This window comes from Sphingobium sp. RS1 (genome assembly GCF_056156825.1).
The window spans coordinates 1,977,732-2,085,283 of the sequence record NZ_JBLZXE010000002.1 but is presented as its reverse complement, the minus strand read 5'-3'; the positions used below and the strand labels follow the sequence as shown (position 1 = coordinate 2,085,283).

General features: G+C 63.7%; 125 protein-coding genes and 2 tRNA genes (2 of these 127 cut by a window edge). 65 read left to right on the top strand and 62 right to left on the bottom strand.

What is annotated here, in order from left to right:
* Positions 1-542: the 5' portion of an LOG family protein gene (locus tag ACNHGR_RS11880; protein ID WP_184267516.1), read on the bottom strand. The gene continues 334 nt to the left of window position 1, outside the view; the window shows 542 of its 876 coding nt (coding positions 1-542); it begins with the start codon at positions 540-542; its stop codon lies beyond the left edge, outside the window.
* A 278-nt stretch (positions 543-820) separates the two neighbouring features.
* Positions 821-1,510 (bottom strand): extensin family protein, encoded by a 690-nt coding sequence (locus ACNHGR_RS11875; protein ID WP_184272075.1) that lies wholly within the window; start codon positions 1,508-1,510, stop codon positions 821-823.
* A 162-nt stretch (positions 1,511-1,672) separates the two neighbouring features.
* Here ACNHGR_RS11875 and ACNHGR_RS11870 point away from each other — a divergent pair, with 162 nt between their 5' ends.
* From ACNHGR_RS11870 to ACNHGR_RS11860, 3 genes are all read left to right on the top strand, one after another.
* Complete coding sequence (locus tag ACNHGR_RS11870; protein WP_475286316.1) at positions 1,673-2,836, top strand: phosphoserine transaminase; 1,164 nt, start codon at positions 1,673-1,675, stop codon at positions 2,834-2,836.
* Between the two features lie 111 nt (positions 2,837-2,947).
* On the top strand, positions 2,948-4,528 hold the full coding sequence (serA, locus tag ACNHGR_RS11865) for a phosphoglycerate dehydrogenase (protein ID WP_475286314.1): 1,581 nt from the start codon (positions 2,948-2,950) through the stop codon (positions 4,526-4,528).
* 60 nt (positions 4,529-4,588) lie between these two features.
* On the top strand, positions 4,589-5,725 hold the full coding sequence (locus tag ACNHGR_RS11860; RefSeq protein ID WP_184272072.1) for an ATP phosphoribosyltransferase regulatory subunit: 1,137 nt from the start codon (positions 4,589-4,591) through the stop codon (positions 5,723-5,725).
* Here ACNHGR_RS11860 and ACNHGR_RS11855 read toward each other — a convergent pair.
* Positions 5,719-6,615, bottom strand: a complete 897-nt coding sequence (locus ACNHGR_RS11855; RefSeq protein WP_475288399.1) for an alpha/beta fold hydrolase — start codon at positions 6,613-6,615, stop codon at positions 5,719-5,721. The genes ACNHGR_RS11860 and ACNHGR_RS11855 overlap by 7 nt on opposite strands.
* A 219-nt stretch (positions 6,616-6,834) precedes the next feature.
* Between ACNHGR_RS11855 and ACNHGR_RS11850 the strand changes: the two genes are divergently transcribed.
* The 3 genes from ACNHGR_RS11850 to ACNHGR_RS11840 all read left to right on the top strand — a co-directional run bounded on the left by ACNHGR_RS11850 (position 6,835) and on the right by ACNHGR_RS11840 (position 8,943).
* Positions 6,835-8,124 (top strand): adenylosuccinate synthase, encoded by a 1,290-nt coding sequence (locus ACNHGR_RS11850; RefSeq protein WP_184267509.1) that lies wholly within the window; start codon positions 6,835-6,837, stop codon positions 8,122-8,124.
* A 5-nt stretch (positions 8,125-8,129) separates the two neighbouring features.
* A complete protein-coding gene (locus ACNHGR_RS11845; protein WP_184267507.1) occupies positions 8,130-8,312 on the top strand; it encodes a hypothetical protein in 183 nt (60 codons plus the stop codon).
* 61 nt (positions 8,313-8,373) lie between these two features.
* Entirely contained in the window at positions 8,374-8,943 is a 570-nt protein-coding gene (locus ACNHGR_RS11840) for an NADPH-dependent FMN reductase (RefSeq protein ID WP_475286312.1), read from the top strand.
* Here the strand turns inward: ACNHGR_RS11840 and ACNHGR_RS11835 are convergent.
* Positions 8,906-9,532, bottom strand: a complete 627-nt coding sequence (locus tag ACNHGR_RS11835) for a Pr6Pr family membrane protein (RefSeq protein WP_475286310.1) — start codon at positions 9,530-9,532, stop codon at positions 8,906-8,908. The two genes, ACNHGR_RS11840 and ACNHGR_RS11835, sit on opposite strands and share 38 nt — an antisense overlap.
* The gene (locus ACNHGR_RS11830; RefSeq protein WP_475286307.1) at positions 9,529-10,836 is read right to left on the bottom strand and encodes a dicarboxylate/amino acid:cation symporter; all 1,308 of its coding nucleotides are present in this window, start codon (positions 10,834-10,836) and stop codon (positions 9,529-9,531) included. The genes ACNHGR_RS11835 and ACNHGR_RS11830 overlap by 4 nt, the downstream gene beginning before the upstream one ends.
* Positions 10,837-10,979: 143 nt before the next feature.
* On the opposite strand from ACNHGR_RS11830, the gene ACNHGR_RS11825 reads away from it, so the two are divergent.
* On the top strand, positions 10,980-11,864 hold the full coding sequence (locus ACNHGR_RS11825) for a bestrophin family ion channel (RefSeq protein ID WP_184267503.1): 885 nt from the start codon (positions 10,980-10,982) through the stop codon (positions 11,862-11,864).
* Between the two features lie 65 nt (positions 11,865-11,929).
* Here the strand turns inward: ACNHGR_RS11825 and ACNHGR_RS11820 are convergent, their stop codons facing one another.
* The 3 genes from ACNHGR_RS11820 to ACNHGR_RS11810 form a co-directional block, all read right to left on the bottom strand.
* The gene (locus ACNHGR_RS11820; RefSeq protein WP_184267501.1) at positions 11,930-13,261 is read right to left on the bottom strand and encodes a dicarboxylate/amino acid:cation symporter; all 1,332 of its coding nucleotides are present in this window, start codon (positions 13,259-13,261) and stop codon (positions 11,930-11,932) included.
* Positions 13,262-13,432: 171 nt separating this feature from the next.
* A complete protein-coding gene (pdxH, locus tag ACNHGR_RS11815) occupies positions 13,433-14,008 on the bottom strand; it encodes a pyridoxamine 5'-phosphate oxidase (protein WP_475286304.1) in 576 nt (191 codons plus the stop codon).
* Positions 14,009-14,098: 90 nt separating this feature from the next.
* Positions 14,099-15,436: a hypothetical protein gene (locus tag ACNHGR_RS11810; RefSeq protein ID WP_475286302.1), complete on the bottom strand. Its 1,338-nt coding sequence runs from the start codon at positions 15,434-15,436 to the stop codon at positions 14,099-14,101.
* A 184-nt stretch (positions 15,437-15,620) separates the two neighbouring features.
* Here ACNHGR_RS11810 and ACNHGR_RS11805 point away from each other — a divergent pair, with 184 nt between their 5' ends.
* From ACNHGR_RS11805 to ACNHGR_RS11780, 6 genes are all read left to right on the top strand, one after another.
* Positions 15,621-16,535, top strand: coding sequence for a DnaJ C-terminal domain-containing protein (locus tag ACNHGR_RS11805; RefSeq protein WP_475286300.1), 915 nt, complete (start codon positions 15,621-15,623; stop codon positions 16,533-16,535).
* Between the two features lie 16 nt (positions 16,536-16,551).
* Positions 16,552-17,517, top strand: a complete 966-nt coding sequence (locus tag ACNHGR_RS11800; protein WP_184267495.1) for a YihY/virulence factor BrkB family protein — start codon at positions 16,552-16,554, stop codon at positions 17,515-17,517.
* The gene (gene fabI, locus ACNHGR_RS11795; protein ID WP_475286298.1) at positions 17,514-18,323 is read left to right on the top strand and encodes an enoyl-ACP reductase FabI; all 810 of its coding nucleotides are present in this window, start codon (positions 17,514-17,516) and stop codon (positions 18,321-18,323) included. The genes ACNHGR_RS11800 and fabI overlap by 4 nt, the downstream gene beginning before the upstream one ends.
* A 29-nt stretch (positions 18,324-18,352) precedes the next feature.
* A complete protein-coding gene (aroC, locus tag ACNHGR_RS11790; RefSeq protein ID WP_475286296.1) occupies positions 18,353-19,435 on the top strand; it encodes a chorismate synthase in 1,083 nt (360 codons plus the stop codon).
* A gap of 300 nt (positions 19,436-19,735) precedes the next feature.
* Entirely contained in the window at positions 19,736-21,517 is a 1,782-nt protein-coding gene (locus ACNHGR_RS11785; protein WP_475286294.1) for an SLC13 family permease, read from the top strand.
* 65 nt (positions 21,518-21,582) lie between these two features.
* Positions 21,583-22,368, top strand: coding sequence for a PhzF family phenazine biosynthesis protein (locus ACNHGR_RS11780; RefSeq protein WP_475286292.1), 786 nt, complete (start codon positions 21,583-21,585; stop codon positions 22,366-22,368).
* A 99-nt stretch (positions 22,369-22,467) separates the two neighbouring features.
* Here the strand turns inward: ACNHGR_RS11780 and ACNHGR_RS11775 are convergent, their stop codons facing one another.
* A complete protein-coding gene (locus tag ACNHGR_RS11775) occupies positions 22,468-23,592 on the bottom strand; it encodes a serine hydrolase domain-containing protein (protein ID WP_184267486.1) in 1,125 nt (374 codons plus the stop codon).
* A gap of 37 nt (positions 23,593-23,629) precedes the next feature.
* Here ACNHGR_RS11775 and ACNHGR_RS11770 point away from each other — a divergent pair, with 37 nt between their 5' ends.
* Positions 23,630-23,950 (top strand): hypothetical protein, encoded by a 321-nt coding sequence (locus tag ACNHGR_RS11770; RefSeq protein WP_475286290.1) that lies wholly within the window; start codon positions 23,630-23,632, stop codon positions 23,948-23,950.
* A gap of 15 nt (positions 23,951-23,965) precedes the next feature.
* Here ACNHGR_RS11770 and ACNHGR_RS11765 read toward each other — a convergent pair whose 3' ends face one another.
* The 6 genes from ACNHGR_RS11765 to ACNHGR_RS11740 all read right to left on the bottom strand — a co-directional run bounded on the left by ACNHGR_RS11765 (position 23,966) and on the right by ACNHGR_RS11740 (position 30,330).
* The gene (locus tag ACNHGR_RS11765) at positions 23,966-24,487 is read right to left on the bottom strand and encodes a sterol desaturase family protein (protein ID WP_475286288.1); all 522 of its coding nucleotides are present in this window, start codon (positions 24,485-24,487) and stop codon (positions 23,966-23,968) included.
* 134 nt (positions 24,488-24,621) lie between these two features.
* Complete coding sequence (locus tag ACNHGR_RS11760) at positions 24,622-25,383, bottom strand: TorF family putative porin (protein ID WP_184267481.1); 762 nt, start codon at positions 25,381-25,383, stop codon at positions 24,622-24,624.
* A 258-nt stretch (positions 25,384-25,641) separates the two neighbouring features.
* Positions 25,642-26,895 (bottom strand): mechanosensitive ion channel family protein, encoded by a 1,254-nt coding sequence (locus tag ACNHGR_RS11755; protein ID WP_475286287.1) that lies wholly within the window; start codon positions 26,893-26,895, stop codon positions 25,642-25,644.
* A gap of 4 nt (positions 26,896-26,899) precedes the next feature.
* Positions 26,900-28,120 (bottom strand): cystathionine beta-lyase, encoded by a 1,221-nt coding sequence (gene metC / locus ACNHGR_RS11750; protein ID WP_475286285.1) that lies wholly within the window; start codon positions 28,118-28,120, stop codon positions 26,900-26,902.
* On the bottom strand, positions 28,117-28,962 hold the full coding sequence (gene sseA, locus ACNHGR_RS11745) for a 3-mercaptopyruvate sulfurtransferase (RefSeq protein WP_475286283.1): 846 nt from the start codon (positions 28,960-28,962) through the stop codon (positions 28,117-28,119). Before sseA ends, metC begins: the two co-directional genes overlap by 4 nt.
* Positions 28,963-29,037: 75 nt before the next feature.
* Positions 29,038-30,330: a hypothetical protein gene (locus ACNHGR_RS11740; protein WP_475286281.1), complete on the bottom strand. Its 1,293-nt coding sequence runs from the start codon at positions 30,328-30,330 to the stop codon at positions 29,038-29,040.
* An 88-nt stretch (positions 30,331-30,418) separates the two neighbouring features.
* Between ACNHGR_RS11740 and queF the strand changes: the two genes are divergently transcribed.
* Complete coding sequence (gene queF, locus ACNHGR_RS11735) at positions 30,419-30,880, top strand: preQ(1) synthase (protein WP_184267471.1); 462 nt, start codon at positions 30,419-30,421, stop codon at positions 30,878-30,880.
* 35 nt (positions 30,881-30,915) lie between these two features.
* Here queF and ACNHGR_RS11730 read toward each other — a convergent pair whose 3' ends face one another.
* A complete protein-coding gene (locus tag ACNHGR_RS11730; RefSeq protein WP_184267469.1) occupies positions 30,916-31,563 on the bottom strand; it encodes a hypothetical protein in 648 nt (215 codons plus the stop codon).
* Positions 31,564-31,840: 277 nt separating this feature from the next.
* Between ACNHGR_RS11730 and ACNHGR_RS11725 the strand changes: the two genes are divergently transcribed.
* Positions 31,841-34,492 (top strand): M1 family metallopeptidase, encoded by a 2,652-nt coding sequence (locus ACNHGR_RS11725; RefSeq protein ID WP_475286278.1) that lies wholly within the window; start codon positions 31,841-31,843, stop codon positions 34,490-34,492.
* 40 nt (positions 34,493-34,532) lie between these two features.
* Here the strand turns inward: ACNHGR_RS11725 and ACNHGR_RS11720 are convergent, their stop codons facing one another.
* The 7 genes from ACNHGR_RS11720 to hspQ form a co-directional block, all read right to left on the bottom strand.
* Positions 34,533-35,852, bottom strand: a complete 1,320-nt coding sequence (locus ACNHGR_RS11720; RefSeq protein WP_475286276.1) for an acetyl-CoA hydrolase/transferase family protein — start codon at positions 35,850-35,852, stop codon at positions 34,533-34,535.
* Positions 35,853-35,923: 71 nt separating this feature from the next.
* The gene (locus ACNHGR_RS11715) at positions 35,924-36,994 is read right to left on the bottom strand and encodes a phytase (protein ID WP_475286274.1); all 1,071 of its coding nucleotides are present in this window, start codon (positions 36,992-36,994) and stop codon (positions 35,924-35,926) included.
* Positions 36,995-37,005: 11 nt separating this feature from the next.
* Positions 37,006-38,406, bottom strand: a complete 1,401-nt coding sequence (locus tag ACNHGR_RS11710) for a purple acid phosphatase family protein (RefSeq protein WP_475286272.1) — start codon at positions 38,404-38,406, stop codon at positions 37,006-37,008.
* A 71-nt stretch (positions 38,407-38,477) separates the two neighbouring features.
* The gene (locus tag ACNHGR_RS11705) at positions 38,478-41,270 is read right to left on the bottom strand and encodes a TonB-dependent receptor (RefSeq protein WP_475286271.1); all 2,793 of its coding nucleotides are present in this window, start codon (positions 41,268-41,270) and stop codon (positions 38,478-38,480) included.
* 140 nt (positions 41,271-41,410) lie between these two features.
* Positions 41,411-43,348 carry an OPT family oligopeptide transporter gene (locus ACNHGR_RS11700; protein ID WP_475288398.1) on the bottom strand — a complete coding sequence of 646 codons (1,938 nt, stop codon included), beginning with the start codon at positions 43,346-43,348 and terminating at the stop codon, positions 41,411-41,413.
* Positions 43,349-43,493: 145 nt separating this feature from the next.
* Positions 43,494-44,279 (bottom strand): GDSL-type esterase/lipase family protein, encoded by a 786-nt coding sequence (locus ACNHGR_RS11695; RefSeq protein ID WP_475286269.1) that lies wholly within the window; start codon positions 44,277-44,279, stop codon positions 43,494-43,496.
* Entirely contained in the window at positions 44,236-44,607 is a 372-nt protein-coding gene (hspQ, locus tag ACNHGR_RS11690; RefSeq protein ID WP_475286267.1) for a heat shock protein HspQ, read from the bottom strand. The genes ACNHGR_RS11695 and hspQ overlap by 44 nt, the downstream gene beginning before the upstream one ends.
* Positions 44,608-44,743: 136 nt before the next feature.
* Between hspQ and ACNHGR_RS11685 the strand changes: the two genes are divergently transcribed.
* From ACNHGR_RS11685 to ACNHGR_RS11650, 8 genes are all read left to right on the top strand, one after another.
* Positions 44,744-44,833: transfer RNA gene (locus ACNHGR_RS11685), tRNA-Ser, on the top strand.
* A gap of 212 nt (positions 44,834-45,045) precedes the next feature.
* Positions 45,046-46,275 carry a tyrosine-type recombinase/integrase gene (locus ACNHGR_RS11680; protein WP_475286265.1) on the top strand — a complete coding sequence of 410 codons (1,230 nt, stop codon included), beginning with the start codon at positions 45,046-45,048 and terminating at the stop codon, positions 46,273-46,275.
* Positions 46,276-46,313: 38 nt separating this feature from the next.
* Positions 46,314-46,544 (top strand): YozE family protein, encoded by a 231-nt coding sequence (locus tag ACNHGR_RS11675; RefSeq protein WP_475286263.1) that lies wholly within the window; start codon positions 46,314-46,316, stop codon positions 46,542-46,544.
* A 1-nt stretch (position 46,545) separates the two neighbouring features.
* A complete protein-coding gene (locus ACNHGR_RS11670; RefSeq protein WP_475286261.1) occupies positions 46,546-46,734 on the top strand; it encodes a hypothetical protein in 189 nt (62 codons plus the stop codon).
* Between the two features lie 145 nt (positions 46,735-46,879).
* Positions 46,880-47,077, top strand: coding sequence for a hypothetical protein (locus ACNHGR_RS11665; protein WP_475286259.1), 198 nt, complete (start codon positions 46,880-46,882; stop codon positions 47,075-47,077).
* A gap of 231 nt (positions 47,078-47,308) precedes the next feature.
* Complete coding sequence (locus ACNHGR_RS11660; RefSeq protein WP_475286258.1) at positions 47,309-47,806, top strand: ImmA/IrrE family metallo-endopeptidase; 498 nt, start codon at positions 47,309-47,311, stop codon at positions 47,804-47,806.
* Positions 47,799-48,197 carry a hypothetical protein gene (locus ACNHGR_RS11655; protein ID WP_475286256.1) on the top strand — a complete coding sequence of 133 codons (399 nt, stop codon included), beginning with the start codon at positions 47,799-47,801 and terminating at the stop codon, positions 48,195-48,197. Before ACNHGR_RS11660 ends, ACNHGR_RS11655 begins: the two co-directional genes overlap by 8 nt.
* Before the next feature lie 327 nt (positions 48,198-48,524).
* A complete protein-coding gene (locus ACNHGR_RS11650) occupies positions 48,525-48,998 on the top strand; it encodes a hypothetical protein (RefSeq protein WP_475286254.1) in 474 nt (157 codons plus the stop codon).
* A 96-nt stretch (positions 48,999-49,094) separates the two neighbouring features.
* Here ACNHGR_RS11650 and ACNHGR_RS11645 read toward each other — a convergent pair whose 3' ends face one another.
* Positions 49,095-49,718 (bottom strand): transposase, encoded by a 624-nt coding sequence (locus ACNHGR_RS11645; RefSeq protein WP_475286252.1) that lies wholly within the window; start codon positions 49,716-49,718, stop codon positions 49,095-49,097.
* A 227-nt stretch (positions 49,719-49,945) separates the two neighbouring features.
* On the opposite strand from ACNHGR_RS11645, the gene ACNHGR_RS11640 reads away from it, so the two are divergent.
* On the top strand, positions 49,946-50,308 hold the full coding sequence (locus tag ACNHGR_RS11640) for a hypothetical protein (protein WP_475286250.1): 363 nt from the start codon (positions 49,946-49,948) through the stop codon (positions 50,306-50,308).
* A 540-nt stretch (positions 50,309-50,848) separates the two neighbouring features.
* Complete coding sequence (locus ACNHGR_RS11635; protein ID WP_475286248.1) at positions 50,849-52,447, top strand: hypothetical protein; 1,599 nt, start codon at positions 50,849-50,851, stop codon at positions 52,445-52,447.
* 7 nt (positions 52,448-52,454) lie between these two features.
* On the opposite strand, the gene ACNHGR_RS11630 is transcribed toward ACNHGR_RS11635, so the two are convergent.
* From ACNHGR_RS11630 to ACNHGR_RS11585, 10 genes are all read right to left on the bottom strand, one after another.
* Positions 52,455-53,237, bottom strand: coding sequence for a hypothetical protein (locus ACNHGR_RS11630; RefSeq protein WP_475286246.1), 783 nt, complete (start codon positions 53,235-53,237; stop codon positions 52,455-52,457).
* Positions 53,238-53,280: 43 nt separating this feature from the next.
* Positions 53,281-53,493 carry a hypothetical protein gene (locus ACNHGR_RS11625; RefSeq protein ID WP_475286244.1) on the bottom strand — a complete coding sequence of 71 codons (213 nt, stop codon included), beginning with the start codon at positions 53,491-53,493 and terminating at the stop codon, positions 53,281-53,283.
* Positions 53,493-53,756 carry a hypothetical protein gene (locus ACNHGR_RS11620; RefSeq protein WP_475286242.1) on the bottom strand — a complete coding sequence of 88 codons (264 nt, stop codon included), beginning with the start codon at positions 53,754-53,756 and terminating at the stop codon, positions 53,493-53,495. Before ACNHGR_RS11620 ends, ACNHGR_RS11625 begins: the two co-directional genes overlap by 1 nt.
* Positions 53,753-54,319: a glycoside hydrolase family 108 protein gene (locus ACNHGR_RS11615; protein ID WP_475286240.1), complete on the bottom strand. Its 567-nt coding sequence runs from the start codon at positions 54,317-54,319 to the stop codon at positions 53,753-53,755. The genes ACNHGR_RS11620 and ACNHGR_RS11615 overlap by 4 nt, the downstream gene beginning before the upstream one ends.
* A complete protein-coding gene (locus tag ACNHGR_RS11610) occupies positions 54,316-54,729 on the bottom strand; it encodes a hypothetical protein (RefSeq protein WP_475286238.1) in 414 nt (137 codons plus the stop codon). The genes ACNHGR_RS11615 and ACNHGR_RS11610 overlap by 4 nt, the downstream gene beginning before the upstream one ends.
* Positions 54,730-54,772: 43 nt before the next feature.
* Positions 54,773-55,603 carry a hypothetical protein gene (locus ACNHGR_RS11605; RefSeq protein WP_475286236.1) on the bottom strand — a complete coding sequence of 277 codons (831 nt, stop codon included), beginning with the start codon at positions 55,601-55,603 and terminating at the stop codon, positions 54,773-54,775.
* An 11-nt stretch (positions 55,604-55,614) separates the two neighbouring features.
* A complete protein-coding gene (locus tag ACNHGR_RS11600; RefSeq protein ID WP_475286234.1) occupies positions 55,615-58,122 on the bottom strand; it encodes a hypothetical protein in 2,508 nt (835 codons plus the stop codon).
* A gap of 102 nt (positions 58,123-58,224) precedes the next feature.
* Positions 58,225-58,392 (bottom strand): hypothetical protein, encoded by a 168-nt coding sequence (locus ACNHGR_RS11595; RefSeq protein WP_184267283.1) that lies wholly within the window; start codon positions 58,390-58,392, stop codon positions 58,225-58,227.
* An 8-nt stretch (positions 58,393-58,400) separates the two neighbouring features.
* Complete coding sequence (locus tag ACNHGR_RS11590) at positions 58,401-59,912, bottom strand: hypothetical protein (RefSeq protein ID WP_475286232.1); 1,512 nt, start codon at positions 59,910-59,912, stop codon at positions 58,401-58,403.
* Positions 59,909-60,607 (bottom strand): hypothetical protein, encoded by a 699-nt coding sequence (locus ACNHGR_RS11585; protein WP_475286230.1) that lies wholly within the window; start codon positions 60,605-60,607, stop codon positions 59,909-59,911. Before ACNHGR_RS11585 ends, ACNHGR_RS11590 begins: the two co-directional genes overlap by 4 nt.
* A 36-nt stretch (positions 60,608-60,643) precedes the next feature.
* On the opposite strand from ACNHGR_RS11585, the gene ACNHGR_RS11580 reads away from it, so the two are divergent.
* Positions 60,644-61,453, top strand: a complete 810-nt coding sequence (locus ACNHGR_RS11580; protein WP_475286228.1) for a hypothetical protein — start codon at positions 60,644-60,646, stop codon at positions 61,451-61,453.
* A gap of 178 nt (positions 61,454-61,631) precedes the next feature.
* Here the strand turns inward: ACNHGR_RS11580 and ACNHGR_RS11575 are convergent, their stop codons facing one another.
* Positions 61,632-61,817, bottom strand: coding sequence for a carph-isopro domain-containing protein (locus ACNHGR_RS11575; RefSeq protein WP_475288397.1), 186 nt, complete (start codon positions 61,815-61,817; stop codon positions 61,632-61,634).
* A 114-nt stretch (positions 61,818-61,931) separates the two neighbouring features.
* Between ACNHGR_RS11575 and ACNHGR_RS11570 the strand changes: the two genes are divergently transcribed.
* The 13 genes from ACNHGR_RS11570 to ACNHGR_RS11510 all read left to right on the top strand — a co-directional run bounded on the left by ACNHGR_RS11570 (position 61,932) and on the right by ACNHGR_RS11510 (position 68,234).
* Positions 61,932-62,504 (top strand): helix-turn-helix domain-containing protein, encoded by a 573-nt coding sequence (locus tag ACNHGR_RS11570; protein WP_475286226.1) that lies wholly within the window; start codon positions 61,932-61,934, stop codon positions 62,502-62,504.
* A gap of 132 nt (positions 62,505-62,636) precedes the next feature.
* Positions 62,637-63,149, top strand: a complete 513-nt coding sequence (locus ACNHGR_RS11565) for a hypothetical protein (protein WP_475286224.1) — start codon at positions 62,637-62,639, stop codon at positions 63,147-63,149.
* A gap of 1 nt (position 63,150) precedes the next feature.
* Entirely contained in the window at positions 63,151-63,441 is a 291-nt protein-coding gene (locus ACNHGR_RS11560) for a hypothetical protein (protein WP_475286222.1), read from the top strand.
* A 1-nt stretch (position 63,442) separates the two neighbouring features.
* Positions 63,443-63,670, top strand: a complete 228-nt coding sequence (locus tag ACNHGR_RS11555; protein ID WP_475286220.1) for a hypothetical protein — start codon at positions 63,443-63,445, stop codon at positions 63,668-63,670.
* 1 nt (position 63,671) lies between these two features.
* On the top strand, positions 63,672-64,280 hold the full coding sequence (locus ACNHGR_RS11550) for a hypothetical protein (RefSeq protein WP_475286219.1): 609 nt from the start codon (positions 63,672-63,674) through the stop codon (positions 64,278-64,280).
* Entirely contained in the window at positions 64,277-64,615 is a 339-nt protein-coding gene (locus tag ACNHGR_RS11545; RefSeq protein WP_475286217.1) for a hypothetical protein, read from the top strand. The genes ACNHGR_RS11550 and ACNHGR_RS11545 overlap by 4 nt, the downstream gene beginning before the upstream one ends.
* 10 nt (positions 64,616-64,625) lie before the next feature.
* Complete coding sequence (locus ACNHGR_RS11540; RefSeq protein ID WP_475286215.1) at positions 64,626-64,952, top strand: hypothetical protein; 327 nt, start codon at positions 64,626-64,628, stop codon at positions 64,950-64,952.
* On the top strand, positions 64,949-65,284 hold the full coding sequence (locus ACNHGR_RS11535; RefSeq protein WP_475286214.1) for a hypothetical protein: 336 nt from the start codon (positions 64,949-64,951) through the stop codon (positions 65,282-65,284). Before ACNHGR_RS11540 ends, ACNHGR_RS11535 begins: the two co-directional genes overlap by 4 nt.
* Positions 65,281-66,627 carry a DUF6551 family protein gene (locus ACNHGR_RS11530; RefSeq protein ID WP_475286212.1) on the top strand — a complete coding sequence of 449 codons (1,347 nt, stop codon included), beginning with the start codon at positions 65,281-65,283 and terminating at the stop codon, positions 66,625-66,627. Before ACNHGR_RS11535 ends, ACNHGR_RS11530 begins: the two co-directional genes overlap by 4 nt.
* Entirely contained in the window at positions 66,627-66,815 is a 189-nt protein-coding gene (locus ACNHGR_RS11525) for a hypothetical protein (RefSeq protein WP_475286210.1), read from the top strand. Before ACNHGR_RS11530 ends, ACNHGR_RS11525 begins: the two co-directional genes overlap by 1 nt.
* Positions 66,812-67,258, top strand: coding sequence for a hypothetical protein (locus tag ACNHGR_RS11520; RefSeq protein WP_475286208.1), 447 nt, complete (start codon positions 66,812-66,814; stop codon positions 67,256-67,258). Before ACNHGR_RS11525 ends, ACNHGR_RS11520 begins: the two co-directional genes overlap by 4 nt.
* Positions 67,248-67,460, top strand: coding sequence for a helix-turn-helix transcriptional regulator (locus tag ACNHGR_RS11515; RefSeq protein ID WP_475286206.1), 213 nt, complete (start codon positions 67,248-67,250; stop codon positions 67,458-67,460). The genes ACNHGR_RS11520 and ACNHGR_RS11515 overlap by 11 nt, the downstream gene beginning before the upstream one ends.
* A gap of 555 nt (positions 67,461-68,015) precedes the next feature.
* Positions 68,016-68,234 (top strand): hypothetical protein, encoded by a 219-nt coding sequence (locus tag ACNHGR_RS11510; RefSeq protein WP_475286204.1) that lies wholly within the window; start codon positions 68,016-68,018, stop codon positions 68,232-68,234.
* A gap of 255 nt (positions 68,235-68,489) precedes the next feature.
* Here ACNHGR_RS11510 and ACNHGR_RS11505 read toward each other — a convergent pair whose 3' ends face one another.
* Entirely contained in the window at positions 68,490-68,975 is a 486-nt protein-coding gene (locus tag ACNHGR_RS11505) for an Lrp/AsnC family transcriptional regulator (protein ID WP_475286202.1), read from the bottom strand.
* A gap of 102 nt (positions 68,976-69,077) precedes the next feature.
* Between ACNHGR_RS11505 and ACNHGR_RS11500 the strand changes: the two genes are divergently transcribed.
* From ACNHGR_RS11500 to ACNHGR_RS11465, 8 genes are all read left to right on the top strand, one after another.
* Positions 69,078-70,037: a DMT family transporter gene (locus ACNHGR_RS11500; RefSeq protein WP_475286200.1), complete on the top strand. Its 960-nt coding sequence runs from the start codon at positions 69,078-69,080 to the stop codon at positions 70,035-70,037.
* Positions 70,038-70,102: 65 nt separating this feature from the next.
* Positions 70,103-70,489 (top strand): fluoride efflux transporter CrcB, encoded by a 387-nt coding sequence (crcB, locus tag ACNHGR_RS11495; RefSeq protein ID WP_475286198.1) that lies wholly within the window; start codon positions 70,103-70,105, stop codon positions 70,487-70,489.
* Positions 70,486-71,865, top strand: coding sequence for an RluA family pseudouridine synthase (locus tag ACNHGR_RS11490; RefSeq protein ID WP_475286197.1), 1,380 nt, complete (start codon positions 70,486-70,488; stop codon positions 71,863-71,865). Before crcB ends, ACNHGR_RS11490 begins: the two co-directional genes overlap by 4 nt.
* Positions 71,862-72,473 carry an FMN-binding negative transcriptional regulator gene (locus tag ACNHGR_RS11485; protein WP_475286195.1) on the top strand — a complete coding sequence of 204 codons (612 nt, stop codon included), beginning with the start codon at positions 71,862-71,864 and terminating at the stop codon, positions 72,471-72,473. The genes ACNHGR_RS11490 and ACNHGR_RS11485 overlap by 4 nt, the downstream gene beginning before the upstream one ends.
* Positions 72,470-73,129 (top strand): HAD-IA family hydrolase, encoded by a 660-nt coding sequence (locus ACNHGR_RS11480; protein ID WP_184267394.1) that lies wholly within the window; start codon positions 72,470-72,472, stop codon positions 73,127-73,129. The genes ACNHGR_RS11485 and ACNHGR_RS11480 overlap by 4 nt, the downstream gene beginning before the upstream one ends.
* Positions 73,126-73,383 (top strand): hypothetical protein, encoded by a 258-nt coding sequence (locus ACNHGR_RS11475; RefSeq protein WP_184267392.1) that lies wholly within the window; start codon positions 73,126-73,128, stop codon positions 73,381-73,383. The genes ACNHGR_RS11480 and ACNHGR_RS11475 overlap by 4 nt, the downstream gene beginning before the upstream one ends.
* Complete coding sequence (locus ACNHGR_RS11470; protein WP_184267390.1) at positions 73,380-74,075, top strand: ATP12 family protein; 696 nt, start codon at positions 73,380-73,382, stop codon at positions 74,073-74,075. The genes ACNHGR_RS11475 and ACNHGR_RS11470 overlap by 4 nt, the downstream gene beginning before the upstream one ends.
* Positions 74,076-74,180: 105 nt before the next feature.
* Positions 74,181-74,954, top strand: coding sequence for a hypothetical protein (locus ACNHGR_RS11465; RefSeq protein ID WP_475286193.1), 774 nt, complete (start codon positions 74,181-74,183; stop codon positions 74,952-74,954).
* Between the two features lie 41 nt (positions 74,955-74,995).
* Here ACNHGR_RS11465 and ACNHGR_RS11460 read toward each other — a convergent pair whose 3' ends face one another.
* The 3 genes from ACNHGR_RS11460 to ACNHGR_RS11450 are packed head-to-tail and all read right to left on the bottom strand — an operon-like array spanning position 74,996 to position 77,511.
* Positions 74,996-75,688 carry a murein L,D-transpeptidase catalytic domain family protein gene (locus tag ACNHGR_RS11460; protein ID WP_184267388.1) on the bottom strand — a complete coding sequence of 231 codons (693 nt, stop codon included), beginning with the start codon at positions 75,686-75,688 and terminating at the stop codon, positions 74,996-74,998.
* Between the two features lie 52 nt (positions 75,689-75,740).
* Positions 75,741-76,055, bottom strand: coding sequence for a hypothetical protein (locus ACNHGR_RS11455; RefSeq protein WP_184267386.1), 315 nt, complete (start codon positions 76,053-76,055; stop codon positions 75,741-75,743).
* A 7-nt stretch (positions 76,056-76,062) separates the two neighbouring features.
* A complete protein-coding gene (locus ACNHGR_RS11450; protein WP_475286190.1) occupies positions 76,063-77,511 on the bottom strand; it encodes a L,D-transpeptidase family protein in 1,449 nt (482 codons plus the stop codon).
* 57 nt (positions 77,512-77,568) lie between these two features.
* On the opposite strand from ACNHGR_RS11450, the gene ACNHGR_RS11445 reads away from it, so the two are divergent.
* Entirely contained in the window at positions 77,569-78,462 is an 894-nt protein-coding gene (locus ACNHGR_RS11445; RefSeq protein WP_475286188.1) for a histone deacetylase family protein, read from the top strand.
* Positions 78,463-78,608: 146 nt separating this feature from the next.
* On the opposite strand, the gene ACNHGR_RS11440 is transcribed toward ACNHGR_RS11445, so the two are convergent.
* The 8 genes from ACNHGR_RS11440 to hisB form a co-directional block, all read right to left on the bottom strand.
* Positions 78,609-79,184 carry a hypothetical protein gene (locus tag ACNHGR_RS11440; protein WP_475286186.1) on the bottom strand — a complete coding sequence of 192 codons (576 nt, stop codon included), beginning with the start codon at positions 79,182-79,184 and terminating at the stop codon, positions 78,609-78,611.
* 70 nt (positions 79,185-79,254) lie between these two features.
* Positions 79,255-79,575: a phosphoribosyl-ATP diphosphatase gene (locus ACNHGR_RS11435; protein ID WP_475286184.1), complete on the bottom strand. Its 321-nt coding sequence runs from the start codon at positions 79,573-79,575 to the stop codon at positions 79,255-79,257.
* Between the two features lie 39 nt (positions 79,576-79,614).
* Positions 79,615-79,890, bottom strand: coding sequence for a PEP-CTERM sorting domain-containing protein (locus ACNHGR_RS11430; RefSeq protein WP_475286182.1), 276 nt, complete (start codon positions 79,888-79,890; stop codon positions 79,615-79,617).
* A 173-nt stretch (positions 79,891-80,063) separates the two neighbouring features.
* Positions 80,064-80,828 carry an imidazole glycerol phosphate synthase subunit HisF gene (gene hisF, locus ACNHGR_RS11425; RefSeq protein WP_475286180.1) on the bottom strand — a complete coding sequence of 255 codons (765 nt, stop codon included), beginning with the start codon at positions 80,826-80,828 and terminating at the stop codon, positions 80,064-80,066.
* Between the two features lie 97 nt (positions 80,829-80,925).
* The gene (hisA, locus tag ACNHGR_RS11420) at positions 80,926-81,663 is read right to left on the bottom strand and encodes a 1-(5-phosphoribosyl)-5-[(5-phosphoribosylamino)methylideneamino]imidazole-4-carboxamide isomerase (RefSeq protein ID WP_475286178.1); all 738 of its coding nucleotides are present in this window, start codon (positions 81,661-81,663) and stop codon (positions 80,926-80,928) included.
* 96 nt (positions 81,664-81,759) lie between these two features.
* On the bottom strand, positions 81,760-82,386 hold the full coding sequence (gene hisH / locus ACNHGR_RS11415) for an imidazole glycerol phosphate synthase subunit HisH (RefSeq protein ID WP_475286176.1): 627 nt from the start codon (positions 82,384-82,386) through the stop codon (positions 81,760-81,762).
* Positions 82,383-82,673 (bottom strand): YciI family protein, encoded by a 291-nt coding sequence (locus ACNHGR_RS11410; RefSeq protein ID WP_475286175.1) that lies wholly within the window; start codon positions 82,671-82,673, stop codon positions 82,383-82,385. Before ACNHGR_RS11410 ends, hisH begins: the two co-directional genes overlap by 4 nt.
* A gap of 22 nt (positions 82,674-82,695) precedes the next feature.
* Positions 82,696-83,283 carry an imidazoleglycerol-phosphate dehydratase HisB gene (gene hisB, locus ACNHGR_RS11405; RefSeq protein WP_475286173.1) on the bottom strand — a complete coding sequence of 196 codons (588 nt, stop codon included), beginning with the start codon at positions 83,281-83,283 and terminating at the stop codon, positions 82,696-82,698.
* Positions 83,284-83,368: 85 nt separating this feature from the next.
* Between hisB and ACNHGR_RS11400 the strand changes: the two genes are divergently transcribed.
* Complete coding sequence (locus tag ACNHGR_RS11400; RefSeq protein WP_184267366.1) at positions 83,369-83,845, top strand: ClpXP protease specificity-enhancing factor SspB; 477 nt, start codon at positions 83,369-83,371, stop codon at positions 83,843-83,845.
* A 62-nt stretch (positions 83,846-83,907) separates the two neighbouring features.
* Here ACNHGR_RS11400 and ACNHGR_RS11395 read toward each other — a convergent pair whose 3' ends face one another.
* Together ACNHGR_RS11395 and ACNHGR_RS11390 are read right to left on the bottom strand one after the other, a co-directional pair.
* Positions 83,908-84,795, bottom strand: a complete 888-nt coding sequence (locus ACNHGR_RS11395; protein ID WP_184267364.1) for a bestrophin family ion channel — start codon at positions 84,793-84,795, stop codon at positions 83,908-83,910.
* A gap of 14 nt (positions 84,796-84,809) precedes the next feature.
* Positions 84,810-85,046, bottom strand: coding sequence for a hypothetical protein (locus tag ACNHGR_RS11390; protein ID WP_184267362.1), 237 nt, complete (start codon positions 85,044-85,046; stop codon positions 84,810-84,812).
* A gap of 223 nt (positions 85,047-85,269) precedes the next feature.
* On the opposite strand from ACNHGR_RS11390, the gene ACNHGR_RS11385 reads away from it, so the two are divergent.
* Positions 85,270-86,166 (top strand): LysR family transcriptional regulator, encoded by an 897-nt coding sequence (locus ACNHGR_RS11385; RefSeq protein ID WP_475286170.1) that lies wholly within the window; start codon positions 85,270-85,272, stop codon positions 86,164-86,166.
* A gap of 68 nt (positions 86,167-86,234) precedes the next feature.
* On the opposite strand, the gene ACNHGR_RS11380 is transcribed toward ACNHGR_RS11385, so the two are convergent.
* On the bottom strand, positions 86,235-87,638 hold the full coding sequence (locus tag ACNHGR_RS11380; RefSeq protein ID WP_475286168.1) for a helix-turn-helix domain-containing protein: 1,404 nt from the start codon (positions 87,636-87,638) through the stop codon (positions 86,235-86,237).
* 141 nt (positions 87,639-87,779) lie between these two features.
* On the opposite strand from ACNHGR_RS11380, the gene ACNHGR_RS11375 reads away from it, so the two are divergent.
* Positions 87,780-87,956, top strand: a complete 177-nt coding sequence (locus ACNHGR_RS11375; RefSeq protein ID WP_170267472.1) for a hypothetical protein — start codon at positions 87,780-87,782, stop codon at positions 87,954-87,956.
* Between the two features lie 76 nt (positions 87,957-88,032).
* Here the strand turns inward: ACNHGR_RS11375 and ACNHGR_RS11370 are convergent, their stop codons facing one another.
* The 4 genes from ACNHGR_RS11370 to ACNHGR_RS11355 all read right to left on the bottom strand — a co-directional run bounded on the left by ACNHGR_RS11370 (position 88,033) and on the right by ACNHGR_RS11355 (position 93,740).
* A complete protein-coding gene (locus ACNHGR_RS11370) occupies positions 88,033-89,031 on the bottom strand; it encodes an inorganic phosphate transporter (protein WP_184267356.1) in 999 nt (332 codons plus the stop codon).
* Positions 89,032-89,169: 138 nt separating this feature from the next.
* Positions 89,170-90,285, bottom strand: a complete 1,116-nt coding sequence (locus ACNHGR_RS11365) for a DUF47 family protein (RefSeq protein WP_475286165.1) — start codon at positions 90,283-90,285, stop codon at positions 89,170-89,172.
* Between the two features lie 210 nt (positions 90,286-90,495).
* Entirely contained in the window at positions 90,496-92,640 is a 2,145-nt protein-coding gene (locus ACNHGR_RS11360) for a TonB-dependent receptor domain-containing protein (RefSeq protein WP_475286163.1), read from the bottom strand.
* A gap of 116 nt (positions 92,641-92,756) precedes the next feature.
* Positions 92,757-93,740, bottom strand: coding sequence for a LysR substrate-binding domain-containing protein (locus ACNHGR_RS11355; RefSeq protein ID WP_475286161.1), 984 nt, complete (start codon positions 93,738-93,740; stop codon positions 92,757-92,759).
* Between the two features lie 111 nt (positions 93,741-93,851).
* On the opposite strand from ACNHGR_RS11355, the gene ACNHGR_RS11350 reads away from it, so the two are divergent.
* Positions 93,852-93,925, top strand: a tRNA-Gly gene (locus tag ACNHGR_RS11350).
* A gap of 17 nt (positions 93,926-93,942) precedes the next feature.
* Here ACNHGR_RS11350 and ACNHGR_RS11345 read toward each other — a convergent pair.
* From ACNHGR_RS11345 to ACNHGR_RS11315, 7 genes are all read right to left on the bottom strand, one after another.
* On the bottom strand, positions 93,943-94,929 hold the full coding sequence (locus ACNHGR_RS11345; protein ID WP_475286159.1) for a hypothetical protein: 987 nt from the start codon (positions 94,927-94,929) through the stop codon (positions 93,943-93,945).
* Between the two features lie 65 nt (positions 94,930-94,994).
* Positions 94,995-95,336 carry a hypothetical protein gene (locus ACNHGR_RS11340; RefSeq protein ID WP_475286157.1) on the bottom strand — a complete coding sequence of 114 codons (342 nt, stop codon included), beginning with the start codon at positions 95,334-95,336 and terminating at the stop codon, positions 94,995-94,997.
* A complete protein-coding gene (locus tag ACNHGR_RS11335; protein ID WP_475286155.1) occupies positions 95,336-95,704 on the bottom strand; it encodes a hypothetical protein in 369 nt (122 codons plus the stop codon). Before ACNHGR_RS11335 ends, ACNHGR_RS11340 begins: the two co-directional genes overlap by 1 nt.
* On the bottom strand, positions 95,701-95,835 hold the full coding sequence (locus ACNHGR_RS11330; RefSeq protein WP_475286153.1) for a hypothetical protein: 135 nt from the start codon (positions 95,833-95,835) through the stop codon (positions 95,701-95,703). The genes ACNHGR_RS11335 and ACNHGR_RS11330 overlap by 4 nt, the downstream gene beginning before the upstream one ends.
* Positions 95,836-95,971: 136 nt before the next feature.
* Positions 95,972-96,952 carry a hypothetical protein gene (locus tag ACNHGR_RS11325; RefSeq protein WP_475286151.1) on the bottom strand — a complete coding sequence of 327 codons (981 nt, stop codon included), beginning with the start codon at positions 96,950-96,952 and terminating at the stop codon, positions 95,972-95,974.
* 1 nt (position 96,953) lies between these two features.
* Positions 96,954-97,415, bottom strand: a complete 462-nt coding sequence (locus tag ACNHGR_RS11320) for a hypothetical protein (RefSeq protein ID WP_475286149.1) — start codon at positions 97,413-97,415, stop codon at positions 96,954-96,956.
* Between the two features lie 85 nt (positions 97,416-97,500).
* A complete protein-coding gene (locus ACNHGR_RS11315) occupies positions 97,501-98,238 on the bottom strand; it encodes a S24 family peptidase (protein ID WP_475286147.1) in 738 nt (245 codons plus the stop codon).
* 101 nt (positions 98,239-98,339) lie between these two features.
* On the opposite strand from ACNHGR_RS11315, the gene ACNHGR_RS11310 reads away from it, so the two are divergent.
* Positions 98,340-98,585: a hypothetical protein gene (locus ACNHGR_RS11310; protein ID WP_475286145.1), complete on the top strand. Its 246-nt coding sequence runs from the start codon at positions 98,340-98,342 to the stop codon at positions 98,583-98,585.
* Positions 98,585-99,046 carry a hypothetical protein gene (locus tag ACNHGR_RS11305; RefSeq protein ID WP_475286143.1) on the top strand — a complete coding sequence of 154 codons (462 nt, stop codon included), beginning with the start codon at positions 98,585-98,587 and terminating at the stop codon, positions 99,044-99,046. The genes ACNHGR_RS11310 and ACNHGR_RS11305 overlap by 1 nt, the downstream gene beginning before the upstream one ends.
* On the opposite strand, the gene ACNHGR_RS11300 is transcribed toward ACNHGR_RS11305, so the two are convergent.
* Positions 99,006-99,263, bottom strand: a complete 258-nt coding sequence (locus ACNHGR_RS11300) for a hypothetical protein (RefSeq protein WP_184267330.1) — start codon at positions 99,261-99,263, stop codon at positions 99,006-99,008. The two genes, ACNHGR_RS11305 and ACNHGR_RS11300, sit on opposite strands and share 41 nt — an antisense overlap.
* Before the next feature lie 107 nt (positions 99,264-99,370).
* Here ACNHGR_RS11300 and ACNHGR_RS11295 point away from each other — a divergent pair, with 107 nt between their 5' ends.
* The 10 genes from ACNHGR_RS11295 to dnaG form a co-directional block, all read left to right on the top strand.
* Positions 99,371-99,859: a hypothetical protein gene (locus ACNHGR_RS11295; RefSeq protein WP_475286141.1), complete on the top strand. Its 489-nt coding sequence runs from the start codon at positions 99,371-99,373 to the stop codon at positions 99,857-99,859.
* Between the two features lie 19 nt (positions 99,860-99,878).
* Complete coding sequence (locus tag ACNHGR_RS11290; RefSeq protein ID WP_475286140.1) at positions 99,879-100,379, top strand: winged helix-turn-helix domain-containing protein; 501 nt, start codon at positions 99,879-99,881, stop codon at positions 100,377-100,379.
* A complete protein-coding gene (locus ACNHGR_RS11285) occupies positions 100,376-100,669 on the top strand; it encodes a hypothetical protein (protein WP_475286138.1) in 294 nt (97 codons plus the stop codon). Before ACNHGR_RS11290 ends, ACNHGR_RS11285 begins: the two co-directional genes overlap by 4 nt.
* A gap of 69 nt (positions 100,670-100,738) precedes the next feature.
* Positions 100,739-102,535 (top strand): ParB/RepB/Spo0J family partition protein, encoded by a 1,797-nt coding sequence (locus ACNHGR_RS11280; protein ID WP_475286136.1) that lies wholly within the window; start codon positions 100,739-100,741, stop codon positions 102,533-102,535.
* Entirely contained in the window at positions 102,532-103,344 is an 813-nt protein-coding gene (locus tag ACNHGR_RS11275) for a DUF6551 family protein (RefSeq protein ID WP_475286134.1), read from the top strand. The genes ACNHGR_RS11280 and ACNHGR_RS11275 overlap by 4 nt, the downstream gene beginning before the upstream one ends.
* On the top strand, positions 103,337-103,843 hold the full coding sequence (locus tag ACNHGR_RS11270) for a hypothetical protein (RefSeq protein ID WP_475286132.1): 507 nt from the start codon (positions 103,337-103,339) through the stop codon (positions 103,841-103,843). Before ACNHGR_RS11275 ends, ACNHGR_RS11270 begins: the two co-directional genes overlap by 8 nt.
* Positions 103,843-104,970, top strand: a complete 1,128-nt coding sequence (gene dnaN, locus ACNHGR_RS11265; protein WP_475288396.1) for a DNA polymerase III subunit beta — start codon at positions 103,843-103,845, stop codon at positions 104,968-104,970. Before ACNHGR_RS11270 ends, dnaN begins: the two co-directional genes overlap by 1 nt.
* A gap of 163 nt (positions 104,971-105,133) precedes the next feature.
* Positions 105,134-105,436, top strand: coding sequence for a hypothetical protein (locus ACNHGR_RS11260; RefSeq protein WP_475286130.1), 303 nt, complete (start codon positions 105,134-105,136; stop codon positions 105,434-105,436).
* A complete protein-coding gene (locus ACNHGR_RS11255) occupies positions 105,433-106,089 on the top strand; it encodes a hypothetical protein (RefSeq protein ID WP_475286128.1) in 657 nt (218 codons plus the stop codon). The genes ACNHGR_RS11260 and ACNHGR_RS11255 overlap by 4 nt, the downstream gene beginning before the upstream one ends.
* 55 nt (positions 106,090-106,144) lie before the next feature.
* On the top strand, positions 106,145-107,552 hold the 5' portion of the coding sequence (gene dnaG / locus ACNHGR_RS11250; protein WP_475286126.1) for a DNA primase. It continues 1,817 nt past the right edge of the window; the window shows 1,408 of its 3,225 coding nt (coding positions 1-1,408); its start codon is at positions 106,145-106,147; its stop codon lies beyond the right edge, outside the window.

Here is a 107,552-nt window from a genome sequence, read left to right as displayed (position 1 = left end):
GTGACATAGGGGTTGGGCGCCTGCTCATGCGGCAGGACGATGTTCATGCCGATGGTCGTCTGGCCGACATCCTGCGCGCCGCGATTGGCGGCCTCCATGATCGATGGGCCGCCGCCCGAACAGACGACGAAGTGGCGGCAACCCGCCGCGTTCACCGGATATTGCGCTGCGATCCGCGCCAGCTTGCGCGCTTCTTCATAATAACGAGCCTTGGCGCCCAGATTTTCGGCGATGCGCTTCTGTTCGGGCGTGGTCGCGGCATCGATCCGGGCCTGCACCTGCTCAGGTTCGGGAATGCGCGCCGATCCGTAGAAGACGAAGGTGGATTCGATCTTCGCCTCGTCCATCAGCAATTGGGGTTTGAGCAATTCCAGCTGGAACCGCACCGGGCGCAGATCCTCGCGCAGCAGGAAGTCGGTATCCTGGAAGGCGAGCTTGTAGGCGGCGCTTTGCGTCTGGGGTGTGCCAAGCTGCTTCTTGGCGTCATGGGCCTCTTCGCGGGCCGGGCGGAATTTGCGTTCTTCGATTTCTTTTTTCGTCATTTGCACCAACTTAGTGTCGGGCAGTGACAAATCCAAGTCTGCATCCGCGCAAATGCGGCGACAGGATCATCCCGGCTTAACTTCGCACATTTCCCGCATATTTGGACATTTCGTTACGTGCTGCTGATCCTATCGGAAAGTGGCAAGCCTCGTGGCGCCATCCGGCGGCGTTTGTCCATTCATCGCAAAATCGGGCAATGTAGGACAGCTTTTCCCGATTGGCGGCAAAAGTCGCCCCCGCCGATTTAGCGGCAAAACCCCCCACGTTTCTAATTCCGTTACCGGCAAAAGCCGCCGCGGCCGCCCATGTCGAAATGGAAATGGTCGTGATGTGCGGCGTTGTAATCCGGGCTCAGCACTGTGTTGAACCGCTTGCAGGCGCTGGCATGGACGATTTTCAAGAATTGGCGGGTCTGCCGGTCGCCGTCCCAATCCTTCTGGATGCTGATTCGCCGGCCATCGGACAGGACGAAGGCGGACACATCGATCGCATTGCTGTGGGCATGTTCGGACAGCTTGCCGCTGCCCGCGATCGGTCGGCAATTATAGGTGCCGAACGTCTCGATCTTCTCGATCTCCGCGCCGAAGATGACGCGCGCGGCGGGCTGGACGCCATATCTGGCCCAGGCCGCGAAATTGGCGGCGAGGTTGCAGGTCATCGCGCCCAGATTGGTTGTTGGCACGCCGATATCGGTCAGTTTGACGCTGTTCAACGCGCTGCATCCGCCGCCGAAATTCTGGTCAGGCAGCGGGGTGAAGGCGACGGCCTGCGATGTCAGCTTTGCGAAACATTGCCGCGTTTCCAGCGCCGGGCGGGCCGGCGCGCGGACGGGCGGTGGGGCCTTTGGCGCGGTCGCCACACGGCCGCGCGGGACCAGATCGCCGCTACAGGCGCTCAGCATGATCGCGCAGGCGGCGGCGAGGGCCGCGCCGCGCAGAAATCCCGTTTCTGTCACCCGCTCTTCCATGAATCGGATGTTTACCATCGCGAATCTTTACGAAAGTTAACCGCCTCCTGCGGCTCATCGCATTTCGATATTCGGCTTGACTCTTTTTTCGATGCCACTAGTGCGGCCGACGGGCCACGCGGTCCCAACGCCGCGCGTGCTCTCTGTAAGGAGAAGCATTACATGACTGATTTGACTGCCGTTGACGCCAACCTTGCGCCTGCCGCAAAGCCCGCTACCCGTCCGGCTCGCCCCTTTTTCTCTTCCGGTCCCTGCGCCAAGCCTCCGGGCTGGGATGCCGCCAAGCTGGCTACTGAGTCGCTCGGCCGTTCGCACCGCGCCAAGATCGGCAAGACCCGTCTCGCCTACAGCATCGACCTGATGCGCGAGTTGCTGAACCTGCCCGACACGCACCGCATCGGCATCGTGCCGGGCAGCGACACCGGCGCGTTCGAAATGGCGATGTGGACCATGCTGGGCGCGCGCCCGGTGACGACGCTGGCCTGGGAAAGCTTCGGCGAAGGCTGGGTAACGGACGCTGCCAAGCAGCTGAAGCTCGACCCCACCGTGATCCGCGCCGACTATGGCCAGCTGCCCGACCTGTCGACCGTCGATTTCAGCAATGACGTGCTGTTCACCTGGAACGGCACCACGTCGGGCGTGCGCGTGCCGAATGCCGACTGGATCCCGGCCGACCGTGAAGGCCTGACCTTCGCCGACGCGACCAGCGCCGTGTTCGCTTACGACATCGACTGGGCGAAGATCGACGTCGCTACCTTCTCCTGGCAGAAGGTGCTGGGCGGCGAGGGCGGCCATGGCGTGCTGATCCTTGGCCCCCGCGCTGTCGAGCGTCTGGAAACCCATACTCCCGCATGGCCGCTGCCCAAGGTGTTCCGCCTGATGGCGAAGGGCAAGCTGGCCGAAGGCGTGTTCAAGGGTGAAACCATCAACACCCCGTCCATGCTGGCGGTGGAAGACGCGATCTTCGCGCTGGAATGGGGCAAGTCGCTGGGCGGTTCGGCCGGCCTGATCGCGCGCAGCGATGCCAATGCGGCCGCGCTGAACAAGATCGTCGCAGAGCGGGATTGGTTGGGCCATCTCGCCATCGATGAAGCTTCGCGGTCGAAGACCAGCGTCTGCCTGACCGTCGAGGGCGCCGACGAAGCCTTCATCAAGGCCTTTGCCGCCCTCCTCGAAAAGGAAGGCGCCGCCTATGACGTTGCGGGCTATCGCGACGCCCCGGCGGGCCTGCGCATCTGGTGCGGCGCGACCGTCGAAACGGCGGATATCGAAGCGCTCGGTCCGTGGCTCGACTGGGCCTATGCCCAGACGAAGGCTGCCGCTTAACCCAATTCTATGCCGTGCTCCTGCGAAAGCAGGAGCCCAGGGCGGCCAAGTTCCGCCCATGAACCCTGGGCTCCTGCTTTCGCAGGAGCACCAAGAGACAAGGATATTCTCATGCCCAAAGTCCTTATTTCCGACAAGATGGACCCCCGCGCCGCCGCAATCTTAAAGGAGCGCGGTGTGGAGGTCGACGTCATCACCGGCAAGACCCCCGAAGAACTGATCGCCATCATCGGTGACTATGATGGCCTCGCCATCCGCAGCTCGACCAAGGTTACCAAGGAAATCCTCGACGCCGCGACCAATTTGAAGGTCATTGGTCGCGCCGGCATTGGCGTCGACAATGTCGACATTCCTTATGCCTCGTCCAAGGGCGTGATCGTGATGAACACGCCGTTCGGCAACAGCATCACCACCGCCGAACATGCCATCGCTCTGATGTTCGCGCTGGCCCGCCAACTGCCCGAGGCGAACGCCCAGACGCAGCAGGGCCTGTGGCCCAAGAACGGCTTCATGGGCGTGGAAGTCACCGGCAAGACGCTGGGCCTGATCGGTGCCGGCAATATCGGTTCGATCGTCGCCACCCGCGCGCTGGGCCTGAAGATGAAGGTCGTTGCCTTCGACCCGTTCCTGACGCCGGAACGCGCCATCGAAATGGGCGTGGAAAAGGCCGATCTCGACACGCTGCTGGCGAAGGCCGACTTCATCACGCTGCACACGCCGCTGACCGACCAGACCCGCAACATTCTGAGCCGCGAAAATCTGGCCAAGACCAAGAAGGGCGTGCGCATCATCAACTGCGCCCGTGGTGGCCTGATCGACGAAGCGGCGCTGAAGGAAGCGCTGGATTCGGGCCAGGTGGCTGGCGCCGCGCTGGACGTGTTCCAGACCGAGCCGGCCAAGGAATCGCCGCTGTTCGGCACGCCCAACTTCATCTGCACCCCGCATCTGGGCGCGTCGACCGACGAAGCGCAGGTCAATGTGGCGTTGCAGGTTGCCGATCAGCTCAGCGACTATCTGCTCGACGGTGGCATCACCAACGCGCTGAACGTGCCGTCGCTGTCGGCTGAAGAAGCCCCGAAGCTCAAGCCCTATATGGCGCTGGCGGAAAAGCTGGGCAGCCTCGTCGGCCAGCTGGAAGGCGACGCCATCACCGGCGTTGCGGTGGAAGTGGAAGGCCATGCCGCCGAACTGAACCAGAAGCCCATCACCGCGGCGGTCCTCGCCGGCCTGATGCGCGTCTATTCGGACACGGTGAACATGGTCAACGCGCCCTTCCTCGCGAAGGAACGCGGCCTTGACGTGCGCGAAGTGCGTCATGACCGCGAAGGGGACTATCAGACCCTCGTCCGCGTCACCGTCACCACCGAAAGCGGCGAGCGTTCGGTCGCCGGCACGCTGTTCGGTCATGCCCAGCCGCGTCTGGTCGAACTGTTCGGCATCAAGGTGGAAGCCGATCTGGACGGCACGATGCTCTACATCGTCAACCAGGACGCGCCGGGCTTCATCGGCCGTCTGGGTAGCAAGCTGGGCGAGGCCGAAGTCAATATCGGCACCTTCCACCTCGGCCGTCGCAACCAGGGCGGCGAAGCCGTGCTGCTGTTGTCGGTCGACGGCACGGTCACCGAGCCGATGCGCTGGGAAATCTGCAACCTCACCGGCGTGAAGCAGGTGAAGCTGCTGCGTTTCGCGTAACAGCCGACCGGGTTCGGGCTGGTCTTGCGCACATAAGTTGCTAAAGGCCAGCCCATGACCATGACGACCAGCGTGATCCCGCCAAGCCTGCTCCCGGAGGGGCTTTCCGACCGTCTGCCGCCGCAGGCCGAAGCCTCTGCGCGTCTGGCGCGCCGTGTGCTCGATACGGTCGCGGCCCACGGCTATGAACGGGTCATGCCGCCGCTCGCTGAGTTCGAGGATACACTGACCCAGCGCCTCAAGTCGATGCGTGCGCAGGATCTGGTGCGCGCCGTTGATCCCGTCTCGCAGCGCAGTCTCGCCTTCCGTCCGGACATGACGGCGCAGGTCGGCCGTATCGCCGCCACCCGCATGGCCAGCGCGCCGCGTCCGCTGCGCCTTTCCTATGCCGGCCCGGTCATCCGCCAGAAGGCGAGCCAACTCCGCCCCGAGCGCGAGAAGATGCAACTGGGCGCCGAACTGATCGGCAGCGACAGCGCCGCAGCCGCGGTCGAGATCGTCAATATCGCGATCGAGGCGTTGCAGGCTGCGGGCGTCGCCGGCATCACCATCGACTTCACCCTGCCAGACCTGATTGACGCGCTGGCCGCCGGGCCGCTGCCGCTGGCCGCCAATGAGGTGGAGGCTGTGCGTGCCGGACTGGACGCCAAGGATGCCGGCGCGCTGGTCGCGATCAGCCCCGCCGCCGCTGCCTATCTGCCGCTCATCGAGGCGACCGGTCCCTTCCACGCCGCGATGGAAAAGCTGGAAGCGTTCAGCGCGCTGCTGGGGGGCGCGATCGATAGTCGCATCGCGGGCCTGCGCGCCATTGCCAAGCCGATCGGCTGGGACATCACGCTGACGCTCGATCCGACCGAGCGGCACGGCTTCGAATTTCAGAACTGGTTCGGATTCTCCATCTTTGCCGAGGGGTTTATCGGCGAGATCGGGCGCGGCGGCAGCTACGCCATCGCGCGCGCCGACGGGGCAGACGAGCCGGCCATGGGCTTCTCGCTCTATCCCGATCCGCTGATCGATGCGGGCTTTGGTGGCGATAGCCCGAAGCGGCTGTTTCTGCCGCTGGGCCATGATGCCGCGCGCGCTGCCGCGTTGCGGGCTGAGGGCTGGCACACGGTCGCGGCCTTGTCCGAAGGCGAAGATGGCGCGGCCCAGCGCTGCTCGCACTGGCTGGATGGTGCGGCGCCGCGCGCTTACTGAGCGAAGATGCGCTTCAGCCAGTCATCCACGATCAGGGTGCCCGCATAATCGGGGTCGCCCATCGACCGGTTGATCTGCATATGGCCGCGTAGCCCGCGTCCTTCCAGCGCATGCACCTCTGCCGACGTGCCGGCCGTCTTGAGCGCGGTGGCGAGGCTCTCCGACTGGGCGGTGCCGTCTGCCCGGTCGACATGCAGGATCAGGAAGGCGGGGGCGTTTGGCTTGGCCGCCTGAAGCGTCGGCGACAGCGCCTTCTGCCGCGCCGGATCGGTGCCGAACGCCTGTTCATAGGTGCCGGCCATGAAGCGCCCGCCCTGCGCCATTTGCTTGCCCACGTCATAGGCCGCGCCGTCGAGCGGGATGATGCCCTTCACCGCATCGGGCTTCAACCCGGCCTTCGCGAAATAGCGCATGTCGGTGCCGACCAGCGCCACCAGATGCGCGCCCGCGCTATGGCCCATCAGGACGATCCGGTCGGGATCGAAGCCCAGCGTACCTGCCTTGCCGCGCAGATAGGCGAGGGCATCCGCCACATCCTGCGCCTGCTGCTCGACCGTGGCGTCGGGCACGAGCCGATAGTTGATCGACGCGAAGGCATAGCCCAGCCCGGTATAATGATCGACCTTGGCCGCGCCGGTCGCATTGTCCTTGTCGCCGCGCTTCCACCCGCCGCCATGGACGAAGAGGATGAGCGGGGGCTTTGCGCCCTTGCCGCGCCAATAGTCGAGCGATTGGAGCGCATCCCTGCCATATGTCATGGGCTGCCCGCCGGTGGCCGGCTGCTGTCCATGCGCCGTGCGGGCGGCCCATCGTTCGCGCATCGTCTGCGCGTCGGCACTGCCAGCCGTTAGCAAGGCCGGGATCAGCAACAGGGAAAATCGTCCGCGCATCATTTCCTCCACTTCCCCGTCATGATCGTTCCGCCGCATGTCCGGGTAAAGCCGTCACGCTGTATCAAAGTGTAATGGCGCTCCTGCCTTGACGTGCCGCGCCCGCGCGGCTAACGCGCGGCCCGCATAGGGTGCTGCGGCGCCCGCTCTATCCCACCGGCATGCCGAGTCCCGTCGAAGGGCATGGCCGGTCCGCGCGGCGGGCGGAGGACTGTATCTGTGGCAAATGTGACCGTGATCGGCGCCCAGTGGGGTGACGAAGGCAAAGGCAAGATCGTCGACTGGCTGTCGGAACGTGCCGATGTCGTCGCCCGTTTCCAGGGCGGGCATAATGCCGGTCATACGCTGGTGGTGGGCGAGAAGGTCTATAAGCTGTCGCTGCTGCCGTCGGGCATCGTGCGCGGCACGCTCAGCGTCATCGGCAATGGCGTGGTGCTGGACCCCTGGCATTTCCGTGACGAAGTCGCGAAGCTGAAGGGGCAGGGCGTGGAGATCACGCCGGAAAACCTCCAGATCGCCGAAACCTGCCCGCTGATCCTGCCCTTCCACCGCGACCTCGACGGCCTGCGCGAGGATGCGTCGGGCGCCGGCAAGATCGGCACCACGCGTCGCGGCATCGGCCCGGCCTATGAGGACAAGGTCGGCCGTCGCGCCATCCGCGTCTGCGATCTCGCCCATCTGGATGACCTCGATCTTCAGATCGACCGCCTGACCGCCCATCATGACGCGCTGCGCGCCGGCTTTGGCGAAGCGCCGATCGACCGGGCGCAGCTGATGGCGGACCTGACCGAAATCGCTGCCTTCATCCTGCCGTTCGTCAAGCCCGTGTGGCTGACGCTGAACAAGGCGAAGGCCGCCGGCCAGCGCATCCTGTTCGAGGGGGCGCAGGGCACGTTGCTTGACATCGACCATGGCACCTATCCCTTCGTCACCTCGTCCAATACGGTGGCGGGCACGGCGGCGAGCGGTACCGGCCTTGGCCCCAATGCGGCGGGCTTCGTGCTGGGCATCGTCAAGGCCTACACCACCCGCGTGGGTTCCGGCCCGTTCCCGACCGAACTGGACGACGCCACCGGCCAGCGTCTTGGCGAACGTGGCCATGAATTTGGCACCGTCACCGGTCGCAAGCGCCGTTGCGGCTGGTTCGATGCGGTGCTGGTGCGCCAGTCGGTCGCCGTGTCGGGCGTGACCGGCATTGCACTCACCAAGCTGGACGTGCTGGACGGCTTCGACACGCTGAAAATCTGCGTCGGCTACAAGATTGGCGACCAGACCTTCGATTACCTCCCCGCCCATGCGCAGGATCAGGCGAAGGCCGAGCCGATCTACGAGGATATCGAAGGCTGGCAGGACACCACCGCCGGCGCGCGCAGCTGGGCCGAACTGCCGGCGCAGGCGATCAAATATATCCGCCGGATCGAGGAACTGATCGGCTGCCCGGTCACGCTGGTTTCCACGTCACCGGAACGCGAGGACACGATTCTCGTCCGCGATCCCTTCGCGGATTAAAGGGCATGGGCGAACAGCGTTTCGAACGGCACAAGCAGCCCTGGACTCAGGATGAGATCCAGAAGCTGCACACGCTGGCCAAGAAGGGCATGGCGCTGAAGGCGATCGCCAAGGCGCTGACCCGCAGCGAGGAATCGACCAAGGCCCGTGCCAAGGAAGACGGGCTGAACATCGCCAAGCTGCGGTAAGAGTGGACGTTGCCGGGCGCCGGTGCGATAAGCCTTTCCATCACATCAGGGAAGGCTTCGCATGGCGCTCGACATCCTCGTCCTCTACGGTTCCTATCGACGCGGCCGGCTAGGCATCCGCTTGGCCGATTATCTGATCCGGGGTTTCGAAGGGCTGGGCCACAAGGCTGAACTGGTCGATGCGAAGGCGGTGGACCTGCCAATGCTTGACCTGCGCTACAGCGACTATCCGGCTGGCGAAGCGCCGGCCGGCATGGCGAAACTGGCCGATCGCTTGTCTGCTGCGGACGCCTTCGTCTTTGTAGCGGGCGAATATAATCGGGGCATGCAGCCGGGCCTCAAAAATCTGGTCGATCACTATCTCAAGGAATTTGATCGTCGGCCCGCTGCTATCGCCAGCTATTCGGCGGGGCGCTTTGCGGGGGTGAACAGTCATGCCGACTGGACGGTGACGCTGTCGGCCATGGGCATGGCGATCGTGCCGGAACGGCTGAGTGTCGGTCAGATCGGGCAGACGCTGGATGAGCAGGCGCAGCCGCAGGGTGAGGGCGGCGCGGCGTTGGAGCGAGGTTTCGCTGGCTTTGCCAAAAATCTTATCTGGTGGAGCGATGGCGCGAAGGCCGCCCGCTGAACCGGCCGTCGATCCAGACCAATATGTAGCCCGCCAGCACGAAGCCGATCGCGATCAGCAGCGCGTTGATCGCGACTTGCCTGATCCCCAGTTTCGTCAGGTTGATGAAGGGATAGGCATAATGGCCGTCCGCCATCCCGCGCAGCAGGGCATAGGGCAGATAGGCCGCCGGAAAGATGGCCCAGATCCATGGATCGCGGCGGTGCAGCTTGCCCTTGCGCGCGAAGGCGATCCACCAGAGCGTCGCCAGCAGCGGCGTGACCTTGTGCAGCAGCGTGTCGGCGAGCAGCGCATCGCCGCCCAGCGTCACTAGCCCGCGCAACAGGGTGGCCGCGACAATACCGACCAGCAATATCGCCAGCAGTACGCCGCCCGTCCATCGCGGCGTCACCCGGCGCCCGGCTGCCACGGCAGCAAAGGTCAGTGCTACCGCGCCGTTGGTCAGGATCGTGAAGAAGCGCAGCAGCACCCATGAGGTTTCCGTGACCGACCCCGTCTGTGCCAGTGTCACCCGATATTGGATCGTCAGGCCCGCCAACGCCGTGAGTGCGACGATGGCCGCCCCGATCCGCCCCATTGTCTTGTTCATGCCCGCGCCCGCCCATCGTCTTCACCCGCGGAGATCACCGTAGCAGCGACCAGGTCGCCCGTCACATTGAGCGCGGTGCGGCACATGTCGAGGAAGCGGTCGACGCCCAGCACCAACCCAATCCCTTCTGGCGGCACACCGACCATGCCCAGGATCATCGCCACCACCGGCAGCGATCCGGCCGGTACGCCCGCCGTTCCCACGCCACCCAATATGCACACCGCCATCACCATCAATTGTTGCGTCAGGCTGAGGTCGACGCCGAAAAATTGCGCGAGGAAGATGACGGTGATGCCTTCGAACATCGCCGTACCATTCTGGTTGGCGGTCGCGCCGATGGTGAGGACGAAGCGGGATATGCGGCGCGGCAAATGCAGCTTGTCCTCCGCCACGCGGATGGCGGTGGGCAGGGTGGCATTGGACGAGGCGGTGGCAAAGGCCATCACGCTCGCTTCCTGCACCGCTGCGAAGAAGTTCAGCGGCGACCGGCGCGCGATGAAGGCGATCAGCAACGAATAGACGCCGAACATCTGCAAGCCCAGCGCCAGCAATACCACGCCGACATAGGCGGACAGGCGGATGAGCAAGTCCCAGCCGAACTGCGCGGCGAGATTGAACATGAAACAGGCGATGGCGATCGGGGCGAGGCGGATGACGATGCCCATCAGCCGCATCGTGACCTCGAACAGGCCCTCCATCGCGCTCAGCAGCAGCTGCGTTTCCTTCGTCTGCACCAGTACCAGCCCGATGCCAAAGAAGAGCGCGAAGACCATCACCGCCAATATGTCATTGTCGGCCATGGCGCGGATGATGTTTTGCGGGATGATGTTGAGCAGTGCCTCCATCCCCGAAGCTGTTTCGCCGCCCCGGTCGAGGATCGCCTTCGCGCCCTGTCCGGCATCGGCCAGCAGCGCCTTCGCCTGCGCGGGATCGACCCCGCCGCCGGGGCGAAGCAGATTGACCAGGACGAGGCTCAACACCACCGCGATGCCGGAAACGATCAGCGTATAGACCAGGGTTCGCAATCCTACCCGACGGAGCGACCGCAACTCGCCCATTTCGGCAATGCCCACGATCAGCGCCGACACCAGCAGCGGGATGACCAGCATGAACAGCAGGCGCAGGAAGACCTGCCCGATCGGCCCGGTGACATAGGTGGTGATGCTATCGACCCAGCGGGCGTCGGGTGCGCTCATATAGACGATCAGGCCCGCGACCAGCCCGATCAGGAAGCCGGCCAGCATCTGCCACTGGAGCGACAGGGCTGCTTTCTTCTGGCCCGCTTCGGCCGTGTCGCTGGTCATGCGCCTCTCCCCGCTGAACCCTCCGTCAACGAGCAATCTCCATGGCGGTTGCGCTGTGCGCAATATTTCGTTTCGCTGTAGCATCAACGGAGCATTTCGGCGGAGCTAGGCGTTGCAGCCGTTCCCGTCCCATGGAGATATTGATGATCGTAGATGCCGTTCCCAGCATGCGCCGGATTGCATCGGAAGTCTGGAAGCCGCTGACGGCGCTGTTCATCTGGGACTGCGCCGTGACGGTCACCTATTATGTGCTGCCCTTCAAGGCGCCCTCGCTGCCGCTCACTATCTTCGGTTCGGCGCTGGCACTGTTCCTGGGTTTCCGGTCGAACAGCAGCTATCAACGCTGGTGGGAAGGGCGCGTGCTGTGGGGCGCGATGATCAATGCCTCGCGCAGCCTGTCGCGCGCCACGCGCAATTTCCTGCCCGATCCGGAAGGACGCGACCTCAAGCGCGAGATCGTCAAGCGCCAGATCGCCTATGTGAATGCGCTGCGCTGCCAGTTGCGGCGCCAGCCGATCGGCGAAGAGGTGACCGCCTTCCTGCGCGAGGAGGATAGGGGCAAGGCACTGGCCCGCACCAATGCCGCCAACGGCCTGCTCGACAGCACCGGGCGCCGGATCGACATGGCGCGGCGCGAAGGCTGGATCGACACCATCCAGCAGACGCAGATGGAGGCGGTGCTGGTCGACATCGCCAATGCGCAGGGCGGCATGGAGCGATTGAAAAACACGCCGCTGCCCTATCAATATCGCTTCATACCGACGGCCTTTACCCATCTGTTCTGCATCCTGCTGCCGATCGGGCTGGTGGAGACGCTGGGCTTCGCCACGCCATTGGGATCGACGGTGGCGGGCTTCATGTTCATGTCAGTGCTGCGGATCGGCGATGATCTGACCGATCCCTTTGCCGACAGCGTGCATGACGTGCCGCTGACCGCCATGTGTCGCACGATCGAAATTGACCTGCTCCAGTCGATCGGCGATCCGGCGCCTGATCCGATCACCCCGGTGCGCGGCGTGCTTTGGTGATATAAAAAAGCCCTCCGTTCACCATGAACGGAGGGCTTTTTCATGTCGGAAGTGACGGTATCGGTTCACCCCTTGCGGTTGTCGTCCACCATGTCGGGCGCCAGTTCGAGGCCCGCGCGGCCATGGGCCGCGCCATGGGCCGGGGCCTTGGGATGTTCGACGTCGATCGGCTCCTCGACCTCCAGCATGCCCTCCCATTTGGTGATGACCGACGTGGCGATGGCGTTGCCCAGCACGTTGGTCGCAGTGCGGCCCATATCCATGAAATGATCGACCGCCAGGATGAAGGCGATGCCCTCGACCGGCAGGTCGAACTGGCCCAGCGTCGCGGCGACGACGACCAAGCTGGCGCGGGGCACCGCGGCGATACCCTTGCTGGTCACCATCAGCACCAGCAAAATGGTGATCTGCGTCGCGATCGGCAGGTCGATGCCATAGGCCTGCGCGATGAAAATGGTCGCGAAGGTCGAATACATCATCGACCCGTCGAGGTTGAACGAATAGCCCAGCGGCAACACGAAGCTGTAGATGCGGCGCGGGATGCCGAAGCGGTCGAGTTGCTCCAGCATCTTGGGATAGGCCGCTTCTGACGAGGCGGTCGAGAAGGCGATCAGGATCGGTTCGCGGACATAGCGGATCAGCTTGAACATCCGCTTGCCCAGGAACACCGCACCGGCACAGAAGAGAAGCACCCACAGGCAGATGAGGGCGATGTAGAATTCGCCGACCAGCGCGCCATAGGTTTTGAGCACGCCCAGGCCCTGCACCGTCACCGACGATGCCAGCGCGCCGAACACCGCGAAGGGCGCGACACGCATGACATAGCCCGTGACCTGCAACATCAGCTCGACCATGGCCTCGATCATCGTGACGATCGGCTTGCCCTTGTCGCCGATGGCGGTGAGCGCCACGCCCACGAACAGCGAGAAGACGACGATTTGCAGGATCTGGTTGTCCGCCATCGCCCCGATCATGGAGGTCGGGAAGACATGCAGGATGAAGTCGCGGAAATTCAGCGCTTCAGTGCTGACGCCCGCATCCGCGCCGGACCGGACGAGGTTGAGGCCGGCGCCTGGCTCGAAGAAATTGACGAAGATGAGGCCCAGCGTCAGCGAAATCAGGCTGGCGATGATGAACCAGGCGAGCGCGCGGCCGCCGATCCGCCCCAGCGCCGCGCTGTCCCCCATATGGGCGATGCCCGCAACCAGCGTGGAAAAGACCAGTGGCGCGATAATCATCTTGATCAGGTGGAGGAAGATGTCGGCCAGCAGGTGAAAATAACCCGCCACATCCTTCGCCAGCGTTTCATCGCCGCCGACCATCTGATTGGCCACAAAGCCCGTTATCACCCCCAGGACCATGCCGATGAGGATGAAGGCCGTCAGTCTGTTTCGCATCAAATTCCTCTGGAGGCCCGCGTACGCGCCCCTGTTCCATTATCCGTCTGTCAGGCCGACACCTAACAGGCGCATGGGATGCCCGCAATCGGGGGTGCATCCACGCACATCAGGCAAGACGAAGCAGGCGCGGCTTTCCACGCCCTCGCCATGCAGTGCTGCACCGGGATATCAGGGGTAAAGCAGCCCTTCGTGCCAGTTGTCTCCGGCCCGTTCGAACAGGCGGCGCTCGTGCAGTCGATGCTCGCGATCCTGCCAGAACTCGATCCGTTCCGGCGTCAGACGGAACCCCGACCAGTGCGGCGGGCGCGGTACCGGGCCGCCGGCGAATCGGACGCTGACCGTTTCGAACCGTTCCATGAAGGTGGCGCGATCGGGCAGGGGGCGGGACTGGTCGGATGCCCAGGCGCCCAACTGGCTGTCGCGGCTGCGGGTCGCGAAATAGGCGTCGGCGGTGGCATCGTCCACCGGGCCGACCGGTCCTTCAATGCGGATCTGCCGGCGCAGCGATTTCCAGTGGAACAGCAGCGCGGCATGCGGATTGGCGAGCAGTTCGCCGGCCTTGCGCCCTTCGAAATTGGTGTAGAAGACGAAGCCGTCCGGGCCATGCCCCTTGAGCAGCACCATGCGGACGGAGGGCCGCCCGCGCGCGTCAGCGGTAGCCAGCGCCATGGCGTTGCTGTCATTGAGTTCGGTGTCGCGCGCCTGCGCGTACCATTCGTCGAAAAGGGCGAAGGGATCAGTCATGCCCATCTCTTAGGCAGCGATGGTCGCACTGTCGATACGGGCAAACCGCGATCCGGGGCGGGAAAGGGACCGCCCCGGATCGCGGACGGGTCAGAAGCGGAAGCCGAGGCCCGCCGACCAGCTGGTATAGCTGCCCGCCTTGATGAGGTTCATGTTGAGGCGGATGAGGTCGCGGGCATTGCGCGCGCTTTCCTCGCGGCCGCGCAGACCCAGTGACAGCGTGACCTCATGGAATGTGTTGTAATAGAGTTTGTCGCCCGCATAATTGGTCATGGCATAGCTGACACGCGCCGATGTGTTGCGGCCGAACCCACGGAATTTGAGCGGCAGGTCATAAGCGATGCCGTTGCGGAAGGCCCAGTTCTTCAGGCCCGGATTAACATTGTAACCGGTGAAACCGGTGCTCATCGTGGTGGTATAGCCGACCATGTTGCCGATCACGATCCGACCGCGCCCCAGCCCGTCCAGCACATAGCGGCTGGCCAGCGTGGTCGACAGCATGTTGCCGACCGACCCCAGTTGGTCCGACGCCGTGATGCCATAGCCGATACGCGGCTCCAGCGACCAGCGGCGGGCGATGACGGGAAATTCGACGCCGACGCCGAACTGGGCGGTGGCGGCGCGGGCCCCATTCACTTCGGAATAGCTGACCGGCAGGTCGAACTTCAGCAGCGCGCGGCCGCCTTCGGTCAGGCGGAAGCTGCGCGCGATGCGCCCGTCGATCCGCATGAAATCGTAGCGGCCGCCGTCCGAAGTGCCCGCATTATAGTTGGCACCCATGATCCAGGGATCGCCGGCGGTGTTGGTGCCGCCGCTGGCCGCATCCTGCTCGATCGCCGAATCGCCCGATGACAGGTCCAGGCTCGACCGGATGAGGCCGCTCTGCACCGAACCGGGGTTGCCGGCCAGCGGATCGACCGGTGAATAGCGCGCCAGAGACTTCAGCAGCAGTCGTACCAGACGCTCGGCTTCTGCGTTGTCAATGTCGTTGAGGTAGCTGTCGAACAGGTCATAGGAAGCCTGGCGCGTGACGCCGTTGAAGCGATTCTGATAGACTTCGCCTTCGGCATCCAGCGCCGGGATCGAAATGCGGAATATCGAGCTGTTGGCGTCATAATAGCCGTAGATCGGCAGGCCGCGAAAATCGAGGACGCCACTGACCGGCAACAGGTCGTTGTAGCGCGCGCCATAACGTTCGCGCAGGCGCTGCGGGTTCATGAAGTCCTGGCCGTCATTGGCGATGTCGAGGCCATAGCTGTCGGTGAAGGTGACACCGCCGCCCGCGCCCAGCGTCACCCCGATGCGGAACAGGCTCTGGATACCGTCCAGTTGCTCCGGTGACGGCGGGCCGACCTGCGCCTGCGCGGCCGGCGTGATTGCGCACAGCGCGGCCATGGCGCCAAGGGCGCTCCATCCAAATTTCTGCATGTTTACAACCCCCAATATTGGCTCGCCAACCCCAGGCGAGCGGTCGGCGCGCTAGCAGCGCGCGGCACCGTGCACATACCCCGATTGGGGTATCCGCCCGGCTGCGGGGTATCCACGGCTTGAATGTCGGGGCCGCATCGTCCACATAGTCGGCAAGTGATGCTTTTGTGCAACAGGTAAGATGATGGCCGATCCTTATTCCTTATTGGGTGTGACCCGCAGCGCGACCGAGGCGGAGATCAAGTCCGCCTATCGCAAGCTCGCCAAGGAGCTGCACCCGGACAAAAACAAGGATAATCCCAAGGCGGCGGACAAATTTTCGGCCGTGACCAACGCCTATGATCTGCTGTCGGACAAGGACAAGCGTGCCCGTTTCGACCGGGGCGAAATTGACGGCGATGGCAATCCGACTGCGCCCTTCGGCTTTGGCGGCGGGGGTTCTCGCGGTCAGTCCGGTGGATTCGAGGCGGGCGGCGCCGATTTCGGCGATATTTTCGAAGGGCTGTTTGGCGGCGCAGGGCGTCGGGCGGGTGGTGGTGGCGGCTTTGGCGGTGGCTTTGGCCGTCAGGCGCCGCCGCAAAAGGGCGCGAATGTCGCCTATCGCCTTGCTGTCCAGTTTGTCGATGCGGCAACCCTGGCGCCGCAGCGCATCACGCTTCAGGACGGGAAGACGATCGACCTGAAACTGTCTGCCGGGGTCGAGACGGGCACGCAGATGCGCCTGTCGGGCAAGGGGCAGGCCGGGCCGGGCGGAGCGGGCGATGCGATCGTGACGATCGAGGTGAAGCCCCATCCCTTCTTCAAGCGGGATGGCGACAATGTGCTGCTCGACCTGCCCATCACGCTGGATGAGGCGGTGAAGGGCGGCAAGATCAAGGTGCCGACCGTCGATGGCCCGGTCATGCTGGGCGTGACGCCCGGCGCCACTTCCGGCAAGACGCTGCGCCTGCGCGGACGCGGTTTTACCGGCAAGGATGGACAGCGTGGTGACCAGCTTGTGACGCTCCAGATCGACGTGCCCGCCGATGACCCCGCGATTCAGGCACTGGTCGAAAGCTGGAAGGACCAGCGGGCCGTGCGCGCCCATCTGGGCGTTTGAGGCGTTAGATCGGGCGATGCCGATGCCTTCGCCCCTCTCGCCCGAGCAGCGCCGCCAGATGGCGCAGGAGGCGCGTGCCCATTTTCATCGGCAGATCGACCGGGTGCGGCCCGGCACCCAGCCATTCGAGGTGATGAAGCGCGTCGCAGTCGGCACCTATAGCGATGGTTTCATCCATGCCGGGAACCTCGCCTATCTGTCGCTGATGACGCTGTTCCCCTTCTTCATCGTCGCGGCGGCGGTGGCCAGCATCTTTGGACGGACCGAAGACGGGGTGCAGGCGGTTAACGCCTTTCTCTATACCGTGCCGCGCGGCGTGGCCGATGTAGTGCGCCAGCCGATCAATGATGTGCTGACCGCGCGCAGCGGTCCGCTGTTATGGCTCGGCGGCGTCGTGGGCCTGTGGACCGTGGGCAGCCTGATCGAAACGATCCGGGACATCCTCCGCCGCGCCTATGGTACGAAGAGTACCAAGCCTTTCTGGCGCTATCGCCTCGGCGCGATCGGCATCACGCTCGCCAGCGTCTTCGCGGTGATGTTCGCCTTCTCGCTTCAGGTCGCGATCACCGGCATCGACCAGTTTCTCCACCAGATATTGCCCTGGGCAGATGAGGCGATCGCTTTGGTCGCATCGGCCCGGCTGGTGCCGATGGGGATCACCTGTGTCGCGCTCTGGTCGCTGTTCGTGGCGCTGACGCCGACCGCCTACAAGTCGCGCCGCTTCCCCAAATGGCCCGGCGCGGTGGCCACGTCGCTATGGTGGTATGGCACGACGATGCTGCTGCCGCCGACGCTGTCGCTGCTGGGGGGCTATGGTCGCACCTATGGCAGTCTGGCCGGCGTGATGATTACCCTCATTTTTTTCTTTCTCGTCGGGCTTGGCGTGGTAATTGGCGCGGAATTGAACGCGGCGCTGGCGGAATTCCCCGAAGAGGATGAGCAGCCGATCGCGCAGGACAAAGGGAACGGAATAAGATTATGACAGGCTTGATGGCAGGAAAGCGCGGGCTCATCATGGGGCTGGCGAACGACAAGTCGCTGGCTTGGGGCATTGCCAAGCAGTTGCACGCTCAGGGCGCGGAACTGGCCTTCTCCTATCAGGGCGACGCACTGGCCAAGCGCGTGAAGCCGCTGGCGGAGCAGGTCGGATCGGACTTCCTGATCGACTGCGACGTGTCCGACATGGACAAGCTGGATGCGGCCTTCGCGGAAATCGAAGCGCGCTGGGGCAAGCTCGACTTTGTCGTCCACGCCATCGGCTTTTCCGACAAGAATGAGTTGCGCGGCCTCTATGCCGACACCAGCCTCGACAATTTCCTGCTGACCATGAACATCTCGGTCTACAGCTTCGTTGCGGTGACCGCGCGCGCGCGCAAGCTGATGAAGGAAGGCGGCAGCCTGCTGACGCTGTCCTACTATGGCGCGGAAAAGGTCATCCCCCATTATAATGTCATGGGCGTGGCCAAGGCGGCATTGGAAACGAGCGTCAAATATCTGGCGATGGACCTTGGCCCGGAGAATATCCGCGTCAACGCCATTTCCGCCGGTCCGATCAAGACGCTGGCCGCCAGCGGCATCGGCGACTTCCGCTATATCCTCAAATGGAACGAGCTGAATTCGCCGCTGCGCCGCAACGTGACGATCGAGGATGTCGGCGGCGCCGGCCTCTATCTGCTGTCCGATCTGGCATCCGGTGTGACTGGTGAAATCCACCATGTCGACGCGGGCTACAATGTCATCGGCATGAAGGCCGAAGACGCACCGGACATCGCGCTGGACAAGGCATAAGGCATCAACGCGGCCGGATCGGGAATTTTATGAGCTTCAACACATTCGGCCGCATTTTCCGCTTCTCCACCTGGGGTGAAAGCCATGGTCCTGCCATCGGCGCGATGGTGGACGGCTGCCCGCCCGGGCTGGACCTGAGCGAGGCGGACATCCAGCCCTGGCTCGACCTGCGCAAGCCCGGCACCTCCAAATTCACCACGCAGCGGCGTGAAGCGGACGAGGTCCGCATCCTGTCCGGCGTGTTCGAAGGCCGGACCACCGGCACGCCGATCAGCCTGATGATCGAGAATACCGACCAGCGGTCGAAGGATTATTCGGACGTGGCCAAGGCATACCGCCCCGGCCATGCCGACTATGCCTATGACGCCAAATATGGTTTCCGCGACTATCGCGGCGGCGGGCGGTCCTCGGCGCGTGAAACCGCCAGTCGGGTCGCAGCCGGCGCGGTCGCGCGTGCGGTCATCCCGGAAGTCGATATCTTCGCCTATGTCAGTGAAATCGGCGGCGATGCGATCGACTATGCCAATTTCGATGCTTCGCAGATCGGCCAGAACCCCTTTTTCTGCCCCGATGCCAAGGCGGTGGAACGGTGGGAAGCGCTGGTCGACGGCGCGCGCAAGGATGGGTCGTCCATCGGCGCTGTCGTGGAATGCGTCGCCTCTGGCGTGCCCGCCGGCTGGGGCGCACCGCTCTACGCCAAGCTGGACAGCGAACTGGCGAGCGCAATGATGAGCATCAATGCGGTCAAGGGTGTCGAGATCGGCGATGGTTTCGCCGCTGCCCGCCTGCGCGGCGAGCAGAATGCGGACCCAATGCGCCCCGGTAATGACGGCCCGGTCTTCCTGGCCAACCATGCCGGCGGGATTGCCGGAGGCATCTCGACCGGCCAGCCGGTCAAGATCCGTGTCGCGTTCAAGCCGACCAGTTCGATCCTGATCCCGGTCGAAACCGTGACTCGCGAAGGCGAGGCGTCGGACATCATCACCAAGGGGCGCCATGACCCCTGCGTCGGCATTCGCGGCGTACCAGTGGTGGAGGCGATGATGGCGCTGGTGCTGGCCGACCAGAAGCTGCTCCATCGCGCCCAATGTGGCGAGCGGGTCGAGGACTGACGCGCCGAACCGCGCCAATCGCGCGCTCAACGTCAAATCGGCGCAAGACGACTCACCCATATTACGCTAAGATGACGGTCATCGCCCGCGGGAGGGCGAGCGGCAGAGCGTAAGCCTGGGGAGCGTCACCGCGCGTCAAAGCGTTTTTCCTGAAAAACGCTGCGATTAAAAAGCACGGATTGACGGTCAAAACGTCCCCTCAAAGCCGCGACACGGGCCAGCCATGCAACCATGGCTGGCCCATTTCGTTTCACCTCCGTCAGGGACGCGACCACGCGACCGATCAGGGGCCAACGACATATGCATTTCATCACCGCGCTGCTCGGCATCTATCGCGCGGAAATCGGCCTGCTGATCCTCGCCTGCATGTTCATTGCCTTCGTGCGCGAACGCTATTCGCCCACCGTCATCGCCGTCGTGGGCGCCTGCGCCTATGGCGTGCTGGGCATGCTGGATGAAAAGGCGATGTTTTCGGTCTTTTCCAACAGCGCGCCGCTGACCGTGGGGGCGATGTTCGTCCTGTCCGGGGCGTTGATCCGCACTGGCGTCATCAGCCGCGTCGCGGACCTCATCATGACCCGCGCGCAGCGCCATCCCCGTATTGCCCTGGCCGAAGTGGCGCTGGGCACATTGATGCTGTCGGCCTTCCTCAACAACACGCCGGTCGTGGTGCTGATGATCCCGATCATGTTCAAGCTGGCGCAGGCGACCGGCTATCCGGTCAAGAAGCTGCTGATCCCGATGAACACGGTGGCAGTGCTGGGGGGGTGTCTGACGCTGGTCGGCACCTCCACCAACCTCGTCGTCGCGGGCATTGCAGAGGATCAGGGCATGGACCGTTTCGGCATCTTCGACATCAGCCCCTATGGCGCGGCGGGTGCAGCGGCTGGCATCGTCGCCTTGTTCTGCCTGTCCTTCCTGCTGCCCAGCGATCCGCCGTCGATTGCGGGCGAGGATGGCGGCGCAGTGCAGGATTATCTGACCGAACTGGTCGTGCCGCAGGATAGTGACGATATTGGCGAGCCGATCGGATCGCTCGGCCTGTTTGGCCGGTCGGTACAGCTTCTGGGCCTCAAGCGGGGCGGGGAAATAAGGCGGCAGGATCTGGAGGCGGAAGATCTGCATTCGGGCGATCGCCTGATCGTGCGGGCCGATGGCGCGACGATCATGACCTGGCGCGAATCCGGCCGCTTCGATCTGGGCGTCGCCGCTGATTCCCGCACCAGTGCGCAGGACGGGACGGTGGTGGAGGCGATGATTGCGCCCAGCCATCCCTCGATCGGCGAGCGGCTGATGGATATTCCCTTCCTCCACGCGCTGCGCGTGCGGATCATTGGCATCCACCGGGCACGGCATCTGCCCGGCCCGGACCTGGCCGATGCGCGGGTGCGGGGTGCCGACCGCCTGCTGGTGGCGGGCGGGGACGATGCTATGCGCGCGCTCAAGGACAACCCCCACCTGATCGGCGTCGATATCAGCCGCACTCGTGCCTTCCGCCCGCGCAAGGCGTGGATTGCGATCGCTGCGATGGCGGGCGCCGTGTTCCTGTCGGCCTTCGACGTGGTTGGCATTGGCCTTGCCGCCGTGATCGCGGTCGGCCTGATCCTCGTCACCCGCTGCATCGACCCGGAGGAAGCCTGGGGCGCGATCGATGGTGATACGCTGATCCTGATCTTTGCCATGCTGGCCGTAGGCCTCGCGCTGGAACAAGCGGGCAGCGTCGCGCTGATGGTCGGCTGGATCACGCCGCTGATGGAGGTGGCGCCGGTCTGGAGCCTCGTCTTCATCATCTATTTCGCGGCGCTGATCCTGTCCGAACTGCTCAGCAACAATGCGGTCGCGGCGCTGCTGACGCCCATCACCATCGCGCTGGCGCATCAACTGAACGTCGATGCCCGGCCGCTGGTGATCGCGCTGATGATCGGGGCGTCGGCCTGTTTCGCGACACCGATCGGCTATCAGACCAATGCGCTGGTCTATGCGGCGGGCGATTATCGCTTCGCAGATTTCGTGCGCATCGGCGTGCCGATTAACATCATCGTCGGCCTAGCCGTGTGCAGCGCGCTGGTCCTTCTCGGCTGAACTGGCCCTATTCTTGGCCCGGCGCGCGCGCCATCACGGCGCAAACGCCATAGAGGACCAGCCAGATGACCAGCCTGCCCTTCACCCAGGTCGATGCCTTCGCCGACACGCCCTTCACCGGCAATCCCGCCGCCGTCATCCCGCTGGAAAGCTGGCTGGACGACGCCACGCTCCAGTCCATCGCCGAAGAAAACAACCTGTCCGAAACCGCCTTCACCATACCCACGCCGGACGATGCCGCCGCCGATTATGAACTGCGCTGGTTCACCCCTACGGTGGAGGTCAAGCTGTGTGGCCACGCCACGCTGGCGAGCGGCCATGTCCTGATCAACGGGGATTCGATCCGCTTCCGTACGCGCCATGCCGGCATCCTGACCGTGACCCGCGACGGCGACGGCTATGCGCTCTCGCTGCCGGCCTGGGATATGGCGCCCAAAGCGTTGCCAGACCTTGTGGCAGGACTGGGCGGCCAGCCAACCGAAACCCATTGGCGCGAAGGCGGCTATGCCCTGTTCCTCTATTCCGATGCCGCTGCCATCCGTGCCCTGACGCCGGACTTCGCCGCGCTTAAGGCGCAGGGCGATATCCTGCTGATGGCCACCGCGCCGGGCGACGACAGCGACATCATCAGCCGCGTCTTCGTGCCCGGTGGAGGCGTGGATGAAGACCCGGTCACCGGATCGGCCCATTGCCTGCTCACCCGCTTCTGGGCCGAACGCCTCGGCCGGACGCAGATCAGCGCTTATCAGGCTTCGGCGCGCGGTGGGCGCCTTGGCTGCACGCTGGTGGGCGACCGTGTGATCCTGACCGGCGCCTGCCGCACGGTGATCGAGGGCCGCTTCTTCCTCTAGAGCGCGCTGCGTTAAATCTGACGCAGTTCGCGCGCTCTAGTTTTTTGTTATCGCATCGTTTTAAGCGCAAAACCGGTTCCCACTTTTGCGCACGATGCTCTAGCCGGGAAACAGCCCCATCAACCTGGCCAGCGCGCCCCGCACGGCCGCGCGCTGTTCCTTTTCCGGCGACATGCCGATCCGCACGACGGTCAGCCGCTGCGACGGCGATATCAGGATATACTGGCCATTATGGCCGACGCAGCCGAACAGGCTGGCGGGAGCCTGCCCCGGCATCAGCGCGCTCTCGCTGCTGTCGCGATTGAGCCAGAGATGCGCACCATAGGCCGGGTTGCGCGGGGAAGGTGCGCGCATGAAATCCACCCACTTCTCCGGCAATATCTGGTGCCCGTTGGGGGACCGGCCGTCATTGCGCAGCAATTCGCCGAACCGGCCATAATCGCGCGCGGTCATGTGCAGGATGCTGCCGCCGATCATCGTGCCGGTGGCATCATATTCGGGCGTCAGGCTGGGCAGATTGCCCGGCGCCTTCAGCCGGCCGTCGATGAACATCTGCATCGCCTGTCGCCGTACAGCCGGATCGCTGCTGCCGGTCAGCATCCGCGTCATCAGGTCGGACAGGATCACGCTGCTGCCTGTCGAATAGGAAAAGACGGCGCCGGGCGGATGGCCCAGCGGCTTGGATTCGGCATAGGCGCGCATGTCCTGCGCCCCCTGGGTGAACAGCATCCGCACCGTGTCACCGCTGGTGATCGGCTCGCCATCCTCGACATGATCCAGCCCCGACCGCATCTGGAGCAACTGGCGCAGCGTGATCTTCCCGCGCGGATCGCCCGGCTGGCTCCACGCGGCGACTGGCACCGGCGAATCGAGCGCCAGCCGCCCGTCCGACACCATCAGGCCCACCAGCACCGCCGTCACGCTCTTGGCGATCGACCAGGACAGCAATTTCGTGTCCGGCCCGAAACCGGGGGCATAGCGTTCGGCAATTACCTTGCCATCGCGCATCACCAGCAGCGCGCGCGTCTGCCCCATCGCATCATCATCGAACAGGGGATCGATCGCCCCGCGCAGAGCGGCCTGCCCCACCACCGCATCGCTGTCGACGCGGTAGACGGGCGTGGCCGTAGGCGCCGCGCGGCTGGCCAGCGTGCCTGCCACGATGACTCCAGCGACACCCAGCGCCAGCCCAAGGCGCTTTACGATTCGACTGTCGATCTGCATAAGCCGGCGCCCTTACAGAAGGGAATCGAAAAGGGCCATGCTGGTTCGACGCAAATGGTGGATATTGGGCGGTTTGCTCATGTTGTTGCTGCTTGGGCTGCTGGCCTGGCATTGGACAACGCTCAGCGCGCGCGCCCGGCTTGGCGCCGCCTATGGCGCGCGCATCGGCTGTTCCTGTCGCTATGTCGAGGGGCGCGCCATGGGCAGCTGCAACGACGACAAGGAGCCGGGCATGGGGCTGGTGCGCCTTACCGACCTGCCCGATCAGCGGGCGGTGGAAGCCAGCGTGCCCTTGCTCGCCACCCGCACCGCTCGGTTCAAGCCTGGCTGGGGCTGTCTGCTCGACCCTGTGGGATGAGGAAGCAACCCCGTCTCAGCCCCTGACGTCCGCATCCTCCAGCCCTCTGGCAGCCCGTACGCCCGTCCTGCCGCCATTGGCCAGTTGACGCTTCAGCGCGGAAGGGGCCGGAGCGACCAGGAAACCGAAGCTGACGGTCCCTTCTTTGGTTTCCACCGCATGATGCAGACGGTGAGCCTGAACGATGCGCTTCATGTAACGGGACCGGGCGACATAGCGGTGGCGGACCCGTTGATGCACGATGATGTCGTGAAAGCCGAGATAGATGGCGCCATAGGCGGCGATCCCCGCGCCGACCGTCGTCGCCCAGTGGCCCCAGCCCCATTGCACCCCGCCTAGCAGCAGCAGGATGGAGGGCATGGCGAAGATCGCGAAATAGAGATCGTTCGCCTCGAAGAAGCCAGTCCGGGGGCGGTGATGGCTGGCGTGCAGGAACCAGCCGGGGCCGTGCATCACCCAGCGATGCATGACATAGGCAAAGCCCTCCATCGCGGCGATCGTGGCGACGAAGAGTAGCAGGAGAAGCATGGGCGACATGGGGGCCACTATAGGGCGGCCGGGGCAGGGTGGCGACCCCGTAATGGTCCGGAATGCGTCACGTCACGACAAGATAGGGCCGCGATCCCTTGCGAGGTCGCGGCCCGGTTCACCCCCGGAACGGGAAAGGCGGATCAGAAGGAGGCGGTCAGCGAACCGACGATGCCAGCCTTGCTGATATTATGGCCGGCGGCCGTGTAGGAGGACTTGTTGGTATCGACATAGGAAACGCCGAAGGTCAGGTGCTGCCAGGTATAGGTCGCGCCGATATTCCAGTCGGTATATTCGTCACCGATGGTCAGATAGCTCGGGCCGAAGCTGTGGCCCAGATGGGCCGACACGCCCAGCGGGGTGTTGGGAATCGAGGCCGACAGGTCGCCGGCGACATACAGGCTGTCTTCCTTGCCATTGCCGACGCTCAGCGCCTTCGCCTTGGGGGCGTAGTTGACGGTCAGCTTGGCGGTGGCGGGACCGAAGGTGCCCTTGACCGAAGCATAGGGTTCGACAAAGTCGGTGTTCGCGCCGGCATTGCCCGGATAGTAATAATAAAGGACACCGACGTCGATCGTGGCAGCGCCGACGGTGGTCGAATAGCCGCCGATCAGATCGAGTTCCTGGTCGGAGCCGTTGGCGACATATTCGTCGATCGAGCTGCCCCAGACAGACGCGTAGAAGCCCGAAGCGTGGCTGACGGTGATGCCGCCCTGCAACGCGAATTTCTTGTTGGTCTGCGAAATGCCGCGGAAGCGATAGTCGGTGACGACGGCCGCATTGCCGGTGACGGTCAGTTCGGGCGTGGGCTCGTCCTGGGCCATGGCCGGCGTGGCGACGAGGGCGCCGACAAGAGCGATGGCTGAAAAAATGGGGGCCGAGAGGCCGATGATGGACTTACGCATGGGATTCCCCTTGATGGTGGTTCTGCGATCGTCCCGCCTGCGTCCAGGCGCCTGCCTCTATGCTTCCCCCGCTCGGGATGGGCCGGCTGCCTCAACGCCTTTCGATGTGCATCGCCGCGTTGCGGCGCACAAGAATTTATTGCCCGACGATGTCTTTTGCTTCGCTAATGTTGCTGGGCTGCAACAAAATGCAGATCGCTCGCATCGAAAGATGGCCGCAAATGCAGCGAAACGCGCGCTTTTCTGCGCTTTAGCGATTTATGGCTGCTTGCTGTCCGGCGCCTGATGAATGACGCGCTGCGGATAGGGGATGGCGATGTCATGGTCGCGGAACAACTGCCAGACGCGACCCAGCACGTCCGATTTTACATTGCCGACGCCGCCCTCCGGATCGCTGATCCAGACGAGGATGTCATGCTCCACCCGGCTTTCCCCGAAGCTGGTGAGCCAGACATTCGGCTTGGGATTGCGCAGCACGCGCGGGCTTTCCTGCGCGGCCTGGAGCATGAGTTGCTGGGCGAGCTTCAGGTCGCTGTCGAAAGCGATGCCGACGGGGATGCGGACGCGGACGTTGCGGTCGGAATAGGACCAGTTCTCCACCTCCTGCGTCATCAGATTCTCGTTGGGAATCAGATGTTCCTTGCCGTCGCGGGTGATGACGGAGACGGCGCGCACGCCGATCTTGTTCACCCAGCCGAAGCTGTCTCCCACGACGATGACGTCGCCCGGCTTGATCGATCGGTCCATCAGCAGGATGATGCCGGCGATCAGGTTACCGAACGTCTTTTGCAGGCCGAAACCGATGGCCAGACCGAGCGCGCCGGAGAAGACGGCAAAGGCGGTGAGGTCGATCGAAAGCAGGTCGACGCCGATGAAGAAGGCGGCGACGATCACGGTGATGGCGGCGAGTTTCTGCGCCAGCAATTTCTGCGTCGGGTCGAAGCCGTCGGCCTTCTGGATCGATCGGCCGATAACCCGGTTGGCGAGACGGACGGCGGCGAACAGGGCGACGCAGGTGGCCGCGATCGACAGCAGGCCGAGCAGGGTGATGCGCCGCTTGCCGAGATTCATGCCGATGCCGTCGAGCATTTCGCTGACCGGTGCGATGCCGCCGCCGCTGCCCGATACGATCAGGATGAAAAGGACGAGCGCGAGTGGCACCACCGCCCAGCGCGGCATGGCCAGACCCTTCAGGATATGAATGGACAGCAAGGCCACGGCGCCGCCCAGCGCGATGCCCATGACCAGATGGCCAAGTGCATCCTTGGGGAAGAACGGCAGGGCGAGCGTCAGGAGCAATGCGGCGGTGCCATGGCGCAAGATGGCGCGGACATGGCCTGCCATCGCATCGCCCAGCGTCGGCAGGCGTCGGCGCAGGCGCGGGGCCATCAGCCGGGCGAGGCCCCAGGCGGCGGCATAGAGGAGGATGGACAGGGCCAGCGCGACGAGCGGCTGGACGATGTCGGGATCGCCCGGCAGCAGCATGATCAGGTCGGACAGGGCGGGGCCCATCGCGTCAGCTTCCGTCCCGGACGGTGCGGAAGCGGGCAAGGCCGGCGTCGAGATCGGCGATCAGGTCGTCCGGATCTTCGAGGCCGATGTGCAGCCGGATGGCCGGACCTTCCGCGTCCCATCGTGTCGCCGTGCGGTAACGGGCAGGGTCGATGGGGAGGGCGAGGCTTTCGAAGCCGCCCCAACTGTAACCGATGCCGAAATGGGCGAGGCCGTCGATGAGCGCGGCACGCGCGGCCTCGTCCCCGCCCTTCAGGATGAAGCTGAACAGGCCGGTCGAACCGCTGAAGTCGCGCTGCCACAGCGCATGGCCAGGGCAGTCAGGCAAGGCGGGGTGGAGGACGCAGGCGATGTCCGGCTGATCCTTCAGCCAATGGGCGATAGCGAGCGCGCTGTCCCGATGCTGTTTCAGGCGAACGCCCAGCGTGCGCAACCCGCGCGAGGCGAGCCAGGCGTCGTCGGGGCTGACCATCTGCCCGAACAGATAGGCGGTCTGGCGGATCTTGGCGAACCAGTCGGCGGTGGCGGTGACGCTGCCCATCATCACGTCGCTATGGCCGACGATATATTTGGTGCAGGCGAGGATGGTGATATCCACGCCATGCGCCATGGCCGGGAAATAGAGCGGCGTGGCCCAGGTATTGTCGAGAAGGGTGACGACATCATTGGTCTTCGCCCATGCGGTGAGCGCCGGGACATCCTGCACCTCGAAGGTCAGGCTGCCGGGGCTTTCGAGGAAGAGCGCACGGACCGGGCCGCTGGCCAGATGCGCGTCGAGTGCGGCAACGTCGGCCGGATCATAATAGATCGTCTCGACGCCATAGGGGCGCAGCATCTGTTCGCAGAAATTGCGGGTCGGGTCATAGGCGCTGTCGACCATCAGCAGCCGGTCGCCGGGCCTCAGCACTGCCATCAGCGCACAGGCGATCGCCGCGACGCCCGAGGGATAGAGCATCGTGCCATCCGCCCCCGGCTCCATTTCGGTGAGCGCGTCGGCAAGGCTCCAGGCGGTCGGTGTGCCCTTGCGCCCGTAAAAGAGCCGCTCATGGGTGCTGCTGCCCGCCGCCTTCCGCAGATGGGCGACATCGTCATAGAGGATGGTGGAGGCGCGCCAGACCGGCGCGCTGACGATGCCGCCGGGTTGCCCCGGCATGCCGGTCCATTCCGGCTTGCGGCCCGCCTGCGCCAGTTTGGTCAGGGGCTTGCGGTCGTCCGTATCGCTCATGCCGCGCCTGTAGCTTTCGGCGTGGCGGGATCGAAGCCCCATTCGGACCAGCTGCCGTCATAAAGGGCTACGTCGGTCTTCCCCAACGATTCCAGTCCGGCGAGGATGATGGCGGCGGTTACGCCGCTGCCGCAGGTAGTGATGATCGGACGATCGAAATCGGTGCCGGCGTCAGCTAGCAGGCGGCGCAGCTCGTCGCCCTGCTTCATGCTGTTGTCGGCGGCGAAGAAGGCGGAAGAGGGAATGTTGCGGCTGCCGGGAATATGGCCCGACGCCATGCCGGGGCGCGGTTCCGCTTCTGCACCGGTGAAGCGGCCGGCGCCGCGCGCATCGAGCAGTTGGGCTTCGCCGCTATCGATATTGGCGAGAATGTCGGCCTTGTTGCGCACCTGCGCACGGTCGAGCCGGGCGACGGCATTGCCGGGGGCGATGACGGGTGTGCCGCTTTCGGTTGCGTGACCTTCGGCGATCCATTTGGGCAGGCCGCCGTCCAGGATCGCGGCAGACGTGCCGAGGCCATAGACGCGCATCATGAACCAGCCGCGCGCGGCGCTGTGGGTCGGGCTGTTGTCATAGATGATGATGCGACTGTCGGCGTTGACGCCCAGCGCCTGCATCCGCTGTGTCATCAGGTCGTTTGGCGGCAACTGACCCGGCACCGGGTCTTCGGGATCGGAGAGCGTCGGCAGATCCATGAAGGCCGCGCCGGGAATATGGGCGGCCTCAAATTCGGCGCGAGCGTCGCGGGGCGTGCCGGGCAGGAACAGGCTGGCGTCGAGGATGACGATGTCGGACGCGCCCAGTTGGCCGGCCAGCCAGTCGGTCGTAACGAAAATGCTCATGCGGCTCCCTTCGGCCTTCTCATTCTGCCTCTGGGACTGACAGTAGGACGCCGAAGCGGGGCTGGAAAGGGGGCTTCAGGCTGGCGTCAGTTCGGCGGCGGCGCGGGCGGCGGGCCGGCGATATTGGCGCGGCCCCTGATCGAGGCGCAGCGGCGCGAGCCGGGCGGCCGGCGGTTCCTGTTCCTGCCCGACGATGAAGGCGCGGGCGGTGCGACCCTGACCGACCGCTTCGCCCTCTTCCGTGCCCCAGCGATAGCCGGCATCGAAGGCGGCGAGCGGGATGAGCAGCGTGCGCTGGCCCATTTCGACCGGCACGATCTCGTCGGTCGTCAGGCGCAGTTCGCCGTTCAGCTGGATCGTCTCGTCAGGCTGGATCACGACGGCGCTGTGCAGCGGCAGGCCGTCCTGTCCGGTGAAGAAACCTTGCAACACTGCCTGCTGCTGTGTGCCGCCATTGCCGATCATGCCGCGCACCAGCACATCCTGCGCCGGGCGGTCGCCGCGATTGTGCAGGATCAGCGCATAGCTGATCGTCACGCCCATCAGCGAATAGCGGGCCTGACCCACAGCCATGTCCATGTCGATCCATGGGCGATCGGTCGCGGCGGCTGTGACTGCGGTGGGGACTGGGGCGGGGACATGCAGGCTTTCGGCGGGGTCGGGTGCGGGCGGCGGCGGGACGGCGGCCCTGGGCTTGGCGACGGGTGTGGGCGTACGGGTCGGAGCGGGCGCTTCGTCACGCGATGCGGTCGGCCGGCGGCGGCGCAGGAGGATAAGGCCGGCCAGCACGACCAGCGCCGCGACGATGGCGGCGATGATCCAGGGCAGGCTGAAGCCCTCCTCGGCCGGCGCCGGAGTGGCGGCAGGTGCGGTTTCCGGGCTGTCGACCGCATTGGTGGCGGGGGCCGGGAGCGGCTGGACGGGTGGGACAACCGGCGTGCTGCTGTTGGCGGCGGCATTGTCTGCCTCGATCGGGGCCGGCTCGGCAGGTGCGGATGCCACGGGCGCGGGGCGCGTCTGGGCGGGCGGCGTCGAGGTCGGGCGCTCGGCAGGGCGGGTCGGGCGGGGTTCGGCTGGCGGCGTCGCCTGTGCCGGGCGCGGGCGGTTGGTCTGCGGCGCGGGCGTCGGCTGCACCGTGGCGGTCGGCGGCGTGACCGTGGGTGCGACCACTGGCGGGGTCGCGCGGGGCGTCACCGGATCGCGATAGACGTTGAGTTCAGGCCCCTGCCGATTGGGATCAGGCGCCGGGGTGCTGCCCGTCGGCGGCAGCTGGAAACCGCCGGCCGGGGCGTCGGTCTGCTGAGCATGGACAGGCGCTGCCAGCATTAGCGGCGCGGCGAAAAGCAACGGACGAATATGAGACCCCATGGCTCAGCCAAGGCACAAGAATGGCTGAACCGCAAGTGAACAATGCGAAAGGCTGACATCAGCCGTGCGATCGCGTAGATGGCCGGTCATGACCGACCTTCCCACGACTCCGCTGCATCTGGGCCAGACCAGTGCGCTGCCCGCCAGCCCTGAACAGGCCGTGCTGGACTATGTGCCCAATCCACGGCCCGGCAAGCCCTATCTGGTGCGTTTCACTGCGCCCGAATTTACCTCGCTTTGTCCGGTGACGGGTCAGCCCGACTTCGCCCATCTGGTGATCGACTATGCCCCGGCCGAGACGATCGTGGAGTCGAAGTCACTGAAGCTGTTCCTGGGCAGTTTCCGCAACCATGCCGCCTTCCATGAGGATTGCACCGTGGGCATCGGCCAGCGTCTGTTCGACGAGATGAAGCCCATATGGCTGCGCATCGGCGGATACTGGTATCCGCGTGGCGGCATCCCGATCGACGTTTTCTGGCAGTCGGACGAGCCGCCAGCCGGTCTGTGGCTGCCGCCGCAGGATGTGCCGGGCTATCGCGGGCGGGGCTGAGGTCACCCCGCCCATATTCTGCTGAAGGCAGTGGATCAGATCAGCGATTGGGACAGCATGGCCATCATGATGTGGCCAACCAGCTTCTTGGCGCGCGCGGCGGCATTTTCGCTGTTCTTCCACATGACCATATGCTTGCCAGCATATTCCGACCGCAGGACGATCTGGTTGGTCGCGGCGTCGATCACCAGCCAGCGGATCGCATAGTGACGCCAGGCGCCGATGCTCTGGAAATCGGCAGGAAAGGCGATCAGGCGGTAGCGTATCCCGGCTTCCGCCTCCCGCGCTTTCTGGGAACTGATGACTTCTCCCACGGGGATCATCGCGCCGCCCATGGCGTTGGCGAAGGACAGTCCGGTGGGGGTGTCCTTGAATCGGATCAGTTCTGCTGAAACCTGATTCTGTCCCAGTTCCCCGATCAACTGACTTTCCATCTCGGTCAGGACGGCGGGCGTAAATTCGGCCTCCCGGACGTCGAGAAAATCGTAGAACAGGATTTTCGTGCCGCGAAGAGAGGCTGGCGTGGCCGGAACGGGTGGCGCCGGAACGGGTGGCGGTGTGCGTATGACGACGGGCGCCGAAGGTACGGCTGACGGTTCGGATGTCTGTGCAAGAATGGGCATGGCCTGAACGACGCCAAGCGTCATGCAGGCTGCTGTAAGCAGTCTTTTGATATTGTGCATATTTCCCCCCTGGGCAACGCACCATGGCGTACGCCGCTATACTGTGCAAGCGTTCGGGTCTGGCGCCTTGTCCATGCCGCTGCGGCTGTGCACCGATCGGCCCGTTGCTGTGCGTCGATGCGGTGTTTGACGAACGGGCAACAGGGTTCGACCAACGACATCATCTTGCGGAGAGTTCACTTGACCCCCGCAGCCAAAGGGCCGATCCCGCGTTGCATAGCGGCGCGTGATAGTGTCTCATTGCGCCGGAAAAAGACGTGTCGGAGTCTGAAACCCTATGTCGTATAAGAAAATCCTGCCGCTGCTGATCGCGGCTGCCCCGGTCGCGTTGGCGACGCCTGTTCTTGCCCAGACCGCTGCGCCTGCCGGCCCCGCTGCCGGGATCACTACCCAATTGCCGCGCGGCGCTGCGCCCAGCCATTATGCGATCGAGGTGACGCCGGATACGGCGAACCTGAAATTCACCGGCAAGGCATCGATCGACGTGACTGTCGCGACTGCGCTGCCCACGCTGGTGCTGAACGCGGCGGACCTGACCGTCTCCACCGTCACGCTGACGCCCGTGAAGGGCAAGTCGATCACCGGTACCGCCAAGGTCGATGCTGACGCGCAGACCGTCACGTTCGATTTCGGCAAGCCGGTCCAGCCGGGCAGCTACACGCTCGCCATTACCTATGCCGGTATCATCAACCAGCAGGCAAACGGCCTGTTCGCGCTCGACTATACCGACAATGCCGGTGCGGCAAAGCGTGCGCTCTTCACCCAGTTCGAGGCGCCCGATGCCCGCCGCTTCGTGCCGAGCTTCGACGAGCCTAGCTACAAGGCAACGTTCGACCTCTCCGCAGTGGTTCCCGCGGACCAGTTGGCGGTCGGCAACATGCCCGTCAAGGCGAGCAAGGACATTGGCGGCGGCAAGAAGCTGGTGACGTTCGGCACGAGCCCCAAAATGTCGTCCTACCTGCTCTTCTTTGGCCTTGGCGAACTGGACCGTGCGACCAAGATGGCGGGCAATGTCGAAGTCGGCGTCATCACCGGCAAGGGCAATACGGGGAAAGCGCAACTGGCGCTTGATGCGTCGGCGGCGATCCTGCCCTATTATGACGATTATTTCGGCGTGCCCTTCCCGTTGCCCAAGCTCGACAATGTCGCGGGGCCGGGCCAGAGTCAGTTCTTCAGCGCGATGGAGAATTGGGGCGCGATCTTCACCTTCGAGCGCGCGCTGCTGGTCGATCCGCGCTTCACCTCCGAAGAGACGAAGCGCACCATCTACGAGATCGTGGCGCATGAAATGGCGCATCAGTGGTTCGGCGATCTCGTCACGATGGCCTGGTGGGACGATCTCTGGCTGAACGAGGGTTTCGCCAGCTGGATGGCGACCAAGGTCACCGATAAGCTGAACCCGGAATGGGAAACCCTGCTGTCGCGCGTCGACGGGCGCGAGCGGGCGATGAGCCTTGATGCATTGAAGACCACCCATCCGGTCGTGCAGAAGATTCACACGGTGGACGAGGTGAATCAGGCGTTCGACGCCATCACCTACCAGAAGGGCGAAGCGGTCATCACCATGCTGGAAGGCTATGCCGGCGAGGATGCGTGGAAGGCGGGTATCCAGTCCTACATGAAGGCCCATGCCTATGGTAACACCGTGACCGACGATCTGTGGAAGGCGGTCGAGGGCGCTGGCGCCAAGGGGCTGGTCAGCATCGCGCATGATTTCACCAGCAAGCCGGGCATTCCGCTGGTCAAGGTGGAAAGCGCGCAGTGCCAGGGCGGCAACACGCTGCTGACGCTGAGCCAGGGCGAATATAGCCGCGATGCGAAGGACAAGGCGCCCCAAAGCTGGAACGTGCCGGTGAAGGCGCAGACGCTGGGCGGGGAGGCGCAGCGCCTGATCCTGTCCGGCGGCAAGGGGCAGATCACGCTGCCGGGTTGCGGCGCCTATGTCATCAATGCGGGGCAGACGGGCTATTATCGCTCGCTCTATCCGGCCGAAAATATGAAGGCGCTGGCCAAGGGTTTTGGCACGCTGTCCGGCATGGACCAGACTGGCCTGATGGCGGACAATTTCCAGCTGGCGCTGGGCGGATACCAGCCGATCGGGCTGGCGCTGGATCTGGTCGACGCGGTGCCCGCCAATGGCAGCCCCGCCGTACTGGCCGAAGTGCCGTCCTACCTCAAGAGCAGCTATGACATGCTGGAGGGTGATGCCGCCGCTCGGGCGAAGGTCGCCGCCTATGCGTCGAAGAAGCTGACCCCCGCGCTGGCCGCCATCGGATATGACGCTAAGGCTGGCGAAGGGCCGCAGGTGCCGGTGCTGCGTACCAGTCTGGTCGCGACGCTGGGCAGCATGGGCGACAAGGCCGTGGTGGCGGAAGCCAACAAGCGCTTTGCCGCGCTGGCGAGCAATCCTGCCGCGCTCGACGGACCGCTGCGCAATGTGTGGCTCGGCATCATCGCGGAAAATGCGGATCAGTCCACCTGGGACAAGCTGCGCGCCATGGCGAAGGGCGCGCAGAGCGACCTGGAGAAGAGCACCGTCTATGCGCTGCTGGGCAAGGCGAAGGACGAGAAATTGAGCGCGCAGGCGCTCGACCTCGCCCTGACCGATGAGCCGGGCAAGACCACCAGCGCTGCGATCATCGGGCAGGTCGGTGCGGCGCACCCGATGCAGGCGGTCGACTATGTGCTGGCGCACAAGGCGCAATATGAGGCGCTGATCGACGTGTCGGCGCGCAGCCAGGCGCTGGCCCGTCTGGGCGGCGGATCGGCCGACCCGGCGATGGTGACCAAGCTGGATGCCTATGCGACCCAATATCTGACGCCCGAATCGCGCAAGGTGGTGGATCGCTCCATCGCCGCGATCCAGACGCGGATCGAGGCGCGCGGCCGGCTGAAGGCACCGACCGCAGCATGGTTCGCGAAGAAATAAGGAATGGGAAGGGAGGCTCGCAAAGGCCGCCCTTTTTGGTTCAGGCCATCAGGCGCCGGTCGCGGGCAGCGCGGGCCAGATCCTCGCGAAAATCGGGATGGGCAATGGCGATCAGCGCCTTTGCGCGCTCGGACAGGCTCTTGCCCTTCATGTCAGCCCAGCCGAACTCCGTGACGACGATATGCGTATCGGTGCGCGGTGTGGTTACCGGGCCATCCAGCCACGGCACGATGCGCGACACAGTCCCCTTCGCCGCCGTCGAATGGCAGGCGATGATGGACCGGCCGCCCTTCGACGCATAGGCGCCGCGCACGAAATCCAGCTGGCCGCCGGTGCCACTATATTGGCGCCGGTTCATAAACTCCGAATTGCAGGCACCGCTCAGGTCCATCTGGATCGTCGCATTGACGGACAGCACACGGTCATTCTGCGCGATAATGTGCGGGGCGTTGACATATTCGACCGGATGGGCGGCGACCGCCACATTGTCGTGGATGAAGTCGTAGAGCGACTGGTCGCCCATGGCGAAGGTGAAGACCGACTTGCCCGGATGCAGCGCCTTGGCACTGTTATCCACCACGCCCGTTCGGATCAGGCCGACGAGGCCGGGGGTCAGCAATTCGGTGTGGATGCCCAGATGCCTGTGCCCCATCAGCGCCGCGCAGACCGCATCCGGCACCGCGCCGATGCCCATTTGCAGGCAGGCGCCATCCTCCACCATGCCCGCAATGATCGCGCCGATCGCGTCGTCAGTGGCGTTGCGCGGCAGGGCAGGCACCTGACAGAGCGGAACATGATGTTCAATGAGGGCCGCCACATCCGACACATGGATCATGCAGTCGCCATGGACATAGGGCATGGCCGGATTGACCTCCACGATCAGCCGGGCGCCGCTGCGCGCGACGGCCAGCGCATAGTCGGCGTCGGTGCCCAGGCTGAAACAGCCATTGGCGTCCATATTGGATACGGTGGTGATGAAGGTATCGACGCCGATATGATCGGTCAGCGTGCGGGGAATCTGGTGGAACTGCACCGGCAACACATCGATGAACGGTCCATGTTCATTCAGCCGTGCGGCGTCGCCCGAACGCTCTACGCCGCCATGAAACAGGCTGACCTGCCGAATGCGATCGGCCAGATCGGAGGACAGGATCGGCGCGGCTGATCCGGCGGGCGGCAGCATGGTATAGATGCTGGCACCTTCAAGGTTGCCAGCACGGACCCGATCGGCCAGTGCGGCGGCCAGCGCGGGCGGAAAGCTGACGGCAAGACCTGTGGCGATCTTCGCGCCGTTCGGGATCAGGGCGACGGCCTGATCCGCCGTCATGCGCTTCGCGTCATAGCTTGCCTTGATGGTCATGCCCTCTCCATGGCTCTTTCCAGCCTTGTCGCCTGTTGGCGCGGAGAGGGCAATCCACCATTAGTGGGACGTCAGCGGGGCAGGTTAAGCGCCTTCGCGATATCGCCCCATGCGACCAGCTTGAAATTCTGCGCTGCCGCCGCGTTATGGCCGTCCTGCGCGACGAACAGGCCGCCGGGATAGGCCGGGCCGAAATCGCCCAGCATCAGGTCGATGCCGTCGGTTTCCTCCGATCCGCCGATGGCTCCGTCGACCACGCGGAAGCGGCCGACATAGGAATCGTCGCTGAGGCGATAGGCGACATAGGCATTGTCGCCCTGGCTGGAGACGAGGACATAGCCGTCCTTCTCACCGATCGGGGCGATGGCGACGCCTTCGGCATCCATGACCAGATTCTTGCCGTCCGCCGTCGCGATCTTGGTGGGCGTGATCGCTCCGGTCGCGCGGGCGTCGAACCGCCACAGGCCGACATCTTCCTCCGCCACATAGAGGATGCCGGTACGGTCATCCACGGCGCAGCCTTCCGACTGGGTGCCGAGCTTCATCGTGCGGACCATCTTGCCGGTGGGCGTCGCGCCCGATGCGTCGAGCGCGACCTGATTCACCGTGCCATCCTTCAGCACGATGAAGGCGTAGATCGCTTCCGGCGCGCGATACATGCAGATGCCATAGGCTTCGCCCTTGCCGCCATCGACCTTGCCCAATGCGCTGATCTTCGCGGTATTGGGATCAAGTCGGAACAGGGCCAGCTTTGCGTTCGCCACGTCATTGCGGTCGCTCGCAACGACGAGGATGCCGTTGCCGCCATTTATCGCGACGCCATCGCGCAGGTCGACATTATTGACCCGGCCCGCGTCGAGGAAATCGCGGGTCTTGCCGTCCAGGCCATAGACATAGAGGCCGGCCTTCTTGTCGGTCCCCACGATCAGGCTCTGCGCGGGATTGGCGGCATTGCGCCAGATCGCCGGATCATCCGCTGCGTCGGCATTGGGCGTGCCGACCGGCGTGGTTTCGCCGCGCGCGGTAACATTCACGGCCGGCGTCGCATTGGCGATGCGGACTTCGACCGGCACTTCCTGCTCGGCGGTGGCACAGGCGGAAAGCACCAGCAGGCTGGTCAGGGAAAGGGCGAGACGCTTCATCTTGATGGTCCTCACTTGCCGCGCGCGACGCATTTGCCGCCATCAGGGCCGATATTGCCGGTGCAGGTGCGTACCGCGATCGTGGGTTCATTCGTATCGGTCAGATGGTTGCCATCCGCCCGCTTCTCCAGATCGAACCCGTCATAGAGCTTGCCCGATGCGGTGAAGGTACGGAACTTCAAGCGATCGCCATCCACATCGACAACCTGATAGAGTTCGGTCGCCTCGGCGGTCTTGTCCGGCTGGGTGCGGGCGCGGTCGTTGAGGCCGTACATTTTCGAGCCGGTGACGGACACGAGATAGACCGGCCCCTGAATTGCGCCGTCCTTGCGCGCCTGCGCGGAGGCTTCGCGTCCCGCTTCTGACGTCAGGCGGCTGTAGCAATGATCATGGCCTTGCAGCACCAGATCGACCTTGCGCCTGTCGAAGACCGGTTTCCACGCGGCCTTCACTTCCGACGTATCCTGCGGCCGGGCGCAGGTGAAGACGGGCTGGTGGAACAGCACGACATTCCACTTGGCCTTGCTGGAAGCGAGCGTGGCGTCCAGCCATTGTGTCTGCTGCTGCATCGTGCTCAGATCGATGGCCGAGGTGCCATCGAGGATGATGAAGCGGACGCCCTGATAATCGACAAAATAGGTGGTCTTGAGGCCCGGTACGCCATTGTCCGGCAGCGCGAATTGTAGCGGGAAATAGGGGCCGAGCTTGCGGCTTTCTGTCTCGTCAGGCTTCACCACATCGACATATTCGTGATTGCCGGTGGCGGGCAGCTGCGGGACGATCGACCAGTTGTAACCGGCCGCCTGATTGAATTCGCCCCATTCGTCGTCATGGTCCAGGTCGTCGCGCTGGGCCGCCAGATCGCCGGCATGGACGACCAGCTCGATCCCGCCATTGGCGTGGAAAGCCTGACGGATCACCCGGCTGGCATAGGTCAGGATGCCGTTCTGGATATCGCCCAGATAAAGGAAGCGGAAGGGCTTTGCCTCTGCCGCCGCCGTGCGGAATTGCAGCCATTCGGTCCAGCCAGCGCTGCCCTTCAGCCGATAGGCATAGACGGTGTCGGGCGTCAGATTGTCGAAGCGTATCTGATGGTAGAGCGCCGGACCATTGGCGCTGTCCTTCGCCGTTCCGGCAGGACCGGTCACGGTCGTCGCCTTTTCCTCCAGCGTCGGGCCGTCGACGGAGATGGCGACCTGCGCTTCGCTGGCGGTTTGCGCGGAATCGGTGCGGTAGGCGACCGCCATGCCGCGCGACGGATCGGCGGCGGGCGTCAGCATGATGCGGTCGGGCAGATTGCGCGGGGCATAGGGCGTGCCTGCCGAACGCGGGATGGGTGGGGTGGCGGCAGGCTGGGCCGCCAGCGGCGCGGCGGTGGCCAGAAGCAGGGCGGACAGGGTGAGGCGGAACATGTAGGTCTCCCGGAAACGGGACTTGCCGGCCGCGCAAGGGCGCAACCGGCAAGCAGGGGAATTCGGATGGATCAGAAGCTGGCGGTGACGCCGAACTTCGCGGTCCAGTTATATTCCTCATATTGCAGCAGGCGCTTGGAACCGGCGTAGTTCTGATAGGCGAAATAGGGTTCGTTGGTGGCGTTGATCCACTCGGCGAACACCCGGACGCCCGGTGCGACGCGATATTTTGCGCTCAGGTCGAGCTGGAAATGATCGTCGACATAACGGTCGTCTTCCGCCTTGCCGCCCACTTCGTCCAGATATTTGTCGCGATAGGTGCCCGCCGCGCGCAGCGAGATCGGACCCTTTTCATAGCCGAGGACGAGGTTGAACGTATTCTTGGACGAGGAAACCAGCGGGATGCTGCGCGGATCGGCGATGTCGCCGTCCGTCAGCACCGTGCCCTTGGCATCGGTGTAGGTATAGTTGGCGTTCAGCAGCAGGCCGTCGAACGGCGCGGGCAGGAAGCTGAATACCTGGCTGTAGGACAGTTCGAAGCCCTTGATCTTCGCCTTGTCGCCATTGATGTAGGTCGTCAGCTGATTGTAATCGACGCCGTAGATGGTGCCTGCTTCCTCGATGGTCTGCTCGACCACGAAGTCCTTGATCGACTTCCAGAAGAAGCCGCCGGTCAGGGCCGCGTTGGTGCCGAAATACCATTCGGCCGAAACGTCCATGTTCCAGGCATTGTAAGGCTTCAGGTTCGGGTTGCCGAGCGTGGCCTCGCCATCTTCGTTGATGTCGAAGCGGGGTGCCAGGTTAGACAGTTTGGGACGCACCAGGCTCTTATAGCCGCCGAAACGGAAGACGAGGTTGCGCACTGGTTCATAGCGTACCGTCACGCTGGGCAGCCAGTTGGTATAGTTGCGCACGAAACGGGTCGGTGTGATCGTGATATCCTCGACTTCGTCGCCGGTGGCCAGCGTCTGGAAGGCGCGGATGTCGTTACGGGTCTGTTCGACGCGGGCACCGGCGATAACGCGCAACGTGTCGCTGTCCCAACGGCCCATCAGATAGCTGGCGAGGATGTCTTCCGTCACCGAATAGTCCGACGTGGTCGAATTGAGCAATGTGTCGAACTCGTTCAGTTCGAAATTGGACTGGTTATCGTAGAAGAAGTTGCTCGGGCCGGTGTGGCTCGCCTGCGGCAGGATGTCCTGAATGCGATAGGTCTGGCCACCCAGCACGTCGGCGAGCGTATAGTCGCCATCATAGCCGTCATAGACGTCGGACTGGAGATTATAGCTCTTCTTGCGCCAGCGCGCCTTCATGCCGGTCTGGACAGTGAAGGTGCCGCTATCCGACGCGAAGGCGCGGCTGATGTCGCCCTTGACCGTATATTCGCGGTCCTTGGAGTTCGACAGGGTGGTGCGTTCCAGCTCGTCAAATTCATAGTTGGACGCATCATAGAAGGCGTCGGTGTTGCCGGTGACGGTGTAGGTCGGCTTCATCGGGTTGGAATAGTCGAAGCCGACATTCACGCCATTTTCTTCGAAATCCGCCTGGAAACGGGTGGGGTCGATCGAGCCATTCTCGCGCTCGCTGGCTTCCGACCAACTGCCCGAATAGGTCAGCTTCCACGGGCCAGTGTTGGTTTCGCCGCCCAGGGTCAGCGACTTGATGCGCTGCTTTTCGAAGCGGTCCTTCATGCGGCGACGCACGCGGATGCGGTCGTCTTCATCGGAGAATTGCGCGCTGGTGGCGTCGCCCGATTCCGGTTCGCCGCTCATCTGGAAGATCACGTCGCCGCGATATTCCTGATCCTCGAACTGGCTGTAGAGGCCGCGTGCGTAGAGTTTGGTCGTGTCGGTCGCCAGCCAGTCGAGGCTCAGCGACCCGCCCAGACGCTTACGCTCGACGTCATAGTCGCGATACTGGATTTCCTCGGCATAGGCGACGCCGTCATCGCTCTCGGTCCAGTCCGCTGCTTCGATATTGTCGCTCTCGAACTTGCGCTTGTAATAGCTGAAGCCGCCGGCGATGCCGAAACGGTCGGTCAGGCGGGTCGAAAAATCGAAGCTGCCCTTGGGTGTCAGCGCGTCGGCATAGTCGTTATAGCTGCCTTCCAGCTTGACCGAGTAGAGATCCTTCTTGCGGTCGAAGGCGCTGGTGGTGTTAATTTCGATCGAGGCGCCGATCGTGTCGCCGTCCATGTCCGGCGTCAGCGACTTCTTGATTTCGATCGATTCGATCAGTTCGGACGGGATGACGTCCAGCGCGACCGAGCGGACGTCGCTTTCCGGCGCGGGGACGCGGGTGCCGTTGATCGACGCGGCGTTGAGTTCGGGGTCAAGACCACGAACCGACACGAAGCGGCCTTCGCCCTGATCGTTCAGAATGTTGACGCCGGGCAGGCGGCGGATCGATTCGGCGACGTTCTGGTCAGGGAACTGGCCGATGGCGTCGCGGGTCAGGACGCTTTCGACACCGTCGGCGGCGCGCTGGCGCGACAGGGTGGAAGCCTGGTTGGCGACCTGACCGACGACGATGATCGAGCTGTCGATGTCGGAACCGATGCGGATGTCGGCATCGATGTCGCCCGACGTGGGAACGACCACGGTGGTGCGGACCGGATCGGCGCCGACATAGCGCGCTTCGATCGTGTAGGTGCCGGGGGCGACGTCGGGGAAGCGGTAGGAACCGTCACGGCCGGCTTCGGCGACGCGGCCATTTTCGACGATACGCAGCTGGGTGGACTGGAGCGCGCGGGTGCCGGTACCGTCGGAGACGGTGCCGGTGATGGTGCCGGCCAGGGCGGCGGCCGGCGTGGCAAGGGCAATGACGATGGCGGCGCGGCTGACGCCACGGAGGATGCGACTCATGATGGACTCCCTGTTAGCGAGGGAGTCCAGCGGCACATGCCGCGACGCCCCCATCGCTTCGGGGCGCCACTGCGGGTCTTTCCTTACAGCTTCATGCCGTTTCCGTTACAGATCGATGAAACGGCGCTTGTTACAAAATATTACAATGGGTCGGAGGCCCAGCGCTTCAGGCGCGCATAGAGGCCCGCGATCACCCCGGCGAACACCAGAATGGCGAGTGGCACGGACCAGTGATTTTCCCCGACCAGTGCCAGTGGTGCGTCGCTGTCGGTGCTGGCAACGATGCCGGCAAAGGCGACGCCGAACAGGCTTTCGCCGACGATGAAGCCGGTGGCCATCAGCACGCCCATGCGCTCGGCAAATTCCGGGTTCGCCTGACGCAGCGCCCAGCGATTGTAGATATGGCCGATGAGCGCACCGACCGGGATCAGCAGGGTCAGTGCCATCGGCAGATAGATACCCATGCCCACCGCGAGCGGCGGCAGGCGCAGCTTGCCCGCCTTGCCCAGCAATTCGTCGATCGCGATCACAACCACGCCGATGCCGGCGCCGATGCCGATCAGGTTCCAGTCGAGGTCGCCGCCCAGCACGCCCTTGGCCAGTGCGGAGATCAGCGCAGCCTGCGGCGCGGGCAGGGCACTATCCTTAGCGCCAGGCGCGCCGGCGAAACCGAAAGCGCTGTTGAGCAGGTCGAGTACCGGCGGAATGACCAGCGCGCCGAACAGCACGCCGAGCACCAGCGCCACCTGCTGCTTCCACGGGGTCGCACCGACCAGTTGGCCGGTCTTGAGATCCTGAAGATTGTCGTTGGAGATGGTGGCGATGCCGAAGATGATAGCGGTGGTGAACAGCGCATAGGCAATCAGCGCTTGCGTCTGCGACGGATCGCTGTGGCCCGAACCGTAGATGGCGGCGAGCAGCAGCGACGCGCCCAGCACGGCCAGGATGCCAACGCCCGAGATCGGGCTGTTCGATGCACCGATCAGGCCCGCCATGTAGCCGCAGACCGATGCGATGACGATGCCGGCGACCAGCACATAGGCCAAAGTCAGGCCGATTACCGGTACCGGATTGGCAGCAATCGGACCGCCTTGCGCGAAGACCCAGAGCAGCACGCCGATCGGCAGCAGCGCAGCCAGGATGGTGCCGCCCACGATCCCGATCGGCAGGTCGCGCTCGGTGATGTCGAGACTATCGGCATTGCCGGACTTGCGCGCGGCATTGGCGACCAGCGCGCTGCGAATGCCGCTGACGATGGGTCCGAGAATCTTGAGCAGGGTCCAGATCGCCGCGATACCGATCGTGCCGGCGCCGATGAAGCGCGCCTTCATGCGGAAGGCAGTACCGACGATGTCGGACAGCTCCGCGCCGGCAGGCAGCGGCGTGGTGAGATAGGGAACGAGGCCGACCCAGCTGATGAGCAGGCCGATGAACATGGCGACGCCCACCGACAGGCCGACCAGATGGCCGACGCCGATCAGCGCCATGGAGAAGCTGGTGGAGACGGACGTCGCGCCCGCGCCGAACTTGAAGAAGGTAGCGGCTTCCTCCGCCAGGATGCGGGTCTTGGCGATGATCGAGAAGCCGGCGGCGGCAACCGCGCTGGCGACGATGGCGGCCAGTCCGCGCTTATTCTCCTCAAGCCCCTCGCGTGAGCCGGCGCCGACCTTCAGCACTTCGGCGGCGGCGACGCCTTCGGGATAGGGCAGGTCGGAGCCGGTGACGAGCGCGCGGCGCAGCGGCACCGAATACATCACGCCCAATATGCCGCCCAGTGCGATGGTGCAGGCGGAGAGCCAATAGGGGAAACCCTGCCACCAGCCGATGATGACCAGGCCGGGCAGGACGAAGATGATCGCCGAGAGCGTGCCGGCTGCCGAGGCAATAGTCTGGACGATATTGTTTTCCAGGATGGTGCCGGTGGCGAACAGGCGCAGCACCGCCATGGAGATGACAGCTGCGGGAATCGACGTCGCGAAGGTCAGGCCGATCTTGAGGCCCAGATAGACGTTCGCCGCCGTGAAGACGAGGGTGATGAGCGCGCCGAGTATGATCCCGCGCAGCGTCAGTTCGGCCATGGCTTGGGTCTGTGCACCCGCCATGGCGTGCGGCTCCGCTCCCGGGCCCGTTACGTCCGTCATCTCTCTCAATCCTTGGCTTGGCAGCTTCTATCGAACGGCTGGTAATAATGTTGCTTGGGCGTGGATCAATCGCAAAGTGGAATCAGGAGGCGTTTCGCGCCGTCGTGGCCGGCGGCAGATGGTCGAGCCAATTGTCGACCAGGCTGGTCCAGCGTTGATAACCACGCGCATTCATGTGCAGACCGTCCGGCGTGAAGAGCGAGGCGTCTGGCAGGCCGTCGCGGGCCAGCAACACCGTGCCGACGTCCAGATAGTCGAAGCCGTCGGTCTTGGCGCGCGCGGCGATGGCGACGTTGACCTGCGCCATCTTGGGGCGCAGCGTCCACCGGATCGGGCTGGGTTTCAGGGACAGCCAGGCGATCGAGGCGCGGGGATAGTCCGCCCGCAATTTCTTCAGCAGCGTCAATATGTCGCGGGATACGGCTTCGGGCGAGGTGCCTGCCGCCAGATCATTCTCGCCGACATAGACGACCACCGACCGGGGCGGGACGGCGGGCAACAACCGCTTGTAATAATGGAGCACATGCGCGGTGGTCGCGCCGCCGAAGCCGCGATTGACCGTGCCGATATCATGGAAGCTGCCCGCTATGTCCCACAGGCGGATGCTGGAACTGCCCAGGAACAGCGTGGCATCGCGCACCGGCAATCCGGCGCTGTTCGCCTTGGCGAATGCCTCTATCTCCCGGGAGAATGGGAAGGCCGGATCGGCGTTGGGGGCAAGGGCGGCAGCCGGAGCGGCGGGCGGGGCCGCCAGAGCGGTCGCGGGCGCCGCGCAGGCGAGCAGCAGCGCAGCCGCGCTCCTGTACCAGCAGGACGTCGTTGCCTTAATGGCGGTGGAGCGGGCGCAGATTATATTTGCCGTCCGCATAGCTGCCGAACATGCCGGTGATGGCGGGGTGATCGACCGGCTCGTCGCTGTCGTCGGCTGCCAGATTTTGCTGGCTGACATAGGCGACATAGCTGGATTCGCCGTTTTCGGCGAGCAGGTGGTAGAAAGGCTGCTGCTTGTCGGGACGGGCATGTTCGGGAATTGCTTCATACCATTCCTCGCTGTTGGCGAAGACCGGATCGATATCGAACACGACGCCGCGAAAGCCGAACAGGCGGTGCTTGACCACATCGCCGATGCTGAAGCGGGCATGGACGATCGGCGGGGCGCTGATACCGGTACCGAAAATCTGAATCGTGTCTTTCATGTGACCAATTTAGGAGCCTGCCCGGCGGACACAAGAAAAATACCGGAATGGGCGCTTGGCAAGTGCGAATTCATCCGCTAATGGCCGCCCCTCGACCGGGAATACGGGGCCTTGAACGGCCTGTTGAACCTTCTGCGGAGAGGTGGCAGAGTGGTCGAATGTACCGCACTCGAAATGCGGCGTGCCTTTACGGGTACCGTGGGTTCGAATCCCACCCTCTCCGCCATTTACCCCTATTCAAATGATTTCATCCCCTCTCAAAGGGGCTGATTTCCGTTCCTCTTCCTGTTATGTTCTCTCTCATGTTCTCTCACCCGACAGCGTCCAAACGCGGGGTATCTGGGGGCATGATGTGGGGTATGAGGAACAGGATCGGGGTATCAGATGCTCACCGACGCTCAGGTGCGAAAAGCAGCGCCGAAGGATAAGCCGTACAAGATGGCCGATTCTGGCGGCCTCTATCTCTTTGTCGCGCCGACCGGCCTGCGATCCTGGCGGATGAAGTTCCGGTTTCAGGGCGCTGAGAAGTTGCTCACCTTCGGGCCATACCCCGACGTACCCCTATCTGAGGCGCGCCAAAAGCGTGATGAAGCCCGCCGCCAGATCCGCTGTCATGTCGACCCGTCAGGGGCACGGGCGAAGTCCAAGGCCGCCAAGGATGCGGAGCGGCTGGAGCGCGCCAGCAAGCAGTCTTTCGAGCAGATCGCCCGGACATGGCATGAACTTCAGGCCCCGCGCTGGGCACCGGTGCATGCCGAGGACGTCATCACCAGCATGGTCCGCGACGTCTTCCCCGACCTTGGCGCGCTGGCGCTGGACGAGATCGACGCGCCGACGGTGCTGGCCACGTTGCGCAAGGTCGAGGGGAGGGGATCGATCGAGACGGCCCGCCGCCTGCGCCAGCGCATATCGGCGGTTTTCGCATATGCCATATCGGAGGGCATCGCCTCCAATGACCCGGCCGCGATCGTCAGCAAGGCGCTGAAGCCGCTGCCCAAGAAGGGGAAGCAGCCGGCACTTACCGAACTGGACGACCTGCGCGGCGTCCTGATTGCAGCGGAAGCCTCCGGGGCGTCACCAGTGACCAAACTGGCATCCCGCCTGTTGGCGCTCACCGCCGTCCGCCCATCTGTCGTGCGCGGGGTATCGTGGGACGAGTTTGAGGGTATCGACTGGAGCGGCGAGGCGATCGGACCGGGCCTACCTGTCTGGCGCGTGCCGCCCGCCCGCATGAAGCTGATCCTCGATCGCAAGGACGAAGAGAGCTTTGAGCATGTCGTGCCCCTGCCATGGCAGGCCGTCGATATCCTGCGCGAAGTCCGCCGCCTCACCGGGCGCGGCACGCTGGTATTCCCCAGTCAGCGCCATGCCCACCGCCCGCTCAGCGAGAACGCAATCGGCTATCTCTATAACCGGGTCGGCTATCATGGCCGCCATGTCCCGCACGGATGGCGCGCGGCGTTCAGCACGATCATGAACGAGCGCCACCGGCCGGACCGGGCGATCATCGACCTGATGCTGGCGCATGTGCCGTCGAACAAGGTCGAGGCCGCCTATAACCGTGCCCAGCACATGACCCGTCGGCGCGAGCTGGGGCAGGAGTGGGCGAACCTGCTGATGGAGGGGATGGCGCCAGCCGGATCGCTACTCGACGGCTTACGGCGCTGATGCCAGGATGATCCAGAAATGGATCATCGGAGATTCGCGTGCAGACGAATGAACGGGACGAACCCGTCGGCGGCTGGCTGCTGAAGCAGACCGGCCGGGACGACTGGATAGGCACGCTGGCAAAGCAGGCGAAGAGCGATCCCCGGTTCCGGGCGGCGACCACGCCCGACGAGCTGCGCAAGCGGCTTCAGGAAGCCGGGGCGGAGGGCGATAGCTTCGAGGCGCTGGATGATGCCGAAGTGGAATGGCTGAGCGTTGAAGGGGAGTAATATGGTAACTTTTTCGGTGATGGTCGACGTTGTTAAGGTCGCTGGCAAAGGCGCTGTTCACGTGATTAAACGTGTCAAAGCCGATGACATGGCAACTGCGATGAAGCTTGGCAAATCTGCGGTACAAGCCGCATACCCTGTAGCTAAGGTCATAGTTACCAAAGTGATCCAGTTGAAGGGAAACCTATAAGGGGCGCTGCGTCAATCAGTTGCATGGTGGTGGTCGCCAATGAAGACGGCATCACCACTTGGCAGGCGATAGCATCCCGCGTCGACCTGCTCATGGACTATCGGACGGGAAGGCCGCTCAGTCGGCAGCGAGGAGTCTAATAAATATGGCCGCCGACGAGGTCTATCGAGGTTACCGCATCTCCTATCAACGTGGCGACCGCTTTGCTCGGATCTTCGCGCCCGGCGAGCCGTGGGGGATGAAGGAGATACCGGATGCCGGAAAGTCGGGAAACCGTGACTGGTTGAGGACACAGGCTCGGCGCATCATTGATGCCGACATCGCATCGGCCGAGGGAGAGTAAACTAGTGGATCAGCCCGACAGGGTTGCGCGGTACTTGCACGGGATAGGCACCACCCATAGTGCAAAACCGAGCGTTGTATGGCGTCACCGTGACGCATAGAAACGGCGGTTTGCTGGGGATAAGTGGGTCGCGAATAACATTGTCGTTATCGTTGCAAAGGGAGCAAATGACCCGTTGCTAGCGTTTGACGACTCTGCCATTCTTCTCTAAAGGCGCGCGCGGAGGCACATATGTCAGCATTGCAAGACCTAGTTCGCCCCCGCTACGCGGAAGCGCGCCGAAAGGCCGAAGAGCTGACCGCAGATTATTCAACGCCTCCGATCCCTGTGCACGAAATTGCCGAAAGCAATGGAGTGGATGTGGTGTTTGCGAATTTCGGTGGCGCCAGTGATAAGGTTGCCGGATTCTGCGACTTTGCGGGCGCGAAGCTTTACGTCAACGCCCGCGATCCGCTGAGCCGTCAGACTTTCACGATTGCGCATGAACTGGGCCACTGGATGTTGCATCGTGACTTATTCAGGCAGGACCCAGAGAAATATCAGGTTCTGCCTAGATTTCAGGCCGTTGAAAAGAGCAGCCCGTTTGAGCAGGAAGCGAATGCTTTTGCTGCGGCTCTGCTGGTGCCCGCGCGTTTGCTGAAGCCCGTAAGGTCGGCGTCAGTAGCGCAGCTTGCGCGGGTCTTCGGCGTTTCGCGGCAGATGATGGAATTCCGCCTCAAGAATGTCTGATGGCGAGCCTACCGATACGCTTCCTGACTATGAGGACATGAAGCGATACCTGGAAGAGGCTCCTCTTCCAGACTATCAGCCGCAGCAATACGAAGAATATTATCAATCAGAGTTTGGCCGGACGGCGGTCGGCCTTGAGGAAGAGTTTGCGCACCTCAACGGTGTCATATCTCACTATCGGCACAAGGGTTATTGGTCGTTCTTTCTGATGGCCATCATGGCTGCACTGGTGATTTTTCAGTCAGTCCTCCTAGGCCTTGTCGGCGGAAAAATCTGGGACTTTTCACAGTATGAATGGCTGCTGCCCCTTCTGCTGGTGCAAAACTTTGCCCAGATCATTGGATTGGCGGTTTTCGTGGTGAAGGCGCTGTTCAAGCCGATCCGCAAATAGGGCCGCGAAGGAAATTATTCCCGCGTCACCACCCCGCCATCCTTGGATCGGCGGGGTTTGGTTTGCCCAAATTGAACGGCCCGCCTTTACACCGCCACATTTCATAGCCACTTCGGCTGCGAGCAAAACGCAAATGAAAATCTGCGATAAGGCTCGACAGTGGTTCGCTACTGACGCGCGGGCGATGGTTAACCCCCACCGTTTGTAATTAGCGCTCTGCCCCGTCTCATCCCCCGATGAGGCGGGGTTTTTCGTGGACGGATCGAACGGCGAAGCGCATGATATCTCTAAGGGTCGCACCTGTTTGATTATTCTTTTGGGGGTTACATGATTCGTCTTATGATTTGCGCGGCGATGCTCGTCGCGCCTGCGGCCGCATATGCTCAGGAGCCTGCTGCGTCTGTCGCCCGGATGCTGCCGGCAAGCACACTGATCTCGGTTACGCCGAATGCTGAAATCACATCGAAGAAGGTTGAGGTGGGCGACAAGGTTGCCTTCTCGGTCGTCAACGACGTGGTCGAAAACGGCAAGGTTGCCATCCCACGCGGTTCGCAGGTCGAGGGGACTGTGGCGTGGAAAACGGGCAAGGCGATCGGTGGCAAGTCAGGCAAGTTCGAAATCAACTTCAACACTGTAGTGATTGCCGGCCGCGCCTATGCGCTTCGTGGCGTCCACCGCCAGGAGGGCAAGGGCAACACCGCTGCTGCGCTCCTTGGCTCGATCTTGGTCAGCGGGCGATCTGCGCAGATGCTGCCCGGTCAGTTGGCCAGCGCCTTTACGGTTGATCCCATCCCGTACTGATATAGCTGGCCGATTTAAACCCGCATTCCTGCCATCTCCAGATCGGCGGGATGTTAGTTGGCCGACGGTGCCCAACGGTACCGTCGGCCGTGGGCATCAGTGACAGGTCGCTCCCATCTCTTCCAGCCAAGCTGACGAGGCATCATCAATCAATAGGTCGATCCCTCGTAAGCCGTCGGTGCCTCGAATTTCTTCATCCAGAGATTGCTGCTTAAAGGCACTGGCATATTCGCCCAGCGCGCGATTGCCGTAGACACGGCCTTGGGCTTCGATCTGATCGAGTGGCACTTCGCCCTCAATTACCGCCAGCATCAATGCTGCAGCAGCATCTGCGGCTATATCAAAAGGCAGCTTATGCCCTACCGCCTTTACGACCCGCTGCTGGAGGTTTTGAAGCTGTTCTGCTCGGACGCGTTTCGTGATGCTCTTCCCGATGCCAGATGGCTTGATCGAATGACGCTTGCGCCAGTCCTTGACGGTTTGCACATTCACACCTTCTTGCTGAGCTATGCTTTTTATTCCCCATCCCATTTCATGTAGCAGGCGCCGAAGGGGTGAATGGTTTTGCCCTGGCTTCACCCGCTCAAAGTTTGCAGCTAGCCCTCGGCTTCTTCGCCAGCCGCAAATAGTTGAGCGGTCCACGCCGACATGAGTGGCAATCTCTCCGTCGCTCAAGCCCCGGCGGTAAAGATCAAGCCGCTGCTGTTCAGTCGAAATCATACCTCATCTCCTCGCCGGCGATGTGCCGGCGAGGCACGGCTGCGCTTGTTCGGGAGCCAATTGCTTTGTGACCGATTGTGGATCGCAAACGACAAATCGCGCCGTTTGCCTGAACGATGAGTTGAGGGCGCGACGAACTGTTTCGGGCGAAAGCCAGGGTTGATTCTTCAGGCATCGGTGACGAACCGGCACGGGAACCAGTTTTCCAATTGATGCGTAATTCGGTCATGCCGATTGACGTCGGCTCCCGCGGTACATTGGCCCCGCGCTGCGACCCCAGCGCGGGGCTCTTTATTGCCAAGGCCCTGCTGCGTCGCTATCGCCATCGCGATCCTGTCGCACACCTCTATCGCGGCGCGCGGCAGGGTCGCCTGCCATTCGGAAATGGCAACCGGAACTTAACGATTGCAGCACAGTATGAGAGTGCCCCGTGCGGCTTCCAGCCTCATCCAAATGCGCGGGGCAACCTTTCAATTCGCTGCCTGATGATCGACGCAATTATCCTCGGTATCGCCAGCGCGATCGCGCCGCACACCATCATCGCAGCGCGCGACAGGTCGCCAAATAATAAGGGCGGCCCCATGCCGTAGCACAGAGCCGCCCGCCATGCAGTCCATTGGCTGCGATGTCCTGACATATTGAGGCGAGAACGCAACTTCCTTATGGCGGCGATGGCTCCGGCGCTACGTTCGCACCGGTTGAGGCGTCGGGGCCAACTTGCGAATCTTCTTCAAGGTCGATAGCAAGCTTCTGATCCCAGCGATTGGAACGACCCTCTGTGTCGCTGGGATCAACTCTCATTACCGTCACGATGGATTGGCCGATCAGTTCGCCGGCAGCGCCAGCACGTCGAACGCCACGCCCGCCATCGCCGCCGCGCGCGGAATCAGGTCGAGGCCAAGGATCGCCTGATCGACGCAAATTTTTCCTCAGCGGCCATGGAAAACGTTCCTTGGCAAATCGCAGAGCCGAGTGCGCCAGTTTGTCCGAAAAAATCGCCCGCTAAATCATGCGTGATCGCTCGCAATACATAACTGCGAGTTAATTGAGGCATAGGCATTGATTTTTCTTCGATATCAAATTTAATTAACATTCGATGAGCGGGGTGCATAATCCAGGAGAGACGCACGATGATATTTTTGAGCGATTTGGATTGTGTATCGATATTGGATGATAGAGAGTTCACGGAAAAATTCCTGCGCTATACTCGCGGACGCCTTCGCCGACTGCGTCAGTCACCAAAAAACTTCATGCTTCCTCCTCCCGGGTTTCCGTCAAAATGGCGTAAGGATTGGGAGCGCAACTCGAACGCGATCTACTGCACCCTCATAATATTGGCGCAAGTTAAGGACCTTGCGCGCTATGACGACGATTGCCGCCACATATTGATGGGCGCGCTCCCGTGGGTCGAGCAGATAAGGTCACACATTTTGGGTTCAAAAGACTGGCGCCCCGCCGGCGCGACACCTGAAGATCCCTATGATTTCAATAATTGGTCGAATGGATTTGTCCCAGGTGCTCTGGGACTGACCTGCGCCATTTTAGGCGATGTACCTTCTGAGGCAGTTCATGCCTTCATGTCGCGCGGTGCGTCATGGTTGTCGCATAGATCTTTTCCTGTCGCACAGCATTGGGAACGGCGATCAACAAATCACGGCATTGTCATCTATAGCGCATTTTTAGTTGGCGCTCAACTGCTCGGTATCAGCGAGACTGAAGCACTGCGCAACATGGATGACGCGTGGCACCAGATCATGGAGAACGCTATACCGGATGGTAGCTTCGGCGAAGGACTACATTATTTTGGATTTGCGATGGCGCATGCCATCCCTCTGGTATTCTTGAAATGGCACAAAAGCGGATATGAATGGCAGAGGTTCGCGCGATCTTTAAACATGTTCATCGAGTCAACGACTTTCTTAAGCCATGCGACAGCGACCTCTGGTCAGCCGATCGCGAACTTCGGGGACGTCTTTCAGAAAGAATGGTCCGATACTGGCCCTCTGCGATTGGCCAGCGCGCTGTCTGGCACTCCGTTGGCACCACATATTCCGCAGGCCGTAACGCCGAACACATATCATGCAGCGATGGATTTTTGCCTGCCAATATCATCAGGGCCAGCGATGGTTGACGGTACGATGATGTCTTTATTTGAACATCGCCGCTTGGCATCTATCGATTTTTTCGAAGGAGGCGCTAAGCGCTCTGGGCTATTTGTATTCGGTTCCAAACGACATATCACGCATAGCCGCGATCATGACTGCGGAGGATTTACTCTCGAACTTGATGGCGAGCCAGTAATTGAGAACAGTCACGGTATGTCTGCACTATATGGCAATAGTGTGCTTAGCGCTCGAAATGGCCAGATTATCGATTTTTCCGACCCGCGAGATTATGACGGTGAGATATGGGCAGATAATCGGTCTATAAAGGTCGCGACTAACTTTAGCAAAGCCTTCAGAGGAAGGACAGGAATTAGAGAAATGGAGCGCGTTTTTAAACCGGATTGGAAAAGATCAAAGCTCATTATAGAAACCAAAATTACAGCCGATACCCAACCTGTTATGACGTTTAATCTCGGAAGTGACGCCCGTGCTTCCATCATCTGTGAGGACAGCGATGGCTCGGCATTGAAAAAAATTAGCGTCGACGGCGTCACTTGCTTTATCGCACCTGAAGGAGAAGGGCCTCGCACTTTCGTCACAACAATTGGCCCGGTCGCGCCTTGATACAATCTCAATATTGCTCACGAAAAGCGATCATCGTCGCGGCCGATGCACACACGGCATACAGGGCCGCCGCCGTGTCCCAGCTGTCCGACGCATAGGCGACGGCCGCCAGCGGCCAGCCAGTCGACAGGGTGACGCCGGGATTGCCGAACGCGCATTGCACGGCCGTCGTCACTGTCACCCCGATTTTCTGCCGTCCCGCGCGCGCCGCCGCGATCAGCGTGGCGGACGTGCCGACCGAAACCTGACCCGTGGCCAGCGATCCGCCGCCCTTGCTGACGACATATTGACCGGTCGTGTTGCCGGCCGCGCGGTCCCAGCCCGAGCCATTCCAGACCTGATTTTGACCGCGCGTCACCAGCCCGTTCGATCCCGCCTGACCGTCGGATGGCGTGCCGATACCTGCGATCGACCCGCTGCTGTTGCCCAGCGCGGTCAACAGAAAGCCGCTGCTGGTGATGACGCAATCGCCCCGCTGTCCCGCCGTATAGGTTGGGAAGGCTGTCAGGAACACGCATCCAACCTTGACCGGATTGCCACTGTCGGCGCTGCCGGCGGCAACATTGCCCTGCACCTGACCGGCATTGGTGCCGGTACCGCTGGTGGGCGCGACGGGCAGGGGCGAGGTCGCAGACACGGCGATGCAGCTTCCGTCAGCCTGTTGGACGCATGGCGCCTGGACTGGCGCGTAGCCCGCCGGCGCCTGCACCGATGGCGCGGATGTCTGCGCCAGCGCGCCCAGGGGCGACAGCAACAGGGCGAGCGCAGCCGCCCATCGAATGATGGTCATGTTATTTTCCTTCGGATAGCATGGAGGAATGAGACGGATCGCCTCAAGGATTGAAATGGCGCTGGTCGCCGCCGCGATGATCGCCGGCATCATCGCCGGCCTGGTCAGTCTGGTGCGTGCCATCGGGCGATGGCTCGGCTGAGCGCTTGCCCCTGATCCGAGTGATGACAGCAGCCCCCATATCCCAGAGCAGCAGCCCGACCTGCATGGCGGCGGCCACCTTGCCGCCCTCGCGCGTGATCTTGCCAAGGCCCATTATTTCGGTTCCGGCGCGGGCGGATCGGCAGCAGGCGCGTTTGCCAGACTCTGGCCCATGCGGTCGACGCTGCGCTGAGTGCCGCGCTCCTTGATCGTGCTGATGATGCCCTGAAGCACCAACAGGCACGCCGCCACGTCCCAACCAGTGACGCCCTTGTCGATCACCTTGCCGAGCAGCCATATGACGCCGACCGCGATCAAGGCGAACAGCAGGTTATCACCGGCATGATCCGACGGCTTCGGGATGGAGGGCAGTTTCATGCTGCGATCCCCATGCGCACCTGCCGGGCGACCCAGCCGTAGGAGAACTCTTCGTTCGCGGGCCGCGCGATGCTGATATCCTCATAGCGCGCAGTGCGGAAAGCGTGGATTGTCCAGAGCAGAACCTGAAGCCCTTCGCCTGTCCGGCCTCGCCTCTGGAAATAGCTGTCCAGCGCCGCCCGTGTCATAGGCCCGCAGGCCCCGTCCACCTTGAGATCGGGGTAGAAGGACGCGCCACGGTTGAACAGGTTGAGGGCGCGCTGGAGGAATTGCCCCGCAATCGCCTGCCCCATGTTGATGCCCGTATCGAATAGCAGCTCGCCCAGCCGGGCAGACATGGCAGCGATCTTGTCGAAGCCGGGATCTATCAAATAGCGCTGGCGATAGATGGACACCGCCGTATCGCGCGGCAGTGTTTGCATGGTGCCAGTATAGCCATAGGCGCGGGCAACCTGTTCGGTAATACCCCAGCGCGTCGGGCCGCCCTTGTCCTTTGGATTGTTGACGTAGCCGCCTTCGCGGCCGATCGCCTCGTCAATCATCTGATCGATGGTCACAATCATCCTCCCAGAGGGCGCTTGCCCTCGGCGATATCCTGAAGCGTCCGCTCCGCACTCAGTTCGGTTTGCACTTCCTGCCGGATCGCGGCCTGCCGACGTGCGGCGTCCTCGGTGATGGCGTCCGTGACCTGCCGCACGAACCGATCGGTATAGAGCTTGACCACGCGATCAGCGCCGACGGTCGCCCCGGCCGTGATGAGCGCAGCGCCTTCGCCGTCGACGCCGGCGCGACTGATGAGCCAGTAGGAAATTAGCGCCACCATCGGGAGGATGAGGATGTCCGCCAGCACCAGCGCCGGCTTGATCTTCACGCCCTTTTTAATGAGCAGCGCATATTTGGCGAGAAAACCGAACGACAAGCCAACCCAAATCCAACCATATTTGGCGATCAACGCCTCGCCCCATGGCGTCATCACCGGTGCTCCCTGTTGTGCATGCATTGCCCCGACACCCATTTTACTGCGGACAGAAGGCGCGCATCGCCATGGCGGCATCCATGATCGCCTCGACCGCGCCGTCCGTGTCGGGCAGGTAACCGAGCCAGCCAGCCGCCAGCGCGATATCGGCGGCCGCCGAATATTGCCCGTCGGCAAAGGCCCCCAGGCCGAAATTGTTGCTCTGGGAGGTCACACCGTTGGTCATCGTGAATTCATCGGTTGGAATCCGGCTGTTTGCATAGATCCGCGCCTTCTTGTCGGCGGCACGATAGGTCCATAGCGCGGCCGACCAGGCGCCGACTGGCGCAGGTGAGCCCACGCCCGAAATGATGTTGTTGGTGCCGTGCTGAAGGCCCAACTGGCCATTCTTGTTCTGGAACAGGCCGACGCGGCTGCCGACCGTAGTGCCCTGACCCAGCAGTCCATTATGATCGGCCAGATCGTTCGGGCGAAACAGGATCAGGAAGCTGTAGCCCGGCGCATCGCGAAGATCGGCCAGCGCCGGCGCGACCATGCGCAGACCTTCGACATCATGGTTTCCGCCGACACTGGCACGGTTGAAATGCCAATAGCCATATTTGGTCGTGGTCGGGTTGACGCGCGTGACCGTGGCGGATGCCGCCGCCGGCACATAGAATTTGCGATCGTCCATGCCGTCCAGATCGGCGATCGGATCGCCGGCCGATCCCAGCGGGCGACGCCCCGGCTGCGCCCAGTTGTAGAGCAGGTCGTCACGCTGCGCGCAGACCTGTTCCTCCAGCGCGAAGGCCGCCTGTGGTAAGGGCGGCGCGCCCGCGATCGGCACCCCACTGGCTTGCGTGATTTCGACATGGGCAAGATCGAACGCCATCTATGCAGCTCCTAAACGTGATAGACTATTTGCTGGACGGGCCAGCCCGACACGATCTGTCCGGTCACGCCGCACAGCCATTCGCTGTCGTCCCGGATGTTGATGCGTGCGCCTGCCGCGTCGGGCGGCGGGTTCACGCCGCCGACACAGCCCAGCAGGAACCTTGGATGCGCATCCAGAGTGGTCGGCGCATGGGTGATTTGCAGTGTCGCGCCGGAAAGCGTCATGGCGCTGATAGGAACTGCCCCGGCATCGCTCGCAAGCGACGCGCCCTTCCAGCCATCCAGCATGTCCGGGATCGTCTTGGTATCGAACGTCATACTGCCGGTGCCACCGGAGAAGGTGACCGTACTGGTCGTGCCGCTGGTCAGTGCCACGCTGCCGTCGGGGAGATATGGCGCCCGATAGGTGCCGGCCGTTTCGATCATGCGAGCGATCAGGTAGGCGCCCCCTGATCCCATCGGGAAATAGGTCGGCCCCAGCAGATGCGTATCGAGGTCATGGCCTGGCAGCATGGGGTAGATCGGCATGCCGACCGCTTCGCCGTTACGGATCAAGTCGGCCTGCGCCAGCGTGGCCATGCCGATGTTGCCGCCGGGCCGCTGCTCGCACTGCTGGATGATGGAGCCGATCCAGTTCGCCCCTACCGCCGCCGCCTTCGCGCGCAGGCCCGCATTGATGGCGCGCCAGTAGGTCTTGAAGGTTTCCCCGCTGGTGCCAATGCCGTTGTCGGCCTCGCCCAGGCTCATATCGTCCACGATATTGAGCGTCAGGCCCATGATGGCCGCATGGCGGGCGGCGGCATCGATCGCCGCCAGCATCGACGTGTAATGGGCGCTGCCCGGTGCGAAATCGGCGATGGCGGTGCCGCCAGTGCCGATGATGCAGCCCAGAAAGTGCGACAGCGGGTGCATGTGCTGACCGATCAAGGCCTGCGCGCAGCTTTCCATGTCGGTCTGGGCAAAGACGCGGCTGTTCATGTGGCTGGCCCCTCGCAGCGGCGCGAGGCGCTGAAACTGCACCGGGTCGACCACATTGAACCGGTTGACCGCTTCGGGGATCAGCTGGAGCGGGCGCGGGCCGCGCTCATGGCCGTCGATCGCGCGACCGTCGAACTGCCATGCACGGTCGCTGATCTTGTCCCGCCACGTCGGACCAGTCCGGGCAGCATTGCTTTCGGCGTAGCCCTGCCGCAGGCTCTGACCCCAGCCAAGCCGGAAGATCATCTGAAGGCCGGAATTGGCGTGCAGCGTCACGGGGCGATATCGCACCCTGGCATCGGCGCCACGGCGGCGAATAAACGCAAGGCCATTGCCGCCGCTGCGAAGCGTGGCCGGATAGGGACCGCCGGTCAGCGGCGTCTTGACCGCGGCGGTTCGTGGCAGGAAAATCTGGGGACGCACTTCTGTGGTCATGTCGCCATGGGTCGGCAGCGTGATCGGCACCCCCGTCAGCATATCGTCCGTCTTGCCGAACCGCTGCTCGATCGGATCTTCGATCTGGATCGCGCGACCAGCGGAATAGGCTTTCGCCCCGCCACCGATCTTGGGGATGTTGTATGCGCGAGGCGTCGCTTCGGTGTAGAAGCCGCCATTCGCCGCGACGATGCGACCGCTCAGCCGTCCGATCTTGGGGATACGCCGCCCCGTGCGACCCTTCACATCGGCAACAGCATTGGCGTTGGGCATGGAGAAATTGAGGAAGACCGATGCGCCCGCGCCCTTGGAATAGAGGTCCAGACTGCTCGCGCGGGCCAGCCAGTAATTCGCGCCCACTGGCAACGTCGGGTCATTCTGCGCCACCGCCTCCGTCAGATAGGTGCCGTCGGCCGACGCGCCCGCCGCGATCGCCGCGACCTGATCGCGCAGATTGTCCGCCGACGCCGCCGCCTGCTCAGCGCGCAGACGATCGTCGGTGGCACTGGCGGCCTTTTCCTGCGCCAGCTGCGCGGCATCCTGCGCCGCACCGGCGAACGGCGCGCCGCCTTCGCCACCCCATTCCTTGATCTTGCCGATCATCAGGTCCGTGTCGGCGCTGGGGATCAGGCCCTTCTGGGCAAAGCGCTGTTCCACGCCGGGGCCGGTCGCGCCCAGTTCGCTGACGACGATGTCATCGGTTTCCGCCAATATGTCGGCCGCCGTCACGTCCAGCACCGCCGGGGCGATTTCCCCGCTGGGCAGGCTGGAACTGGGCTGCGCATCGATCGGCCCGGTCCAGCGCGTCGTGGACCCGCCATGCGTTGTCTCGATCACTTCGTAGACCAGCGCATAGCTCGACGCGTCGTAGACGGCGGTGCAATCCTCCGCCGTCAGCAGGAACATATAGACCTGGCCGTCGCTCGACAGGACGCCGGCGATTTGCAGCAACGGCTCCAGGATCGCCGCGCGCCGCACCACCAGCACGAAACTGCGCCCCGTCAGATCCTGCGCCACGCCATTGGAGGCCAGCACGAACCGCAGGGCGCGGGGGCTGGATGCCCACAGGGTCAGTGGCGGCGCCAGCGTGCGAAACGTCGTCATGCGTCACCCCGCACGCGCAAATGGGGTCGGTCGCCGGCGCACGCGGCGCCGACGGGCGAAAGGCCCGGCACGGTCATATTGTCTGTCCTTGGCGTTAGGGGTTCAGATCGGAACGACCCGGCCGTCGACCACGCGGTGCGTGGCATCCCAGTTCGGCCGATATTGCGAAACCTCGACAAAGGGGCGGCCGTCCGCCTGCATCGACGCAGCCGGGCCGACCGCGCATTCGGTCACGGCCCCGCTGTCGCGATCGTAGAAAAGGACGATCATGCTGCCCCTCAGTCGTAGATGATGATGGTGGACAGGTTGCGCCCCTCGACCGTCATGTTCGACGGCCCCTGGAACACGATCTGCACGTCATGCGTGCCCGCCGCCAGAGCGTTGAACCCGGCCAGCACGACCGATATTTCCGTCGTGCCGCCACCCACAGAAAACACGTTCATGCCGCCGATGAACAGGTCGATCTGCGATGCGGTCACCGCGCCGCTATAGGAAATCGCCAGCGCGGCCGTGGCCTGTATGGTGCCGGCGCGCAGCAGCTCGATCGTCTTCGACAGGACGACGATGCTGGTCCCCATGCCGCTACCGCTGACCGGCGTGCTGGCCGCCGCGCCCGCAAACTGCGCACTATTGCCCGATCCCGCCCTGATCCGGTCGACCACGATGCCCGACATATAGATGTCGTCGGGATCTTCGCCGTCGCCCGCATCCCCCGCGCGAAAGATCAGCGTGCCGTCGGGCTTGAACATCTGGAAACTGTCAAACTCCAGGTCCAGCCTGCGCTGGATCTTGTCGTTCGTGGTCATGATGCCGCCGACCCGCCCGTTCGGCTTGACCAGCAACACGGCCTTGCCGACGAACCCGGCCTCGGGATCGATGACCGCATCCTCCAGTGCGTCGATCGCGTCCTGCAATCCGCTGCTGGCGAGCGGCGGCACATTGGTCAGCCCCTCGATCGTCAGCGTGCAATAGCTGACCGCGACCAGCGACAGGTCGATCGAAAAATCCTTGAAGAAGCCGTAGATGGTCAGGCTGTCATAATCTTCCTCGCCGATCCACAGGCAGGCGCGGGCACGCACCGCCGCCAGCCGCCTCTGCACCACATCGGCATCATCCGCGTCGATCTTCGACCGGATGCCCATCCGCTTGGCCCATCCGCGCTCCACGACCGTCGTGGTGCCGAAATCGTCGGTATCGCGCCGGCTGAAATCCGTGATGGAAATGGACGGCCCGGTTTCGGTAATGCCCAGGTTCGCCGCCACGCCGATGATCATGGTGCCGATCTCGACAGGGACGGAAGGGCCGCTGGCCGATGCCGTCAGGGTGATGACGCCCGCCGGATCGTCGGGCAGGTCGCGAAACACCAGATTGACCTGGTCCGTATCGCGCACCAGCGTTTCGTCATAGACGCCCGATCCGCCGACGGACATCTGCACCCGTACACTGACCGCATCGGTATCCAGCACCGCGACCGTGTCGATCGCCACGCCGGGCGTGATGGTGACGACGATATTGGCGTTGCGCCGGGTCGCGGACCCGACCGCCTCATCGAACATCGCCCAGCGGTTCGTGGCGCCGACCTCTATCCACCAGCTGCCGGCATCCTCCTGCGGGTCATTGCCGACATTGTCATCCGCCACGCTTTCATAGATGCGGTGCGCCGCCGCGATGATCACGCGATAGCCCATCGGATAGGTGGTGCCGGCGGCCCATTCCGGATGATCGGCTTCCGGCACATTGCTGGCGGTCAGCATGGCGTCCGTCACCAGGACGGGCGGAATGACCTTCATGCCGCCGGCACCGTGGCGATGGCGTCCCCGCCGCTGGCCGCCGTCACATTGTCCAGTGTGCGGACCAGCTTGCCGGTATTGCCGGCGGTGGCCGCATGGCCTGCATTATTGTCTGCGCGCATCTGCTCCAGTTCCGCCTTCAGGGCATCGATCTTGGCGCCCAGGTCCGCCGTGCTGCTGGCGCTTCCCGTCGCGCTGCTGGTGGATATCGCGGCGGCATCGGCCGCGGCGCTCAGCGTCTCATCGATCGAGGACAGCAGCAACACGCTGGCATTGGTGGCATCCAGCGTCGCCTGCGCCACGTCGATCTGCCCCTGCGCCGCGTCGATGCCGCCGTCGACATAACGGGCAACCATGGCGACATCGCGCTGATACTGGGCCATGCTCGACGCATTGTTGCGCGCCGTCGTCAGGAAATCCTGACTGACCCCCTGCAAATTGGCCAGCGCCGTCGCATCGCCCCCGGCGGCCAGCCCGCCCGTCTCCATCAGCTTGATCATCGCCGCACGATAGGACAGCGCGCCATCGGCCTGCCCCAACAGCGTGTCGCGATAATCCTGCAACGACGTGACCAGCGGCTGCATCTGCGCGATGATCACCGCCTCGCTGATGGCGGTGAAGCTGCTGGTGAAGGGCATGAACGGCGCCATGCCGACGCTGGCCGCCGAAATGCGGCGGGAAGCCTGCGAGCGCATCGATGACGTGATTGATGATATTGGAAGGATGAAGCGGTGAAGTCGGCTATCGAGAAGATCGCAAAGGGGATGCCGGCGCGCGAACGGGACGTGATTGACGTCCGGGATAAGCATTTCGCCCCGACGCCCGAGCAGATGCGCCATGCCCGCTATGTCGAGGGCGACATTGTCGACACGAAGCCGGGCGGCAAGTCCATCACGATCGGCAAGGCGTTCCGCAAGGAGGCGAAGTTCGAGCGGATCAAAGGGCTTGGCGACGAGCAGTTGAAGGCCCTGCGGTACTATCGGGAGGCGTTCGATATGTCCGAAGCCAGCGAGGTCAAGTCAGCGCTGGACGTCCGGCCGCGCGGCAACAGTGGCCTATGCAGCCAAGAGGTCTGGGTTGAGCGGCAGGCCGGCGCCCGCGTGCGCATGGCGGCGCTGGAAAGCGGCATAGGCGGCGCGCTGCACACCCTTCGCGACGTCGCCCTGCGCGACATGACATTCAGTGAACTGGCCATCAAGCGCTACGGTAGCGTCCGGCGCGCATCGTCAGTCCAGTTCACTATGCACGACCCGACGCAATTGCTCCGCAGCCAGTCAAGCGGCGTCGCGTGTAACAGCACGCGAGCATCGCCGTCCCATGACCGTGAAGCAGATGTGATCGCATCCATGCCTAGCGCCCAGCTATGGGCCGTCCGCAGGAACCACGCATTTGGCGCCGCCAGCCGAAAGGCGATCAGATCGAGGATTGCCCCGTCCTCGATCGCTGCGATGATAGCGCAGCGCGGCCCGTGTTCGCATTGCTGCCAGAAATCGCGCCGGTCAGCCTCGATGTTGGCAAACCCGATCAGGCCGGCGCCGTAGATCCTGGCAGCGGATTTCCCAATCAGAGCCGCGAGCCGGCGCATGTCGGCGAAACTGGTCGACGCTGCGCATTGCTCTATTTCACGGCGCAAGGGATTGCGAATTTCACGAACTTCCGCCGCGACGATATTAGCCAGATCATCGTCTGGTACGAACGCACGCGCCCCCGTCATGGCGGTCACTCCGCCTCGGCGAGATAGGCAAGACTTTCGGGTGATAAGTCCCGTCGTTCACGCCGGGCCAGTTCGATTAGGGCAGGCCGCCTCCAGTGAGGTATCGAAAGGTTGGCCTTCCAAGAATGGACGGTTTGATAGGGAGTTCGCGTGCCACGAGCGACAGCGCTGCTGCCGCCAAGCTCGATCATAAGGCGTGATACGATATCCATATATCGCCGATATATGATTATCGTATATTAGGGAAGCTCCTAAATATGGTTTTCATACTTCCATGAGATTTATGGTCCATGGTAACGGACCCAATGGAAGACGATCTTAAAACCATCAAGTACGCGATCGAGCGATACGGCGTCACTCAAAAGGAGATCGCGGCCAAGCTAAGCCTGTCACAATCTGCCGTTTCCAATATGCTGAGCGGAAAGCGGCAGCTCAAACATGCTGAGTTCCGCGCGCTGCTAGATATGCTTGATCGTCATTCGAATCAGCTCGGCACCCGACATAGAAACTTGCCAATTTATCGTTGCGTCGATGCGGCAAATTGGTTGTCAGAGCCTGATCAGGTCGGTCAAATGACCATTGGATTGCCAAGTGGCAGGCCTAGTGGAAGGTTCGGCGTTTTGGTCGAAAATGAGGACATATCGGACCTCATCAGCCAAGGCGGAGTCGCAATTATCGATCCGGAACTCACCGATCTGTTTGAAGATCAGCCTTATGCTGTCAGGTTCGGCAGCGCCGAGCCCTGCCTTAGAGTGTTTCGGGGCAACCCGGGCAGACTTGAGACGGTCCCGCGAATTGGCAAGGTCGAAGCGTCACCGATAGGATCGGTGCCATTCGAGGTGATAGGGCGCGTAATCGCTTCAGTTAAGGAATTCTGAAAATCGCATATTGACGATATATGATTTTCGTATATTGATGCCTCATCACCTGTTCGGCGGCGTGCCGACGACGGTGACGCAGGCAGGGCGTCCGCGTGGATCAACCCTGTCCTTTAGACAGGAGCATTCCACATGGCCGACGCCAGCGCGGCGCGGAGCGATGACGCTTCGCCGAACGAAGAAACGCGCCTTGCGCGCATCGACACACCGATCGTCAGCTACGCCCGGCTGATCGGCCAGAGCGACGCCTTTTTCGATGCTGCCAGCAAAGCCTGGGGGCGGCATCGGCACCCCGCATTCCGCATTGTTTACGATGCCTCGTCTGACGCGATGAATGCCAGCTATCTCCATATGCTGGACCTGGTCCCCCAAGGCGACGATCGCGACCTCATGATCCTCGCAGGCCACGCTGCGATGATGGCGGACCAGCTCAGTGATCAGGTGCTCGGCCAATCCGAAAATGATTATGGGCAGAAACTGGCGAAAGGCATAGCGTCAGCGCTCACCTCGATCTGCGCTACGCTGGCTCAGAAGTGGCCGGCCGGTGTCGAGAGCGTTGAACCGCTTTTCCCCGAACTCGCCAAATTCATCCGTCGCGACATGATGGTCGTAGAGGCCCGCCGTGCGCACACGGAGGAATGCTGATATGAACGAATATCCGCTATCCCAAGCCTCTGTGTCTGCCTTTCTGCCGATGGCGGATCAAGGCGAAATCCTTGATCGGGCGGGCGCCATCCTGATCCTCCTTTCTGAGGCATATGACGCAGATAGGACGGCCGACCGCTTGGCCGCTGTCGCCAAGAAGCCGGACGATGCGCCTTGCTGGGCTGGACGGAACAAGCAGATGTTCAGTGACGCCCTTCGCGGAGTGGCCACACTGCTGGCGCTCTCCCGCCATCTCGAATTGTCGGGAGGCGATGATGGTCAGGCTTCGTGAGATGCTCGCCACATTCCAGCCGTGGTACGACTTTGGCCAACGGGAGGTCTTCCGCCTCGACATGCATTGCGAGGATTTTGCCGACGAGAGCTTGGGCAAGGTCTGGTTCGCAGAAATTCAGTGGCTTGGTCTTCATCTTGCTTTCGAGATTGGCCGGACGCCCTGGAAAATCTCTGATGCCGAGATCGCGGATTACCGCATCTCGCGCCTTGCCCGGAAGGATGGATGATATGACCAGCCGCCGTACTTTCATTGCCGGCCTCGCGCTGGCCCCGGCCGCCATAGCTGTCCCAGCTAATGCTGCCATTTCGCTTGCGTGCCTGCCGACCGCCGACGGCTCCGCCTGGGCGAGCGCAATGGCACGTTACGAGGCCTTGAAAGCGGAAGATCACCAGTTCCACACCCAAGTTTATCACCCGACGATGGACCCGATCAATGCGCTGTCGCCGCCGTACAAGTTCGAGCACGTTGCAAGGAATGGTCACTCGGTGTCCTATTGCGTCGCCGGTGAGGATCTCGCGAAACACGACGATATTCGGGGCGGCCTCTGGTATGCAGTGCGCGACGAGCTGGCCGACGCGCGGTCAAAATATGCCGCTTGGCTTGACGCAAAATCCAAGGTCGGCGCCGACGCTCTAAACGAGCAGTCCGACTCCTACGGCTCCGCGCTTTACGAGGCGGAGCGGGATTTGCTGAGGATGCCCGCCCCCGACCTTGCGGCACTCGAGTGGAAAGTTGAACTGCTGCGCGAGCAGAGCGCCGATAGATCGATAGAGCCGCATGAGCTGGCGCAGATCATATCGGATATCCGCCATCTAGACGGGAGGCAGGACCTGTGACCGAGCTTCGCAACTGCTCGAACTGCGCTTTCTGGCGACAGGGCGCAACTTCACTCACGGCCGAGCCGGTCCCGGCTGCCAGTGATCCGCATACCGGCACATGTGAGTTCTATCCGCCGGTCGTACTCATGGTGGATGGTGAGCCGGTATCTACTCACCCGATGATCCACGGCACCCGCTGGTGCAACGAATGGCGGCATTCAACCTGGTTCGACTATCCGGATGACGATGGCGACGGAGACGACCCGTCGCCCGATCCGGAGCCGCCAGCGCCCGATCGCGACAAGGTTCGCCGCCTTTTTCCAAACCCGCCGCCCCGGCCTGTAGCTGCATAGGAGCGTCATCATGCCCGTAACCGAAGCCGAAGCCCGGCCGGATAGTCCGACGAAGTCGGCCTATGACCGCTACGTCGACGCCAACGCCGCGCACACCCTGATTTGCGCAAACCCGAACGCCCCAGCCGGTCAGCGCTTCGATGCCGCCATGGCCGTGCATGCCGCCTTTCATGATTTCTTGCTGACCGGCGCCCCGACCGGCGTCCCCGCCGAACCGACTTCTGCGATGATCGATGCCGGCCTTTCCACCGGGAACCGCTTTGGCCGCAAAGCCATCGCCAACATCTGGCGCGTTATGCACCGCGCCGCCGTCGCCAGCCCGGAGCGTTCGATATGACCGACGTCCGCCTCACCGTGCCCAACAGCCACACCTTCATGGTGGCGCGCAAGGGCCGCACCATGCGCCTTGGCTCCACGCTCCCGCGCCAGCGCTACCAGACGCTGGACGAGGCCGCGACCGTTGCCGAGACGGAAGCCGCCGCAGCGCCGGGCCGCGTCATGATCGTGTTTCAGGAAGTGCTTCGCGCGAAGGCCGAAGCCGAACCCATTCCGGCCGCCATTGCCCCCAGGCGGTCGGCAGAGCCGGGCGACCATCCCCCGCGGTCGCCCGGCTCGAACCATCCGGAATTTCCGGACAGTTGCGCGATGCCGAAGGGCGAAGACCGATGAGCGCGCCGGCCGCTGACGCCCCAGTCCATTCGTGGATCAACAAGGGCACCAATGACATTCCGCTCTGGATCAAGGCGCGGATGGTCGAGAAGAAGCGCGATCCGAACGGGTCGTTCCTGCTTCACAGCCGGGCAGGATCGCAGAAGGTGCAGTGCCGCGTGCTGGTCGGTCATATGGTCGCTGCCAGGAACGACGCGCTGTACGCCCGTCACCCGAGCGAAATGCGCGCCTTAATGCAGGAACTGGATGATCAGGAAAGCGGGGTATATGCCTCGCTGCCTAAAGAAAGATCCGGTGCGCTTTTGGTTGCCGACGTTGCGCCTCGCGACGACGACACCGACGACATCAGTGCCAGAATACAGGCGCAACAGGCAGCGTCGGCCGGGCGGGCTGTCATCGCCGCAAAGCCGCAAAAACCTGCGGATAAGAGCCTGCCGGCTTCCACGCCGAGCACCGCCCCCCGGAAGTGGCCCGCCGCCAAGGGCAATCCGCCATCTGTAGAGAACCGGCACCCGTCCGAATTGCGACTGGATGACAGCTACCAGCGGTCGACGGACAACGGCGCTAGCCAGGCGCTCATAAAGCGGATCGCCACCGGCTGGGACTGGCGCATGTGCCTGCCGCTGGTGGTATCGAAGCGCGATGACGGCTCGCTCTGGGTCATTGATGGCCAGCATCGACTGGCGGCAGCGCTCCTACGTGGAGATATCCAGTTCCTGCCCTGCTGCGTCGGCGTATATGGCAGCGTCGCGGACGAGGCGGCCATGTTCGTTGCCATGAACCGGGCGCGCAAGCCGATGAACCGGCTGGACGACTTCCACGCGGCTATTGCCAGCGGCGATGAAGAGGCAATGACGATCACTTGCCTGATCACCGACGCGGGCCTGTCTGTGTCGCGCAAGACAGGTTCGCAGTCATGGCGGCCGGGAGAGGTGGCCTTTACAGGCGCGATCTCGCGGATGCTACGCAAGCACGGCGCGGACGTGTGTGCCGGCGCGTTGAAGGCGATAGCGGACACCTGGCCCGGCCAGGTGCTAAACGCCGGGTCGAGCATGTTTCTCGCGTTGGTGAAGTTGGCGGCCAGTCCACCTGAAGGATTCGACCAGCCGCGCCTGATGCAGGCGCTCCGCCGGCGGGATCAGCGGGAATGGGCCAGCTTCCTAAACGAAGTGAAGGGCGGCGGTGATGAGCGCGCGTTGCAGCTGCGCAAGGTGCTGCTCATGGCATATGACGAAGAGGGCGAGGATCCTGACGCGGCAACCGGATGCGCAGATGACGCACGGCCGGGCACCGCAGAGGATTGGCGCGCATCGATCGAAGGCGCAAATGAGGGGCAGCGGTGATGAGTGATTTCCAGCCGACAGGGGATATCGTCATCTTCGTGAGAGAAGAGGGGTTCTATCCGATCCAGCTTTCCGGGCTCAAGCCGACTGCTGAGGAGGCGGCGGATCACGCCACATGCAACCCTGGGACGTTTCGTATCGAGGACATTGCCGGCCGGGTCATCTGGCCGGAAGGAACGAAGCAATGACCATCCTTCACCGCCTCGACGCTTGGCTGGCCAAGACGCTGTTCCACCCGCCGATCATCCTCGCCTGCCAGATCACCCGGCAGACGCAATATGCGATGCACAAGGCCCTGTGGTTCTTCGCAGCCTGTCATGCGACCTATTACGCGCAGGGCAGTTCATGGGCGGTGCTGGCGTTCTACTGGTCCTATGCCGTCTTCGTGTTCGTCTGGGCCGCTGCGTTTGCCGACGATCACTCCTTTTCTTTTGGCCTGTTTCGGTTCGTAATCTGGCTAAGCTTCGCAATGGAGGCGGTGGCGACAGCCATCACCGGAGAGATACGGCACGTACAGGTCCGCGAGGTCATCATCCTGTTCGCCGAATATGCGGCGACCATCCGCACCATCCCGCCGCGCCGGCCGCGCGAGGATCGGACAAGCGCCAAGGAGGCGTTCAATGGTCAGTAACCCCGATCGCAACCGCGATAGCCTTCTGCGCATCGCAGAGGTAAAGGCCCGCACGACCTTGTCCAGCGCCACAATCTATCGCAAGATCGCCAAAGGCGCCTTTCCGGCTTCCATCAGGATTAGCGACGGACTTGTGGCGTGGTATGAATCCGACATTGATGCTTGGATTGCCGATCCGATGGGTTGGAGGGTTGCTGCGTGAGTAAGGGCGTCGCCAATCCGTACGTCGAGCAGCGCTTGCGAAGGCTATCGTGCAGGCGGCGATTTAAGCGCCGCAGAGCCAAGTTGCAGCCGACGTCCAGCTTATCGCCACTCTTTCATGGTTCGACTCGCAGAGTTGGGGGAACCCCCGAGCCTAGCCGACCCTTCTCGTGAGGCGGCGGCGATAGATCCTGCCGAACTAGACAGCGTGACAGAAAAGGCTCGACTGGATTAGAGCACGGGCGATCCCTCGCGAGCACGGGCAGGCATTGCATAGTCGGCATGATGATATCTTATCTGCTAGGAAGATGAAGCAGACGTGAGGGATCATGACGACACAGGCGCGCTTCAGGCAAGCCGATGTCACGCGCGTAATGAAAAGCGCGGTGCAGGCCGGAATTCCTCATTTTACGATCACAATAGACCCGGTCGGTAACATTGTCTTCCGGGCGACCGAGGCAGAGATTGCTCGGGGAAACTCGATGGATGCCATCCTATGGCCTGACGGGAGACGGCCATAATTGAGCTTGATATCGATGACCTGAAGAGCGCCCGCGTGGTTTTCAATGTCGTGCCGCTGACCTTCGGCCGGCGAGACGCCATGATCTACACAGGCATTGCCGATAAGCTCTTCCGGGAACTGGAGCGATCGGGATCGATCCGGGGCATGCGCATCGGCCGCAATGGCCAGATGATCTATTTGGAGAAAGATCTACGGGCCGCCGTCGCAAAGCTGTTTGGAGATTGGGACGAGGGCCCAATCGAATTCGACTGATAAAGACCGAGATACCCCCATTCACCCTGTGCTCGTACCAAACGAATCGCTCCGCTTTTGTGATGCCCAGCAATGTTTGATCGCCCGCAGAAGGTCAAATTTAGGTAAGTGGTAGAATGTGGGGTATCAATCCCGATGACAAGCATAAAAACATTAGAAATTCGTGGCTTTTGGCCTATCTTGTGACGGGCACCCTCTCCGCCACTTTATCTCGCAACATTGTGAGATTTGCATGACTCGATGCTGTGCGTTGGGTCAGGGAATGACGAGTTCCATCCCCGCCTTTATCCGGCTGAGCGCCAGATAGCTGTGATAGCTCGCGACCGCTTCATTCTCTGCGAAGAGACGGCGCGTGGTCGCTTCATAGCTGCGCATGTCGGGGGCGACGATAATCATGATGAAGCTGCGGCCGCCGGTGACATAATAGCATTGCTGCACATCGGGATCGGCGCGGAACAGCGCCTTGGCTCGATCGACGGTCGCAGCCTTCTCGTCCACCAGGTTGACCTCCACGATCGATGTCACGCCAAGGCCCACCGCGTCGGGATCGACGATGGCGGCATTGGCGGCAATGACGCCACTTCTTTCCATCGCCGCGATCCGGCGCTGCACGGCGGCGGTAGACAGGTTCACCGCTTCGGCAATGGCACGCTGGGGCGTCCGGTTGTCGCGCTGGATGATTCGCAGGATCGCCTTGTCGAACGGGTCAAGCGGGCGGGCCAGGGGAGAAGAAGCGGTCATATGTGAGTAATTGTTGCATCAGGCCGCCCAATCAAGAGCATTTGTCCCGCTGCACCGATGATATTCATCATCCCGTTTGAAGCGGTTTCGGGAATGATGGGCATGGCAAGCGGACGGATGGATGGCGGCAGGTTGGCGGGCATCCTGTTCGGCATGGGTGCCGGCGCGCTGTGGGGGCTGGTCTTCCTGGCGCCGGAGGTGATCCGTGGCTTCAGCCCGCTGGAGCAGGCGGTCGGCCGCTATCTGGCCTATGGCGCCATGTCCGCACTGCTGGTCGCGCCCCGCTGGCGGGCGCTGAGGGCACGGATGACCCCGCGCATCCTGTGGGCGCTGGCCTGGCTCGCGCTGGCGGGCAATCTCTTTTATTATGTGTTGCTGGCCAGCGCGGTGCAGATGGGCGGCATCGCCATGACCTCGCTCGTCGTCGGCTTCCTGCCGGTCGCGGTGACGATCATCGGCAGCCGGGAAGCGGGTGCCGTGCCGCTACGCCGGTTGGCGCCCTCGCTGCTGCTCTGCGTCGCGGGCGCACTGTGCATCGGCTGGCAGGCGATCGTGATGCCCGGCACGGGGCCGGTTGCGACCCGACTGGTCGGCTTTTTCTGCGCGATCGGCGCACTCATATCCTGGACCGCCTTTGCCATCGGCAATAATCACTGGTTGCGCCGTCTGGGCGACATGCCGGCGCAGGACTGGAACTTCCTCATCGGCCTGGCGACCGGCGTACAGGCATTGCTGTTCCTGCCGGTCGTCTTCCTGCTCGGCATGGGGCGACATGATGCTGGCGCCTGGACCCAGTTTGCGGCCGTCACCATCGCCGTTGCCCTGCTCGCTTCGATCGTCGGCAACATGCTCTGGAACCGGATGAGTCGGCTGTTGCCGCTCACCATGGTGGGGCAGATGATCCTGTTCGAAACCGGCTTCGCGCTGATCTACGGCTTCCTGTGGGAGCAGCGATGGCCGACCATGCTGGAAAGCGCGGCCTTCGCGCTGGTGGCAGGCAGCGTCATCAGTTGCATCGCCGTCCACCGCCGGCCGGCGTCGGAGATAGCGGCGGCCGCCTGAAGTCGCACGGAAAGAGCGGTATTGCGACCTTTCCCCTTTGGCGGAATCGCTATAGGGCGGGTTTCATGACCAACATGTTTCTTGTGATGGGCGGCGGCGCGGTCGGCGCGGCGCTTCGCTATCAACTGGGGCGCTTCATCGGCCCCATGACCCCCGGTGCGACCTGGCCCTGGGGTACCTTTGCCGCCAACCTTATCGGCGGTTTCGCCATGGGGCTGCTCGCCGGCTGGCTGGCCCGCGGCAGTGCTGTCTCTGGCGAACCGATCCGCCTGTTGCTGGGCGTCGGCGTGCTGGGCGGCTTCACCACCTTTTCCGCCTTCAGCCTGGAAACCATGCTGATGATCGAGCGCGGCCAGATCGGCCTCGCCATGGCCTATGCGCTGGCATCGGTGATCGGCGCGGTGGGCTCGCTGGCGCTGGGCCTTACTGTGATGCGGAGTGCAGTGGCATGAAGGGGCGTCCTCCAGCCAAGAGCGGCGGCGCAGGATCGCGCGGCGGCCAGTCCTCGGGCAAAGGGCCGTCGGGCAAAAGCGGTCGTCCTTCTGACCGCAAACCCGGTGATCGCAAGTCCGGCGCGCCTGCCGGCCGGGGCAAGCCCGCTGGCCCGCGCAAGGACGGCAAACCGGCCTTCAAGCCCAGGGCGCCCGCCGCGACCAAGTCGGCGGCCAGGCCCGCCGCCGCAGCTGTCCAGGCCAAGCCCGCAAAGCCCAACCCGTCCAAGGGCGTCTCGCTCGACGTGCGGCAATATCGGGTGCAGGCCGACGATGACGGCATCCGGCTCGACCGCTGGTTCCAGCGGCATCTGCCCGATGTCGGCTTCAACCTGGTGTCGCGCTGGTCGCGCACCGGCCAGCTTCGCGTCGATGGCGCGCGCGCCGCGCCGGGCGATCGTATCGTCGAAGGGCAGATGATCCGCGTGCCCCCGGCCGAAGCCAGGCCGGAGGCCGCCGAACGGCCCAAGCGCACCCGCGTCATCGATCTGACGCCGGATGAGATCGCCTATGTACAGGACATGGTGATCCATCGCGATGCGCAGGCGATCGTCATCAACAAGCCGCCGGGCCTTGCCACGCAGGGCGGGACCAAGACCGACGAGCATGTCGACAAGCTGCTTGACGGCCTGCTGTTCGATGCCGAAGCGCGGCCCAAGCTGGTGCACCGGCTGGACAAGGACACGTCGGGTGCGCTGCTGCTGGCGCGGTCCAGCCGCTCCGCCGCGCATTTCGCCAAGGCCTTTTCCAGCCGCACCGCGCGCAAGGTCTATTGGGCGCTGGTGATCGGCGTGCCGTCGATCAATGACGGCATGATCGAACTGCCGATCGGCAAGCAGCCGGGCACAGGCGGCGAGAAGATGCACGTGGACGAGGAGGAGGGCCTGCCCGCCCGCACCCGTTATCGCGTCATCGAACGGGCCGGCAATCGCGCCGCCTGGGTCGAACTGCAACCCTATACCGGCCGTACCCACCAGTTGCGCGTGCATCTGGCGGCGATCGGCTTCCCGATCGTGGGCGACGGCAAATATGGCGGCAAGGACGCTTTCCTGTCCGGCACGATCAGCCACAAGATGCACCTGCATGCGCGCCGCATCCGGGTGGATCATCCCGATGGCGGCCGGGTCGACGTGATGGCGGACCTGCCGACGCATTTCGCCAACAGCCTTCAGGAACTGGGTTTCGACCTGAAGCTGGGCGATCTGCCGCTGGACGACGAGATCGACCGGACCCCGACCCGCGAGGATGAGAAGAAGTTCGCGCGGCAGCATGCCAAGCAGGTGCGCAAGGAGCGCAAGGGCGAGCGCCGGTCGCGGGGCAGCACGAAGAAGGGATGACGCCCGGCGCCCCCTATAGCTGGCGCGACGAGGCGGCGATCCGCGCCTTCGTGGCGCAGGCTGGCTTCGGCCTGCTCTGCGTCGCGGCGCCGGACAAGGTGCATGTCGTCCATCTGCCGCTTATCTGGCTTGATGATCGGCAGATCGGTCTGCATATCCATCGCGCCAATCCGATCGTCCGGCATCTGGAGGGGCGGGACGCTCTGATCGTCGTCACCGGCCCGCATGGCTATGTCAGCCCCGACTGGTACGGTCTGCCCGACAAGGTACCGACCTGGAACTATCTGTCCGCCGAACTGCGCGGGCCGATGGCGCGGCTGAATGATGCGGCCACCATCGCCCAGATTGACGCGCTGAGCGCCGATCAGGAGCAGCGACTGGCGCCCAAGCCGGCATGGACCCGTGACAAGATGGGGGCGGGCCAGTTCGATCGACTACTCGGGGGCCTGATCGGCTTTTCCATGCAGGTAGAAGCAATGCAGGGCACAGCCAAGCTGGGGCAGGACAAGCCGGAAGCCGCGCGTATCGGCGTGGCCGACGCGCTGGACGCGGGCGGCAACGCCGAACTGGCGGCGCTGATGCGCGCAACGGTGACGGAGGCGGCATGAGCAACCGACTGGTCGTCTTCGATTGCGACGGTACGCTGGTCGACAGCCAGCATAGCATCTGCACCGCCATGGTCCGCGCGTTCGAGGAGGCAAAGCTGCCGCCGCCGGAACGGCTGGCGATCCTGGCGGCGGTCGGCCTCTCGCTGCCGGTCGCGATGGCGCGACTGCTGCCCGATGCGGAAGCCGATTTCCACGATCATCTCGCCGATCGCTACAAGCTGGCTTTTCAGGCGATGCGGCGGGAGCAGGGTGTGCAGGAACCGCTCTATCCCGGCATCGCGGATCTGGTGCAGGAACTTGACGGGGCCGGCTGGCTGCTGGGCGTGGCGACGGGCAAGTCGGACCGGGGCCTCAACCTCTGCCTTGCCCATCATGGGTTGCTCGACCGGTTCGTGACGCTCCAGACCGCCGACCGTCATCCGTCCAAGCCCCATCCCTCGATGCTGCTGACCGCCATGGCGGAGGCGGGCGCCGAGCCGGACACGACCGTGATGATCGGCGATACCAGTTTCGACATCGACATGGGCCGGGCCGCCGGCGTGCGCAGCATCGGCGTTGCCTGGGGCTATCATCTGCCCGACGAACTGGTCGCCGCGGGCGCGGATGCCGTGGCGATGGACAGCGGGGAATTGCGCGGCCATATCGGCGCGCCATGACCGACCTTCCACCGCCTCCGCCGCCCAATCCCGATTCCGTCGCACGTCAGCGGCATTTCGCGATCGGCCTGTTCCGCCTGTCGGGCGCCTTCATCGTCATGTTCGGCTTTCTTGCCATCATGCAGCGTTTTTCCTGGGTTCAGGGGGACAAGGCGAAGGCGTTTGGCGCGATCATGGTCGTTACCGGCCTGTTCCAGTTCATCATCGTCCCGCGCCTGCTGCTGGCGCTGTTCCGCCAGAGGCCGCCGCAATGAAGCGTTTCTATTCCGATGTGACCGTGGTTGCGGAGGAGGGCGGCTTCGCCATCCGGCTGGACGGCCGGCCGGTCCGCACCCCGGCGCGCGCGTCACTGACGCTGCCGACCGCTGCGCTGGCCGAAGCGATCGCGCAGGAATGGCGCGCGCAGGGCGAGACAGTCGATCCTGCCTCCATGCCGATGACCGGCCTTGCCAACGCCGCGATCGATCATGTCGTGCCGAACCCCGCCAGTTTTGCCGAGGGGGTGGCCCGCTATGCCCAGTCGGATCTGCTCTGCTACCGCGCCGATGGCCCGGATACGCTTGTCGCGCGGCAGGCGACGGCGTGGGAGCCTTTGCTCGACTGGGCGCGGGCGCGCTATCATGTGACCTTCGAAGTGACGCAGGGGATCATCCCCGTGCCCCAGCCCGAAGAGACGCTGGCCCGGCTGGGCGCGGCGGTCGCGGCGATTGACCCCTTCATCCTCACCGGCCTGTCGACGCTGGTGACGCTCAGCGGATCGCTGGTCTGCGGCCTTGCAGTGGTGGACGGCAGTCATGAGATCGGCGCCATCTGGCAGGCGGCCGAGATAGACGAAGCCTGGCAGGTCGAACAATGGGGCGAGGATGCGGAAGCTGCTGCGCGCAGCGTTCGTCGCGCCGACGATTTCGCCACCGCCGCCGCTTTCTGCGCGCTCAGTCGGAGCTGAGCCGGAAAGGGGTGGAACCGGGCGGCGTTTCGTTCATTCTGCCGCCAGCACGGGCAGTCTATGTCCGGCGCTCATTTCCGATGCAACGCTACAGGAGACCGAGACTTGGCCTCGACGTTCGCAAAATCCGTTATCGCGGCCATCATGGCCGTATCCGCCCCGGTCCTCGCCCAGCAAGCGCCGGAAGCCCCGCCACCCGAAGCGCCCCCGATCGAGGAAGCCGCGCCTGCGGCCGAAGCTCCCGTCGCGCGGGAACTGACCCCGGCGGAGATCACGGCCTTCAACAAGGCCGTGACCGACTTCACCGCCGGCCAGACCGCGCAGCAGAAGGGCGACAATGCCACCGCCGTCGCCAAATATGACGCGGCGCTGCCGGCGATCCGTACCGCTGCGCAGGCTGACCCGGCGAAGATCGACAATGTCAATTTCCTCGCCAACGCTCTCTACGCGCAGGCTGCCGCCTATGGCGCGCTGGGGCAGATGGACCGGGTCATCCCCATCTATGACGAATCGGTGCCCTATTGGCGCAAGGTGGTGGAGGCCAAGCCGACCGATGTTGCCAGCCGGAACATCCTGGCAGGCATCCTCATCCAGTTAGGCAACCAGAATCTGCGCGACCACGACCGGGGCGGCGCCGATCCCTTTTTCGAGGAAGCACTGACGCTGGCGCGCCAGACGGTTCAGGATCAGCCCGGCGACGCGGTTAGCAAGAATGTCCTGCTGTCCGCGCTGGTCGGCGCCAGCCAGACCGGCACGGAGGAGGGGATTCGCGACGAAGCGATCAATCTGGGCCAGTCGATGATCGCCGACGGATCGATCGACGCGACCAACAAGCCGCAGATCGAGACGATGACCGGCGCACCTGCGACCGAGGGGTAAGCGCCGGAAATCCTCCCCAAGCTTGTCTGGGGAGGGTGGGATCAGCCGTTGCCGATCTTGTCGGCGTAGAGCATCCGGCCCGGCCCCAGCAGGCCCAGCACCTGCGGCACGATATGGGGTGCCACGGCAAAGCAGCCCTCCGAACGACCGCATTTGCCCCAGGCGGCGACATGGTCCTCGCTCACATAATCGGCGCCGTGAATCACGATAGCGCGCGATTCGGCATTGCTGTTCTGCGGGTCCAGGCCGAGCAGGCGCATGGAGCGGCCATGCTGGCCGAAATACATGTCGCCTGTCTTGAACGCGCCGGACGAACTGGCCAGCGAGTTGAACTCGTTGGAGAAGCTGTGCAGCCAGCCGGAATGGGCGGGGTCGGAGCCGCGTCCGTGCGACACGAGATAGCTGCTGGTCTGCCCGCCGATCAGGTCGACGATGTGCATGCGCGGGTTCTTCGACGGCGCATCGAAATCGACGATCGCCAGCCGATCGCGCAGTTCGAAATGATGGGTGTGATTGTCGAGCGCGGCCTTGGCGCGCTCCAGCAGCGCGGCATAGGGTTTTTGCGCAACGGCGCGCGGCGTGGCCGGGACCGTTGGAACCGAAGCCTGCGTGGCGGGTTCAGAGCCCATCGGTTCGGGGCCTGTCACGGGAAGCGCGGCACGACCCATGCTGTCCGACAGAAACGAAAAGGCGAGTCCGCTTAAAGCGAACTTCGTAAAATTGCGGCGATCCATGGCCGCAATATAACAAAGTCGACGCCCCGGTCCAAGACCGGGGCGCGGGGTCTTACTCGCCCGTCTTGCTCGCTTCGTCCGCAGGCTGGCTCTGTTCGCCGCCTTCGGGCAGGCGCGACGTCATGCCGGTCGCTTCGGCATCATCCAGAATCTGCTGTTGTTCCGACACCTTGGGTGGCGGTGCGGCCGGAGTCGCGACGGCATTATTCTGCACTTCGGGCAGCGGCGCCTCGGGTTCCTCGACGATCACATTTTCGACCGGCGGTTCGACCAGATTGTTGGTGGCGTCGGGGGCCGGCTCTTCCTTCTTGCCGCAGGCGGCGAGGGCAAGGGCGCCGGCGAGGGCGATGAAAGCGATCTTGCGCATGGGGCTGTCAGTCCTTGGATGCGAGGTTGGGGGAGGGGGCAGCGGTTGGGTCGACGCGGCGGCTCGACGCCTCGATCTTCTGCGCGAGCAGCTTGTCCCAGCCATAGGGATCGGCCCGGAAGCTGACCGTGCCATTATTGCTGGCAAAGGCGGTCCAGTAGAGCAGATAGACCGCGACCTGGCTGGGCAACGACACGCGCTGCGTCTTGCCCTCGTCGATCAGCGTCTGGATCTGGCCGTTGAGGTTCGGGTCGGCCGCGACCATCTGTTCCGCCAGCGCCACCGGCTTTTCCAGACGGATGCAGCCATGGCTGGCCAGACGGTCGTAGCTGGAGAATTTTCCGCGCGACGGCGTGTCGTGCAGATAGACGGCGAAGGGGTTGTTGAAATCGAACTTCAGCCGGCCGAGCGCGCTGCCCGGTCCTGCCGGCTGCACGATCCGCTCGCCGCCCTCAGGCGTCTTGATGATCTTGTACCCCTGCTTGGCGAGGGTCGCACGGCCCTTGGGGAAGAGTTCCCGCTTGGCGATCGACATCGGCACGTTCCAGGGCGGATTGACCACGATGGAATGGATGCTGGAGGTCAGCATCGGCGTCTGGTTATCCGGGCTGCCGGTGACGGCGCGCATCGAACTGACCGGCTGGTCGCCCTCGAACACGGTCAGCACGGCGGCGGCGATGTTCACCTGCACGCGATTGACCGGCAGGCTGCGCGGCATCCAGCGCCACCGCTCCATATTGGCCATGATCGCGGCGATCCGATCGTCCACGCCGACATTCAATGCTTCCAGCGTGCGTGCACCGAGCGCGCCGGTGGGCTCCAGCCCATAGCGGCGCTGAGCGCGCTGGATCACGTCGACCAGCTTCTCGTCCTGCGTGACGGTCGGGTCTTCCAGCGCGATCCGCGCGCGCACCACATCGGGCGCGGACCCGGCGGTCAGGGTCGGCCAGCCGCCCTTGTCGCGGATCGCCTCATATTTGGCGAGGCCCTTGCGCAGCGTGTCATAGCCCGCCCAAGGCGGGGTAAGGCTGGCGGACCAAGCCTGCAACCGGTCTTCGCTCACCGCCTTGGCGAGGCCCGGACGGGGATCGAAGGCAGCGGGACGCAGCGCCCAGATGTTGAGGAAGTCGGCGGTATCGACCCGCCCGGTGCTCAGCGCCTTCGCGCGGTCGAGCAGGGCATTGACCAGTGCGTCGCCCTTCAGGGCGCCGCTGGCCTTCTGCCGCGCCATCAATCCCTGCGCCTCGCCACCTTTCAGCCAGTCATTGGCCCAGGCTTCCTGCGCCGGCGACAGTGCCGGGATCGGCACCGGCGGCGGAGGCGCGGGAATGGGCTGCACTGTCGGCGCCGGCAAAGTGGGTGCCACCGCCGGCGGCGGCGTCTGCGCGGCGGTCGGCAGGGCGGTAAGGCTGGCGACGGCCAGCAGCGGGAAACGGATCATTGTGGGACGGTTCATGCTGGACCAGATAGCGCAAAGCAACCTAGGTGGGAATCGCGATAGCGGGAAAAGATCATGCTGCACGTTGTTCACCATCCCGCCTATGTCTCGCCTGCAACAGCTGGCAGCCGATTTCGTTTCGACAAATATGGTCTGGTCATGGATGCGCTGCATGAAAGTGGCGTGAATTTCCGGACCGTTGCGCCTGATCCCATGCCGCGCGCGTGGATCGATGCGGTGCATGATCCGGCCTATGTCAACGAAGTGCTGAGCCTGACCGTCCCGCCGGAAAAGGCGCGGCGGATCGGCTTTCCGGTGACGGAACGGGTGATGCGCCGATCCCTGTTGTCGCCGGGCGGCACATGGTTGGCGGCGAAACTGGCCATGGTCCACGGCTATGCCGCCAATGCGGCGGGCGGCAGCCACCACGCGCTGAGCGATACAGGGGCTGGCTATTGCATTTTCAACGACCTTGCCATCGCCGCCAACCGGCTGATTGCCGAAGGTGATGCCACGCGCATCCTGATCCTCGACCTCGATGTGCATCAGGGGGACGGCACTGCCTCGCTGCTGGCCGGGCGGGGCGATATCTTCACCCTGTCGATCCATGCCGAAAAGAATTTTCCGGTGCGCAAGGCCCGCTCGACGCTTGATATCGGGCTGGAGGACGGCACCGGCGACGATGCCTATCTGGCGACATTGGCGCATGAGCTGCCGCGTGTGCTGGATGATTTTGTCCCGGACCTCATCCTCTATCAGGCCGGTGTCGATCCCCATATTGATGATCGGCTTGGCCGACTGGCCTTGACCGACGCCGGCTTGGACGCGCGTGATCGTTATGTCATGCGCCTGGCGCGCGGGCGCGGCCTTCCTGTCGCCAGCACCATGGGCGGCGGCTATGGCGAGGATCGCATGGCCGTCGCCCGCCGCCATGCCGCCTGCATGATCCGTATGGCGCAGGAGGCTTAATGCAGCGTGTTCCCAGTCGAGATTATCCCTCCTCCGTTCGGGCTGAGCCTGTCGAAGCCCCGCTCTTCTTTTCAGCGTGGCTAACGGAAAATGGCCCTTCGACAAGCTCAGGGCGAACGGATCTTATTTGAAATACGCCTTCATGCTCAATGCAACGTGTCGGTCGTCGTCGTGGTGACCGGCGCCTTGCCCTCCATCAGCTTCGCCGCGATCAGGCCGGCGGCCACCAGCGCCACGAAATCGCTGAAGGCGAGATAGAGGATATAGGCCCAGGGCGCATGGTTGAACACCGCCTGGCCGACATGCAGCCATAGCACCGCGGCCAGCGCGAACAGGATGGTGAGGCGCAGCCGGCTGGCAAAATCAGCGACGGCAAAGCGCAGCGCCAGCGCAATGATGACACCCACGACCAGCGACAGGATCAACCCGCCGATCAGCGCGCTGCCGTCCATCACGGGAAAACCGGTCGCATTATAGAAGATGTGCGCCACCGGGCCGCGTCCATAAAGGATGGTGCCCTGCGCGGTTGCCGGATCGGGGATGATGTAGACGCCGGTGCCGGTCGGGGTCAGTGCCTGAGCCATGGCGGCTTGCAGATTGGCGCTCGCCTGCTCACCCGCGCGGCTCAGGGCGAGGGCAGAAAGCGGTGTTCCCCAGAAAAGGAAACCGGTGATGAACATGGCAAGCCCGCCCAGCAGGCCTCCAATCACTGTACGAACCATATGCATCCCCCTTGCTGTCATGACCTTGCAGCCTAAACGCGGGGGCGATGATATATGTCCGTCCGTATCGTCAGTCCTTGGGGCGGGCGGCCTTTTCGGCGATTCCCGACACGCCTTCGCGGCGGTCCAGTTCGTCCAGCACGGCGTCGAACGGCACGTCCATGTCGGCCAGCAGCATCATAAGGTGAAAGATGAGGTCGGCGCTTTCGCCGACGATTTCGGTGCGGTCGTCCGCCATGGCGGCGATTACCGTCTCGACCGCTTCCTCGCCGACCTTTTGCGCGATCTTGGCGCGTCCCCGGGCCGCCAGCTTGGCGACATAGGATGTCGAAGGGTCGGCACTCCGCCGCTGGCGGATGGTCTGTTCGAGTGTCGGAAGGGTCGCGCGCATGAAGCGCATGAAGCGCCGCGCGCGCGACCCGTCAATCGATTATTTGCGCTTGCGGCCTGCAAGGAACATGCGGCCGGCCAGAACGGCCGCGCCCATGCCGAACAGCGCCATCTGTTCCGGCTCGGGCACCGGGGTCGGCGTGCCGCCCGAAGAGCCGCCACCGCTGCTGGTGGTGCCGCCGCTGGTGGAACCGCCGGTGGACGAACCACCGCACTTGCCGAACCAGCACCACCAGGTCGCGTTGGCCGGCGCCGGAACAGCCAGGCCCATCAGGCTGGCCGATCCGGCAACAAGAAGAAGTTTGCTGATTTTCATATTCGTCACCCCGTATCGAAAGAACATATCGCTCTAAAACGACCCTGTTCTCCACTACGCAGGTTACATGCCAATTCTGCCAAGTGACGCATTTGCGCGATTGGTCGCCAAAATGGCACCTGGTAGAATATGGTTAATGTCAATTAACCCGACATGTTTGGATACCGTAAATCTTAATGGCTGCGGACCGGAATATTGGCGGCTGCCAAAGCCTGATGCGCCTCAGCAATAGTATGTTGACCGAAATGAAATATCGAGGCGGCCAACACGGCGCTGGCATGACCCTGCACCACGCCTTCGACCAGATGGTCGAGCGTGCCGACGCCGCCGCTGGCGATCACCGGCACCGATACGGCATCGGCAATGGCGCGGGTCAGGGCCAGGTCATAGCCTTGCTTCGTGCCGTCCCCGTCCATCGACGTGACGAGCAGTTCGCCCGCGCCCAGTTCGGCCAGCTTCAGCGCATGGTCCAGCGCGTCGATGCCGGTCGGCTTGCGCCCGCCATGGGTGAAGATTTCCCACTTATTGTCGCCCACTCGCCGGGCGTCGACCGATCCGACAATGCACTGGCTGCCGAAGCGGTCGGCAATGTCGGCGACCAGTTCGGGCCGGGCAACCGCGGCGCTGTTGACCGCCACCTTGTCCGCGCCGGCCAGCAGCAGTGCGCGCGCATCCTCGGCGCTGCGCACGCCGCCGCCCACGGTCACGGGCATGAAGCAGACTTCGGCGGTACGGCGCACCACGTCCAATATCGTCCCGCGCGCCTCATGCGTGGCGGTGATGTCGAGGAAGCAGAGTTCGTCCGCCCCGGCCGCATCATAGAGCTTGGCCTGCTCCACCGGATCGCCGGCGTCCTTCAGGTCGACGAAATTGACGCCCTTCACCACGCGCCCGTTGGCAACGTCGAGACAGGGAATGACACGGGTGCGGACGGTCATTGAAACAGGCTCCCAGATCCGTTCGGTTCGTGCTTGTCGAGAACCCGTGTACAACGGTTCTCGACAAGCTCGAACCGAACGGGGAGGGTATGTGCCGTTAAGCCGCCGCCTGCGCAACCGCCAGCGCGGTCTTGAGGTCCAGCCGTCCGTCATAGAGCGCGCGGCCAGTGATGACGCCTTCGATCCCGTCGTCGGCATGGAGGCTGAGGATACGGATATCCGCGATCCCCGCGACGCCGCCGCTGGCGATCACCGGCATGTTCGTGGCACGGGCAAGGTCGACGGTCGCGTCGATATTCACGCCCTTCAGCAACCCGTCGCGGCCGACATCGGTGAAGAGCAGGCTGGCGACGCCCGCATCCTCGAACCGGCGAGCCAGGTCGATGACCGGCATGTCGCTCTTTTCCGCCCAGCCGTCGGTCGCGACGAAGCCGTCGCGCGCATCGACTGCGACGACGATGCCGCCGGGAAAGTCGCGTGCCGCCGCCTTCACGAAGGCCGGGTCTTTCAGCGCCGCCGTGCCGATCACGATGCGCGATACGCCAAGGTCGAACCAGCGCTCCACCGCCTCCCGGTTGCGGATGCCGCCCCCCAGTTGCACATGCCCGGGAAAGGCTTCCACGATCGCTTCGACCGCTGCGGCATTGACCGCATGGCCCGCAAAGCTGCCGTCCAGATCGACCACATGGAGATGCTGCGCGCCCGCTTCGGCAAAGAGCAGCGCCTGCGCGGCCGGATTGTCGCCATAGACGGTGGCGCGTTCCATATCGCCCTCGGCCAGGCGGACGACCTGGCCGCCTTTGAGGTCGATGGCGGGAAAGACGATCAGGGACATAATCCGAATTCCAAAATTCCGTTCGGTTCGAGCTTGTCGAGAACCTGTTGCGGGAAGGTTCTCGACAGGCTCGAACCGAACGGAGGTTGCATTATTTCACGGCTTCCAGTCCAGAAACCGCGCAAGGAACGAAAGCCCATAACGCTGGCTCTTTTCCGGGTGGAACTGGCAGCCGATGATGGTGTCGCGCGCCACGGCGGCAACCAGCGGCCCGCCATGGTCGGTCACGGCGGCGACATGGGCCGGATCGGCGGCTTCATAATGATAGCTGTGCAGGAAATAGGCCTCGCCTGCCTCGATCAGCGCCCCGGCGCCCGCCATCGTGCCATTCAGCACCACGTCGTTCCAGCCCATATGCGGCACCTTCACCGCGGGATCAGTCGGCTCGATCAGTCGTACCGTGCCGGGAATCCAGCCCAGCCCTTCATGCCGGCCGAATTCCTCGCCCGCATCGGCGAGCAACTGCATGCCCACGCATACGCCGAGGAATGGAATGCCGCGCCCGTTCACCGCCTCGTTCATGGCATCCACCATGCCGGGGATCGCGACCAGCGCGTCGCGGCAGGCGCGAAAGGCGCCAACGCCCGGCAGGACGATGCGGTCGGCTCGTCGCACGACATCGGCATCGGCGGTGATGACGACAGTGTCCGCGCCCGCCTTGCGCAGGGCATTATGCACCGAATGGAGATTGCCCGCGCCATAGTCGATCAGGGCGATGGTCATGCCAGCAGGCTCTCCAGATCGACGCCGGCCGCCGCACGCACGGGATGGAATTCGATCACTTCGACCGTTGCGGCGCCATTGATGACGAAGGGGTCGGTCGCCGCCTTCGCCTCGATCTCCGCCCGCTCGCCCCGCGCCAGCAAGATGCCGCCGGTGCGCGGTTCGCGCCGCCCGGCCAGCAACAGCCAGCCATCGGCGATGCCCCGGTCCAGCCATGCCCGATGATCCGCCAGATGCCCGTCCAGCACCTCGATCGGTGCGGTATAGGTCAGCGCGATGACGAACATGGAATGGCCTTTCGGATAAGACTTACAATATGCCCTTGGTCGACGGGATCGCGTCCGCCTTGCGCGGGTCGATTTCCACCGCCTGCCGCAACGCGCGGGCCAAACCCTTGAACGCGCTTTCGACGATATGATGATTGTTGCTGCCATAGAGCAGCTCGATATGCAGCGTAATGCCGGCCGCCTGTGCGAAGCTGTGGAAGAAATGCTCCACCATCTCCGTGTCCCATTCGCCGATCTTGGTGACGGTGAAGGGCAGCTTGCACACCAGCCAGGGGCGGCCCGAAATGTCGAGCGCCACGCGGCTCAGCGTCTCGTCCATCGGCGAATAGACGCTGCCATATCGGCTGATGCCGCGCTTGTCGGCCAGCGCTTTCGCCACCGCCTCGCCAATGGCGATCGCGGTATCCTCGGTCGTGTGATGCTGGTCGACATGCAGGTCGCCGACGGTCTTCACATGCATGTCGATCAGCGAATGGCGCGACAGCTGTTCGATCATATGATCGAAAAAGCCGATGCCGGTCGACACCGTATAGAGGCCAGTCCCGTCGAGGTTGACGGTGACGTCGATCTGGGTTTCCGCCGTGTTGCGGTGAATCTCGGCCGTGCGCATGGCCGCCCTATAGCGCCTGTCGCCATTGATGCAATCTGTCAGGACGGGGTTGACCCTCCGATTCGTGCCGCTAGGACATTGGGCCATGAGCGAAGACCTGCCCGACAGCCTGATTCCCTATGACGAAATCGTGCAGGAGGCTCTGCGCGCAGTCGTCGGCCGCGTGCTGGGCGAAGTGCAGCAGTCCGGCGGCCTGCCGGGCGCGCATCATTTCTATATCACCTTCAAGACGCAGGCACCCGGCGTCGACATTCCCAAGCATCTGGTGGAGCGTTTCCCTGACGAAATGACCATCGTCCTCCAGAATAAATATTGGGATCTCAAGGTGCAGAGCGACCTGTTCCAGGTCAGCCTGACCTTCAACCAGGTTGCGGCGCAGCTGACCATTCCCTTCTCGGCGATCACCGCCTTCGTCGATCCGGCGGTCAATTTCGCGCTCCAGTTCCAGGTCGCGGCGGACGAACTGCCCGAACCCCATGACGAGGCCGAGAATGACGGCCCGCAGGTGACGAGCGAAGACGGCTCCAATGTCGTCACCGTGGACTTCGGCAAGAAGAAATAAGCGCAAACAGTCGATAAGCGAAAAAGCGCGGCCCTTTCGGACCGCGCTTTTCTTTTGCCTTTTTACCAGAGCACCCCATCGACCGGTTGCAGCGGCGGAGGGGCCGGCAGGCCGATCGCCTGATTGAGGTCGCCCTCGATCGTCGTGGTGATGCTGGTCAGCGGCAGGTCGTGCACGTCATTGCCGAACGGATCGACCAGATCGTCGCCAATCTGGAGCACCGCCAGGAACATGAAGCCCGCCACGGCCGACCCCACCGGCGTCGCCATGCCCAGCGTCTCGACCAGCCCGATCGGCAGCAATATGCAGAACAGCCGGGTGAAATATTTGGGGAAGGCGCGATATTGCGCGGGCAGCGGCGTATTCTTGATCCGCTCCATGCCGCCCTGCGCGTTGGACATGTCGACCAGCATGCCTTCGATCCGGGTCTGCTGGATGGTATCGATCCAGCCATGCTGCACCGCTTCCATCAGCGTGCGGTCGGACCCGTCCAGCACGCCATTGGCGGGATTGCGTCGCTCCAGTTCGGGCAGGTCGGCATGCTCGCCCAGTACGCGGCGCATGTCGGGGGCAGGGTCTTCCCGCCGCAACTGGCAACGCAGCGCATGGACATAGGCGACATGGCGCTTCACCAGCGTCACTGCCATGGCGCGCGCCTCGGGCGTATCGGGCAGATAGGCCATCACCGCGCGGGTGAAGCTGCGCGACACATTGACCATCGCGCCCCATAAGATGCGGCCTTCCCACCAGCGCGAATAGGCGCTGTTGACGCGGAAGCCCAGTACCAGCGCCAGCGCCGTGCCGAATATGGTCAGCGGCAGGGCCGGCGCCTTGAAGGGCGAGATATAATAGAAGATGGTGACGGCCAGATCCCAGAAGAACAGCGCGATCAACGCGCTCCATGCCTTCTGGAAACTCTGGCGGATACGGGGGGACCGTCCGACGATCATATATAATCTGTCTCTTAAAGGGCGTCGCCGCCCTCATCGTCCAGTTTAAGCCAGGCATGGCGCAGGGCCAGTCCGCCGAAGATGCCAACCACTTTGAGCATGGTGGCATGCAGGCTCGGGGTCGAATCCATCAGCGCCAGACCCAGGCAGATCGCGCACAGCAGCATGGCGGCATAGATGGGCAGGGCTTCGATATCGTTCCAGGCGATCGGCGGATCGACCTTGGCGCGGCGGACGCTGAGCATCGGCATCGGCAAAAACTCCGTGGTGAAATTGCGGGTTGGCCAGGAAAATGATGCGTCGCAAAAGCCTCCGTCAACGCCATGCGTCAGACGCAAGACAGCCTTGCGCGGGGTGAAATCCGGCAAGAAAAGCTTACAAAATCGTCGGTTTGAAGAGACGCAGCAACGAAACCATACCGTATTGCAACAGCTGTTCTATTGCGTTGCAGCATCGACCGCCTAGCTTGGGCAGATGGCCGACCGCTTTGCCGAAATCGAATCCTTTGTGAAGATCGCCGAATCGGGCACCCTGTCCGAAGCGGCGCGTCGGCTGGGCCTGTCGCTGGCCGCGACCAGTCGCCGGCTGTCGCAACTGGAGGCGCGGCTGGGGGTCATGCTGATCCGCCGCAACAGCCGCCACCTGTCGCTGACGGAGGAAGGGTCGCTGTTATATGACAAGGCCGGCCGGGCACTCAGTGCCATCGATGATGTCGAAACCGACGTGATGCGCCGCGCGACGGAGGCGACCGGCCTGCTGCGCGTGGTGACGACCGTCAACGCGGCGCGCATGCGCCTTGCGCCGCTGTTCCGCGAATATGCGACGCTGCATCCCGACGTCGCCATCCATCTCGAAACCGCCGAGCAGGCGACCAACATCGTCGAGACGGGGCATGACATCGCCATCTGCTTCGATCCACCGCCTGACAGCGCACTCACGATGAAGCGGCTGACCGACAATCCGCGCCTGCTCTGCGCTGCGCCGGATTATCTTGCCCGTCGCGGCCGGCCAGCCAGTGTCGCCGACCTCGCGCTCCACGACAATATCGTCGTCGGTGAAGCGCAGCAGGATATCTGGCGTGCGGTCGTCGGCGGGGGCGCGGGGCCGCGCGTCACGCTCAGCACCAATGACGGCGAAATGGCGCGCGCCTGGGCGCTGGATGGCGCCGGCATCGTCATCAAGTCGCTCTGGGAAGTGGCGGACGATCTGGATGCTGGCCGGCTCCAGCAATTGCTGCCCGACGTCTCCTTGCCTGCTTCCTCCATCGTGGCGCTGTACGTGCCGGGGCAGGGGGAAATGGCCAAGGTCCGCTCCTGCCTCGATTTCCTCGCCCGCCACCTTAAACGCGACTGGGTGGCCAAGGCGGCTTAGACTCAGGCTGCCTCCCTACATCCGTTCGCTTCGAGCGAAGTCGAGAAGCGCTTGGAGCCTTGCTCCTCCTAAACTCGCCGAAACGGGAAGGGTGCGATCGTCCGTTCATAGCTGTGCAGGTCCAGCGCGCGCGTGACCGGCGGCAGTGCCCGGTCGGCGCAGTCCCGCCGCTCGCACAAATGGCAGGTCGGCCCGACTGTGGTGGCATCGCCCTTGTCCATGTCGATCCCATCGGCATGGACGATCCTGCCGCCATGTTTCGCCTCGCACCCTAGCGAGATCACGCCCCGCCCGCGCGCCGCACCCTGTGGCAGGCCCACCGCCAGCGTCAGGAACCGCTTGCCGTCCAGCGTCTCGATCAGTTGCGGTTGCACCCGGTCCACGGCCTGCGGACCATGCGCATCCCAGCGCGGGCAAGTGCCGCCGAACCGTGCGAACGGCCAGGCCTCACCGTCGAAGCGTTTGGAGATAATCCCCGCCCGGTCGATCCGTGCCATGAAAAAGGGGATGCCACGCGCGCCGGTGCGGTTGAGGCTGGTCAGCCGATGCGCCAGCTGCTCGGCCGACACGCCGAACCGGTCGCGCAGCAGCGGCAGATCATGCCGGCTCTGCTCCGCCGCCTGACGAAACCGGTCATAGGGCATGATGAGCGCGGCGGCGGCATAGTTGGTCAGCGCCATCACCGCGAGCCGGCGGCTATCTTCATCAGGCGGCGTTGCACGGGCAATCTGCGCGGCAATGGCGTCGGCCAGCTCCTGAGCGCACAGGTGATAGGCGATGGCGAACAGCCGCCCGGACGCGGGCAGTCGCTCGCTCAGCAACAGGCGCCGCCGGTGCATGTCATAATGGCGCAGCGTCCCCGCCAGCACATCGCCGCGCACCACCTGCACGCTCATGCCGTGCCGTTCTTTCAGCCGCGCGCGCAACTCGGCCTGCAACAGGGCGGGATCGTCCGGCAGGTCGGCGGCGATCGCCTCCGCCCCGGCGTCGATTTCCGCGAAATGATTGCCCGCCCGCGCGATCGTCTCGCGCAGCCAGTCGACCGGCGCGACCAATGGCGCAGGGCCGCTGCGGTCAACGGCTTCACCCGGCAGCCGGCGCAAATCACCCAGAGCGCGATAGAAACGGGCGATCGCTTCGCTGATGCCGGGATAATTTTCCGCCACTTCCAGTATTTCGTCGCGCGCGATGCCGATGTCGCGGACCAGCGCGTCGGACAAGATCTCGCTCAGTTCGCCGGGGCCGCCTTCCTGCGCCTGTGCGGTGAAGTCGCGAATGTCGATGTCATAGGTGTTCGCCAGCCGCAGCAGCATCTGCGCCGTCAGCGGTCGCTGGTTGCGCTCCAGATGGTTGAGGTAGCTCGGCGACACGCCCAGTTCCTCGGCCATCTGCGTCTGATTGAGGCCCAGTTCGCGGCGCAGCACGCGCAGCTTGGGGCCCAGATAGAGTTTGCGATCGGTCAGCTCTGCCATAAAGTCATAATGTCATATAATGACTAAATGACCAAATCAGATTATGACTTGCGGCCACTCATCGGCCTTATCGAAGCGGATTTACCTGTCTATCTCGGTGTTCATCAGCCCGGACGGGCTCCAGCCGCGAAGGACAGAAACATGACCACCGACACGATCGACCAGACCCGCGAGCCGAGCCGTTCGCGCGCCGTCTTCTCCCAGCAGGATTTCGGCCTGATCCGCACCGCCATCGCGCACTATCTGAAGGAAGTCCAGGACCAGCCGGAATCGATCAAATATGCCAATCTCTACCACCGCCTCGGCCGCGTGGCCTGACGGGTCGGCCATAGCCTGACGACAAAGGGCGCGGGATCACTCCCGCGCCCTTTGTCATGTCCAGTGGACCGGATCCTCAGAACAACTGTGTCAGCCCATAGAAGAGCGCGCCGATGATGGCGGCGGCGGGCAGGGTGACGACCCACGCCACGATGATGCTCGACGCCACGTTCCAGCGTACCGCCGACAGTCGCCGCGATGCGCCCACGCCGACGATCGCGCCGGTAATCGTATGGGTGGTCGATACCGGCACGCCCAGATGGGTGGCCATGAACAGGGTGATCGCACCGCCCGTTTCCGCGCAGAAGCCCTGCGCCGGGGTCAGCCGGGTGATCTTCGATCCCATGGTATGCACGATCTTCCATCCGCCCAGCAGCGTGCCCAGACCCATCGCCGCCTGACAGCTCAGCACCACCCACATGGGCACATGGAAGCCGCCAGTCAGCATGCCCTGCGAATAGAGCAGCACGGCGATGATCCCCATGGTCTTCTGCGCGTCATTGCCGCCATGCCCAAGCGAATAGAGCGATGCGGACACGAGTTGCAGCTTGCGGAACACCTTGTCCGCGCCCTGCGGCGTGAACTTGCGGAAGATCCAGCTGATGATGAGCACCAGCATCAGCGCCAGGAACAGGCCGACGGCTGGCGAAATGACGATCGCCGCGCTCGTCTTGAACACGCCGCTCCACACGACCGCGCCCAGCCCCGCCTTGGCCGTACCGGCACCCAGCAGCCCGCCGATCAGCGCATGGCTGGAGGAAGACGGAATGCCCAGCCCCCAGGTGATGAGGTTCCAGGCGATCGCGCCCATTAGCGCGCCGAAGATCACCTGCGGGTCGATGATGCTGGCGTCGACAATGCCCTTGCCCACCGTCTCCGCCACATGCAGGCCGAAGAAGAGGAAGGCGATGAAGTTGAAGAAGGCGGCCCAGGCGACCGCATATTGCGGTTTCAGCACACGGGTCGACACGATGGTCGCGATCGAGTTGGCAGCGTCGTGCAGGCCGTTCAGGAAGTCGAACAGCAGGGCGACACCGATCAGCGCGATCAGCAGGGGGAGGGCGATGGGGTCCATGGCGAGCTACACTCTGTCCTGCATGGATCGAAGCATCCTAAAAATCCGTTCGTTTCGAGCGAAGTCGAGAAACGAGAAGTGCGCGCTATCCGCTTCTCGACAGGCTCGAAGCGAACGGGTGTATGTGCCGGGAGCGGATCAGGCGTGGTCGATGACCAGGCCGGAAATCTCGTTGGCGACATCCTCGAACCGGTCGGTGACCTTTTCCAGATGGCTGTAAATCTCGTTGCCGACGATGAAGTCCATCGGGTTGCCGGCGCGCGCCTGCTCGTACAGCGCCTTCAGCCCCGCTTCGTGCAGGATGTCGGCATGGCCTTCCAGCTTCACCAGCCGCTCGGTCAGGTCGTGCAACCGCGCGGCATTGAGGTTCAGCGACCGCAGCAGCGGCATCGCCTCGGCGGTGATGCGCGCGCATTCCACGATCAGCGCGCTCATATCCTGCATCTGTGGGGCGAAGTCCTTCACCTCATAAAGGGCGATCGCCTTGGCCGTCTGGTTCATCTGGTCGATCGCGTCGTCCATCACACCGATCAGGCCGGTGATGGCGCTGCGGTCGAACGGGGTGACGAAGATGCGGCGGACGTCCTGTAACACATCGCGGATAATATCGTCCGCCTCATGCTCGCGGTCGGATATCTCCTTGATATGCGCGGCCATGTCCGGGCCGCCCTTGAGCAGCTTGGCCAGCGCATCCGCGCCGACGACCAAAGTGGCGGCGTGATCCTCGAACTGCTCGAAGAAGCGCCCCTGCTTGGGCATCAACGCATGAAACCAGCGCAGCATTCCAGTCCTTTCACTTTGCTTTTCGCGGATCGCCAGCAACAGCCGGAAGAACCAGCCCGGATTGGCGGGCGGTTCGCGGAAGGCCGCGATGATCGACTGCAAATCCGGTTCGTCCACCGCCTTTGCAGCGTCGGCCACGGGGAACCAGCGCAGTTCCCTTTGGCCCTGTTCGGGCCATTGCGTCAGGTGGCCGGTGACCGCAAGCGGAAAAACCTCGACCGTCGCCTCGCGCGAGTTGCCATTGCGCTTGCGCTTGTCATAGCTGTAGCGGCCGAGCGGAGCGGGACAGGCAATGCCATGGATGCCCGCTTCTTCGTAGGCTTCCAGTTCGGCGGCGCGATGGCCGGCCATGCCCTTGATCCGATTCCCCTTGGGAATCACCCATCGCCGCGTCTCGCGCGATGTGATGAGCAGGATCTGCATCGCGCCGTTCGCATCGGTCGTATAGGGCAGGGCGGCAATCTGGCGCATGGATTGCTTGTAACGAAATTGTCACAAAACGCAATCTTCTACCAAAGGGACGAGGCAGCGCCAGTGCGCAAGTGTTGGCCGCTGTGCGGCGGATTGCGGCACCAGCCCACGCCCCCGCCCCGCCACCCAACGGCAGTATCATATGGGTGGCCGGGTGGGGGCGTGGGCTGGTGCCGTTCTGAAGCGCGCTATTTCGCGCGTTTCGGAAAATTACAGCGAGAAGCGCGCCGTCACGCGGATGTCGCGACCGGCAAGTGGCGCGAAATCCTTCAATACGCTGGCGTGGCGGCGGGCCTCCACGTCGAAGATGTTGTTCGCCGACAGCATCAGCGTGGTGCGGTCATTGCCCTTGAATGGCTTGAAAGCGAGCGATGCGTTGACCAGCGTGAAGCCGTCGGTCGGCGTTTCCGTTTGGGCAATCCGGTTCTGCTCGAACACATGTTCCACTTCGGCCCGCGCGGTGATCCGCTCGCCCTGTGCCTCGATCCCGCCCAGCAGGCGCAGCGGGGGAATGCGCGGCGCCGGGCCGCTGCCCTTGATGGTCGCGCGGACATAGTCGGCCACGCCATCCAGATTGATGGCATAGCCGCCCAGTTGCGCCAGCTTCACATTGCCCTCGGCCTCGAAGCCATAATAGCGGGCATCGGCCTGATTATAGGCGTAGCAGGGGAATTCCAGCTCGGCCCCGCCATTGGCGGCCTGGCACACGCTGTCGTCCACGATCGAGTCATAGATATAGCCGTCGAACCAGTTGTGATAGGCGGAGAAGGAGACGCTATAGCCCTCGCCCTGGCCGCGCAGCGTGCCTTCGACGCCCCAGCTTTTTTCCTTGCTGAAATCGGCATTGCCCAGTTCGAACGCCTGCGTGCCGGCATGATTGCCGCGGGCGAACAGTTCCTCGGCCGACGGTGCACGTTCGCTGCGCGACAGGTTCAGACCCACGCGCCAGCCGGGCATGATCGCCTGGCTGATGCCCAGTGACCCGGACAGGGCATTGAAATTGCGGCGACCGCCTGCGGTGAACAGGTCCGCGTCCGCCACCGCCGACAATTCGCTATGCTCGAACCGGCCGCCAGCTTCGATACGGGTGTCGCCCAGGTCCAGCGATTGCAGCGTGAACAGGCCCAACTGGTTCGTCTCGTTGCGCGGCAGGAACTTCTCCTCGCCGATCGCCTCGAACCGGCGGGTGAAGAATTGCGCGCCGAATGCGCCGTCCCAGCCGCCCTGCCGCGCCTGGATGAACTCCAGACGGCTTTCCATCGACTGATTCTTGAAGGTCGTACCCACTTCGCCGGTCGGCTCGATTTCCTGATGCTGATATTGTGCCCAGCCCGCGCGCAGGCGGATGCTGTCCAGGAAGCCGCCACCGGTTGCCACCTCGCCGCGCAGGTCGGCACGGGTCTGTTTCATCGACAGCGTCACATCCTCATGGGTGTGGCCCGGCTCTTCATCATGGTCGTGATCGTCATGATCCTCCGCCACGTCGATCCGCGACGGCACGCCATATCGGTTCTCGCTGTGCGACACCGACACGCCCAGATTGCCGCCGGTGCCAACATAGGCAAAGCCGCCTGCCACTTCCCACGTTTCTGCGGCGGTGTTGGGCAACTTGCCCTTCCACTGGCCATCCTCTCGGATTTCCGCGTCATCCGACTGCGCCGCGATCGCCCGCATCGGCTTGGACAATATGTAGCCGCCGGTGCGCAGGTCGTCGGTCTTGGTCCAGCTGCCATCGACATGGACCACGAAATTCTGCGCGATCGGCGCCTCCACCTCGCCGCTCAGCGTGCGCTCATTGGCGGCGCTGCCATAGGTGGCGATGCCGTCGACATGAATCGGCTCGTCAGGCACGCGGCGCGGGATACGGCTGTCGATCACATTGACCACGCCACCGATCGCCGACGATCCGTAGAGCAGGGCGGCCGGCCCACGCAGCACTTCGATCCGGTCGGCGGTCAGCGGGTTGATCGCGACGGCATGGTCGACCGAGGTGTTGGACACGTCGAAGCTGCCGATGCCGTCGGTCAAGATGCGTACACGCTCCCCCTGGAAACCGCGCAGGATCGGGCGGGAGGCATTGGGGCCGAAGCTGGTGGCCGACACGCCCGGCTGGCGGGCCAGCGTCTCGCCGATGCTGGGGCGCAGGTCGCGGACCAGCTTCTCGCCGGTCAGGACTGATGTGCCTGACAATATGTCGCCCTGCCGGCGCGGGATCAGCGCGGTCACGACGATGTCGGACTTGGCATCGTCATGATAGGCCTGATCGGGAGCGGCGGCCTCCTCGGCCACAGCAGGGAAGGCAAGGCACAGCGCGGACAGGGCGCAGCCGGCGCGGAGCAACGGAAAGCGGGACATGAAGATCAACCCTTTTGGTTCTGGTCTGATGTGATCCTGTATCTAGGATGATACATCATATCAAGGGCGGTTCACCGCATTTTCGCTGCGTTGCGACATTAAATCTTCTTCATATTTCAGAGGAACAGAAATTCCGCCAATGCCTCGACCGCCGGCTTTTCCGTCGAACGGGGGGCGATCGCCTGGCGAATCTCGATCGCGGGCAGCGGCATGTCGAGCGCCAGCCGTTGTACGCCGCTCATCCGGCCGATGTCGCGGGCCAGCGTGCCGAACGCGGCGAAGCAACCGGCTCCCTCGCGCAGCGCGGCGATGATCTCGAACATATTGTCGCTTTCCAGCAGCGGCATCATGTTGTGGAAACGCCCCCTGGCCAGCGCCGCCTCGATAATGTCGCGCATGCCGCTGCGCGTCTCCAGTGCCAGCATCGGCGTCAGCGCCAGATCGTCGCGGCTGACGCTGTCGGCCCGCGCCAGCGCATGACCGCTCCCGGCGAACAGGTTCAACTGTTCCGACCAGCCATAGCGTGACCCGAAACCGGCTGGTTCCTCCAGCGCGTAGAAATAGGCGATGTCCGCTCGTCCATTGGCCAGCGCGCTTGCGGCATCCTCGGCGGTGTGGACATGCAGGTCCAGCGTGATTGCGATATCCTCGTTCGCTGCTTCGAACGCGGTCAGACCATCCTGGATCTGGCCGAACACCGGCGCTGGCGCGGCAAGGGTGATGACCTGACGCGCCGTCCCCTCCAGCACGATGGGGGTCGGCGCCGCGACCGGAATGATGGCAGGAACGGGCGGCGTTTCAGGCTCGGCTTCGGGCGGAAGCACGTCCTCTATCGGCGCTTGGGCCGGCGCCCCGATCGGTGCGGGTGCATCCTGCGTCAGCAGCGTCATCGCCTGCGCGGTCTTGCGCCCCGCAGGCGTCAGCCGCGTCGCCCCGTCCAGATCCTCGAACAACCGATAGCCCAGCCGCATCTCCAGCGACGCCAGATCCTGCAAGACCTGCTCGATGCTGAGGCTCATATTGGTGGCGCATCGCGTCACGCTGCCGGCTGCCACCATCTGCGCGAATATATCCAACTGGCGCAGGGAAGGGCTGTTCATATCCGACTGATAGATCAAATGATGCAGGCGGTTAAGGGGCGATCTTCGCCTTGTTGACGCAATCATGGTTGACGAGCGCCCCGTGATGATGGCAGGGCGCTCTCCTGCCGGGCGGGTATAGCTCAATGGTAGAGCACTAGCCTTCCAAGCTTGTGATGCGGGTTCGATCCCCGCTACCCGCTCCAGCAATTTTCACCGGAAATCAGCCGTTTTTACCGCCTTCGACCAAGCGGAGGGCTTTGCTGACTGCGGTAACGGTGCGGTAAGCGCCGGGGGCCAGGGCCTCGATCTCCCTGATGATCTCTTCCGTCGCGCCCAGTACCAGCCCCAGATTTGCGGGGTCGGGGATCGCGTAAATGTCGCTTGTCGCGAATGCGACGTGGCCCAGCATGATCTCGCCCTGGCGCCAATTCGCTTCGCCGATGCGCCGGCGCACCAGCGTAGCCATCGATCGACGGATGAGCTTTGGCCCGGCCTGCCTGTCCTCGGGCAGGCCCAGGTGCGCGCGCATCTTGTCCCATGAATTGCGGATGGTGCTGACCGGGATCCACAAATCGTCCATCGCGTCGAGCAGCGGGGCGCACTGGGCGGCGATCGGCACCATCGGCTGGCGCTTGTTCGTCCGGAGGCGGCGGGCCGGATTCAGATCCAGCACGCGCGCGTCGGCGTGCCACTGGTCGCGCTTGACGGCCAGCACGGTTTCGGGCCGGGCCCAGCTCGCCACGGCCAGCTGGAGGTAGCGCAGCAGGTTTGTCCTGGTCGCCGCGATCATCGCGCGCTCCTTGTCCGATCGGCCGCCATCGGGGCGCAGGCAATAGTCGAACATGGCGGCGATCGTCTTGACGTCGGCCCGATAGGTTGGCGATCGCGCGACGTCGACCTGCTGCCGAGCCTTGAACTGCGCCTTCTGCCCCGGCGTCGCGTTGATCGCGGCCGCGAGCTGCATCACGCTGCCTTCTACATGGGCGAGGGAGCGTTCGCGCAGATAGTCGCCCTTGCTGGTCGTGACGGGCCGCTTCAGCGCCCAGGCGCGGAATTTATCGACCCACTGTTCATTGAGTGCGGCGCAGACCGTGCCGGCGTCCGTCTCGGCCAGATAGTCGATGACATGGGCGAGGCGATGGCGCGCGGCATCCTCGCTCGGCTTGCCCTCCATCAGAATGAGATAGTCGGCGATCGCATCGGCCACGGTCGGCGATGCTTCATGTTCCCACGGCCGGTGGCAGTGCGGGCACATGCGGTGCCCGGTCTGGGTCAGGTAGAGGCGATCGAGGGCGATGCGTCCTTGCGCAACATCGTCCGTGCCCGCGCTAGCGGATCGTTCGCGGCGTCGCTCCGAGTCGTACCAGATGATTTCGAGGTTGGCTCGGCCGGCGCGGCGGTGGAGCGCATAGTCTCCCCGCTGGTAGAGCGGTTTCGAGCGCTTCGTTGCAGGCATAGGTTCCTCTGATAGTCGGCAGCGGCTTGCGTGAGCATGTCATAGGCGCCGCTTGCGACCAGCAGGTCAAGATCGTTCGGGGAAAGCTGGATGCCCTTGCCCTGTTCCAGTCGCCTGGACAGGCGGCGCAACAGGTCGGGTGGTGTCGGGGCGTTCATCAGGCGCAGTCCGGAATGGATGCCGACCAGCCCAGAGGGCGGACCCAGCGATAAAGGTCGAAAAGGCCGCGCACCTTGTCGAGGTTGGCGGGGATGGTCAGGTCCAGGCTGGCTTCCGCCTTCGTCGCCGTAGCGAAGATGTTGCGGGCCATGGTGATCGTCTGCGGCCGGCTCCACCATTGGGGCTGGCGGTTTGCGCAATCCGGATCACCGGCGGCCAGGCCGGCCATCTGTTCGATGTTCGACCATAGCGCGTCGTCATGGGCAGCGCGATCGGACTGACCCTGCCCAGCGGCCGTCCAGGCCGCCTTGCGGCGGGCGCGTTCGTCGCGCGCGATCTGGTGCAGCTGGGCAGGTGACATGTTCACCTGCGGCTCCGCTCTGCCAGTTCGCGCAGGCGTCGCAGTTCGTCGGCGATCTTTTCCTGCGCGGCGGCATGGCGCTTCAACGGGTTATAGAGCCAGATGAGCGCAACGATCACGGCTGGGATCGCGTCCATTATGGGATCAGCCTTGCGATGAGGGCGTCGGTGCGGGGGAGCAGCCAGGACAGCGCGGGAGGAAGGGAAAGCCAGAGGGCCGCCAGCGCCACGCCGATCGCGAAAGGCGCTGTGGGCGAGTAGCTGGGGCGGTCCATCAGATCGGCTCGCCGGTGATGGGGTGGCGAATGGGGGTGTCCTGTGTCGGCGCTGTGCCGGGAAGCGGCGAATGCTTTGGCTTGCTGCCCTGCTTGGCGCGGATCGCGTCGACTTTCGTCCAGATGCGCGCCAGTTCGGTTTCGCCGTCGCGGTGCATGTCCAAGCTGTTGGCGAGGCACAAGGCGGCCAGCGTCACCATCACGCCACCGACTTCCTGTGCAGGCTCCCCGATCGGGCGGCCATAGACATAATCGACAAGCTGATGCGCCTCGCTAGCGGTGCAGCCGCAGGACTGGACCAGTTCAAGCGCCTCTTCAAGAAAGCGGTGATTGCGCTCTTCCCGGTCGCCCGCGATCATTTCGCCGAAACAGGCCATCAGCCAAGGCTGGACGCGATCTTGGAAACGCTCGCCGGGGATGCTGGGCAGAGCGAGGGCGCGGATGGCGGCCTCTATCTCCTGACAAAGATTGATGGCGCGCTGAGCCTGATGCTGGATGCTGTAATCCGTCGTGATCGCCAGTATCTCACCGTATCGGTCGGCCTTATCCATGCAGACCTGCGCCGCCGCCTCGATGGCCTCTCGCGCGGGGATAATGGGGATCGACCCGATGCGCTCGGCCAATGACATGAGATGCAGCTTGCCGTCGCCTACGTCCCAATATCGAGACGCGCCGCGCTTATCGAGATAGGCGTGGGCCGCCTTCACTTCATCTGCCGCAAGGCTAAATCCGTGACTGAGTGATGCGCCGTATTGCGGCAGCACGACCTCCCCGCTCGGTTGCGCGGGGCGGCCAGTCATGCGGGCCTCGATCATCCCCCAGACTGTTTCATGTTCCGGCCAGTCGCTCTCGACGACGACGCATTCGACCGTCTCGACACTATGGTCGGACAAAAGCTCGCGAATGTCGTCTTCGACATAGGGCGCGAGATTCTTGCGCTTGATGACGATGTAGCGCTCTTCGCGTTCGAACTGTGCCATGTCAGGCCGCCTTCGCCGGGGTGGCGACGCGGATGTAGCGGGGGCTGCGGGTCTGGCCCTGGGGGCCGGTCCAGCCATCCTTGCGCCAGCCCAGCGTGCGCATGATGCGGGCCAGATGGGCGTTGTCGGTATAGCGCGGGATGCGGCCGGCGTCGGCGTGCTGGCGCAGTTGCTGGCCCAGATCGTACAGGCCGACGTCGTTGGCGTCGCGCAGCAGCTTGGCGGTGAAGAGGGCGATCCGCTTCGTCGCCTCGCTGATGTCGGTCAGGGGCAGCAGGGCGTTGTGATCGGCGACCACCGGGTCGACCAGTTCGTCGAGCGGCGCGCGGCGGGTCAGGGCCGCGTTGGGGCCTTCGCGGGCGATAAGTGCATCCGTGCCGGCATGCTGCCAGATGCGCCAGCGCAGCCCTTCGAACAGGGCGATGCTGCCGGGCAGGGGGAATTCGGTACGAAGCTGAAGCATGATTGCCTCCCATCAGGTTGATGGGGGCTAATTACGATGCGATAAATCTCATTGTCAATCTCATAATGAGATATTTCAGATCGGATCAGATTCCGTATAGTTCATTCGGTGGGATGACGCGATGGATTGCCATCACATTGCTCTTCGCCACCTTGAACGTCACGCTGGGCGTATACTGGCAAAGGAAATAATGGTCAGCGGTGCGGCGCTCCAGTCGCTTTACCATTGCGCGGACGACGCGATCTCCGCCGTCACCGTCGGGGGCGACCAACTGAAGAACGACATGATCGCCGATCGCGGGCGCCCTGACCGGATCAACAAAGATCGGCTCGCCGTCCATATAGCGAGGCTCCATAGATGTCCCGACGACGAACAGGGCGTACACCGCTCGCTTTTCGGCAATGCCGAGCGGGCGGCGAATATGGTCGATAATATCGTCTGGTATCAACGTTGTAGTTTCAACGCACGTACCTGGTTCGTCAAGGTCGGGCACGAAGTCTGAGCCCTCGGCGCTGCCCCAGACCGGCACGTCCATCGGATTGCTTCTGTGTCTGAAGTGGCTGCTCGGAGCCTCAACTACATTGGACGGCGGGGGTGCGTCAGTATGTTCACCCATGAGCCCATAGAATTCAGACATGCTGACACGCGCTGAACTGAGTAACTTTTCAAGGGTGTCGACGCGCGGACGGGAGCCCTTAGTCTTCATGTCTTGAAAGAGGCTGCTGTTCACCTTGGCGGTGCGCGCCCAGGATGCTTCCGTCATTCCTTCCGGAAGAATCTGCATCAAAGCGTCGTAATATTGGCGTCCGGTGGGCTTGGTCATAGGATGCGATAAATCGCATGGCGTCAATGAGACGTCACCATGAGAGAAATCTGATTTTAGCAGTTGCATGCTAAGATAAATCTCATTATCTAACCGTCCTTATGACGATCCCTACCGATGAAGAGCTGCTTGAGCAGATTGAGGCCTTTCTGGATGCCACCGGGATTACTCCCACGCGGCTCGGCCTCGATGCGACCGGCGAGGGAGGGTTGATCAAGTCGATCCGGGCTGGGCGGTCCATCACATTGCGAACGGGCCGCCGCCTTATCGACTTCATGGACAATTATTGCGCTGGCGAAGGGCCGTCACCCGACACTTCCAGCGAAAATGTCGGGGAGGCCGCGTGATGACGCCTGATCTCAAAAATCTGCCGGGTGTGCGCTTCGTGACATGCGGGGAGGCTGCCGAAGGCGCGGTGTTGGACGAAGCCAATATCCGATCGCGCGACGGAATTTCATTCGCTGCGAAGGATCATACAATGGCTGATGTCACAAAGGGCAATCGCTGGTGTCATTGGGATGGCGAACGCTGGGTTCCTGTCGAGGAGAGGCTAAGCAGCGACCCTCTCGCATGGTTCCTTGCGTGCAACGTCGAGCTCGATCCGGCGTCGAATGTGCGCTCTGCCGCTCTTTATGAGGCCTACATCCAGTGGTGCGCACTGGCGGGTGAGAGGGAATGGAGCGCGAAGGCCTTCACCCATGCAATGAAGAATGCGGGTTACTGCAAGATCGTCGTTAATGGCGTCTGGTGGGTGGGCTTGCGCATCGTCAGTCCCAAGACGGCGTGTACGGGGCATTCTTCGTGCTGACCTCCTTCATATCCGCCCTTATCAGTTCGAGCCCCTCAGCCAGCGCATCATGGTGTGTCAGGATCGCAGCGTCGCGATCATCGTCGTGTCGCTCAATTTCCTGCTCGACCCGGGCAAAGACTGCCTCCGCGAATCCCGCGTGCTTGCTGTCCAATTCCTGCAAGATCGCTGAAACGAAGGCGAAGGCTGCGGTCGCCTCGGTATCTTGGTTGCTCAACCGTCTTTCCTTTCGTGTGAGTCGTGGTGACTGCACGATAGCCCCCGGCGGACCGGCGACAAGTCCGGTTCTGAATAGCCGTCACCGGTCCTTCGGGGGGCACTGACATGGCGCGCGGGGCAGATGATCTGAAGCCGACCGATATCGCCATCAGCGAGGCGACCGGCGACGCCGTCCATGCGGCGGGCAAGCAAGTCTATGTCAGCCATATGCTGGGGCGCAGCCGGTCCACGCTGATGGCCTGGTGCAATGAGGACGCGGCCGAGTTCATTCCGCTGCGGCTGGTACCCGAACTGGAAAAGATGGCGATCGGGCAGGAGGGTTGGCCGCATATCACGCGCGCGCTGGCGCGGATGCAGGGATTTGAACTGTTCCACCTGCCCGAGATCGACACGGCGGCGGCGAACTGGCTGACGCAGGTGGGCCTGCTGTCCACGGAAGTGGCTGAGGTCACGACGAAGATCTGCGCGTCGGTCGCCGACGATGGCGAGGTCTGCAAGCAGGACATCCGCAAGCATGCGCTGATCGAGGATGCCGAGCAGCTGGTGGCGCTGTCCGTCCAGTTGCTGGCCCAGCTGCGCGCGGAGGCGGAATGACATGGGAGGCGCGCAACCGATGATGAAGCCGGATCAACTGGACAATTGGGCTGCGCGGGCGCTGCCGGGGGAAGACGTCGTCTATTCGACCGGCGCCCGCCCCGGCGATGCGATCGGCGCGGCGGTGCGGCATCTGCATGCGGCCGGGCTGGTGACGATGACGTCCAAGCGGCTGGACGGGCGGCTGCGCCATATCGTGCAGCGGTTGCCGGCGCCGCGCGCATCGCAACTGGGGAAGCCGGTAGCGCGCGGTCGGTTCACGGTGGCGTCGGACGACGCGAAGCGGACGACGCGGGCGGTGCTTCAGGTGCTGCGTCGGGCCGCGAAGCGCGGGGAGTCGTGCCCGACCAATGCGGAACTGGCCCGGATCGTCGGACTGAAGGATGCGGCGGCGGCCTCCTACCGCGTGCGCAGGTTGGTGAAAGAGGGCGCGATCGTCGTGGAAGAGCCGTCGCCACTGGAGCGCCGGGTCGTGACGATCGCCGCGACGGGCGCCCGGACGCGGAGGGCCATGCTGTGACCTTCGTCGACATGGAGATTACGCGGCGTCACTTTGCCGCCCGCTATGGCAATGTAGGCCGCGTGATGCTGGCCGATCTGGCCGAGATTTACGGGATCGATTTCGACCTGGCCGAGCATTGGGCCGACGCGATCGATCGCGAGAATGAAACCAGCGCCGAACAATACCCCAAGGCTTCCCAAGCCGGCGCTGACACTTCGGGGGCGGCCTGCACTGCCGCCCCCGGCCTTTCCCATTCCAGTTCCGTCGGGTCGCAAGACGGGACGGGCGCGGCGGCTTTCCCCCTGTAGCCGCGGCGCCCGAACAATTTCCCAAAGCATAAGCCGGTCACCGGCGCATCACAGAGAAGGACGTCCCACATGCCACGTGCGAAGAAAGCGGCGCCTGTTGCGCCGGAGAGTGAAGTACAAGCGCCGATCGCTGTCGTCAGCGGTATCGACATGATCCCGCTGGGCCGGCTGGTCCGCGCGCCGGAGAATGTTCGGCATACCGACAAGGCCGTCGATGTAGACAGCCTTGCCGACGATATCGCGGCACATGGCCTGTTGCAGAACCTGATCGGCTATGCGGGCGACACTGAAATCGACAAGGCGGCGGTCTATATCGTTGGCGGCGGGCGGCGGCTTCAGGCGCTGGACCTGCTGTACCGGCGCGGCGCGGTCGATCACCAATTTCCGGTCCCGGTACTGTTGCGCACGGCGGCGGAGGCGATCGACCTGTCGCTGTCGGAGAATCTGGCCAAGCGGGACATGAACCCGGCGGACGAATTCTTGGCGTTTGAAGCGCTGATGCGGCGCGGCACGGTGTCCACTGCCGATCTGGCAAAGCAGTTTGGTTTCTCAGAGCGCTATGTGAAGCAACGGCTGAAGCTGGCGACCCTTGCGCCCGTCATCCTTGACGCGCTGCGCGCTCAGGACATGACGCTGGAGGCGGCGCTGGCCTATGGCCGGGCAGCGGATCAGGATTTGCAGGTCCGCGTGTTCAAGGCGCAGGCGAAGCGCAACTATGACAAGCATGCGCCGCACAAGATCCGCTATGAAATCGATCAGGGCAACAAAACGACCGAATGGTCGATCTATCGCTTCATCGGCGGGAAGGCCTATGAGCGCGAGGGCGGTGCCTATGAAGAGGCGGGCCTGTTCGATGAGGATAATGGCGGTAAGCGCAAGCTGACCAGCGCCTTCCTTGCCGTCCAGCAGGCCCACAAGAATATCGATTTTCAGATGGTCGGCCGCCTGAAGGACATGGCGGAGGCGCTGGAGCTCGATCCGGCCCAAGTGGTCGGTTATGTCAAAACGCCCAACCTTGAATGGGGGCGCTATTCCTATGCCTATCAGGGTCTGAGCAAAGAAAATCCTGATGGGTTTGCTTGGGTCGGCAATGATTATGGAACCGATCGCGTCGAGCGGATGCTCAAGACGATCCGCAACAACCGCATCCTGTGCCAGTTGCCGGTCGGCATCAGCGAAGACGGCGAACTGATCCGCATCGACAAGGGGTTCTTCGTACCGGTGGATCAGGTGCGGGCCGTCGATCCGCCGGCCCAGTTGACCAACGCCGTCCCCACAAAGACTGCCGAAGAGATCGCGGCCGAGCAGCGCCGGCAGCAGATCGAGCGAGTCCGACTGTTCCTGGCGGCGGACAAGGTCAACGATGCCATGAAATCGGGCGACGTCACTGGGCGGCGCTACTGGAACAGCGTCAGGCCGTTGCTGAACGACACGAAGGACTATGACGATATCGGCGCTGCCTATTCGGTCGCGCAGACTTTGCTGGTCACGCCGGATGAGGTCGCCGCGATCCCGTTCGCCGATGCCGAGGCCGAATATGATCGGCAGGAAGCGGAAAAGGTCGCGCATCGCGAGGCGGCAGAGCGCGCTGCGGCAGAAGCCGAAGAAGCGGCGGCGCGGGAACGTCGCGACGTCCTGGCGCTCGATCCTCCGCCCGTCGCGCTGCGCCTGGGCGACCTGCTGTTGTTCCGCTGGGGCGACGGGCACTGGTATGACGAACGGGAAGCGGAGGATGCCGATCCCGTCTATGATTTCGATGATCTGGCTGATGTCATGGAATGGGCCGAGGTGGAGGGGGTAAAGCTCAGGGGCTGGTGGGCTTCGCTCGATGCGCTCGACGCCGAATTGCAAGGCGAGCCAGCATGACCGCGCAGCCGAAGCTGAAGGCGCAGCGGGGTCAGCGGCCCAGCCTGGAATTCCGCCCGATCGCGGACCTGTTGATCGACCCGTCCTACCAGCGGTCGATCGACACGCCGGCAAGCCAGTTGCTGATCCGTCGTATTGCGGCCGATTGGGACTGGGATCTGTGCCAGCCCCTGAATGTCGGGCGGCGGTCGGAGGGGGCGCTGTATGTCGTGGACGGCCAGCATCGGCTGAGCGCGGCGGTGCTGCGCGGCGACATTTACGATCTGCCCTGCGTCATCAAGACGTCGGCCGGGTCGGAGGATGAGGCGGCGGCGTTCGTCGCGCTCAACCAGTCGCGGCTGAAGCTGAGCAAGCTGGAAATCTTCAAGGCGGCGCTGGCGGCCGGTAATGTCGAGGCGCATGATATCCGCGAGGCGCTGGAGGCGGCCGGGCTGTCGATCGCCGCGACAACCAACACGGACAGCTGGAAGGTCGGGCAGGTCGTCAATATCCACGGGCTGGAAGTGTGCCTGCGCACGCATGGCATCCAGATGCTGCGCATGGCTTGTCTGGCCGGCGCGGTCGCCTTCCATGGTCAGGTGCTGCGCTACTGGGGGACGATCTTCCCCGGCATCGTCGCGGCCGTGGTGAAACATGGCATGGATCATAGCGAGATGATCACGCTGGTGCTCGGCGGGTGCGATCAGGCCGAATGGCGCGACGAAATCAACCGCGCGAAGGCCAATAATCCCAATCTCAACATGCGCGCGGCGGCCGAAATGGCGATCGTCGGCGCGATCGACGAAGCCCTGGAGGCTACCGATGACTGAAGCGACCGACAGCATCATCCATATTCTTGAAAGTCATGAGGCGCCCGAGGGCGGGTGGGACATGCCGGCGTTGCGGCGGTTGACCGGGCTGTCGATCGCCGCCTTTGCGGCGGCGGTGTCGCGGCTGCGGTCGCAGGGTCGCATGCTGGCGTTCGAGCTGGCGCTGGCGCCGGCTGAGGGGCAGGCGGTTGCCGTGCCGGCGGCGGTGCCGACGCTGGCCGAGCAGGTGGCGAGCGAGGCGCGGGAAGCGGGCGACAATCGCAAGGCGGCGCGCGCAATCGGCTCGACGTCGGCCAATCGGGTGCATGTGTCGGCCGGCGCGCAGTTGCAGGAGCGGGCGCTGACGGATGCGCCGGCGCTGGCGGCCAGCATCATGAAGGATCGGTGGGGGCCGGTGTGGGATCGCGTTTGTCGCCATGCCCATGCGACCAACCAGCGGCCGATCGCGGCGATGATATCGCTGCTCGACAAGGGCCTGAAGGCGGAGATCGCGGCGTGATGCAGGTTCCCGTCAAACCACTGCGCGCGGCGCTGAAGGCGATCAAGGATGTCGTCGAGGCGCGCGCCACCATCCCGATCCTGAGCCATGTGCTGGTCAAATCGACGCCCGGCCAGATGTTCCTGACCGCGACGGACATGGAAATCATGGTCGAAAAGACGGTTGACCTAGAGGATGCCGGTTCGAACAGGGCGATGGATTTCTGCGTCGATGCAGGCACGCTCGCCTCGATCGCGGCGAAGTTGCCGGCGGATGGCATCGCGACGGTCGAGGCCGACGGCAATCTGGGCATCACGATCAAATGCGGGCGGGCGCGGTTCAAGCTGCCCACGCTGCCCACGACCGACTTCCCGACGATCGCGGCGCGCGATTGGGATGCTGAGTGGGAGCAGGATGCGACCAAGCTGATCGCGATGATCGAGAGCGTGCGCTTTGCAATCTCCACCGAAGAGACGCGCTATTATCTGAACGGCATCTTCGTCCATGTGCCTGACGGGTCGTCGTGCCAGTTCGCGGCGGCGACCGATGGCAACAGGCTGGCGCGGTACCATCTGGACGTTGCGGACGGCGCCGAAGAGATGCCCGGCGTGATTCTGCCGCGCAAGGCGATGAAGGTGCTGGCGGCGTTGCTGGATGAAGAGGGTGGCACGGTCGGCATCAGTGTCAGCACGTCGAAATTCCGGTTCGAGATCGGCAAGACGGTGCTGACCGGCAAGACGATCGACGGGCAGTTCCCCGATTACACGCGGGTGATTCCGGCGGCCAATCCGCATGGGGCGTGGTTCCGGGCCAAGCCGCTGATCGAGGCGGTGGAGCGGGTGCTGACGATCGCCAGCGACAAGAGCCGGCTGATCGCGCTGACCTTCGCCGGCAACATGCTGACGCTGTCGGTCGCCAGTCCCGAAAACGGCACGGCGAGCGAAGAGGTCGAGGTCGAATATGACGGGCCGGAACTAAAAATCGGCTTCAACGGCAACTTCCTGCTCGATGTCCTGCGGCATCTGGTGGGGACCGGCTCCGATGAGGCGCGTGCGCAGGTCATGTTGAATGACCCTGCGGCGCCTTCGCTCTGGCAGGAAAGCGACGATGCTGCCCGGCTGTATGTCCTCATGCCGATGAGGGTGTGATCCATGTGCAATGCGTGCGGAAATGTGTGTTGCGGGTCGGACCAGTTCGACAGCTGTGGCTGCGACGGATGTCATGACCCTGCCTGTCATAGCAGCTGCTTCTTCTGCGGTTTGGATGGCTGCGACGGCGATTGCCAGGGTGAGGATGACGGGGAGTATGACGATGACTAGTCGGCGTGTCGACGCGATCGTCCAGGACGCGGCGGAGGCCTATCGTCGGTGTCCAGATCGTCTGCGCTCTGCGGTTCTGCGATCGGGCGTCGAAATTGTGCCCGTACTTGATCGGGTGGGCGCTTCGGACGATCTGGCCCTTGCCGCTGCGGCGGCTGTATCTGCTGGCCTGTTTCAGATGATTGCCGCCGAGTTGCGCCAATCGGAAGATATTGCACTCTACCGGGCGGCCTATTTCCAGCTGATCGCGCGCGGTATCGATCATATGTCACAGTCCGGGCGGGCCGTGCAATGACGGGCCTGTTCCCCGACCAGGAGCCGGTGATCGCCGGGCCTGCACCGCGCGGCCTGGGCCGTGCGATGGCGGGCGGGGCGACGGTCGAACGGCAGGGCAATGACTATTATCCCACGCCGCCAACGGCGACGCTGGCGTTCCTGGCGGCCGAGCGGCGCCATTTGCTGGACGCCGTAGATCTGGAGCATGCGGTCTGGGAGCCGTGCGGGAGAGGCGGGGCGATATCGACGCAGCTGGAGAAAGCCGGCTTCACGACGATCGCCACCGACCTGGTGCCCGATCCTGAGCACCGGGTGACCGGGCAGAATCTGCTGACATGCCGACGGGCCTATTCGCCGGTGGTGGTGACCAATCCGCCCTTTGCGCTGGCGGCCGACATGATCCGGCACCTGCTGGGCGATCTGGGATGCACCTATGTCGCGCTGCTGCTGAAGGCGACCTATTGGCATGCGGAGAAACGCACCGGCCTTTGGCGCTGGCGGACGCCGGTGCGGATCTATGCGCTCAACTGGCGGCTCGACTGTTTGGGCCTGGGCAATCCGACCATGGAATTCATCTGGGTCGTATGGGACGCGCGGCGCGACGGTCCCTGTCAATATGATGTCCTGACGCCCTTCAACGCGCCGGACCTGCTGGGCGACGGCGTCTCTTAAGCCTCTGCCTGCGCATCGCTGTTTGTTTTTAGCCTGATTTTCGGGGTGGGTTTTCGTGTCTCTATCAACTGCGTTTCTGGACGAAATCCGCGACCGCACGACGCTTTCGGCGCTTATCGGCAAGTCGATCAAGCTCGACAAGGCCGGCAAGGAACATAAGGCCTGCTGCCCCTTCCATGGGGAAAAGACGCCCAGCTTCACCGTCAATGACGACAAGGGCTTCTATCATTGCTTCGGTTGCGGCGCGCATGGCGATGCCATCCGTTGGCTCACCGACCATGGCGGCATGGACTTCATCGATGCGGTGAAGGATCTGGCGGCGGCGGCCGGGCTGGAGATGCCGGCGCGCACGCCGGAGGAAGCGGAGCGATCGCGCCGGCTGGAGCATGTTGGGCAGGTGCTGGGCGAGGCGGGGGCGTGGTTCGCCCGGCATCTGGAGCCGGCGGGGGCGATCATGGAGGCGCTGGACGCGCGCGGCGTCGGCGCCGACGCGATCGCGCGCTTCGGTATCGGTTATGCGCCGGCACGCGGTTCGATATCGGCGGTCGGCATCGCGCGCGACCAGCTGGAGGCGGCGGGGCTGCTGTTCCGCACGGATGAGGGCGAGCTGCGCGATCGCTTTCGCAACCGGATCATCGTGCCGATCCATGATGCACGCGGTCGGCCGATCGGCTTTGGCGGGCGGGCGATCGGCGAAAACCTGCCCAAATATCTGAACAGCGACCAGTCCGACCATTTCGACAAGGGGCGGGTGCTGTTCAACCTGCACCGGGCCGCGCCGGCAGCGCGCGAGGCACGGCGGCTGTTGCTGGTCGAGGGCTATTTCGACGTCATCGCCCTGGACCAGGCCGGCATTGCCGAGGTCGTGGCACCGATGGGCACGGCGATCACGGCCGAGCAGCTGGAGCGCGCATGGCGCGTGATCGAATGTCCGGTGCTGCTGATGGATGGCGACGCCGCCGGCAGGAAGGCGGCCGATCGTGCCTGTGTGCGGGCGCTGCCCTTCGTCGGGCCGGGGCGGTCGCTGAAGATCGCCACCCTTCCGGACGGCATGGATCCTGACGACCTGGTGCGCGGTTGCGGCCGGGAAGCGATCGATGCGCTGGTCGACGGTGCGCTGTCGCTGTCCAGCTATATCTGGACGTCCATCCTGGCAGCCGGGGACGGCGCGACGCCGGAAGGGAGAGCCGCCATATGGGCGGAACTGGCGGCGCTGGCGCAGACGGTCGGCCATGATGAGACGCGCGGGCAGTATCTGGCCTATTGGCGCCGGCTGTTCGACGATGCGTTTCCCCCCGCACCCCTGTGGGTGGGAGAGGATCAAAAGCTTCCGGTTGGAAGTGTGGAAGCGCTCTTCTGCGATCAAACGGTGGAGGTGCAGGAGCGGCTGCGCGCGGTAGCCCTGATGCGGCTGGCAGGCGCGATCAAGGCGGCCAGGCGCGACAAGGATGGCGTGACGCTGT

Bases quoted from the DNA above. Each gene is read 5' to 3' on its own strand.
- ACNHGR_RS11375 (WP_170267472.1), top strand. From the start codon at position 87,780: ATGACCACCGACACGATCGACCAGACCCGCGAGCCGAGCCGTTCGCGC.
- ACNHGR_RS11540 (WP_475286215.1), top strand. From the start codon at position 64,626: ATGCCCGTAACCGAAGCCGAAGCCCGGCCGGATAGTCCGACGAAGTCG.
- ACNHGR_RS11700 (WP_475288398.1), bottom strand. From the start codon at position 43,348: ATGGCCGAACTGACGCTGCGCGGGATCATACTCGGCGCGCTCATCACC.
- ACNHGR_RS11825 (WP_184267503.1), top strand. From the start codon at position 10,980: ATGATCGTAGATGCCGTTCCCAGCATGCGCCGGATTGCATCGGAAGTC.
- ACNHGR_RS11635 (WP_475286248.1), top strand. From the start codon at position 50,849: ATGATATTTTTGAGCGATTTGGATTGTGTATCGATATTGGATGATAGA.
- ACNHGR_RS11535 (WP_475286214.1), top strand. From the start codon at position 64,949: ATGACCGACGTCCGCCTCACCGTGCCCAACAGCCACACCTTCATGGTG.
- hspQ (WP_475286267.1), bottom strand. From the start codon at position 44,607: ATGAAAGACACGATTCAGATTTTCGGTACCGGTATCAGCGCCCCGCCG.
- ACNHGR_RS11390 (WP_184267362.1), bottom strand. From the start codon at position 85,046: ATGCCGATGCTCAGCGTCCGCCGCGCCAAGGTCGATCCGCCGATCGCC.
- ACNHGR_RS11455 (WP_184267386.1), bottom strand. From the start codon at position 76,055: ATGCGCAAGATCGCTTTCATCGCCCTCGCCGGCGCCCTTGCCCTCGCC.
- ACNHGR_RS11835 (WP_475286310.1), bottom strand. From the start codon at position 9,532: ATGAACAAGACAATGGGGCGGATCGGGGCGGCCATCGTCGCACTCACG.
- fabI (WP_475286298.1), top strand. From the start codon at position 17,514: ATGACAGGCTTGATGGCAGGAAAGCGCGGGCTCATCATGGGGCTGGCG.
- ACNHGR_RS11755 (WP_475286287.1), bottom strand. From the start codon at position 26,895: ATGGGCCCCGCCCTGTCCGACCTGATCATGCTGCTGCCGGGCGATCCC.
- ACNHGR_RS11715 (WP_475286274.1), bottom strand. From the start codon at position 36,994: ATGAAGCGTCTCGCCCTTTCCCTGACCAGCCTGCTGGTGCTTTCCGCC.
- serA (WP_475286314.1), top strand. From the start codon at position 2,948: ATGCCCAAAGTCCTTATTTCCGACAAGATGGACCCCCGCGCCGCCGCA.
- ACNHGR_RS11550 (WP_475286219.1), top strand. From the start codon at position 63,672: ATGACCAGCCGCCGTACTTTCATTGCCGGCCTCGCGCTGGCCCCGGCC.
- ACNHGR_RS11875 (WP_184272075.1), bottom strand. From the start codon at position 1,510: ATGGAAGAGCGGGTGACAGAAACGGGATTTCTGCGCGGCGCGGCCCTC.
- ACNHGR_RS11770 (WP_475286290.1), top strand. From the start codon at position 23,630: ATGCTGGTTCGACGCAAATGGTGGATATTGGGCGGTTTGCTCATGTTG.
- ACNHGR_RS11645 (WP_475286252.1), bottom strand. From the start codon at position 49,718: ATGATTTCGACTGAACAGCAGCGGCTTGATCTTTACCGCCGGGGCTTG.
- ACNHGR_RS11775 (WP_184267486.1), bottom strand. From the start codon at position 23,592: ATGCAGATCGACAGTCGAATCGTAAAGCGCCTTGGGCTGGCGCTGGGT.
- ACNHGR_RS11430 (WP_475286182.1), bottom strand. From the start codon at position 79,890: ATGAAAATCAGCAAACTTCTTCTTGTTGCCGGATCGGCCAGCCTGATG.
- ACNHGR_RS11445 (WP_475286188.1), top strand. From the start codon at position 77,569: ATGCTGCACGTTGTTCACCATCCCGCCTATGTCTCGCCTGCAACAGCT.
- ACNHGR_RS11440 (WP_475286186.1), bottom strand. From the start codon at position 79,184: ATGGTTCGTACAGTGATTGGAGGCCTGCTGGGCGGGCTTGCCATGTTC.
- ACNHGR_RS11295 (WP_475286141.1), top strand. From the start codon at position 99,371: ATGGCGCGCGGGGCAGATGATCTGAAGCCGACCGATATCGCCATCAGC.
- ACNHGR_RS11480 (WP_184267394.1), top strand. From the start codon at position 72,470: ATGAGCAACCGACTGGTCGTCTTCGATTGCGACGGTACGCTGGTCGAC.
- ACNHGR_RS11400 (WP_184267366.1), top strand. From the start codon at position 83,369: ATGAGCGAAGACCTGCCCGACAGCCTGATTCCCTATGACGAAATCGTG.
- ACNHGR_RS11655 (WP_475286256.1), top strand. From the start codon at position 47,799: ATGTCTGATGGCGAGCCTACCGATACGCTTCCTGACTATGAGGACATG.
- ACNHGR_RS11595 (WP_184267283.1), bottom strand. From the start codon at position 58,392: ATGATCGTCCTTTTCTACGATCGCGACAGCGGGGCCGTGACCGAATGC.
- ACNHGR_RS11710 (WP_475286272.1), bottom strand. From the start codon at position 38,406: ATGTTCCGCCTCACCCTGTCCGCCCTGCTTCTGGCCACCGCCGCGCCG.
- ACNHGR_RS11255 (WP_475286128.1), top strand. From the start codon at position 105,433: ATGACGGGCCTGTTCCCCGACCAGGAGCCGGTGATCGCCGGGCCTGCA.
- ACNHGR_RS11630 (WP_475286246.1), bottom strand. From the start codon at position 53,237: ATGACCATCATTCGATGGGCGGCTGCGCTCGCCCTGTTGCTGTCGCCC.
- ACNHGR_RS11515 (WP_475286206.1), top strand. From the start codon at position 67,248: ATGGTCAGTAACCCCGATCGCAACCGCGATAGCCTTCTGCGCATCGCA.
- ACNHGR_RS11570 (WP_475286226.1), top strand. From the start codon at position 61,932: ATGGAAGACGATCTTAAAACCATCAAGTACGCGATCGAGCGATACGGC.
- ACNHGR_RS11505 (WP_475286202.1), bottom strand. From the start codon at position 68,975: ATGACCGCTTCTTCTCCCCTGGCCCGCCCGCTTGACCCGTTCGACAAG.
- ACNHGR_RS11385 (WP_475286170.1), top strand. From the start codon at position 85,270: ATGGCCGACCGCTTTGCCGAAATCGAATCCTTTGTGAAGATCGCCGAA.
- ACNHGR_RS11870 (WP_475286316.1), top strand. From the start codon at position 1,673: ATGACTGATTTGACTGCCGTTGACGCCAACCTTGCGCCTGCCGCAAAG.
- ACNHGR_RS11765 (WP_475286288.1), bottom strand. From the start codon at position 24,487: ATGTCGCCCATGCTTCTCCTGCTACTCTTCGTCGCCACGATCGCCGCG.
- ACNHGR_RS11555 (WP_475286220.1), top strand. From the start codon at position 63,443: ATGCTCGCCACATTCCAGCCGTGGTACGACTTTGGCCAACGGGAGGTC.
- ACNHGR_RS11275 (WP_475286134.1), top strand. From the start codon at position 102,532: ATGACCGCGCAGCCGAAGCTGAAGGCGCAGCGGGGTCAGCGGCCCAGC.
- ACNHGR_RS11290 (WP_475286140.1), top strand. From the start codon at position 99,879: ATGATGAAGCCGGATCAACTGGACAATTGGGCTGCGCGGGCGCTGCCG.
- ACNHGR_RS11625 (WP_475286244.1), bottom strand. From the start codon at position 53,493: ATGGGCCTTGGCAAGATCACGCGCGAGGGCGGCAAGGTGGCCGCCGCC.
- ACNHGR_RS11490 (WP_475286197.1), top strand. From the start codon at position 70,486: ATGAAGGGGCGTCCTCCAGCCAAGAGCGGCGGCGCAGGATCGCGCGGC.
- ACNHGR_RS11360 (WP_475286163.1), bottom strand. From the start codon at position 92,640: ATGTCCCGCTTTCCGTTGCTCCGCGCCGGCTGCGCCCTGTCCGCGCTG.
- ACNHGR_RS11855 (WP_475288399.1), bottom strand. From the start codon at position 6,615: ATGCGCGGACGATTTTCCCTGTTGCTGATCCCGGCCTTGCTAACGGCT.
- ACNHGR_RS11730 (WP_184267469.1), bottom strand. From the start codon at position 31,563: ATGCACAATATCAAAAGACTGCTTACAGCAGCCTGCATGACGCTTGGC.
- ACNHGR_RS11310 (WP_475286145.1), top strand. From the start codon at position 98,340: ATGACGATCCCTACCGATGAAGAGCTGCTTGAGCAGATTGAGGCCTTT.
- ACNHGR_RS11280 (WP_475286136.1), top strand. From the start codon at position 100,739: ATGCCACGTGCGAAGAAAGCGGCGCCTGTTGCGCCGGAGAGTGAAGTA.
- ACNHGR_RS11270 (WP_475286132.1), top strand. From the start codon at position 103,337: ATGACTGAAGCGACCGACAGCATCATCCATATTCTTGAAAGTCATGAG.
- ACNHGR_RS11485 (WP_475286195.1), top strand. From the start codon at position 71,862: ATGACGCCCGGCGCCCCCTATAGCTGGCGCGACGAGGCGGCGATCCGC.
- ACNHGR_RS11725 (WP_475286278.1), top strand. From the start codon at position 31,841: ATGTCGTATAAGAAAATCCTGCCGCTGCTGATCGCGGCTGCCCCGGTC.
- ACNHGR_RS11705 (WP_475286271.1), bottom strand. From the start codon at position 41,270: ATGAGTCGCATCCTCCGTGGCGTCAGCCGCGCCGCCATCGTCATTGCC.
- ACNHGR_RS11860 (WP_184272072.1), top strand. From the start codon at position 4,589: ATGACGACCAGCGTGATCCCGCCAAGCCTGCTCCCGGAGGGGCTTTCC.
- ACNHGR_RS11665 (WP_475286259.1), top strand. From the start codon at position 46,880: ATGGCCGCCGACGAGGTCTATCGAGGTTACCGCATCTCCTATCAACGT.
- ACNHGR_RS11435 (WP_475286184.1), bottom strand. From the start codon at position 79,575: ATGCGCGCGACCCTTCCGACACTCGAACAGACCATCCGCCAGCGGCGG.
- ACNHGR_RS11370 (WP_184267356.1), bottom strand. From the start codon at position 89,031: ATGGACCCCATCGCCCTCCCCCTGCTGATCGCGCTGATCGGTGTCGCC.
- ACNHGR_RS11830 (WP_475286307.1), bottom strand. From the start codon at position 10,836: ATGACCAGCGACACGGCCGAAGCGGGCCAGAAGAAAGCAGCCCTGTCG.
- ACNHGR_RS11340 (WP_475286157.1), bottom strand. From the start codon at position 95,336: ATGAACGCCCCGACACCACCCGACCTGTTGCGCCGCCTGTCCAGGCGA.
- ACNHGR_RS11670 (WP_475286261.1), top strand. From the start codon at position 46,546: ATGGTAACTTTTTCGGTGATGGTCGACGTTGTTAAGGTCGCTGGCAAA.
- ACNHGR_RS11800 (WP_184267495.1), top strand. From the start codon at position 16,552: ATGCCGATGCCTTCGCCCCTCTCGCCCGAGCAGCGCCGCCAGATGGCG.
- ACNHGR_RS11305 (WP_475286143.1), top strand. From the start codon at position 98,585: ATGACGCCTGATCTCAAAAATCTGCCGGGTGTGCGCTTCGTGACATGC.
- ACNHGR_RS11720 (WP_475286276.1), bottom strand. From the start codon at position 35,852: ATGACCATCAAGGCAAGCTATGACGCGAAGCGCATGACGGCGGATCAG.
- ACNHGR_RS11560 (WP_475286222.1), top strand. From the start codon at position 63,151: ATGAACGAATATCCGCTATCCCAAGCCTCTGTGTCTGCCTTTCTGCCG.
- ACNHGR_RS11760 (WP_184267481.1), bottom strand. From the start codon at position 25,383: ATGCGTAAGTCCATCATCGGCCTCTCGGCCCCCATTTTTTCAGCCATC.
- ACNHGR_RS11810 (WP_475286302.1), bottom strand. From the start codon at position 15,436: ATGCAGAAATTTGGATGGAGCGCCCTTGGCGCCATGGCCGCGCTGTGC.
- ACNHGR_RS11585 (WP_475286230.1), bottom strand. From the start codon at position 60,607: ATGCGCTCGCAGGCTTCCCGCCGCATTTCGGCGGCCAGCGTCGGCATG.
- ACNHGR_RS11365 (WP_475286165.1), bottom strand. From the start codon at position 90,285: ATGCGCCAGATTGCCGCCCTGCCCTATACGACCGATGCGAACGGCGCG.
- ACNHGR_RS11320 (WP_475286149.1), bottom strand. From the start codon at position 97,415: ATGCTTCAGCTTCGTACCGAATTCCCCCTGCCCGGCAGCATCGCCCTG.
- ACNHGR_RS11610 (WP_475286238.1), bottom strand. From the start codon at position 54,729: ATGACGCCATGGGGCGAGGCGTTGATCGCCAAATATGGTTGGATTTGG.
- ACNHGR_RS11565 (WP_475286224.1), top strand. From the start codon at position 62,637: ATGGCCGACGCCAGCGCGGCGCGGAGCGATGACGCTTCGCCGAACGAA.
- dnaN (WP_475288396.1), top strand. From the start codon at position 103,843: ATGCAGGTTCCCGTCAAACCACTGCGCGCGGCGCTGAAGGCGATCAAG.
- ACNHGR_RS11600 (WP_475286234.1), bottom strand. From the start codon at position 58,122: ATGACGACGTTTCGCACGCTGGCGCCGCCACTGACCCTGTGGGCATCC.
- ACNHGR_RS11395 (WP_184267364.1), bottom strand. From the start codon at position 84,795: ATGATCGTCGGACGGTCCCCCCGTATCCGCCAGAGTTTCCAGAAGGCA.
- sseA (WP_475286283.1), bottom strand. From the start codon at position 28,962: ATGAGCATTTTCGTTACGACCGACTGGCTGGCCGGCCAACTGGGCGCG.
- ACNHGR_RS11740 (WP_475286281.1), bottom strand. From the start codon at position 30,330: ATGGGGTCTCATATTCGTCCGTTGCTTTTCGCCGCGCCGCTAATGCTG.
- ACNHGR_RS11260 (WP_475286130.1), top strand. From the start codon at position 105,134: ATGACTAGTCGGCGTGTCGACGCGATCGTCCAGGACGCGGCGGAGGCC.
- ACNHGR_RS11840 (WP_475286312.1), top strand. From the start codon at position 8,374: ATGGCGCTCGACATCCTCGTCCTCTACGGTTCCTATCGACGCGGCCGG.
- ACNHGR_RS11695 (WP_475286269.1), bottom strand. From the start codon at position 44,279: ATGCGGACGGCAAATATAATCTGCGCCCGCTCCACCGCCATTAAGGCA.
- ACNHGR_RS11330 (WP_475286153.1), bottom strand. From the start codon at position 95,835: ATGGACGCGATCCCAGCCGTGATCGTTGCGCTCATCTGGCTCTATAAC.
- ACNHGR_RS11500 (WP_475286200.1), top strand. From the start codon at position 69,078: ATGGCAAGCGGACGGATGGATGGCGGCAGGTTGGCGGGCATCCTGTTC.
- ACNHGR_RS11530 (WP_475286212.1), top strand. From the start codon at position 65,281: ATGAGCGCGCCGGCCGCTGACGCCCCAGTCCATTCGTGGATCAACAAG.
- ACNHGR_RS11780 (WP_475286292.1), top strand. From the start codon at position 21,583: ATGACCAGCCTGCCCTTCACCCAGGTCGATGCCTTCGCCGACACGCCC.
- ACNHGR_RS11650 (WP_475286254.1), top strand. From the start codon at position 48,525: ATGATTCGTCTTATGATTTGCGCGGCGATGCTCGTCGCGCCTGCGGCC.
- aroC (WP_475286296.1), top strand. From the start codon at position 18,353: ATGAGCTTCAACACATTCGGCCGCATTTTCCGCTTCTCCACCTGGGGT.
- ACNHGR_RS11525 (WP_475286210.1), top strand. From the start codon at position 66,627: ATGAGTGATTTCCAGCCGACAGGGGATATCGTCATCTTCGTGAGAGAA.
- ACNHGR_RS11450 (WP_475286190.1), bottom strand. From the start codon at position 77,511: ATGAACCGTCCCACAATGATCCGTTTCCCGCTGCTGGCCGTCGCCAGC.
- crcB (WP_475286198.1), top strand. From the start codon at position 70,103: ATGACCAACATGTTTCTTGTGATGGGCGGCGGCGCGGTCGGCGCGGCG.
- ACNHGR_RS11575 (WP_475288397.1), bottom strand. From the start codon at position 61,817: ATGATCGAGCTTGGCGGCAGCAGCGCTGTCGCTCGTGGCACGCGAACT.
- ACNHGR_RS11325 (WP_475286151.1), bottom strand. From the start codon at position 96,952: ATGGCACAGTTCGAACGCGAAGAGCGCTACATCGTCATCAAGCGCAAG.
- ACNHGR_RS11590 (WP_475286232.1), bottom strand. From the start codon at position 59,912: ATGAAGGTCATTCCGCCCGTCCTGGTGACGGACGCCATGCTGACCGCC.
- ACNHGR_RS11355 (WP_475286161.1), bottom strand. From the start codon at position 93,740: ATGAACAGCCCTTCCCTGCGCCAGTTGGATATATTCGCGCAGATGGTG.
- ACNHGR_RS11845 (WP_184267507.1), top strand. From the start codon at position 8,130: ATGGGCGAACAGCGTTTCGAACGGCACAAGCAGCCCTGGACTCAGGAT.
- hisH (WP_475286176.1), bottom strand. From the start codon at position 82,386: ATGACCATCGCCCTGATCGACTATGGCGCGGGCAATCTCCATTCGGTG.
- ACNHGR_RS11805 (WP_475286300.1), top strand. From the start codon at position 15,621: ATGGCCGATCCTTATTCCTTATTGGGTGTGACCCGCAGCGCGACCGAG.
- ACNHGR_RS11475 (WP_184267392.1), top strand. From the start codon at position 73,126: ATGACCGACCTTCCACCGCCTCCGCCGCCCAATCCCGATTCCGTCGCA.
- ACNHGR_RS11315 (WP_475286147.1), bottom strand. From the start codon at position 98,238: ATGACCAAGCCCACCGGACGCCAATATTACGACGCTTTGATGCAGATT.
- ACNHGR_RS11380 (WP_475286168.1), bottom strand. From the start codon at position 87,638: ATGGCAGAGCTGACCGATCGCAAACTCTATCTGGGCCCCAAGCTGCGC.
- metC (WP_475286285.1), bottom strand. From the start codon at position 28,120: ATGAGCGATACGGACGACCGCAAGCCCCTGACCAAACTGGCGCAGGCG.
- hisB (WP_475286173.1), bottom strand. From the start codon at position 83,283: ATGCGCACGGCCGAGATTCACCGCAACACGGCGGAAACCCAGATCGAC.
- hisF (WP_475286180.1), bottom strand. From the start codon at position 80,828: ATGACCGTCCGCACCCGTGTCATTCCCTGTCTCGACGTTGCCAACGGG.
- ACNHGR_RS11470 (WP_184267390.1), top strand. From the start codon at position 73,380: ATGAAGCGTTTCTATTCCGATGTGACCGTGGTTGCGGAGGAGGGCGGC.
- queF (WP_184267471.1), top strand. From the start codon at position 30,419: ATGACCGACCTTCCCACGACTCCGCTGCATCTGGGCCAGACCAGTGCG.
- ACNHGR_RS11605 (WP_475286236.1), bottom strand. From the start codon at position 55,603: ATGGCGTTCGATCTTGCCCATGTCGAAATCACGCAAGCCAGTGGGGTG.
- ACNHGR_RS11410 (WP_475286175.1), bottom strand. From the start codon at position 82,673: ATGTTCGTCATCGCGCTGACCTATACCGCACCGATCGAGGTGCTGGAC.
- ACNHGR_RS11615 (WP_475286240.1), bottom strand. From the start codon at position 54,319: ATGATTGTGACCATCGATCAGATGATTGACGAGGCGATCGGCCGCGAA.
- pdxH (WP_475286304.1), bottom strand. From the start codon at position 14,008: ATGACTGATCCCTTCGCCCTTTTCGACGAATGGTACGCGCAGGCGCGC.
- ACNHGR_RS11520 (WP_475286208.1), top strand. From the start codon at position 66,812: ATGACCATCCTTCACCGCCTCGACGCTTGGCTGGCCAAGACGCTGTTC.
- ACNHGR_RS11620 (WP_475286242.1), bottom strand. From the start codon at position 53,756: ATGAAACTGCCCTCCATCCCGAAGCCGTCGGATCATGCCGGTGATAAC.
- ACNHGR_RS11460 (WP_184267388.1), bottom strand. From the start codon at position 75,688: ATGGATCGCCGCAATTTTACGAAGTTCGCTTTAAGCGGACTCGCCTTT.
- ACNHGR_RS11820 (WP_184267501.1), bottom strand. From the start codon at position 13,261: ATGCGAAACAGACTGACGGCCTTCATCCTCATCGGCATGGTCCTGGGG.
- hisA (WP_475286178.1), bottom strand. From the start codon at position 81,663: ATGTCCCTGATCGTCTTTCCCGCCATCGACCTCAAAGGCGGCCAGGTC.
- ACNHGR_RS11785 (WP_475286294.1), top strand. From the start codon at position 19,736: ATGCATTTCATCACCGCGCTGCTCGGCATCTATCGCGCGGAAATCGGC.
- ACNHGR_RS11660 (WP_475286258.1), top strand. From the start codon at position 47,309: ATGTCAGCATTGCAAGACCTAGTTCGCCCCCGCTACGCGGAAGCGCGC.
- ACNHGR_RS11640 (WP_475286250.1), top strand. From the start codon at position 49,946: ATGCCGATTGACGTCGGCTCCCGCGGTACATTGGCCCCGCGCTGCGAC.
- ACNHGR_RS11680 (WP_475286265.1), top strand. From the start codon at position 45,046: ATGGCCGATTCTGGCGGCCTCTATCTCTTTGTCGCGCCGACCGGCCTG.